The organism is Enterococcus sp. DIV0712, from assembly GCF_050554855.1.
Lineage (GTDB): Bacteria > Bacillota > Bacilli > Lactobacillales > Enterococcaceae > Enterococcus > Enterococcus faecalis.
Genome location: NZ_CP187333.1, coordinates 215,001 through 329,923 on the forward strand (window position 1 = coordinate 215,001; position 114,923 = coordinate 329,923).

Here is a 114,923-nt window from a genome sequence, read left to right on the forward strand (position 1 = left end):
TCAACTCAATAAGAAACAACACCCAGTGTGGTGGCGATAGCGAGAAGGATACACCTGTTCCCATGCCGAACACAGAAGTTAAGCTTCTTAGCGCCGATTGTAGTGAAGGGTTTCCCTTTGTGAGAGTAGGACGTCGCCACGCGAATTGTTGTTTTTGGAGGTTTAGCTCAGCTGGGAGAGCACCTGCCTTACAAGCAGGGGGTCAGCGGTTCGATCCCGTTAACCTCCATTTTTTGAGCCGTTAGCTCAGTTGGTAGAGCATCTGACTTTTAATCAGAGGGTCACAGGTTCGAGCCCTGTACGGCTCATATTCATATTTCATTTGCGGGTGTGGCGGAATTGGCAGACGCACTAGATTTAGGATCTAGCGCCGCAAGGCGTGGGGGTTCAAGTCCCTTCACCCGCATATTTAGCCGGCTTAGCTCAGTTGGTAGAGCATCTGATTTGTAATCAGAGGGTCGAGGGTTCAAGTCCTTTAGCCGGCACCATTTTGCGGAAATAGCTCAGTGGTAGAGCACCACCTTGCCAAGGTGGGGGTCGCGGGTTCGAACCCCGTTTTCCGCTTAGCCAATTCATTACGCCGGGGTGGCGGAACTGGCAGACGCACAGGACTTAAAATCCTGCGGTGAGTGATCACCGTACCGGTTCGATTCCGGTCCTCGGCATTGTTTTATATTTAGCACCCATAGCTCAACTGGATAGAGTGTTTGACTACGAATCAAAAGGTTAGGGGTTCGACTCCCTTTGGGTGCATTAGTTATATACGGGAAGTAGCTCAGCTTGGTAGAGCACTTGGTTTGGGACCAAGGGGTCGCAGGTTCGAATCCTGTCTTCCCGATAATAATTTTCATGGGGCCTTAGCTCAGCTGGGAGAGCGCCTGCTTTGCACGCAGGAGGTCAGCGGTTCGATCCCGCTAGGCTCCATTCTTATTTAATATAAGAGTTTCGCGGTGTAGCTCAGCTGGCTAGAGCGTCCGGTTCATACCCGGGAGGTCGGGGGTTCGATCCCCTCCGCCGCGATTATACATTTGGAAGAGCCTGGACCTTTAGCTCAGTTGGTTAGAGCAGACGGCTCATAACCGTCCGGTCGTAGGTTCGAGTCCTACAAGGTCCATTGTGACGTTGTTTATAGTTTTATTTTTATCATGGAGGATTACCCAAGTCCGGCTGAAGGGAACGGTCTTGAAAACCGTCAGGCGGGTAAAACCGTGCAAGGGTTCGAATCCCTTATCCTCCTTTCTTAGGAATTAAGTTTCCTTAGTCTAATTATCGCGGGGTGGAGCAGTCAGGTAGCTCGTCGGGCTCATAACCCGAAGGTCGTAGGTTCAAATCCTGCCCCCGCAATTGCTTTTGATTTCAAAAGCACATAAAAAGAAAAGTATGGTTTGGTAGTTCAGCTGGTTAGAATGCCTGCCTGTCACGCAGGAGGTCGCGGGTTCGAGTCCCGTCCAGACCGCCATGCGGGTGTAGTTTAGTGGTAAAACCACAGCCTTCCAAGCTGTTGTCGCGAGTTCGATTCTCGTCACCCGCTTTTCTTTTTGGGCCTATAGCTCAGTTGGTTAGAGCGCACGCCTGATAAGCGTGAGGTCGATGGTTCGAGTCCATTTAGGCCCATAATTTTATAAAATGGCCCGTTGGTCAAGCGGTTAAGACACCGCCCTTTCACGGCGGTAACACGGGTTCGAGTCCCGTACGGGTCATAGTTTTGTTACGGAGGATTACCCAAGTCCGGCTGAAGGGAACGGTCTTGAAAACCGTCAGGCGGGTAAAACCGTGCAAGGGTTCGAATCCCTTATCCTCCTTTCTTAGGAATTAAATTTCCTTGGTCTAATTATCGCGGGGTGGAGCAGTCAGGTAGCTCGTCGGGCTCATAACCCGAAGGTCGTAGGTTCAAATCCTGCCCCCGCAATTGCTTTTATTTTTTAAAGCATACATTTGCATAAAGCAAAAACGAATTGGTTTGGTAGTTCAGCTGGTTAGAATGCCTGCCTGTCACGCAGGAGGTCGCGGGTTCGAGTCCCGTCCAGACCGTTTTTGGCTCGGTAGCTCAGTTGGTAGAGCAATGGATTGAAGCTCCATGTGTCGGCAGTTCGATTCTGTCCCGCGCCATCCAAGAAAAATTTGCGGGTGTAGTTTAGTGGTAAAACCACAGCCTTCCAAGCTGTTGTCGCGAGTTCGATTCTCGTCACCCGCTTTTTTCTTATTTGGGGCCTATAGCTCAGCTGGTTAGAGCGCACGCCTGATAAGCGTGAGGTCGATGGTTCGAGTCCATTTAGGCCCATTTATTTCTTGGGGAAGTACTCAAGTGGCTGAAGAGGCGCCCCTGCTAAGGGTGTAGGTCGGGAAACCGGCGCGAGGGTTCAAATCCCTCCTTCTCCGTTTTTTCTTTTTAATGGCCCGTTGGTCAAGCGGTTAAGACACCGCCCTTTCACGGCGGTAACACGGGTTCGAGTCCCGTACGGGTCATAGTGAAGCATACAAACATTGTTTGTATGCTTTTTTTATTTTTATTACAAAAAAATGTCGTTGAAAGCGTTGACATTTGTTGTAAATATGTTATTCTTTGGATGTAGGGATAAGTAAATAGATGGATAGTGATTGTTTAAAGACAAGCTAAACCTAATTTTTTCATGAAGCGACAGGTGTGTCGTTCTTTTTGAAGAAATTGGGTTTTTCTTTTTTCAACGAAACACAAAGGAGGTGGGGCATTGATTATTCACAAAATTTTAAACAATAATGTGGTTATTACATTAGATGATGATAAACGAGAGCAAATTGTTATGGGCAAAGGAATTGCTTTTAAGAAACGCATTGGGGATTGGGTTCCTGATGAAAGTATCGATCAAGTTTTTTATTTAGCCAATCAAGAAACATCACTTAAGTTTCAAGAATTGTTAGGAAATATTCCTTTAGAGATGATGAAACTCTCGGATGACATTATTGTTTATGCAAAATCAACGTTGAAAAAGAGTTTGAATGATACCATTTATATTTCTCTGACGGATCATTTGTACACAGCTTTAGAAAGAAAAAAACAAGGAATTGCAATTAAGAATTTATTATTATGGGATATTAAACGTTTTTTTCCTGAAGAGTACGAAGTAGGAGTAAATGCTTTAAAAATGGTACAAAAGCGCGTAGGAATGGAATTGTCAACGGATGAGGCAGGTTTTATCGCATTGCACTTGGTAAATGCGGAGATGGAGGAAGAAGTCGGTAATATTTACGAATTGACAAAGTTGATGCAAGAGATTACAAATATCGTCAAATACTATTTTAAGGTAAGTTTTGATGAAGACTCTGTCTACTTTTATCGATTTAGCACACATTTAAAATTTTTCTGTTATCGCTTATTACACCAACGTGAAGTTGTCGAAAATGATGATGAAGAACTGTATGCGGTAATTAAAAAGAAATATCTCAACGCCTATCGTTGCGTGGAAAAGATCAGCTTGTATTTAAATGAGAACTATGACTATCAAGTTTCAAATGAAGAACGCTTGTACCTAACGATTCACATTGCACGAATTGTACAAACAACGGAACAATAAACGCACCACTTTGGATAGTGACATTCAGTTGGCTAAACCTTCAAATGAAAATAAATTTTTGGAGGAAAAAAAGATGGGAAAATATCATGAACTAGCAGAAAAAATTGTAAAAAATGTCGGTGGGCAAGAGAATATTAATAGTTTGACACATTGTATCACACGTCTTCGCTTCAAATTAAAAGATGAGAGTCAAGCGAATGATGATGTCTTAAAAAATATGGACGGTGTGGTAACTGTTATGAAAAGCGGTGGACAATACCAAGTCGTTATTGGGAACCATGTTCCAGCCGTTTACGAAGAAGTAGTTAGTATTGCAGGCTTGTCAGGAGAACGTGAAGAAGAAGTTTCCAGTGGGAATTTATTTGATCGCTTAATAGATATTTTAAGTGGTTGTTTCCAACCCTTTTTAGGGGCGTTAGCAGCGGCTGGGATGGTCAAAGGGTTAAATGCCTTATTGGTTTTCTTAAAGCTCTATACGGCTACGTCAGGGACTTATACCATGTTAAATGGGATTGGCGATGCAATTTTCTACTTTATGCCAGTTATTTTAGGTTATACAGCAGCTAAAAAATTCCGGTTGCATCCAATGGTAGGGATCGTGATTGGCGCAGCTTTATGTTACCCAACGATTCAAGGAAGTGCATTACAAACGGCCTTTGAAACAACAGCGGGTGCGGGAGCCGCAGCACCGTATAATTTATTCGGTTTACCTGCCTATAATACATTTATGGGGATCCCTTGGGTCGGTGCGAACTATACAAGTAGTGTCGTACCAATCATCTTCATTATTGCTTTTGCGGCACAAGTTCAAAAAGTGTTTAAACGTATTATTCCAGAAGTTGTTCAAACGTTCTTAGTACCGTTTTTCGTCTTGTTGATTGCCTTACCAATTGGTTTCTTAGTAATTGGGCCAATCGTTAGCATGCTAACAGATTTATTAAGCGCTGGCTTTACAGCATTAATGAGTTTCTCACCAGCTTTGTATGGTTTGATTCTTGGTTTCTTCTGGCAAGTCTTAGTTATTTTTGGTTTACATTGGAGCGTTGTGCCATTAGCTATTATGCAAGTGACACAAGAAGGTTCAAGCCAAGTATTAACGGGATCATTTGCAGCTAGTTTTGCGCAAACAGCGGTTGTTTTAGCGATGTTCTTCAAATTGAAAGATAAAAAGTTAAAAGCTTTGTGTCCGCCAGCAATTATCTCTGGTATTTTTGGTGTAACAGAGCCAGCAATTTATGGAATCACTTTACCAAAAAAATGGCCATTTATTTATTCAATGATTGGTGGCGCTGTCGGTGGTTTATATTTGATGATCAACAATGTGACAGCTTATACAATGGGTGGTTTAGGAATTTTTGGTGTGCTAAACTTTATCAATGGTGATGATGCAAGTGGGATGATTCAGTCCTTTATTGCAATTGCCATTGCAGCGGTCGTTGGTTTTGGTCTAACATTCTTCTTCTGGAAAGACGATACAGTTGAGGAAGAAGAAGTGATTATTGATAAAACAACGATTAAAAAAGAAAATATTACAAGTCCAGTCAAAGGACGAGTGTTATCTTTAAAAAATGCAGAGGATCCTGCTTTTGCAAATGGAGCATTAGGAAATGGGGTCGTGATTGAACCAACGGAAGGCAAAGTGGTTGCACCCTTTGATGGAACGATTGTCACACTATTCCCAACAAAACATGCATTAGGTTTGATTTCAGATAACGGCACAGAATTATTGATTCATATTGGGATTGATACAGTTCAATTAGAAGGCGAAGGCTTTGAAGCTTTTGTAAAACAAGGTGACCGCGTGAAAAAAGGTCAAACATTAGTAACCTTTGATTTAGAAGGAATTAAAAAAGCTGGGTTTAGTACACAAATTCCAATCGTTGTGACGAATACAGCGGATTATTTAGATATTTTGGAAGTCGGCAGTAATGAAGTTTCAACAAGCGATGATTTGCTGACCGCTTTAATATAAAAAGATGTGGAGGAAGAGAATTTATGGCATTTAGAAAAGACTTTTTATGGGGTGGCGCAACAGCAGCCAATCAATGTGAAGGTGGCTATAACGAAGGCGGACGCGGTTTGGCAAACGTCGATTTAGCGCCAACGGGTCCAGATCGTTTTCCAGTAATCACTGGTGAAAAGAAAATGTTTAACTTTGATGAGGAACATTTCTATCCTGCACAAGAGGCGATTGATATGTATCATCGCTATAAAGAGGATATCGCCTTGTTTGGTGAAATGGGTTTTAAAACATACCGTTTATCCATTGCTTGGAGTCGAATTTTTCCAATGGGAGATGAAACAGAGCCGAATGAAGAAGGCTTGAAGTTCTATGAAGACTTATTCAAAGAATGTCATAAATATGGGATTGAGCCACTAGTAACGATTACACACTTTGACTGCCCAATGCACTTAGTGGAAGAATATGGCGCTTGGCGTAGTCGTAAGTTAGTAGGTTTCTATGAAAATCTTTGCCGTGTAATTTTCAACCGATATAAAGGATTAGTCAAATATTGGTTAACATTTAACGAAATTAATATGATTTTACATGCACCATTTATGGGAGCAGGTCTATACTTTGAAGAAGGCGAAAACAAAGAACAAGTGAAATACCAAGCGGCCCATCATGAACTACTAGCAAGTGCAATTGCGACAAAAATTGCTCATGAGGTAGATCCTGAAAACCAAGTAGGTTGTATGTTAGCGGCTGGTTCCAACTACGCTTATACTTGTAAACCAGAAGATGTTTTCGCTGCTCGACAAGCAGATCGTGAAAATTATTTCTTTATTGATGTCCAATCACGTGGGGAATACCCTGCGTATGCTTTAAAAGAAATGGCCCGTAAAGGTATTCAAATTGAAATGGAAGAAGGCGACGAAGAACTTTTAAAAGAACATACGGTGGACTTCATTTCGTTCTCTTATTATTCTTCTCGTGTCACATCAACAGATCCAGAAATTAATGAACAAACAGCTGGTAACATCTTTGCCTCTGTGAAAAATCCTTATTTAAAAGCCAGTGAATGGGGTTGGCAAATTGATCCACTTGGTTTGAGAATTACGATGAATGACTTATATGATCGTTATCAAAAACCACTATTCATTGTTGAAAATGGCTTAGGAGCGGTAGATACACCAGACGAAAATGGTGATGTAGTCGATGATTATCGTATCGATTATTTGGCGGCGCATATTCAAGCGATGAAAGATGCTGTTGAACAAGATGGTGTCGACTTGTTAGGCTATACGACTTGGGGCTGTATTGATTTAGTATCAGCTGGAACAGGTGAAATGAAAAAACGCTATGGCTTTATCTATGTGGATCGCGATAACGAAGGAAATGGTACGTTAAAACGAAGCAAGAAGAAATCGTTTGATTGGTACAAAAAAGTAATCGCAACAAATGGTGAAGATTTAAGTAATTAATAAAATTAGCAACTATTAAAGGGCGTTTGACGTTGGTAGAAAAAACAAGGACTCTTCTGCCAGCGTCAATTCCCTTGATGGTTTCTTTGTTATGCCTAAAAACAGAGGGAAAGAGGGATTTTATGGGATTTCCAGAAAATTTTTTATGGGGCGGCGCAACAGCTGCTAACCAATATGAAGGTGGCTATCTTTCAGGAGGCAAAGGTCTGAGTACATTAGATGCAATTACTGGTGGTAGTCAAACAGAACCGCGACGGATTACGTATTTAACTAAAGAGGGCCAAAAAGCTTCGTGTACGCGCGATCAAGCATTACCCGAAGGAGCGATTGGTTATATCGATGAAGAGTTATACTACCCTAGTCATGTAGCGACGGACTTTTACCATCATTACGAAGAAGATATCGCCTTATTTGCAGAAATGGGTTTCAAATGTTTTCGGCTGTCTATCGCCTGGAGCCGGATTTGCCCAAATGGAACAAAAGAGATTAATGAAGAAGGCTTAGCCTTTTATGATAAAGTTTTTGATGCTTTGCTGCGCAATGGAATTGAGCCCGTTGTGACGATTAACCATTTTGATATTCCGATGTATTTGGCCGATGAATATGATGGTTGGAAAAATCGTGAAGTGATTGATTTCTTTGTTTTCTTTTGCGAAACCATTTTTACACGTTATCAGGATAAAGTGAAGTATTGGATGACTTTTAATGAAATTAATTTTTTAAGAAGTTGGACGCAAATTGGGATTCACAATAATGATAAACAAAGTAAATATCAAGCAGCGCATCATCTATTTGTAGCAAGTGCGAAAGCAGTTGAATTAGGACATTCCATCAATCCAGATTTCCAAATTGGTATGATGGTGGCTTATATTCCAAGTTATCCTTTGTCCTGCAAACCTGAGGACGTGATGGCAGCTGTTCAATTTAACCGAGAGCAAGAATTTTATATGGATGTCCAGGCTAAGGGCTATTATCCAGCGCATAAGCTCAAAGAATTTGAGCGTGAAGGAATGACAATTCAAATGGAGTCAGAGGATTTAGCGATTATTCAAAAAGGAACAGTTGATTATATCGGGTTTAGTTATTATATGTCGACTGTTTCGACTGCTTATCCCGAAGAAGTAAAATATGTCGGAGGCAACCAAATGCCTGCGGTTAAAAATCCTTATTTGCAAGAATCTGAATGGGGCTGGGCTGTCGATCCTTTAGGGTTAAGAATTTCATTGTGTCAGTTGTCAGATCGTTACAATATGCCATTGTTTGTGGTTGAAAACGGGTTTGGTGCGGTGGATACATTGCAAGAGGATGGCTCGATTGTCGACGATTACCGCATTGATTATTTTAAACAACATATTGAAGCCATGAGAACCGCAGTAGAAGAAGACGGGGTTAACTTAATTGGTTATACGCCATGGGGTTGTATTGACTTAGTTTCAGCAGGGACTGGCGAAATGAAAAAACGTTACGGCTTTATCTATGTAGACATGGATGACCAAGGTCAGGGAACCTTGAAACGAACTAAGAAAAAATCATTTAATTGGTACAAACAAGTTATCGCTAGTAATGGTGAAAACTTAACAACTGAGTAGAAAATGAGGGGAAATAAAAAATGAAAAAACGATTGACGATTGTGGGGATGCTTTTTCTGGCCATTTTAGTAATGGTTGGTTGTGGTAAAAATCAGCAAGCAACGACAAAAGAAAAAGAGACAAAACCTGAAGAACTAACTCTTTACATTGTGCGCCATGGAAAAACCATGTTAAATACGACGGACCGCGTACAAGGATGGTCAGATGCGGTCTTAACACCAGAAGGTGAAAAAGTTGTGACAGCAACTGGGATTGGTTTGAAAGATGTTGCCTTTCAAAATGCATATAGTAGTGATAGTGGCCGCGCCTTGCAAACTGCTCAACTTATTTTAGATCAAAATAAAGCAGGCAAAGACCTTGAAGTCGTGCGTGACCCAGATTTACGTGAATTTAATTTTGGTAGCTATGAAGGGGATTTAAACAAGACAATGTGGCAGGATATTGCTGATGATCAAGGTGTTTCCTTAGAAGAATTTATGAAAAACATGACTCCTGAATCCTTTGCCAACAGCGTAGCTAAACTGGATCAACAGCGCGAGGAAAGCAAGAATAACTGGCCTGCAGAAGACTATGCTACAATTACCAAACGTTTGAAAAAAGGCTTAGATAAAATTGTTGCCACAGAATCAGCCAATCCCGGGAATGGCAATGTTTTAGTGGTCTCTCATGGCTTGAGTATTTCAGCGTTGTTAGCAACTTTATTTGATGATTTTAAAGTCCCAGAAGGCGGTTTGAAGAATGCTAGTGTCACAACAATTCATTACAAAAATGGCGAATATACTTTGGATAAAGTCAATGATGTCAGCTACTTAGAAGCAGGCGAAAAAGAATCAAAATAATCTAAGGCATCGAGAAACAGTCTAGTTAGGAGTTGGTGGAGCAAGAAAAGGGTTGCTTCACCAACTCCTATTGTTGTGTTCTTTTTTTATTAAAGGTAGAATCAGAAAGAAGAATTTTTTCATTGGGAGGAAATGAGATGAAAAATAGAACAAAATCACGCTGGAAAAAAATTGTCCTAGGAATCGGGCTTTTTTTAGCGGTATTAGTCATCGGTCTGACTATTTTTATTAAAAATAGTACGTATCAAGCAACCGATTCAGCCTTAAAAATAAGTCAAAGTGCCACGCAAGAAAAAAACTATGATTATTATACAAACGGGCAAAAAAATGATACAGCACTGATTTTTTATCCAGGTGCATTGGTTGCGCCCGCTAGTTATAGTGAATGGGCGCAAGAAGTTGCTACGAAAGGTTATGATGTCTATGTTGTTCATTTTCCTTTGAATTTAGCGGTTCTTGCACCAAATGCTGCAGAACAAATTATAAAGGATCATCCACAACAAAACTTCGTTTTGGCTGGACATTCTCTGGGTGGTGTGATGGCTAGCCGTTTTGTAGCGGAAAATGAGCAACGAATCAAAGGCATGATTTATTTAGCCAGCTATCCTGACGAAAAAGGTGCACTAAACAAGCAAGATCTGCCGGTTCTGTCAATAACAGCCACAAACGATGGTGTTTTAAATTGGACTAGCTACCAAAAAGCCAAACAGTTTTTGCCAAAAGATACGCAGTATGTATCTATCGAAGGTGGGAATCATGCAGGGTTTGGTAATTACGGTGTCCAAAAAGGAGACAACAAAGCGACAATTTCTAACGAGCAACAGCAAACAGAAATCAGTCAATTGATTGTAGCGTGGCTACAATCACGCCCCAATAAATAATCCGATGAGCCGAAATGTTATTTTTTCGGCTCATTTTTACTGCGATAAACAGAGGGGGTTACGCCTGTTTCTTTTTTAAAAGTGGTGGCAAAATATGCTGCGGTTTGGAAGCCAACTTTTTTCGCGATTTGTTGAATCGTAAGGGGTGAATGGAGAAGCAATTCTTGGGCTTGCCTAATTCGGATACTTGTTAAATAAGCTAATGGGGTTTGTTTTGTCTGTTCCTTAAAGGTTCGCTGCAAATGAAAGGGACTACCGTGGCAGGCTTGCGCTAAATAGTCTAAACTTAATGGTTCCGCTGAATGCCGATCAATAAATTGCTTAATTTGAGCAACCCATTCCTCGTTAGGAACGACTTGCCCGGTTGGTTGACATCTTTTACATGGACGAAAACCAAGTGTTAAAGCTTCCTGAGCCGTTTTGAAGATCAGAACGTGGTTCTTGTTGGGCACACGGGAAGGGCACGAAGGACGACAAAAAATTTTAGTTGTGGTCACACCATAAAAAAAATCACCATCAAATTGCGTATTATTATTTTGAATGGCTTCCCAACGTTTCTGAGTAAGTCGATACGTTGTTTTCATTGTAAGCACACCTCCCGTTTTCTTCATTGTAAAAGAATCCCTAATAAAAACAAGTAAAAAGTGATAGGAGCGCAAGATTTTGAAAGCCAAAAGAATTATAATGAAGATAAGAAAAACACGAGAAAGAAGTGTAGAAATATGGCAAAAAAGATTTATTATGCGCAACAAGAATGGCAGAACGATCACTATTATCTTGGTGTGACAGACGCTGGACTAGCTTTTGTAGGTTCAGCCAATCAATCGATAGAAGAGCTGAAAAACTGGTATCCTCAAGCACAATTAGAAGCTTCTGAAAAGAAAACTGCGCCTTATAAAGAAGCATTAATAAGTTATCTTAACCAACATTCGACAACGTTTGCTTGCCCCATAGACATCAAAGGAACGCCCTTTCAAAAAGAAGTTTGGCAGGCGTTGCAAGAAATCCCTTATGGTGAGACAATGACCTATCAAGAAATTTCAGAAAAAATTGGGCGTCCACGTGCGGTTCGAGCAGTTGGCACAGCGATTGGGAAAAATCCTTTATTAATGGTCATTCCTTGCCATCGAGTCATCGGCAGCAAGGGACAATTAACCGGTTACCGTGGTGGTTTAGCAATGAAACAAGCATTATTAACATTTGAACAGTCTTAAAAGGAGGCGGCGATGAACAACTATCAATGGTATACAGAACAATGGGGAAAACCTACAAGAGAGGATGATTTGCTGTTTTTATTGTTGACGGTGGGTGTTTTTCAAGTTGGTTTAAGTTGGAAAGCAGCCGCAGGGAAAAAAGTAGCATTCATGAAAAATTTTTGCCAAATGAAGCCGGAAAAAGTTGCCGCGCTGTTGCCTGACGAAGTCGATCGAATAGTAGCTGATCCAGATATGATTCGCAATCGGCGCAAAATTGAAGCAACCATTAAAAATGCGCAAGCAATTTTAAAAGTACAAGAAGAATTTGGCAGTTTTGCCAATTATCTATGGCAATTTGTAAAAAACGTCCCCGTTTTATCTATTTATGAAGAAGCATACCAAGTCCCGCGCACACAGCTTTTGTCAGATAACGTAGCAAAAGACTTAAAAAAAAGAGGATTTTCTTTTGTAGGTCCGATTGTCACCAATATGTTTCTGAAAGCTAGCGGGATTATCCAGGTGGAAATTTTAAATCCAGAATAAAGGAGTGTTAGGATGTTTGAAAATGAATCTCTCAGTTTTGAAGAACAAACAATTATTCAAGCAGCAGAGCGTTATGTTCAACAAGAATTAGCCAACGAAGCAAGTGGCCATGACTGGTGGCATATTTATCGAGTGACACAATTAGCAAAAACAATTGCAGAGAAAGAACAAGCAAATTTATTTTTATGTATATTAACAGCATTGTTACATGATATTGGCGATGAAAAATTTAACGAAAGTGAAGAGGCTGGCTTGCTAAAGGTGCAACAATGGTTGGAAGCGAATGACGTATCAACAGAGCAAACGAATCACATCCTTTCCATTATTGCTAATATGTCCTTTAAAGGAGGAAATACTGGGAAAACAGTCACTACATTAGAAGGAAAAGTGGTCCAGGATGCGGATCGATTAGATGCCATCGGTGCGATTGGAATTGCACGGGTGATGGCTTATTCGGGAAATAAAGGCCGTTTAATTCACGATCCTCACAAACAACCTCGTGAACAGTTAACCCAAGAAGAATACCGGAATGGGGAAGATACTGCTATTATGCATTTTTATGAGAAACTTTTAAAGTTAAAGGAACAAATGAATACAAATTATGGTAGCTTATTGGCGGAAAAGCGTCATCAATTTATGGAACTTTATCTGGAGGAATTTTATCAAGAGTGGGATGGACACCGATAAATGAGGGCCAACTAAAACAGCCAGTACATTTCTTTTTGAATTTTAAGAGAACTCTTTTTTACAAATACCTCAGAAGTGGTAAAATGATGGATGAATAAACGGGTGGTTTATCTTAGTTTTACGTTACATATAGGAGGTAATTATGGAGACAAAAAAATCGAGTGGCATGTTTGCAGTTATTGCCGCACTGATTGCGAATATTTTAGTAGCGATTAGTAAATTTGTTGGTTTTGCTTTAAGTGGTAGTACCGCTATGATGAATGAAAGTATCCACAGTGTCGTGGACTGTAGTAATCAGGTGTTATTACTTTTTGGGAATAAGCGCGCTTCTCGTGGGCAAAGTGCGTTACATCAATTTGGAGAAGGCCGTGCAAAATACTTTTTTAGTACAATTGTTGCAACGATGCTCTTTTTTGGTGGGGGCGCGTTAGGCGTAATGGAGGCTATTCAGAAGTTACTGCATCCCTCTCATGAAGTAGAAAATGTGGCTATTGTCATTGGTATTTTAATTTTTGGTTTGCTTGTGGAAGGTAGCTCTTTGCGTGTAGCGATGAAAGAAATCAAAGAATTGAATACAGAGAAGTTATCGCTCTTAAAATTTTTGCGAGAAAGTCGTCACAGTGAAATTTTAATTATTTTTACGGAAGACTTTTGTGCGGTTATTGGTTTGTGTTTAGCTTTGGTGGGAACCCTTTTAACAATGGTAACTGGAATTGCTGCATTTGATGCTATCAGTGGTTTACTGATTGGTTTACTATTAATGTGTGCAGCCATTTTCTTAGCGAAAGAATTTTATAGTTTGATTATAGGCGAAAGTGTGACCGCTACAGATTTAGCAAAAATTAAAACCGCATTTGATCGGGCGGATGTTGAAAAACTAATTGATGTAAAGACCGTTCATTTAGGTCCAACTGAAATTTTAGTAGCGGCAAAAATTGATGTGGTAGAACCAATGGAAGAAGATGCACCTGATGTTGTGAATGCGATTGAACGAGACATTCGCAGTAAAATGCCTGATAAAAAAATCTATATCTATATTGAAGTTGACGATTATGATGTGAACTACATTCGTAAATAACAAATGAAAGAATAACTTTAAAAAACAATATGGGGGAAGAAACGATGCAAGAGGCAATTATAACAAGTACAGTAGATTTAACCAGTGGTGGTTGCAACGCCTGTGGTTTAGTGGAAGATACCGTCTACACATTAGCAATGAATGGAGTGGACATTCCGTTAGATGGCTTGACAGTTGCTCATCTAGTTTCTGCTGTTGTTGCCAGAAATGGATTTAAACAGGAGCTACAAATGGATATGCTAGATGACGAATATATCCTTTATCGAAAAGAAGACACAGCAGTAACCTTTAAAGAAGCGTACAATCATTTAAGCTACGATAACGGTTCTGAAAAAATCCAATCTAAAAATAAACTGGAAGATTTACCAGAACTTTTTGAACAAGTCAATCAAATTCTAACAACTGTTTTTGGAATTGAAACTGTCAATTTTATTATAGAATAAAGTAAAAAATAGAACAGAAATTGGACAATCAATGAGTGAAAGAGATTGTCCAATCTCTGTTTTTTAATGTATAAATAGAAAATAAAGACAAAAAATGATTAAGTTAAGTGAACGCCTTTATCGACATAAATGATGTCACCGACCACACCACTAGCTAGTTCACTGACTAAAAAGGCACAAGTGTTTCCGACTTCTTCAATGGTTACGCCTGTTTTATCTGGTGTCCGCTCATTAGAAATACTAATCAATTGATCGTAGTCTTTTACACCAGTCACAGCCAATGTTTTAATCGCTCCTGCGGAGATTCCGTTGACACGAATTTTATCTGCAGCTAATTCAAAAGCTAGATATTTCACGGCAGTTTCTAAAGATGCTTTAGCAATCCCCATCATATTATAGTTAGGAATCGCACGTTCGGAACCTAAATACGTCAATGTGACAATTCCTGAACCAGGATTTAACAAAGGTTTCGCATAATGAGTGACTGCTAAAAGAGAGTAGCTACTAATATCTTGTGCTAATAGGAAACCATCACGAGTGATGTCACTAACGTTTCCAGACAATTCTTCTTTTTTGGCAAAAGCAATCGCATGGACTAGTCCATCGATCGTGCCCACTTCATTTTTAATTGTTTCAAAGGCTGCTTGAATGGACGCATCAGAAGCAACATCGCACTCCACCAACAAATCATTTTCATCTGCTAATTTAACCACTTGCTTTTTCATGCGTTCGTTTTGATACGTATAAATAACATTGGCCCCTTGATCTTTTAATGCTTTTGCACAGCCCCAAGCAATACTTTTTTTGTTGGCAACACCCATTACGACGACATTCTTATTTTGTAAAAACATATAAAATCTCCTTTAATAAAAAATTTTTGTTGATAGAATAGGCTTTTCTTCATCAAAATGTAAAAGTTACATTTATTGAGTTGACGAATAAAATTTCAACTGGTATTATCTGTGTGAGAATGATAACAAAATCTTCTCAATTTTCTAATCTTGAAAAAAACAGACATTTTTCCTGATGTCTGAATTATTAACCAAAATACTTTGAAAGTCAAACTATTTTTCTTATTTTTTGAGAAAAAGTGCTGGAAACCGCATGAAATAATAGTTTGATAATCAAAATAAACTCGGAGGTACAGTATGAAAAGAGTGGTCATAACCGGCATGGGTGCCGTAACACCATTAGGCAATACCGTAAAAGAATTTTGGCATAATCTAGTGGATGGCAAGCTAGGAATTGGCAAAATTACTAAATTTGATTCTGAAGATACTGGGGTGGCTTTGGCTGGTGAAGTGAAAGAGTTTGACCCAAGTGCTGTTTTAGAACGCAAAGAGCAAAAAAGAATGGACTTATTTTCTCAATATGGCTTGGTCGCTGCTTTAGAAGCGTGGGAAATGAGTGGTTTAACAGAAGCAATGATTGACCCGACTCGTTTAGGTGTGATTGTCGGTAGTGGGATTGGCGGGATGACTACCTTACAAGACCAAGTACGGGTAATGGATAAAAAAGGCGCAAAACGCGTAACACCATTTTTCGTGCCCATGGTAATTGCTAATATGGCAGCGGGAAATATTTCGATTCGTCTAGGTGCAAAAGGACCTTCTCAAACTATCGTGACTGCTTGTGCTTCTGCGACGAATGCGATTGGTGAAGCTTTTCGCACGATTAAATATGGTTTAGCGGACATGATGGTAACTGGGGGGACAGAAGCCACAGTATGTGAAATTGGGATTGCAGGCTTTGCAGCATTGAATGCTTTAAATACAACAGAAGATGCGACTCGGGCTTCGATTCCTTTTGATAAAGAACGAAAAGGTTTTGTGATGGGTGAAGGCGCAGGAATGCTGATTTTAGAAGAACTCGAGCATGCACAGAAACGTGGCGCAACTATCTACGGCGAAATTGTTGGCTATGGCAGCAACTGTGATGCTAGCCACATGACCGCTCCTTTAAAAGACGGTAGTGGCGCGGCGGCTGCGATGGAAATGGCGATTGCAGAAGCAGGGATTACACCGGAACAAATTGGGTATATCAATGCTCATGGTACGTCAACCCCGGCGAATGACGCTGCGGAAACAACGGCCATCAAACGTGTCTTTGGTGAGCGAGCATCGCAAATTCCAATTTCAAGTACAAAGAGTATGACTGGACATTTATTGGGCGCGGCTGGCGGTATCGAAGCGATTGCTTGTGTACAAACATTGCAAGAAGGAAAAGCTCATCCGACAGTAGGCTACCAAGTTGCTGATCCAGATTGTGATTTAGATTATGTCACAGAAGGTGCACGTGACATTACAGCGGACTATACAATTAGTAATTCGTTTGGCTTTGGTGGCCATAATGGTGTAATTTGCTTGAAGAAATGGGAGGAAAACTAGTATGAAAAAAGTAATGACTGCAACAGAAATTATGGAAATGATTCCTAATCGCTATCCGATTTGTTATATTGATTATGTGGATGAAATTATTCCAAATGAAAAGATTATTGCAACAAAAAATGTAACAATTAACGAAGAATTTTTCCAAGGACATTTCCCTGGAAATCCAACAATGCCAGGCGTTTTGATTATTGAAGCATTGGCACAAGTAGGTTCGATTTTAATCTTAAAAATGGATCAATTTGAAGGTGAAACAGCCTATATTGGCGGTATCAACAAAGCCAAATTCCGTCAAAAAGTGGTCCCTGGTGATGTCTTGAAATTACATTTTGAAATCGTCAAATTACGTGACTTTGTCGGCATCGGCAAAGCGACTGCTTACGTGGAAGATAAAAAGGTCTGCGAATGTGAATTGACGTTTATTGTGGGACGATAAGAATCAATCAATTTTGGATACGTTAGTTTCCCTAAGAAAAGGAATAAGTCACAATGGCTTATTCCTTTTTAAATTTATATAAATAACACTAACGCAAAAAAACATGCTATAATCATAAAAAGCTTACGTGAAGGTGGTAAGCTTATGAGTAAAACAATTTACAGGAGGGTTTTTCTTTTGGATATTTCAGTAGAGTTTTCGGGACATAAATTGGCGAATGTGTTAATGAACGCATCAGGCATTCATTGTATGACAATTAAGGAAATGGACGAGTTAGCGGCTTCTCAAGCAGGTGCTTTTGTCGCTAAGACGGCAACACCTAATCCTCGTCAGGGCAATGAGGAGCCTCGGTATTTTGATACACCATTAGGAAGTATTAACTCAATGGGCTTGCCTAATTTAGGGATTGATTATTATTTAGATTATCAGATTGCACGTCAAAAGGAATTTCCTGAGGAGTTACGCTTTTTATCTGTATCTGGTATGAATTATGAGGAAAATATCGCTATTTTAAAAAAAGTGCAAGAAAGTGAATACACAGGAGTGACAGAATTTAATTTGTCTTGTCCCAATTTGCCTGGTAAACCGCAAATTGCTTATGATTTTGAATTAACAGAAAAGCTTTTAACAGAAGTTTTCCAATTTTTTACTAAACCATTAGGTGTAAAATTACCCCCATTTTTTGATATTGCACATTTTGACGCAATGGCTGAAATTTTAAATAAATTCCCTTTAGTATACGTGAATAGTATTAATAGCATCGGTAATGGTTTATATATTGACAGTGACAAGGAAGAAGTGGTCATTAAACCAAAAGGAGGTTTCGGTGGGCTGGGCGGCGAATATGTCAAACCAACAGCGTTAGCCAATGTTCGTGCGTTTGCGCAACGTTTGAAACCAGAAATCAAAATTATTGGAACGGGCGGTATTACATGTGGAAAAGATGTTTTTGAGCATCTTTTATGTGGTGCGACATTAGTACAAGTCGGTACACAATTGCATCAAGAAGGTCCACAAGTTTTTGAGCGTCTAGCCAAAGAATTACAAGAAATCATGGCAGCAAAAGGTTATGAAAGTATTGAAGAATTTCGTGGGAAATTGAAAGAGATGTAACAAAAAAACGTCAAGAAATTTTCTTGACGGTTTTTTGTTATTTCACAGCCTTAACATTTTCCATAAAGGCTTCCAAATATTCAGGTTGTGTTAATTGTTGGTTACAGGTGTCGCTATCATGGCAAATGTAATTGCCTTTTTTCGTGTAGGTTCCGTCACCGCCTGATTTGGTGGTAGCTAGGAACATAGACACATTCGTGATTGTTTGACAGATGGAGCAAACACCTTTAACAATGGTGGGTGAAAGGGTGCCGTGGACGCCGATTAATTTATTTTCTCGATAAGCTAAGATAAATTTTTTCTGAGTCCCAGCGTCGTTCCAACCGACATAGGTATTGTTCCGTAAATCCATGTTTTCCCACTCAGGAATCTTTAACTTTTTCACTTTGCGAAAGACTTTCGTGACTTGTGGTGTTGAAGGTTCCTTAAAGGGCAGCACGGTTTCTTTTAATTCGTCTAAATATTTTTCAGCACGTGCGCGTGTTAAACGACGATCCATCACTTTGTCCAACAAAATCGTAACAGCAGGGTGTTCTTCTGGAAATAACCCATTGATTTTTTCGACACATAGGGCCTGGACAGTTTTGACAGTCGTAGCATCGTTAACAGACGTATAGGTATTTAGTAACACAGCGACTTGTTCTTTAATTATGTTAAATTGGTAAGGTTGAATAGTTGGGTTCATGATTTTAAATTCCTTTCAAATAGACCGAGTACATACGCTGAAAGGCAATTTGTCTCACCAACGTATGTTTAGTGACAGACAACCTCATGTGTTTTTGATAAAGATAGCGTTTGACGTATCATATCATCACCCCCTTTAATGATTGATTTTTTCTATGTAAAAAGTGAAAATAATTGATGAAAGCTTGGTAATTCTAACGCAATTCAAGAAAAAAGGCAAGTTAAACTCGTTTTATTTCCCAATTCAATGTCTGGGGAGTGATAAACTTCTAAAAAAGATACGTGATTTCCTAGATTAATCCTAGGTTATTTGCTACAATAATGAAGAATTAACCAGAGAAAAGGAGAAATTACAATGATTGCAGCAAGCGATTTAAAAGCCGGTATGACTTTTGAGCAAGACGGCAAATTAATTAAAGTAATGGAAGCTAGCCACCACAAACCAGGTAAAGGTAACACAGTTATGCGTATGAAATTAAAAGATGTTCGTACGGGTTCAACAACAGATACAACAATGCGCCCAGATGAAAAAGTGAAAAAAGCGCACATCGATACAAAACCGGTTCAATATTTATACAGCCAAGATGATATGGCTATTTTCATGGATTTAGAAACATATGAACAATATGAAGTACCAACTGCTTTAATTGAAGAAGAACTAAAATATTTATTAGAAAATATGGAAGTAAAAATTCAATTTTATGGTGAAGAAGTCATTGGTTTAACTTTACCAACAACGGTAATCTTACGTGTTGCTGAAACACAACCTTCAATCAAAGGCGCAACAGTAACTGGTTCTGGTAAACCCGCTACAATGGAAACAGGATTAGTTGTTAACGTTCCAGATTTTGTTGAAGCAGACGAATTATTAGAAATCAATACTGCGGAAGGTACGTATTTAAAACGTGCTAAATAAGTAGCAGAAAAACAGAAGGCTAGCCTTCTGTTTTTTTTGGTCTATTAATTCTTTTACCTATAAGAAAACCATTGGTGTGATAGGAAATAGCAATCGTTAGAATCGTTGACACTAGAAAATGGGAAATGGTATAGTTTGGTCAACACATGACGAAGGAGGAAATCAACCATGACGAAAAAACAAGCTAGCCCTTTTTTAGAAACGGAAAGCTGTTGTTGTATGGTGCAAAATAGTGCAGCATACTCTTTTGTGATGGGGAAAACCTCCGTTATTTCTGAAAAATTGCCTAACACGATTCCTCTCTGAATCTAGACAACCAGAAATAAACAAAAAAGGTGCTGATGCGATCAGCACCTTTTTGTTTTATGTACATGTATTAGAAGGAGGAATTCGCTATGATTGTTCAGTCAATTTTAGACACAATCGGAGCAACACCATTATTTGAATTTACAAGTGAACAATATCCTATGCCAGAAGGCACTAAAATTTATGCGAAACTAGAATATTTGAATCCAGGTGGCAGTGTCAAAGATCGGCTTGGTGTGCATCTTCTCAAAGAGGCAATGAAAACGGGAAAGATAAATCAAGCCACAACAATTATTGAACCGACAGCTGGGAATACAGGGATTGGACTTGCATTAGCTGCCAGTCAACTGGGCCTCAAGACAATCTTTGTTGTGCCAGAAAAATTTAGTCAGGAAAAACAACAGCTGATGCAAGCGTTAGGTGCTAAAATTGTCCCTTCGCCAACAGAGCAAGGGATTGTCGGAGCGATAACTAGTGCCCAAGACTTAGCCAAGGAAATTCCTAATAGTTACGTGCCGTTACAATTTGAAAATCCGGATAATCCTGCTGCTTACTACGAAGGATTAGGACCTGAAATTGTTCAAGACCTAGGCGGGAAGATTACTAGCTTTGTCGCAGGTTTAGGCAGTGGTGGAACGTTTGCAGGTGTTGGCAGATATCTCAAAGAACAAAATAGTAAGACGCAATTATGGGGCGTGGAGCCAGAAGGTTCGATTTTAAATGGCGGACCTGCACACGGACATGAAATCGAAGGCATTGGCGTGGAGTTCGTGCCGCCTTTTCTTAAACAGATTCCTGTGGACGGCTTTTATACCATTTCAGACGAGGATGGTTTTTTCTGGGTCAAACAATTAGCCAAGAAAAGCGCTTTGCTGGTGGGAAGCTCCAGCGGCGCAGCGTTTGCGGCGGCATTAAGAGAGGCGCGCCGCTTACCAGCAGGCAGCACAATTGTAACTATTTTTCCTGACGGTAGTGACCGTTATTTATCAAAAAATATTTATTCTTAGGAGGAAAACTTTTATGAAATTCAATACCAAATTAATTCATGGCGGCATTAGCAAAGACACAACAACAGGTGCAGTGAGTGTTCCTATTTATCAAACGTCAACCTTTGAACAAAATGGCGTGGGCCAGCCCAAAGAATATGAATATTCTCGTTCAGGTAATCCCACACGTCACGCATTAGAAACCTTAATCGCTGAGTTAGAAGGTGGGAGCCATGGCTTTGCGTTTAGCTCAGGCTTAGCTGGTATTCATGCAATCATTTCTATGTTTGGACCCGAAGATCATATTTTATTAGGTGACGATGTCTATGGGGGCAGTTTCCGTTTATTGGATAAAGTATTTGTAGCAAATGGGTTAAGCTACACGATTGTAAACGCCAGCGACTTATCAACAATTGAAGCCGCAATTCAGCCAAATACAAAAGCCTTGTTTTTGGAAACACCAAGTAATCCACTGTTAAAAATTACAGATATTGAAGCGGCAGCTAAGCTTGCTAAAAAACATCAGTTGTTAACTATTGTCGATAATACATTTGCGACGCCTTATTTTCAACGGCCGTTAGCGTTAGGTGCTGATATTGTGGTTCACAGCGGGACAAAATATTTAGGGGGCCATAGTGATGTAGTCTCTGGTTTAGTCGTAACGAATCATCCAGAAAGCGCAGAAAAGATTGCCTTTTTACAAAATGCGATTGGTGCTGTTTTAGGACCACATGATAGTTGGCTGGTCCAACGTAGTTTAAAAACATTAGGCGTCCGGATGGCAGCGCATGCCCAAAATGCTCAAAAAATCGCAGAATTTTTAGAAGCGCATCCAGCGGTAGCAACGGTGTATTATCCAGGACTAGCGAGTCATCCTGGTCACGAAATTGCGCAAAAACAGATGTCGGGATTTAGTGGCATGATTTCTTTTGAATTAGCCAAGGATGAGCAAGTCGTTCCTTTCGTAGAAGCGTTGGAAATTTTTACTTTAGCGGAAAGTTTAGGTGGCGTAGAAAGTTTAATTGAAGTACCTGCCATTATGACTCACGCATCTATTCCCAAAGAAAATCGTGAAGCTGTGGGAATTAAAGATGGACTCATTCGTTTATCTGTAGGAATTGAAGCAGTCGAAGATTTGTTGACTGATTTAGAAAAGGGATTACAAGCATAAACAAAAGGCCCTCGTCTTTAGACGAAGGCCTTTTGTTTATAATTCTTCTCCATTCGTAGCAATCACTTGTTGATACCAAGCAAACGATTTTTTCTTTCGCCGTTCCAACGTTCCGTGACCATCGTTGTCCTTATCTACATAAATGAAGCCATACCGTTTCTTCATTTCGCCTGTACTAGCGCTCACTAAATCGATGAATCCCCAAGGTGTATAGCCCATCAAATCAATGCCGTCATACGCAACGGCTTCTTTCATCATCTCAATATGTTCACGTAAATAAGCGATTCGGTAAGTGTCGTTAATCGTTCCGTCTGGTTCTAGCTCATCAATAGCACCAAAGCCATTTTCAACAATAAAGAGTGGTAATTCATACCGATCATTGAACCAATTCATTGCATAGCGCAAGCCCATAGGATCGATTTGCCAGCCCCAATCAGATGTTGCTACATAAGGATTTCGCACCAAGTCTTTTGCTTCATTGTAGTCAAAAGTAGGGGCCTTTTCTGCACCTTTCACAGCAAACGACATGTAATAGCTAAAGCCAATATAATCAACACAGCCATTAGCCAAATCAGTTAAATCTTCTTCTGTGACATCTAATGAAATGTTTTTTCGTTTCAAATAGCATTGAATTGCACTTGGATAATGACCGCGGACATGAACATCGGTAAACCAATAACGTTTTTGCATTGCGCTAACACTCATCATCATATCCTCAGGATTACAAGAATAAGGATAAATAGGCACCATCGCAATCATACAGCCAATTTGGAAGTCGGGATTGATAGCGTGGCCAATTTTCACTGCACGTGCGCTAGCGACTAGTTCATAATGAGCAGCCTGATACATAATTGCTTCGCGGTCTTCTCCTTCCTGGTAAGCAATACCAGAGTTAGTAAAAGGTGCAAAATCTTCTTCATAATTGGCTTGGTTGTTAATTTCGTTAAAGGTCATCCAATATTTGACTTTTTTCTGGTAACGAGTGAAACAGACTTCAGCAAATTTGACAAAAAAATCAATGACCTGGCGATTGCGAAAACCGCCATATTTTGTGACTAAATGATAAGGCATTTCAAAGTGAGACAGTGTCACAACTGGCTCAATGCCATTTTTCAAACACTCGTCAAAAAGTGCATCATAAAAACGAAGGCCTTCTTCATTGGGCGTTTCTTCATCTCCGTTAGGAAAAATTCGTGTCCAAGCAATAGAGGTTCGGAAACAATTTAAACCAAGTTCTTTGAATAGTTGAATATCTTCTTGATAGCGATGGTAAAAATCAATCGCTTCATGGTTAGGATAGTGTTCATCTGGTAAAACGCCTGCGGTAATTTTACGAGGGATGCCATGTGCACCGGCAGTCATTACATCCGCCACGCTCACCCCTTTACCGCCTTGGTCCCAGCCTCCTTCTAATTGATGAGCAGCGACAGCGCCGCCCCAAAGAAAATCATTTTTCAAAATTGACATATCGTTTCAGTCCTTTGTTCAAATTTTTATACGTTTTGTGCTTCGACTTTTTCAAGGGTTTCTTCAGTAATCGGTTGATTGGTTTCTTCTGCGTAGTTAAGTGCATCCATTTTTTTAGCAAACGGTAAATAGATAAAGAAACTCATCGTCAGTACTACTACTTGAAGCAACGCGGCTTGCCAACCACCAACTAAAAGTCCAGAAATGATTGGAGGAGTAGTCCAGGGAACTTGTACCGCAGTAAAGAGAGGAACCAGTCCTGTGTACAAGGCAAAATATGTCACAACAGAAGAAACAATCGGTGTGATAATGAATGGCACAGCCATGATTGGGTTCATCACGATAGGTGTAGCAAAGACAATTGGCTCGTTAATATTGAAAACAGCTGGCCCAATTGAAAGCCGACCTAATTGCTTAAACTGAGCTGATTTGGCAAAGAAAACCATGAATACGACTAACCCGATTGTCATGCCCGCACCAGTGACCGTTAAAAATTGATCTAAAAATTGTTGTGTAACAATATGGCCACCATTAGCCAGTGTTAAGTCTTTTCCAGATTTCAAAATTTCGGTATTTTCTAAAGAGTTTGCTTGTAAAATAGGACCCATGATGCCGCCAACGATTGTTGACCCGTGAACACCGAAAAACCAAAAGAGGGGAATGACAAAACCTAATAGTAATGCGCCACCTAGTGAATCTGTGACTCCTTGAAGTGGTGATTGTAGCACTTCGTAAATAAAGTCAAAGAATGTCGTATTGAAGACTTTATCTAGAAGAATGAAAATTAGCATTGCACCAGTTACAATGACGCTGGCAGGAATTAACGCAGTAAAGGAATTGGCCACATTTTCTGGTACAGCTTCTGGTAATTTGATACGAATATCATGACGTAAAAACCAACTATATACAACGCCGACTAACAAACCAACAATAATAGCTGTAATCATCCCTTTGCCAGCTGTCCAATCTTTGTTGATGACATTGCCAACTACTGCGCCAGAAACCGCATCTTTGACTTCAGATGACATAAACAAAATGAAAACCACCATGGCAATCATGCCCGCTGGGAGGCCTTCAAATCCCTCGCTTTTTACATATGAGTAGGCAATACCGATGACCGCAAATAACGACATAATCGCAAAAGATGCCCCATATGCTTGATTGAAATAAACAGCCAGACCGCTTGCGTTAACCCATTCAGAAATAGCTGTAACTGGGAAATTCGCTAATAGAAGAAACACGGAACCAACAATGGTAAAAGGCATCGTGTAAAGCATCCCGTTCCGTAAGGCAGTAATTGCTTTGGTATTGACGAATTTTAGTACTGGAGGTAATAATTTCTCGTTAATCCATTCGTTCATAAAAATCTCTCCTTTGAAGAATAATATAAATGCAAATGTATCCGTTTACATATTTACTATATAAGCTTATTTGAAGAAAAAATAGACTTTTGCTTGAATGAGAAACATGTACCAAGAAAAAAAACAAAAAAGCTCATGCTGTTTTAGACAGCATGAGCTTTTTTGAAAAACAACTAGAAAGGTGTTTCATCTAGTTCCTTTAAAAGTTGACTTGCTTGATGAGCTAGGAGTTCAATTAAAGCAATGACAGGGATTTGAGTGGTTGTATTAACTGATTTATCTGCAAATGGAGAACGTTCGTCGGGCATATAATAGGAGATGTTGTAGTCAGCCAAGCGGGCAATAGTTGAATGTTGATTGTTGGTAATGCTTAGCACTTTGGCGCCAGCTGTTTTAAAATCGGTCATTTGTTTAATCATTTCATTGGTTTCCCCAGATACAGACAGAATCAAGGCTAATGTATTTTCAAATCCGCGCTTGGGGATAGGCGTAAAGGGATCAGCAATACTGTAAGAATTGATATTTAAGTTGGCAAAATAACGACTGCCATAACTACCTAAAATTCCGCTAGTACCAATGCCAGTAAAGGCAACGTGACGTGCTTGAACAATCATTTGAATTGCTGGACGAAGCATTTCGTAATAGGTTTCTTGGTTTAATTTTTTTAAAAAAGCATCGACGTGAACCGTGGCATCATAAAAATTTTCAAACGTTTGTGTTTGTTTGGCTTCTTCTTTCACTGCATATTTTAATTCGGAAAAACCAGCATAGCCCATTTTGTTACAAAATCGTAGAATCGTTGAGGTGGAGACATGACAGGAAGTAGCCAGTTGGCGAATGGTCTGTTGAGGGATTTGGTGCAGGTGTTCCAATACATAATGGTAAACGAGCATTTCTAATTCATTCAAGGTCTGAACCTTCTCTAAATCAAACAAAGTAATCCTCCTTTATATAAAAACTGAATATGTTATTTTTTTGTGTAAATCAAATAAACCAATTCTTATTTTTCTTGAAAAAAATGTAAAATAACTCAATAAAAAGTTTCTTATTTCCTATTTTACAAAAAGTAGCCCAATTATCCTAGTTTTTCTCTTTTTTCTTTTAAAAATAACAATGCGCACCCCTAGAGTTTTTTGAGAAAACAAGCTAAAATAGATAAGAAGAGAAAAGGAGGCGTCGATGTGGCACGGGAAGTAATTTTATTTATTGCAGCGAGTATTGATGGTTTCATTGCGGACAAAGCGGGCGGTGTTGCTTGGTTAGAAGAGAATATTCGTGGCGATGAAGAAGATCGTAGTTACGATGAAATGTATGAAAAAATAGACACTGTGGTAATGGGGCGGACTACTTATGATCAAGTTACACAAGAATTGTCCCCAGATGTGTATTTTTATGAAGACAAGCATTCTTATATCATTACCTCTCATCCAGAACCATCAACTGCTTCAAGAACTTTTACCAAGGAAGATCCAGTCACATTAATTCGTCGTCTCAAAGAAGAAGACGGCGCGGGAATTTGGATTGTTGGAGGCCCAAAAGTGGTTCAACCGCTTTTGGCAGCTGATTTAATTGATACCTTCATTTTGACGACAATACCACTGTTTCTGGGGGAGGGCATTGCTCTATACGAGACAATGGCTCAATCAATCCCAGTTCGTTTAAAACAGGTTTATCAAAAAAATGAGTTGGTTTATTCGATTTATCAACGTGAAAACAAAAATTAAAAAATAATTATTCGGTTGGGCAAGTTGCTTTCAAGGTTTTGAGTTTCTCATAGGGCGAGAGGAACAAAGCAACAGTTGTCTAGCCGTTTGTGTTGTTTTTGATTGACAAAGAAATGGTAGAGGAGAAAAAAATGAAACATCAGATCAAAAAAAGGTTGTATATTTCACCTGTTCAAACAATTGTCTTAGGCTTTTTTTTATTAATTGTTGTAGGCACGATCTTATTAATGATGCCTTTTTCTGCACAAGCTGGACAAAAAACGCAATGGATTGATGCTTTTTTCGTGGCAACTTCCGCCGTCTGTGTTACAGGGCTTTCGCCTTTGAATACGGCGGAACATTGGAGTCCTATCGGGCAAGTTATTATTATGATTTTGATTGAATTAGGCGGCTTAGGCTTTTTAACCGTTGCCACGATTTTCTTTAGTTTGCTGCGGAAAAAAGCGTCACTAAGTGTACGGATGTTGTATCAAGAAGCGTTAAATGTTAGTGAAGTTTCCGGAGTTTTTCGTTTAATGAAATATATTATGAAGTTTGCGGCCATTATTCAATTACTTGGAGCCTTCTTGTTGTCCTTTCAATTTGTGCCAACATTTGGGTGGAAAAAAGGGTTGTTTTTTAGTCTCTTCCATGCCGTTTCGGCATTTTGTAATGCTGGCTTTGATTTGCTAGGGGATAGTATGGTTCCTTATCAAAATTCGCCTTATCTTTTACTAGTCATTAGCTTTTTAATTATAGCTGGTGGTTTAGGATTTATTGTGTGGCGCGATATTTTTACAATGATTAAAGGCTATAAAAATAAAATTAAGCACCGTGTTAGTATTCATACACGCCTTGCTTTAACGGTGACCGCCACCTTTTTAGTCTTAGGGACCGTTATTTTTTACATTTCAGAATATCGCCATTTTCCAGCTGACATGTCTTTTTGGCAGCGTCTTGTCAACAGTTGGTTCTTGTCGGTTACACCAAGAACGGCTGGCTTTTATTCAGTTGATTATTTGAAAATGAGTAATCCAGGCCTGATTGTCACGATTTTATGGATGTTTATTGGTGGCACTTCAGGATCAACCGCTGGCGGCTTGAAAACCACTACGTTTGGTGTGCTATTTTTACAATTTCGTGCAATTTTTAAAGGGAAACAGCGAGTGGAATTCCATGAACGCACAATTCCTGAGCGAGTAGTGCTCCAAGCGTTTACTTTGTTCTTCTTGGCAACTTTTTTATGTGTAACTGCTTCAGTTATTCTCTCGTTTACAGAAACATTACCTTTAAAAAACGGGATTGAGTATATTGTTTTTGAAGTGATTTCTGCATTTGGAACGGTCGGTTTAACAATGGGGTTAACACCAGATTTAACTGTTTTTGGTAAACTGGTGATTATTTTTCTAATGTTCGTCGGTCGTGTGGGTGTGTACACGGTGTTATTGTCATTAATTAAGAAAGGCTTGGAAAGTCAGTCGAAAGTTCAATATCCAAAAGAATCAGTGATGATTGGTTAATAGAGAAAGAGGGAAATAGAATGGAATTTTTAGGTATTTTATGTTTGATTTTAATTACAACGACTTTAGCAGGTGTTGCTTGTAAAAGAGTAGGAATTCCTGCGGTAATTGGGCAATTGCTAGTAGGGATTGTGTTAGGTCCAGCGATGTTAAATATTGTGCATCAAGATGTGTTTGTGCATGACTTTTCAGAAATTGGTGTCATTATGCTGATGTTTATTGCTGGAATGGAATGTGAATTGGAATTATTGAAAAAATATGCGAAACCTAGTGTCATGGTCGCTATTTTGGGGATCGTTTTACCGGTTGGTTTTACTATGTTGATTGGTCAGCTGTTTGCTTTTTCTTGGAAAGAAGCTTTTTTCCTTGGGTTAGTTTTAGCAGCAACGTCGGTCAGCATTTCAGTAGAAGTATTAAGAGAGTTGAATGTTTTAAGTAGTAAAGAAGGTGCAACGATTCTTGGGGCTTCCGTCGTTGACGATATCGTGGTCGTGATTATTTTAAGTGTTGCTGTCGGCATGATTGGTGCAAGTACAGGCGGCAATACAGAAGTCAGCTTTATTGTTAAGTTAATTGAACAAGGCTTATTCTTTATTGGGATTTTCTTTTTGGTCCGCTTTATCGCTCCCTATTTACTACGTTTAAGTCAAAAAATGAACATTGGGTCGTCTGTGATTATCATGTCATTGATTATCTGTTTGGGCATGGCTTATTTGGCTGATTTAGTTGGTTTAAGTTCTGTCGTAGGTGCCTTTTTTGCAGGGATTGCTGTGGGACAAACGGATGCAAAAACAGAAATTGATTTCAATATTGAAGCTATTGGCTATGCCGTGTTTATTCCCGTCTTCTTTGCCAGCATTGGCTTATCAGTGACATTTAACACGTTAGGAAAGGATTTACCTTTTATTTTGGTAATGACGATTATGGCGATTTTAACGAAATTACTGGGCGGCGCCTGGGGAGCGAAAATGGTTGGTTTCTCCAATACAAGTTCTTTAATGGTCGGTGCTGGGATGGTTTCGCGTGGGGAAATGGCATTAATCATTGCGCAAATTGGTTACCAATCTAAATTACTTTCAGAAGCGTATTATACGAGCATGATTGTGGTAATTATCTTAACGACCTTAGTTGCACCGTTCTTATTGAAATACTTTGTTAAAAAACAAGAATCTGCGTTGCAATAAAAAAAGATGAGCAGAAGTTGTTGACAAAAAAATAAAATAGCTATATGATGAGTTCAAGATAAACGACTACATTTGTAGTCGATAATCTTGAACTCTTTTTTTATTGATGAAGGAGGAATTTAACGAGTATGGCAAAAGATAAATTAGCGACAATTACTGATGCAGAGTGGGAAGTCATGCGGGTTATTTGGACCCAAGGCAAAACCACGAGTCGTGAAGTGCATACACTTTTAAATGAGAAAAAAGAATGGAAATCAACGACCGTCAAGACGTTACTAAGTCGTTTAACAGATAAAGGGTTAGTTGGGACGGAGAAAGCAGGCAATAAATATATTTATTATCCGCTAGTAGAAGAACGTCGGAGCGTTGAAACGGTGGCAGACGAACTTTTAGCCAAGGTGTGCAGCCGTAAAGTTGGTTCCGTGGTAGAAACAATTTTAACAGAGAGTCAGTTGAGTTATGACGATTTGGATCGATTAGAGGAACTCTTGAAAGAGAAGCGCAAGACGGCGGTTGAATCTGTCCCTTGTAACTGTATTCCTGGTCAATGCCAATGTCATTTAATTTAAAAAGGAGTGAAAAAAATGGAAAGTAAAACGTTTGATATTGAAGGGATGAGCTGTGCTTCCTGTGCCCAAACGATTGAAAAGGCTACGGCGAAGTTACCTGGGATGGCAAAGGCAAGTGTCAATTTAGCTACGGAAAAATTAAGTGTCACGTATGATCAGACGGAAGTCACAGAAGAAGAAATTAAGGAAGCTGTGTCAGATGCTGGCTACAAGGCGATTAGCCCAGCCCAGCAACGAACGTTTGCGATTGAAGGAATGAGTTGTGCTTCCTGTGCCCAAACGATTGAAAAAGCTGTGAACCAATTATCTGGTGTTCAACAAGCGATTGTTAATTTAGCCACGGAAAAACTGGTGGTTAGTTATGACGACCATCAAGTAACGAGTGCTGAAATTATCAAAGCAGTTACGGATGCAGGTTATCAAGCGACAGAAGAAGTCGCTGCAGGTGCAACAGCGGACCAAGATCGTGAAAAGAAACAAAAACATATTGCTGAGATGTGGCAACGTTTTTGGATCTCAGCGGTGTTTACAGTACCCCTTCTTTATATTGCGATGGGACATATGGTAGGCTTACCATTGCCGGATTTTTTGAATCCAATGACACATGCGACGACCTTTGCAATGGTTCAATTGATTTTGACGTTACCCGTTCTATATGTCGGCAGAGAATTTTTCACAGTTGGTTTTAAAGCATTATTTAAAGGGCATCCGAATATGTTTTCTTTGGTAGCTTTAGGAACCAGTGCTGCTTTTGTGTATAGTTTATATGGCACAGTCATGATATTTTTAGGAGATACAAGTTTTACAATGGCTCTTTATTATGAATCAGCGGGTGTTATTTTAACTTTAATTACATTAGGAAAATATTTCGAAGCTGTTTCAAAAGGGAAAACCTCAGATGCGATAAAAAAATTAATGGGTTTGGCGCCGAAAACTGCTCATATTTTACGTGATGGCGCAGAAATTGAAGTGCCAGTTGATGCTGTTCAGTTGGATGACATTGTGATTGTTCGCCCAGGAGATAAAATCCCTGTTGATGGAGTGATTGTTTCAGGCAGTAGTTCTGTGGATGAAGCCATGTTAACGGGCGAAAGTTTGCCTGTTGAAAAGAAAGTCGGTGATGCAGTAATTGGTGCTAGCATCAATAAAAATGGCAGCTTTCAATTCAAGGCGACAAAAGTGGGAAAAGAGACGGCCCTTGCCCAAATCATTCAATTAGTGGAAGATGCGCAAGGCTCAAAAGCGCCGATTGCACAATTAGCTGATAAAATTTCGGGTGTTTTTGTCCCAATCGTTATTGGTTTGGCTGTTCTTTCTGGCTTGGCTTGGTTCTTTTTAGGACAAGAGTCATGGATTTTCGCTTTGACAATTACCATTTCTGTGTTAGTGATTGCTTGTCCTTGTGCGCTCGGCTTGGCAACGCCGACTGCGATTATGGTGGGAACAGGTAAGGGCGCTGAAAATGGCGTTTTAATTAAAAGTGGGGATGCTTTAGAAACCACTCACAAAATTCAAACAATCGTGTTTGATAAAACAGGAACTATTACAGAAGGCAAACCGGTGGTTACAGATATTTTAGTTGCTGATTCAGCACTTTCAGAAGCTGAGTTACTAACATTAGCAGCTTCTGCAGAACAAGGATCAGAACATCCTCTAGGTGAAGCAATTGTGGGGGCGGCTAAAGAACGTCAATTGCCATTAGCAGAAGGAAGCGATTTTTCAGCGATTCCAGGTCACGGCATCTGTGTGACAGTCAACGAACGAGTCCTACTTTTGGGCAATATAAAATTAATGAAAGAAGAAGCAATCGAGCTATCAACGTTTGTTCAACAAGCGGATCGTTTGGCAGAAGAAGGGAAGACCCCAATGTTTGTGGCAAAAGATGGTTCGTTTGCGGGTATCATTGCGGTAGCAGATACTGTGAAGGATAGCAGTCAAACAGCCATTGCACGTTTGCATAAAATGGGGATCGAAGCCGTGATGATTACGGGAGACAACAAGCGTACTGCAGAGGCGATTGCAAAACAAGTAGGTATCGATCGTGTCTTAAGTGAAGTTTTACCAGAAGATAAAGCGTTAGAAGTGAAAAAACTACAAGCAGAAGGCAAAAAAGTTGCGATGGTGGGTGACGGTATTAATGATGCACCAGCACTTGCCCAAGCGGATGTGGGGATTGCTATTGGTTCAGGCACAGATGTTGCAATGGAATCGGCCGACATTGTGCTAATGCGTAGTGATTTAATGGATGTGCCTACAGCAGTTGAATTAAGTAAAGCGACCATCAAAAACATCAAAGAAAATCTTTTCTGGGCATTTGCCTATAATACATTAGGTATTCCAGTGGCTATGGGTGTGTTACACTTATTTGGTGGACCTTTGTTAAGTCCGATGATTGCAGCAGCAGCTATGAGTTTTAGTTCAGTCTCTGTCTTACTAAACGCCTTACGCTTAAAAGGATTTAAACCTTCGACGGTGAAAAAAACTAGTGGAAGTCAAAAATAAAATTGAAAAGGATGAAGTGAAATGGAAAAAACAGTAAAAATTGATGGGATGAAATGTGATGGCTGTGTTCAAGCGGTCACTGAAAAATTTAGTGGAATTGACGGCGTAACGAATGTTGCGGTTCACTTGGCAGATCAAACAGCCGTTGTGACAGCAGATCGTGAAGTAAGCCAGGATGAACTGAATACCACGTTGGCAGATACAAAATTCAAGGTTGTCAGCGAATAACAAAAAAACAGGGCCTACCATCATGAGTAGACCCTGTTTTTTTGTTATGGAAGTTTTGCTTTGATTTCCTGATAAATCTTAGTTGTTTCTTGACCCTCACGCGCAGTATAATAATAAACTTTCTTCCGCGTTTCTATTTTCAGAATCGGATGACTTTTTGTATAAATTAGTAAATAAGCAGGTTTTCCAGCGACTTTAAATTCTCCTGTTAAGTAACTATCTGTCGCAGCACCCATTGTGCGGATGCGTTCTTGAGGTAAGTCATCAATCAAAGAAACAGCAGTGATTTGGTTAAAAGGAATTGACCTTGTTTTTGCTAATGGGGCAGATAACTCAATTTGTTTATTTTCAATAGTTGCTTGAAAGGCATGACTAGAAAAATCATTTATAAACATCGGCACTGTGGCAAAGAACAGCACCGCAATCGTTAAAATACCAGTAGCGGCTAGAATAATTTTCCCAGCAGGCCGTCCTAGGTTAATGGATAAATTCATACCAATGCGATCAGGAACCATGATTTTGGGGTCCTTTGGATTGATATAAATCCCATACCGCCAATATTGATCATCATCCCCATAGCGATAATCGCCAGCCTGTAAAACGAATTGATCTTGTTTTTTGCGCATTGAAAATAGGTAGTAGAAGAGAAAGCCTACATAAACAAACAAAAGAATAAAATAACAAAAAGTAAGAGCCATCGCAACCGTATAATCAATTACAATTGTGAAAGTTGGTAAAATGGTTAGCGGTGCAAAAACTAAGGCTGATAAAACCATTAAAACAGACCAATGATGACGAAATAAATCATTGATTTGCTGATTAATTTTTGAGTCACTAGTTAGCGGTTTGACAGGTAAGCGCGCAATAAAATAATAGCCGCCAATGAACAAACTTAACATCAAAACAGTAATTAAGAAAATAATCCAGGAACCAATCGCCGTTTGCAAGGAATAAAAGCCCCCAGCAAAAGTAAGAATAATTGCAGGTAAAAACCACCAAAATGAAATAAGTTTCTGGTTTTTATTTAAAACTAATTGCGTATCGATTAAGAGAGGACGCTTAGGTAGCAACCAGCCGTTTTGCATTTTTAAAGCGGCCATTTTGCGAATATAAACGATTTGCAGATAGTAGCCACTGCCAATAAAACTAAATAAAAGTAACAGAAAAAGGAACAATAAAATCGAATCATAAGGAATAAATAACAAAGGTAAACTAAGAACACTAAAAACGGCTGCTAGTTGAACCAAGCGTTTTTTATAACGTTTTCGGATTGCTTGAACGCTGGGATCTTGTAGTTTATCTTCTGGTAAAGTGTTTTCCAAAATAATATTTTTGTGAGGATTTGCATAAATCCCCATAGTAAATGCCATAAAAAAAGCGACAGAAACTAGGATGAAATAAAAGAATACCGCCATTATAGTGCACGCCCTTTCGAATCAAAATTTTGATAAATTTTCTGAATAAGTGCTTGGATTTCTGCTTCGGATTGCTGATGTAAAAAACTTTCAGCCAACAGAAGTTCTAAACGCTCATGCAATTGCTGTTGCCAAACAGCGGTAGCAGGTAACTTTGCGGCAATTTTGGTGCCGTTACGACGGTCAGTCACAATATAACCTGATTGCTTTAACTTATTATAAGCTTTTGAAACAGTCATCATATTGACCCCGATTTCGTCCGCCAATTGTCGGATAGAAGGCAAACTTTCATTGGGAACCAGTTCACCTTTGGCAATGCCTACAATGATTTGATCAATGAGTTGCTGATAGATGGGCTGTTCGCTTTGTTCATCTATTTCTAAAAGCATTGAATCACTCCTGTCTTATTTGTGCTATCTGTATTATATATACTAATACAAAAAGAGTTGGAAAGCAAGGAATTTAGAGTAAATGGTTGTTTCTGTTTAAAGAGAAGCATATAATGAAGAAGAACGTAAAATGAAAGGACGATGAAAATATGACAGCAATTGAACCAAAATTAACAGAGAAATTCCATCAAGATTTCTTGAACAATAATAAACAAAATGCCTTACAACGTAGTGTAGTAAAAAATGGTATCAGCGCTTCAGGTGAATCTGTACAAGGAGCCGTGAATAACGTACCCGTCTTTTCAGTCGACTTAGCTACTGGAAAAGTGGCCAATCAAAAACAAAGCGGTCGCTGCTGGATGTTTGCGGCATTAAATACATTTAGACATAGAATGTTAAATGCGTTTCAATTAAAAGATTTTGAATTATCACAAAACTATACATTTTTCTGGGATAAATATGAAAAATCAAACTATTTCTATGAAAATATTATTGCAACAGCCGATCAACCGTTGACTAGTCGTAAAGTGGCCTTTTTATTAGCGACACCACAACAAGATGGTGGGCAATGGGATATGATCGTTTCAATTTTTGATAAATATGGCGTAGTGCCTAAAACGGCAATGCCTGAAAGCAGCAACAGTTCCAATTCACGTGATTTAAACAACTATTTAAATAAAAAATTACGCAAAGATGCAACAATTTTACGTAGTTTAATTGAAAAAGGCGCTTCTGCTGAAGAAGTCCAAAAAAACAAAGAAGCAATGTTACAAGAAATTTATAATTTCTTAGCAATCTCTTTAGGAACACCGCCAGAAACCTTTGATTTTGAATACCGTGACGAAGAAAAAAATTATCATTTGGATCAAAATCTAACACCGCAAACATTCTTTGAAAAATACGTTGGCGTTAATTTACATGATTATGTAAGTATTATTAATGCTCCTACAGAAGATAAACCCTTCAACAAAACATACACTGTTGAAATGTTAGGGAATGTTGTCGGCGGCAAAGAAGTTAAATATTTAAATGTAGAAATGGCTGCTTTCAAAAAATTAGCTGCTGCACAATTGGAACAAGGCGAATCTGTTTGGTTTGGTTGTGATGTCGGACAATCTTCAACACGTGACACAGGAATTATGGCATTAGACGTTTACGATATGAACGATCTTTTTGATATTGATTTTACGATGACTAAAGCAGAACGTTTAGACTTTGGTGAAAGCTTAATGACACACGCCATGGTTTTAACAGGTGTTGATATCGTTGATGGTCAAACAACAAAATGGAAAGTGGAAAATAGCTGGGGCGAAAAAGTCGGTGAAAATGGCTTCTTCGTTATGAGCGATGCGTGGATGGACGAGTACACTTATCAAATCGTTGTGCACAAAGATTTATTAACTGATGAACAGAAAAAAGCTTGGGAACAAGCGCCAACTGTTTTGGCACCTTGGGACCCAATGGGCGCATTAGCATAAAACAGAAAAAGAAGGCCCCGCCGTCATGGCGGGGCCTTCTTTTTACGTTGGGCGGCGAACTTCACGGATTTCGCCCAATGTTGTATAATCATTGCCTGCTAAACGAGCAATCGGTTGGAGTTTTTCAGGTAAAATGTACTGATGTTCTTCATCGAAAACGGCTGAATCAAAATAGAAATCGGTAATTTCTACAATGAATAAATCCGTAATAATTTGACCTTCATGGTTAGCAATAGGTACATATTGATGTAAGCGAGCTTCCATCCGAATCGGCGCGGCTTTGATTGCTGGAACAGCAACAGTCTGGCTGGCAATGGTTTCAATACCGAATGTGTCAATTTCACTGATCTCTGCTGCTAAAGGTGCCGAAGTCTGATTCATTTGAGTAAGAACGTCTTCGTTAACGAAATGGATGACAAGTTCTTTAGTAGCCAAGATATTTCGTGCCGTATCTTTAGGCGCTTTGTCTGGTCGTAAAATGGACAACGTTGCTAAAGGAATTTCAGCTGCCGCCGCATTAAAGAAACTAAAGGGAGCAGCGTTGACGACACCTGTAGCTGTATCTTGTGTTGTAACCCAAGCGATTGGCCGAGGAATAATACTTCCTGATAAAAATTTATACGCTGTTTTTGCAGATAACTCGTTACTATTGTAATGAATCATAGGAACCTCCTAGAAAAAATACTAATTTCGTTGAACATTCGCATCTGAAGTATCGAAAGGACGCACAAATTCTTCAATCCCTGCCCGTTTTGGTTCTAAAAATGGCGGTAATGATAATTTTTCGCCAGCGTGTTCATAGGTTTCATCCTCTAAAAATCCAGGACCATCGGTTGCCAGTTCAAATAAAACATGTGTTGCTGCCAAGAAATATTCAGATTTAAAGTAAAAACGTTCCACAAAGCCAGAATTAGGAAATTCCAAACGATTAATTTTTTCAATCCAGAAACGTAGTGCTTCCTCATCGGCAACGCGCAAGGCTAAGTGATGGACATTGCCGTAGCCTTCTTGAGCCGCTGGCAAATCTTCCCGATGCTCTACGATGATGCTGGCACCATTCCCACCTTCGCCAACTTCAAATAAATGGAAACTACCTTCAGCATCAATCAATTTGAACCCTAAAACTTCAGTTAAAACTAGTTGCAGATGTTCGTAATTTTCGACAGTTACAAAGGCTGGACCTAAGCCGATTAAAGCATGTTCACTAGGGACGTTAGATTTTTTCCAAGGCGTGCCGGCTGCAACACCTTGGTTCTTTTCATCAGAAATAAGTTGGTAACGTTGATTGTCAAAGTCTTCAAATTCTAAATACTTTTTACCAAAACGTTCTTGAATTTCTCCATGATCAATTGCATATTCATTAAAGCGTGATACCCAGTAATCCAAAGCAGCATCATCTTTTACACGGAAGGAAGTACGAGAAATTGTATTGGTTCCTTTGGTTCCTTTAGGTAAGCCTGGGAAGTCAAAGAAAGTCATATCTGTTCCGGGAGAGCCGGCATCATCAGCAAAAAATAAATGATATGTTTCAATATCGTCTTGGTTAACAGTCTTTTTAATTAAACGTAGACCTAAAATATCGGTGAAAAAGTGATAAATTTTTTCAGCACTTGAAGTCATGGCAGTGACGTGGTGTAAACCTAAAATTTGTGTATTCATAATAAAAATCCTCCTAAAAGAAAAATAATTTTTTAATTAACTAACTTACTAAAAGTAAGTTTAAATGATTAGTCCTAAAAATGCAAAAGAAATGTCTCGAATTCGAACTATTGTTTTTTAGTTGATTTTTAAAAAAAATAAGAATATAATGACCTGAGATATTTTAATACATAAACTTTCGTAAACATCGCCGGATGCTTGCGACTAAAGTGTTAATGAACAGTTCTTAGGCCATAGCTGAACTGTTTGTTGGCACTTTTTTTGTTTGGAAGGGAAGGAAAACAAGATGAGTAAAGCTTGGTTAAAAGTTATTTTTGGCGCTTTTTGTGAAGTGATTTGGGTCATTGGCATGAAGCATAGCACAACATGGTGGGAGATTTTAGGGACAGTAATCGCAATCTTTATCAGTTTCTATGCGCTGATTAAAGCAGGAGAGGAATTGCCAGTCGGCACAGCCTATGCTGTATTTGTCGGCTTAGGTAGTGCTGGAACTATTGTGACAGATCATTTTTTATTCCACACACCATTGGGCATAGGAAAAGTTCTTTTTCTGTTGCTGTTATTAATAGGTGTAATTGGCTTAAAAATGGTAACTGGAAATAAAGAGGAGGAAACAAGATGAGTTGGTTATACTTAGTTATTGCAGGCTGTTTTGAAATTTTTGGCGTAGGTTCAATTAAACTATTTACAACAAAAAAAGACTTACGTTCATTGTTAATTTTAATTCTAGCGTTTAGTGGTAGTTTCTTATTCTTATATTTAGGGATGAGACAATTACCGATGGGCGTTTCTTATGCGGTTTGGACAGGAATTGGTACAGCAGGAGGCGCTATTTTAGGAATGCTCTTAGGTGAATCAAAAGACCTACGCCGGATATTTTTTATTTTTTTAATCATTGTTTCTGTGATTGGTTTAAAATTAATTGGTTAGAAAGCGAGAGAACATTGTTTGGATTATTGAAAGATCGGTGAGTAAAATTTAAAAAGAGACAGAACCAAGTGCGGTGTTCTGTCTCAAAATAGCTTTTATTTTACAAGGTTACTATAACGTGTCGCAAATTCATTGTTGTAGGACTTGCCGTTGACATCTTGACCAACGTCCCAATTTGCAGACCAAGTCATTAAGCCACGGATAGGATTACCGTCTTTTGCTAACTGATCAAAAGTTTTGGCTACAGGGGTAGCCTCAACGACATAGCCGCTACCAGCAGCATCCCGATTTGCTGGTAAACCAAGGACTAATTTATCGTTTGGTATCTGTAGATAGCCGCGCGTGCCATGGATTAATGAATCAGACATATAATAGAGGAACTCGTATTTTAGAGCATCGTTGCTTTGAGCAACCCAAGTCATAATTTCATCAACCCAGACACCGTCGCCGCCTTGGTTATATAATTGTGGGGCAATGTAATCATAATAACCATTTAGGGAAGTAATGTATGTTTCATAAGCGGCACCAGGTTTTAAATAAGGGAATTCTGGTGCCATCGTAATGATGAAATTTTTTCCTTGTGCTCGATAATGGTCTTTGACTATTTTCAACGTAGCAGGGATGACGGTTTGGTTGTCGCCAGCAGTAATCGCCAATTGCTCTAAGTCGATGTCTAAACCATCAAAGCCGTATGTTTCCACTTGACGAATGATTTCATTCGCAAAGGCTTGTTCATCGCCTTTGACTAATTGAATATGTGCATCTGCTCCACCAAGTGCCAATAAAACTGCGCGACCTTGACTATTTAATTGTGCGACTTCTTGTCGGAAGGCAGTGTCCGTTTGGTTATAAGGCTTGAACGTAGGAATCCGTGTCGTGCCATCGCTTTTCATGAAGGAAACCGGTACGACATTGTAGGCTTGATTTACTTCTGAAAGGTTTAGTGATGCTGATGTTCCTTGTTTGTAACCATCGCGTCCTTTTGAGGCCCAGTTATGCCAATATCCAACCAACACTTTTTTGCCAGAGATATCTACCATCGTATCCGCAGCATCTGCAGAAGCTTGAGTAGGCGTTAACCACAAGCCAACTGCAACGGTTGAAAGAAGGAGAAAAGCAGGAATTATTTTTTTTAGCTTCATTTTTTGAGAACTCCTTTAATTTAGTTTAAGATGTGAGTATTTTTACTGAATGTTCACATCAATCGCTTGGTAAAAGGCGTTCACCGTATCACCAATGCCCCAGACAGCGTAAATGACATGATAACCTTTGCGGTCTGTCGGAATATTAATTGTTTGTTTAACAACTTTATTAGGAACTTCTTGTTTACCGTCAATTGAAGCAATTTTGTCGAAGTTTTTAATGTCTAATGGTTGATTGGGATTCCAGCCATTTTTAGTAATATAGTAATCCCAAGAAGCAGTTCTATGTTGGGCAGTTAAGTTCCAAGTGATGTCAAGGGGACCTGTTGTAATGTTTGTTTTGTGCCAACGAGTAGCTGTTTGTTCATCCAAAGGTTCAAAACCTGAGACACCTGCACTGGCTAATTTACCAGTAATAAACGTATTTTTGGGCGCTTCGATACTTTGAGGTTCCCATTGTGCACGACCAACATTTGTATTTAAGTTACCACCAGCAGAACTACCAAAGAAAGCACGACTTCCAGGACTTGCTACGTAACCATGAGCCTCCGAAACAGTAGGGGCCAATGCAGCGCCACCTAAAACAAAACTAAAAGCCAGGACGATTGTTAATAAACTCTTTTTCACGAAAAAAACCTCCTAAAAAATTATTTTGTATGCGCTTACAGATAGGAATATAACATAATAATCTTTCGGATACAAATAATAAGAAATGTTATTTTTAAAAATAAAACAATATTTTTTAAGTAATATTAAGAATGTTTTTAAATAATATAAATAATAGTGTTTTTCAAAGTTTTGTTAATTTTTCATTCGGAATCGCAATTGAAGAAATCACGTGGTATACTTTTAAGAAGAAACAATGACACGAAAGTAGCCATTGGAAAAAGGAGATTATTTCGTGGGAAAAAAACATACATCCTCTTATGAAGTTGCCTACTATGACGGCGATTTTACTGGTGCAATGAAGATACCGGCTTTGTTAGCGGTTGTCATTAAAGTATCAGAAGAACAAACAGAATTACTAGGAAGAGATGCGGCTTATGTCGCTCAATTTGGTCTAGGCTGGGTCATCACCAATTATGAAATAGAGATTCACCGCTTACCAAAAGTTGGTGAAAAAGTAGCAATTACAACGCAAGCTATGAGTTATAACAAATATTTTTGTTATCGTAACTTTTGGGTTCATGATGAAGAAGGCAATAAATGTGTCTTTGTGAAATCAACCTTTGTCTTAATGGATCAAAAAAATCGGAAAATCAGTAGTGTATTACCAGAAATTATTGCACCTTTTGATTCTGAAAAAATCACTAAAATTTATCGCCATGAAAAAATTGAAAAAGTCACAGAGGGGAACTTTTTACCTTATCGTGTGCGTTTTTTTGATATTGATGGCAATCAACACGTTAATAATGCGATTTACTTTAATTGGTTATTGGATGTGTTAGGGTATGACTTTTTAACAACGCATCAACCGAAAAAAATTCTTGTGAAATTTGATAAAGAAGTAGAATATGGCCAAGAAGTCGAAAGTCATTACGAAATTGTCGAACAAGAAAATCAGTTGAAAACACGCCATGAGATTCGGATTGATGGTCAAACCTATTGTGAAGCGAATATCGATTGGACCAACTAAGTTGAGATGACGGTTTAGAAAAATAAAAAGTTACGCAGAGGAGGAAGGACATGATTCGCTTAGGATTAACATCTTTTAGTGAACACGACTATTTAACTGGAAAAAAACGGTCCACGCTTTATGAATATGCCAGTCATTTACCGCTAGTTGAAATGGACACGGCGTATTACGGGATTCCTCCCAAAGAACGAGTAGCTGAATGGGTCAAAGCAGTTCCCGAAAACTTTCGCTTTGTCATGAAAGTTTATAGTGGAATCAGTTGTCAAGGTGAGTGGCAGACCTATTATGCAAGTGAAGAAGAAATGATCACCGCCTTTTTAGAAAGTATGGCCCCATTAATTGAAAGTAAAAAATTATTTGCCTTTCTGGTACAATTTTCAGGAACATTTGGTTGTACGAAAGAAAATGTCGCTTACTTGCAAAAAATTCGTCACTGGTTTAAAGACCTACCCATCGCCATTGAATTACGAAATAATTCATGGTATCAACCAAACTTTGTAAAACAAATGTTGCAATTTATGAAAGAAAATCAATTTTCACTTGTGATTGTAGATGAACCGCAGATTCCTACGAATCCAGTGCCCTTTTATCCTTATGTAACGAATCCTAATCTCGTGCTCTTCCGGTTTCACGGACGTAATGCGGCTGGCTGGTTAGCCAATGATGCAGAGTGGCGTAAAAAAAGAACCCTTTATCATTATAATACGCAGGAAATCGCTGATTTAAGCGAAGCTGTTTTAAAAATGTCGCAAGAAGCCAAAGAAGTGGGCGTAATTTTTAATAATAATTCTGGCGGCGATGCCGCAGAAAACGCTCTACAGATGCAAAAAGTCTTGAATTTGAGTTACGATGATTTGAATCCAAAACAATTAGATTTATTTTGAGAAAGAAGGTAGCTGAATGTCTGAAAAGCAATCCCCTTATGAAATGGCTTGTGCCTTCCACGAGGTTTTTAATCCACAACAACCAGAGCAACCAACTGCTTTTTCGCCAGAGTTAGCCAGCCGACGAGCAGAGTTTAAAGTTGAAGAACTTGTAGAATTTTTATATAGTGCTGCTGATAATGACCAAGTACTTTTTCAACAATTGGTCAACGGATTAAAAAAATCTGTCGATAAAGCAGAGCAGAAAGTCTTGGCGAAAGGCAAACCAGTATCTGATCCTTTAGTGGAGGAAGTGGATGCACTAGTTGATTTATTGTATTTTACTTATGGTTCGTTTTGCTTAATGGGCGTCAATCCAACAAAAATTATTGAAATCGTTCATCAAGCCAATATGGGGAAATTATTTCCAGATGGGCAGCCACATTATGATCCAGAAACAAATAAAGTATTAAAACCTGAAAATTGGGAACAAGATTTTGCGCCAGAAGCTAAAATTAAAGCGGAAATTCAACGCCAATTGAAAATTACTGAGACCAATGAAAAAGACGAATGAGAAAACTCATTCGTCTTTTTCATTAATCATGGAAGAACGTCCGATATAAGGCTTTGATGGCTTTTTCTTCTTGTTCTTTTTTGATACCAAACATAATACTTACTTCCGAAGATCCTTGGTTAATCATTTCTAAGTTGATTTTTTCTTTGGCTAACGCCATTGTACTTTCAGCAGTAACCCCAATTCGTTGGCGCATGCCTTCCCCGACAATCATAATCATGGAAAGGTGATGCGTGATGCGTAACTCATCAGGCGCTAAAACTTCTTGGAGTTGGGCCATCAGTCGATTTTCAATTTCAGTTGTTAACTGGTCTTCTCTTAAAACAATCGTGATGTCATCAATTCCTGAGGGCATATGCTCATAGCTTAAGGCTAATTTTTCTAGTACTTCTAAAAGCCGTCGCCCAAAACCTAACTCTCTATTCATTAAATACTTACTAATGTAAATACTTGCGAACCCTTGATCACTAGCAATTCCTACAACAGGGGCATGCTTCACTTTGCGAGAGGTGGTAATTAGGGTGCCAGGATGATGTGGGTTGTTGGTATTTTTGATAACGACTGGAATATTTGCGCGATAGGCAGGCATTAAGGCTTCGTCGTGGAGGACGGCAAATCCTGCATAAGCTAACTCCCGCATTTCTCTATAGGTCAATTCTTGAATCGTTTGAGGCTGTTCAATAATTCCAGGATGGGCGACATAAATTCCGTCCACATCGGTAAAGTTTTCATACAAATCTGCTTGAACACCTGCGGCAACAATGGACCCTGTGATATCGGAACCGCCACGAGAAAAAGTACAAATTTCGCCGGCTTCTGTATAACCAAAGAAACCTGGAATAACCAAGATTTGTTGAGTCTCACGATAGACACTAATTTTCTCTAAAGCTTTTGGTAAAATGCGAGCATTGCCTGGTTCAGGTGTCACCAGGAGACCCAATTCTTTTGGACTAATGTAGCGAGCATCTAAGCCATTTTGCTTGAAAAAACTGGCAACAACTTTTGCATTATTGTCCTCGCCACTAGCTAAAAAATAGTCAAATAAAAAAGCATTGTTTTCTTTTGGTAAAGTGGCTAATTGGCGAATCGAAATAGCAATATCAGCTAAAACTGCTTTATCCAAGTGTAATTCATCGAAAAGATCTTCATAACGACGAATGATGGCAGAGATTGTCGATTCAATTTCCTCATTATTTAAGTAGCGCTGATAGTATTGAATCAATAAATCAGTCACTTTAATATCTTGCGGGGTTCGCTTTCCAGGAGCGGATACAACGACAAACGTTCGGCGCGGCTCTTCCTTGACGATTTGTAAGACTTTCTGTAACTGTGGTGCTGATGCTAGCGAGCTACCGCCGAATTTAACTACGTTCACGTTTATCACTCCTGTTTTTAATTATTTTCTCATTTGTAGATTAGTAAAAGGATACCGAAAAACATTTAGAAAAGCAACCACTTATTTTCAGAAAGTTAGGAAATCATGAAAATATTTGTTCTTCATTTTTCCTTAAAATTTTGTTAAACTGTAAAGATATGAGTCGTAACGAAGGAGTTAAATAGTATGACAGAATCCAAAACTGCCATTATTTTTGATATGGACGGTGTCCTAGTAGATAGCGAAGCTTATTATTATGAGCGACGTAAAGCATTTTTAGCGGAATTTGATTTGACCATTGAGGGCCTAACCTTGCCGGAATTAGTCGGTGCGGATATGCGTTCATTATGGCAAAAGATTGAACAAGTCAACAAAAAAGAGCTAGATATTGCTTTTTTAAATGAACAATACATAGCCTATAAAAAAGCGCATCCGATAGATTATTTAGCTGTGCTTGATGAAAACGCGAAACGTGTTTTACAATTTTTAAAAAGACAAGGCTATAAAATCGGATTAGCTTCTTCTTCCACAAAAGACGCAATTGAAGAGGTTTTGACAGTGGGGCAATTAAGTAGTTATTTTGATGCGGTCGTGAGTGGGGAAGATTTCGAAGAAAGTAAACCGGCGCCGGATATTTATCTGCACACGTTACAAGAATTAGCTGTTGCGCCACAGGAATGTATAGCCATTGAAGATTCAGAAAAAGGCATTGCCTCTGCCAAAGAAGCTGGGCTAGAAGTTTGGGCTATGCGCGATGAACACTTTGGGATGGATCAAAGTCAAGCGGATGCCATCTTAACACAACTAAGTGATATTTGTAAAAAAATTAGTGAAAATCGGATCGATGAAAGCAGTGAATCAACCCCTTCGTAAGAAGATCGCGGGTTTTCTTAAAAAAGTTTGTTATAACTAGTGAATGAATATACAGTTTGTGCTATAATTTTCTATAGGTATTTCTGCAAGAATGCCCTTTTTCAAGGGTCAGGAACAATAGATAACCGTGTGAAGAGAACAAACAACCTTTCTTTTATTATAGAAAAATTATCGGAGGAGCCAAAATGAAGAATAATTGGATTATCATTTTAGTACTAGTAATCGTTATTATTGCTGCGGTGCTATACTTAATTGGTTATTTTATGCGCAAAAAAAATCAAGAACAATTAGATGAATTAGAAGTTCGTAAAGAAGCCCTGTTTGACTTGCCAGTCTTTGAAGAAATCGATGACATTAAAAAAATGCATCTAGTTGGACAGAGTCAAAATAGTTTCCGTGAATGGAATCAACGTTGGGTAGAACTATCGACGCGTTCTTTCGCCGAACTAGAGAGTCAAATTTATGAAGTCGAAAATCAAAATGAAATTTTCCGTTTCATGAAAGCGAAGAAAGCAGTCGTGGAAGCGAATGAAACGATGACCGAAATGGAAGCCGAAGTGGAAGTCATTCGTAATGGCTTGAAAGAATTACGTGAAAGTGAAGAGCGCAATTCATTAGAAGTTCAAAAAGCTTTGGATGTCTATGAAGAATTAAGTAAATCACTAAAAGATGATAAAGCTAGCTTTGGTCCAGCTTACTCCGAAATCCAAAAACAATTAAGAAACGTCGAAATTGAATTCACACAATTTGTCACACTAAATACATCGGGGGACCCAATCGAGGCTCGAGAAGTCCTAGAAGATGCAGAACGTCATACGTATGAATTGGAAGACTTAATGAAACGGATTCCACCAATGTATGAAGAATTAAATGAAACTTTCCCAGATCAATTAAAAGAAATCGAAGAAGGCTACAACCAATTATTAGCTGACGATTATGTGTTCCCTGAACAAAACTTTGCTGAAGAAATTCAACATGCGAAAAAACGTGTCGAGAATTCAATGGCTGATTTAGAGAAAACAGAGATTGCTGCAGTAGAGGTCGCAAATCGCGACACAGCAACGGCGATTGATGCATTATATGAAGTGATGGAACGTGAAATTGAAGCGAAGAAATATGTCGTGACCAATCAAAAAATTATTGACGATTATATTTCTCATTCCTTAAAAAATAACCGTCAATTAATGATTGAATTGGACCATGTATCACAAAGCTACACCTTAAACAACAACGAGCTAGGACGTAGTCGTGGCTTCCAAACGGAAATTGAAGAAATTATCCGCCGTCAAAAAGACTTGGAACCTCGAATGAAAGAACATACCGTTCCTTACTCTGAAATTCAAGCGTTCTATAAAGAATGCTATAAGATTTTAGATGATATTGAAAATCAACAATTAGAAATTGATGCTTCATTGAAAGAACTAAGAAAAGGCGAAAAGGTCGCCCAAGAAAAAGTCGACGAATACGAATTCCGTTTACGGAGTATCAAACGATATGTTGAAAAGCAACGATTACCAGGTTTGTCTGCTGATTACTTAGAATTTTTCTATGTGGCAACGGATCGAATTGAAGATTTAAGCCGAGCCTTAAATAAAATGCGCATTAACATGGATGAAATCAATCGTTTGTGTGACTTATGCGAAGATGATTTAGAGTTATTAGATAAGAAAACAAAAGATTTAGTCAATGCAGCAGCTCTGACAGAACAAATGATGCAATATGCAAACCGCTATCGTCATACTCACGAGAACATCCGAGCGGCTTTAGATAAAAGCATGTATTTATTCTCGACAGAATTCCGTTATCAAGATGCATTAGATGAAATTGGAACGGCATTGGAAGCTGTTGAGCCAGGGGCGTTCAAACGAATCGAAGATTTTTATTTTAAAAATATCAATAACCCTAATTTAACAGCAATTTAATTAAACAATCACTAAACAGAGGTTTGTCGACAGACAAGCCTCTGTTTTTTATGGCGTGGTGGTGACTTGAAGTGATACTTTAGAAAGTATATAATGGGAAAGAATTTTAAAAAAGAAGGGTGACAAATGATTTATTTTGATAATAGTGCAACTACACCGATTTACCCCCAGGCTTTAGATACATATGTAAAAACCAGTCAGCGGATTATTGGCAATCCGTCTAGCCTACATGACTTAGGCAGCCAAGCGAATCGGCTCTTACAACAAGCACGGAAGCAGATTGCGGAGCTAATCAATGTTTCAGCAAATGAAATCTATTTTACAAGTGGCGGAACTGAAGGAGATAACTGGGTTTTAAAAGGAACGGCAATCGAAAAACGAGAATTTGGTAATCATATTATTATTTCTGCAGTGGAACATCCAGCAGTTACAGAAACAGCGGAACAATTAGTCGAACTAGGTTTTGAACTTTCTTATGCGCCAGTGGATAAAGAAGGTCGTGTGAAAGTCGAGGAATTACAGAAATTAATTAGAAAAGAAACGATTTTGGTTTCTGTTATGGCAGTCAACAATGAAGTGGGAACGATTCAACCAATTAAAGAAATCAGCGAGGTTTTAGCGGAGTTTCCTAAAATTCATTTTCATGTAGACGCGGTTCAAGCAATTGGGAAAGTTAATTACTCAGAGTGGTTAACGGATCGGGTGGATTTTGCAACGTTTTCTGCACATAAATTTCATGGACCACGAGGCATTGGTTTTATGTATTGGAAACAAGGAAAACGTTTAGCGCCGCTTTTAACAGGAGGCGGGCAAGAAAACAACCAACGCAGTGGGACAGAAAACGTACCAGCAATTGTGGCAATGGCCAAAGCGTTGCGTTTGCATTTAGAGAACGAACAACAACGGCCGCAACATGTGGCGACATTACGGAGTTATTTATTAAAGGCGCTAGAAGAATTTCAAAATGTGACTGTTTTTTCACAAGATAATGAACATTTTGCGCCACACATTTTATGTTTTGCTTTGAAAGGGATTCGTGGCGAAGTGCTGGTCCATGCATTGGAAGAAAAACAGATTTATATTTCGACCACGAGTGCTTGTTCTAGCCGAAAAAAAATGGCTAGCAGCACCTTGTATGCCATGCATGTGCCAGGGGAATTAGCGACTTCCGCTGTGCGCATTAGTTTAGATGAAAGCAATACAATGGCAGAAATTGAACAATTTATGATTGTTTTCAACCAACTTTATCAAAAATTTTCTCGTGTAAATTAATAAAAAATAAGTTGGAGCCTAGAAATAGGCTCCAACTTATTTTTGCTCTCTTTATCGATTGAAGCGGTAGCCACTTCCCCAGAGTGTTTCAATTGGAGAGTCAGAAAGATTGGCTTTTTTTAATTTTTCCCGAATCCGTTTAATGTGAACAACGACAGTCGAAACCTCAGTATCTAAGGCATCAAACCCCCAGACACTTTCAAAAAGTTCTTCTTTATTCCACACACGGTTAGGATGTTCCATCAAGAAAACCAGCAATTTGTATTCTTTACTAGTAAAAATAACTTCATTTTCTAAAACAAACACTTTGTGTGCGGCAGTGTCGACAGCGATTTCATTGATTTTTAGTAATTGTGGTGGTTGTTCTGCGTTGCTTAACAATTGATAACGGTTCATATGGGCTTTTGCTCGAGCGACTAATTCATTGGGACTAAACGGCTTGATTATATAATCATCCGCACCTAAGCCAAGCCCACGAATTTTATCAATATCTTCTTTTTTAGCCGAAACAATCATGATCGGCGTTTGCTTTTTTTTCCGAATGGCACGACAGATTTCAAAACCATCCATAGTTGGCAGCATCACATCTAAAATAATTAAATCAAAGGGCTCATTTAAAGCTGCTTCCAATCCTTTTTTTCCATCATGTTCAATTGTGACAGTCATATCGTTAATTTCTAAATAATCTTTTTGCAAATCAGCAATGCTTGGATCATCTTCAATAATTAATACATGTGGTTTCATTTTTCATCCTCCAACAACGGCAGCGTAATTATCACGTTGGTGCCGTCTCCTTTTTTACTTGTGACAGTGATTGTTCCCTGATGATAGTCAATAATTTGTTTGACAATACTTAATCCCAAGCCGCTTCCTTTAACTGTTGGGGTTCGAGATTTGTCTACACGATAGAAGCGTTCGAATAAATAAGGTAATTCTTTTTTATCGATACCAATGCCGTTATCTGTAATGGTTAAAACTAAGTCTGTTTGATTATGCGTTAAAGAAATCGTAAAGGCTAGTTGTTCTTTAGTGGGATCCGCAAATTTAATGCTATTTTGAATTAGATTGGTAATCACGCGATTCATCTGCGTGGGATCCATTTGAACGTATAAAGCTTCGGTGGGAAGTACAGAAGTGATTACTAGTTCTTGTTCTAAACGGTATTCTTCAAGAATATGTGCAATAAAACGAGTGAAATTGGTCTTTTCCATTGTAAAGACAGCACGATCTAGGTCTAATTTAGAATACAAAAATAATTCTTCAATTAAATCATTGAGGCCTAAACTTTTTTCATGAATGACCGTTAAATAGCGCTGTTTTTTTTCTTCAGTATTGGCAACGCCATCCATTAAACCTTCAACGTAACCAATAATAGAAGTAATTGGTGTTTTTAAGTCATGAGAAATATTTGCAATTAATTCTTTCCGATTAGCTTCATATTTTTCGCGTTCCGCATTGGCTTCTTCTAAATCTTGCCACATTTGTTCAAAACTAAGTTGGAGCTGTTTGACTTCCGTTGAGACGGTTTGGTGGCTAGTTGGCGTAAATGGATTTTCTTTTTGGGCATCCTTACCCAATGTTTTAGTCGCTTTTTCTAATGCTTCTAATGGCTCGATAGTGGTTTTGGTTAAGCGCTTATTAATGAGCCAAGCTGCCGCAATTGCTACAAGGATAATTAACAAAATCATCCAGATAATCCAGCGTGTGAAGAATTCAAAAAGGCTGCTTTCGCGTTTCAAGACAATAAAGCTCCCGTTAGAACCATCTAAATAATGAAAATCGGATTTGACATAATGATATAGACGCCCTGCATTATCCAGTGTGCCAGTTGGCATAATATTATTCATTTCGTAGTTTGGAATATGTACAGACAAAGATTTTTCTACTAAATTATCCGAATAGTAAGGAAACCGTGCATTCTTTCGAATAATCACACTTAATCCTTTTGCCTCAATTGTTTGAATCGTTTCCTTTAATTCTTTACTTAAAGGCGTATCTAGTAATTTCGGTGACTTTTTTAACAATTGATCTAAGGCCAAATAACTTTCTTCTTCGTTAGCGGTCAATGGTCGTTGCTTATTCATCATTCGGTAAGCTTGGGGCAAACTGGGAACAGTCCCTAACGTGATGTAAGAAGCTAAGGATAAAACAGCTAAAACAGAGGCTAAAGTAATAATGATGGCACTAATATAAGAAATAAAAAAGCGGCGTTTAATGGTCAAAAGCGTCCCTCCTAGTGGTTTTAATCTATTTCTTACTTATAGTGTATTACAAGTGAACAAAAAAAAGCTAGTATTGTTATTAACTTTTTTTCATTTGTTTATAATTTGTTCATTTTTCGGCAAGTAGGAGTTTATAAGGCTTTGCTATTCTAAATATATCAAAAAGAAAAAGGGGATTACCAACCATGAAAAAGAAAAAAGTTTTTAGTGCGCTTACCTTATTAACCTTTAGTACGTTGTTGATTGCAGGCTGTGCTGGCGGAGCCAACTCTGCAACAGATAAATCAAGTGCAGCTAGCTCAAGCACTGCAGTCTCTAGTTCAGCAGAAGCAGCTAAAGAGCAATCAAAAGGACAAGAATTAACAGAAATTTTATCCAGTACTGATTGGCAAGGCACAAAAGTTTACGACAAAAATAATAATGATTTAACAGCAGAAAATGCTAATTTTATTGGTTTAGCAAAATATGATGGTGAAACAGGTTTTTATGAATTTTTCGACAAAGAAACAGGTGAAACCCGTGGCGATGAAGGCACATTCTTTGTGACAGACGATGGCGAAAAGCGTATCTTAATTTCGGATACACAAAACTATCAAGCGGTGGTTGATTTAACGGAAGTAACGAAAGATAAATTTACCTATAAGCGAATGGGTAAAGATAAAGACGGGAAAGATGTAGAAGTCTTTGTAGAACATATCCCTTATTCTGACGAGAAATTAACCTTTACGAATGGCCGTAAAGATTTAGAAACAGAAACTGGCAAGATTGTTACCAGTGAACCTGGGGATGACATTTTAGGGGCTACATTATGGAATGGCACGAAAGTTTTAGATGAAGACGGTAACGATGTTACTGAAGCAAATAAAATGTTTATTAGTTTAGCGAAATTTGATAATAAAACAAGTAAATATGAATTCTTTGATTTAGAAACGGGTAAAACACGTGGAGATTTTGGTTACTTCCAAGTAATTGATAATAACAAAATCCGTGCTCACGTTTCAATTGGTGACAATAAATATGGAGCTGCATTAGAATTAACAGAATTAAATGATAAACGTTTTACGTATACACGAATGGGTAAAGACAACAATGGCAAAGAAATTAAAGTCTTTGTAGAACATGAACCATATGAAGGAGACTTTACGCCAGACTTCACGTTCTAATTAGTCAATCACGAGTGGATGAAGCGGCCAAAAGGAAGTAAAGGATTCTTTTGACCGCTTCATTTTTAACAAAAAAATAGTTTATAGTTGTTTTTAATCGTTTATAAATTGTTCATTTTTCTGACAGTGGTAGTTTAGAATCGTTTGTTAAGATAGGTTTATCAAAGAAAAGGAGCGATGCTTTATGAAAAAGAAAGTATTAAGTTCGATTACTTTAGTAACATTAAGTACGTTACTTATAGCAGGTTATGCAAGTCCAGCATTTGCAGGTCATGCAGCCAATCCAAATAGTGCTACAGCAAATTTAGGCAAACATCAAAACAATGGCCAAACAAGAGGCGACAAGGCGACTAAGATTTTATCTGGCACGGACTGGCAAGGAACCCGTGTTTATGATGCTGCTGGTAATGATTTAACGGCAGAAAATGCTAATTTTATTGGTTTAGCAAAATATGATGGTGAAACCGGTTTTTACGAGTTTTTCGACAAAAATACTGGGGAAACCCGTGGTGACGAAGGAACATTTTTTGTGACAGGTGATGGCACAAAACGAATTTTAATTTCGCGGACACAAAATTATCAAGCCGTAGTGGATTTAACCGAAGTGAGTAAAGACAAATTTACTTACAAGCGTTTAGGGAAAGATAAACTGGGGAATGATGTTGAAGTTTACGTGGAACACATCCCTTATCATGGGAAAAAATTAGCTTTTACAAATGGACGTGAAGCATTAACCAATCAAACTGGCAAAATTGTGACAAATAAATCAGGGGATAAAATTTTAGGAACAACCTTGTGGAATGGCACAAAAGTCGTAGATAAAAACGGTAATGATGTGACAGCGGCCAATCAAAATTTCATTAGTTTAGCGAAATTTGATCCAAACACAAGTAAATATGAATTTTTCAATTTACAAACAGGTGAAACCCGCGGCGACTTTGGGTACTTCCAAGTGGTGGACAATAACAAGATCCGGGCTCATGTATCTATTGGTACGAATCGCTACGGTGCAGCGCTAGAATTAACGGAACTAAACAATGATCGATTTACGTATACTCGAATGGGTAAAGATAATGCTGGTAATGATATTCAAGTGTTCGTGGAACATGAACCTTACCAAGGCACATATCATCCAGCCTTTACTTTCTAAAAGTCTCTTGTCTTCTCTCTTATTTAACAAAAGAACGTCCCCCAACGTTCTTTTGTTTTCTCTTCCTCTATAAATAAATTGTTATTAGTTATAATTAAATATTATTATTAAGATAATTATAATGATTATTATTTAATAATTTGTTCATATTATGGACAGGTGGAGTTAATAACTACTTGCTATCCTTAAATTATCAAAAGGAAAGGGAGTAGTCGTTTATGAAGAAAAAAATCGTTGGTACAATTACGTTGTTGGCTTTAAGTGCGTTATTAGTTGGTGGAGCAGGAGGGGCTTTGACGGCAGAAGCATACGTTCCTCAAAGCGTAGACAATCCCAATAATTTAGGGGATTTACCTGAGTATTTACGTTCAGTTGGTATTAGACAAGATGAAGGATTATCAGAAAAAGATTGGGCTGGAACACGCGTTTATGATCGAAACGGGAATGACTTAACAGATGAAAATCAAAACCTATTACATGCAATCAAATTTGATGCAACCACTAGTTTCTATGAATTTTTTGATAAAGAGACTGGAGAATCAACAGGAGATGAAGGAACCTTCTTTATGACTGCTGGTATTACAGATGTTTCTCGTCTGGTACTTATCTCGGAAACGAAAAATTATCAAGGTGTATACCCACTTAGAACTTTATACCAAGATACTTTTACGTATAGACAGATGGGTAAAGATAAAAACGGAAATGATATTGAAGTTTTCGTAGAAAACAAAGCAACCTCAGGTCCAGTTTATGGTCGTCCGCAGCCATACCCCAATAATCGTCCCAGAACACTAGAATTCACGAATGGACGCCGTGCCATGACAGAACAAACAGGCCAGATTGATGTAAATCGACAAGGGGATGAAATTATTGGTAAAACTTCCTTTGATGGGACACCGCAACTTCTTTGGAATGGCACAAAAGTAGTGGATAAAGATGGCAATGACGTAACTTCGGCCAACCAAAACTTTATCAGCTTAGCGAAATTTGACCAAGATAGCAGCAAATATGAATTTTTTAATTTACAAACTGGTGAAACTCGTGGCGACTATGGCTACTTTAAAGTAGGAAATCAAAATAAATTCCGTGCCCATGTTTCGATTGGAACCAATCGCTATGGCGCTGTCTTAGAGTTAACAGAATTGAATGATAATCGTTTTACGTACACACGAATGGGTAAAGATAACGAAGGAAACGATATCCAAGTCTATGTGGAACATGAACCATACCAAGGAACTTTTAATCCTGAATTTACCTTTTAAGAACAAAACATACGAATGGAAACCAAAAAAAGTTTCGACTTCTTTTGGTTTCTCTCTTTTTAAAATAGAAAAACAGAGAAAGCGTTTTAATCGACAAATAAAAAAAGATTCGTTAGATTAGAACCACTGGAGAAAAATCTCATATTTCTCTCGAGGAAAGGAAGTTGAGCACAATGAACAAAAAAATTTTAATGGGGCTATTAAGTGTCGTGACCATTCCATTACTTGCTGCGTGTCAAGGAGGAGAAACACCCTCCGCAGCGTCAAAAAATAGTCAAACGGTGACTACTCAAAGTAGTGCAAAAACTGAAAGCACCAGTACAACCCGTTCGGTGGCTCAAACAACATCAAAAGAGGAAGTGAAAGAACCGATGAAGACCTATGAAGTGGGTGCGCTTTTAGAAGCAGCCAATCAACGAGATACGAAGAAGGTCAAGGAAATTTTACAAGATACTACTTATCAAGTGGATGAAGTCGACACAGAAGGCAACACACCGCTCAATATCGCTGTTCACAATAATGACATTGAGATTGCAAAAGCGTTGATTGATCGGGGTGCCGATATTAATCTGCAAAATAGCATTAGTGATAGTCCCTATCTTTATGCGGGAGCGCAAGGACGTACGGAGATTTTAGCGTATATGTTAAAAAATGCGACCCCAGATTTAAATAAGCATAACCGTTACGGTGGCAATGCGTTAATTCCGGCAGCTGAAAAAGGACATATTGACAATGTGAAGCTCTTGTTAGAAGATGGACGAGAAGACATAGATTTCCAAAATGACTTTGGCTATACAGCATTGATTGAGGCAGTGGGGTTACGTGAAGGGAACCAACTTTACCAAGATATTGTAAAATTGTTAATGGAAAATGGTGCGGATCAATCCATTAAAGACAATTCTGGTCGAACAGCAATGGACTATGCCAATCAAAAAGGTTATACGGAAATTAGTAAAATTTTAGCACAGTACAACTAAGTATTGTGTCCTTTCGGGAAGGAATAAATACAGGTAGGAGTGAAGGAAAGCATGAATTATTGGTTAAAAAATGTTCGAATTGAAACAGGGTATCAAAAAGAAGGTGACTGGTTATCTGGGACAGTAACCAAAGAAGTGGCAATTGAAGTAACAGATGGAGTATTTACAAAAATCATCCCCAATGAAGAATTGGTAGAAGAACCTGGGTTGACAATTATTGATGGTCACCATCAATTGGTTTTACCAGGTTTGATTGAAAAACATTGTCACTTTGATAAAAGTAAACTAGGCGTTCCGTGGTATCCAGTGACGCCAGCGAAGTCAATTGTGGAACGTGTCGAAGCAGAAATTCCTTATTTAGATAGTTTAGAACTTTCTTTAACAGAACGCGCAAATCATTTAATTGACTTAGAATTACCACATGGCGCGACAGCTTTCAGAACACATGTCGACGTGGAACCGATGACAGACTTACGTTATTTTGATGAAGTCCAAGCGTTGGCCCAAACGAAACCATTTGCGGTAGAAATTGTCGTCTTTCCACAGCACGGCTTACTGCGTTCAGATTCCGTTGAATTAGTTGATCAAGCATTGGCAAAAGGCGCCGATTTTATTGGTGGCGTGGATCCTTATTCACTAGATGGTGATTACAAAAAATCATTGGCTGAAACATTCCGCTTAGCAGATAAACATGGTGTCGGTGTGGATATTCATTTACATGACCGTCACGAAGCTGGGACAACAACGATTAAAGAAATTATCCGTTTAACGAAAGAATATGGCCTACAAGACAAAGTATTTATCAGCCATGCCTTCGGGTTAAATGATTTCATTGGTGAAGAACGTGCCGAAGTTTATGATGCTTTAGCAGCAGAAAAAATTCATATTAATTCCAGCGTGCCAATCACACCTAATACGATTCCGCCAATTATGGAATTGTTACGTCATGGAGTCAATGTCCATCTTGGTTGTGACAATATCTACGATTGCTGGTCTCCCTATGGTGATGGTTCATTACAAGAAAAATTGGCTCGTTTAGGTGAACTTTTTAACGTGAAAGATCAAGATGCTTTAACCCAATTATTAGGCTTAGTGACAGATGGTGTCACAACTTTAGACGAACAAGGGCAAGTAAATTGGCCGCAAGTTGGTGCTGAAGCAACTTACTTACTCACTGAAGCAGAATGTGCGGCGGCTTTTGTCGCTCGTCAGACACCGGTGGAAATCAGTGTGGTAAAAGGAACCACACTTTATCAAAAATAACAAAAAGAAGCGAGATTTCTCGCTTCTTTTTTTGTTATTAAATTTATTTGGATTAGACGCTTAATTTTACAATTGAAAACGACATCCATCTTATATTTCATTGATGAAATTAGTGAGAAGAAGTATGATTTAATTTAGCTCTGATTACTTTTGATACATCGTTTTTCAACTGATCAAAATCTGATCTATAAGTAGCAATAAAAACCAATAAATCAACGCCTTCTTGCGTATCTAATTGGAAATCATAACCGTTTAATTGTAAAAATAAGTCGGTTGCCATTACAGCTGTCCGTTTATTTGCATTGTAAAAACAATGCTTTGTTGCAATGTTAATCATTAAAATAGCTGCTTTTTCTTCAATTGTTGGGTACAGGTCAACGTCAAAGACGAATTGTGCTGGTTGGTTGCTAGCCATTTCTAATGCATTACGATCTTTGATGCCAATTTGTTCTGCGGGAGAATACATTTGGATCAAGAAAGTATTCATTTGAAATAGATCATCCGCTGATAAATAATAAATACTTTTCATTTAGTAACCAATTCTTTGTACAGCTCATTATGTTTTTGTTTTGAGTTCTCCATCATTTGTTGTAATTTTTTTTGATGTTCTGACATATTTTTTTTAACAATAATATCTTTTAATTTTTCTTCGTCTACATAAACGGTGTCTGTCGCAGTCGCACCAATGCTTTCTAGAAACTCTTTTGACAATGTCATAACAACAGAATTCCCAACTTTTCTAAGTTTTCTTTCTTTGATTTCCACTAGTAACCCACCTTTCGTATACATTGTATATACAGTATATCATGGATCATAAAAAAGTTTCTATCACAAGTCTAATACTTTAATAAAATTTCTTGATTGCTTATCGTTCCTTCAGCCAGCTATCCAATTGCTCAAATAAAGTGATGACCGAAGGATCGTTGGTTTGTTTTAAAAAATCATGTTCTAAATAGTAAACCGCTTTAAAGGTACTCTCAGGAATGGTCCGTCCGATTTTTTTGCTATAGCGGAACGGCACTTCTTCGTCTGAGCTGCTAGCTGTACTGAAACAAGGTGGAAAAGTTTTTAATGTTTCGTCTGACAGTGCGTAAGCAGACCAGTCCCCATTTTCTGGTAATCCGTAAAAGTGCGGCAATAGCGCTTGCTGAATACTGTAATGATACAGCAGATAGCGAGAAAGAAAAGGATCATCCCAAACAGGCTTCGTTTGGTCGATAGCAGCTATTTCTTTAGCGGAAATGGCTTGCTTTAATAATTTTCGTGGCTCTTTAATAAATTCTAAATCTGTATAGCCGTAAAAATTGACTAAAAATTGTGGCGTCAAATTTAGTGTTTGTAATTGTTTGGTTAACTGTAACATTAAATAACCGCCAGCGGAACGCCCGCACAAACCAAATGGCTGGTTTTGAATAATCTCTTCGTTTAACAATTGGAAGGTTTCTGTTAGCGTCCCTAAGATGTGATCGATTTTTGTATTTGGAGCCAACAAATAGTCCAGCGCTAAAACGGTATAGCCATTGCTTGTAAACAGCTCCTTCAGTTCTTCTGGTAAATCACTTTTGGTTCCATAAATCATCCCGCCACCGTGTAAATAGACGACATAGTTCGTTGGTTCAGTCGTAGTGGGGTAGATAGTAACTCTTGCGCCATTAGCGAGTGTTTGATTGTTTTTCAAGTGCACGTCTCCTCATCTTTATAATGTATGTGGCAATTTCATAATTTAACAATTGCAAGGGATTGGCTAAGTCAATATCAAGAAGTTGTTCCACTTTGTTTAAACGATAACGAATCGTTTTTGAATGAAGGAACATCGCTTCAGAGGTCTGTTTATAGTTGCGATTATTTTGGAAAAAACTGTACAAAGTTTCAAATAAATCGTAGTTGTTTTCGGCTAATTGATAAAGTGCGCGAGGAATTAATTCGTCTAAATTTTCCAATTGGTCTTCGCGGATAAAATTTTTAAATACCCCGATATCGGCTAAGGTGACAATTGGTCCGTTATAAAAAGTTTCATTAAAGCGCAGAATGTCCAGACATTCAATCAGTAGCTCTTTAATCCCTTCTCGTGATTTTAAACTGCTGACGGCAACGGTAAGCGTGTCGTTTTCTTCTAAAAGTTCAGCTAATAAACGACTTAATTGCAGCTTTGTAATTTTTCCATCACTTTCATTGAAGTTAAAAAGGACCGCCGAATAATTTAGCTGATCAAAGAAGATGGATTTCACACGCAGGGTACGAAGTAAGGCAATAATTCGTTCTTTCATGAGTTGTGTATTGGTGTCTTTGGTAGAAAAAGCAATCGCTTGGTAAGAATCTAGCTCTTGCATTTGCACTTCACGAAGCAAACTGTTTAGCTCGTCAGGATTTTGCGGTGTATTTTGTAAAATAGCATCCGCTAAGTTGTTCAAACGAGTATACCGTTCTTTTTTTAACAAATTTTCGGTATTGAATTTTTCTTGTAAGACATCAATCGCATTTTCGATAATCACTAAATCCGTTTCTTTAACCTTTTCATCTTGTAAATAAACCAGAAGTAAACAATTAGTGGAATAACTATTGAAAATAGAAACTTCTAGTGCCAACTGTTTTTTGGGGTTGGCATGAGAATAAAGTGTTAAAAGAGAATAATCATTTTTAGTGAACTCACTGTTTTTTAGTTTTTCTCTTGAGAGCACAATCGCATCATGGGGTAAGTCGCCATCGCTAATTTCCAGATGTTTATCCAACATTTTTAAAGCGAAGGGTAATTTAATGATGTCATAAAATTCTTGCATAATCGTCTCAACCGTTGGGTAGTGGCGCTCTAATTTGGTGAAACGTTGGCGCACATCGTAATACGTACGTAAGACATGCGACTGATAATTCAACAAAGGCTCGTAAATCGTAAACAGAATTTTTTCATAGCTAATGTCTTGTGTGATTTTAATTAAAGGAATTTCATAATTGAAACATAATTCGATAAACCACTCTGGAATCATTTTAATGAATCGATCTGTTTTCAAAATTAAGCCGCTGATGCCAATTCGGCGCATCTTTACGAAAAAATTTTCCAACTCTTTTTCGGGTAGATCATGCAATGCGTAGAAAGAAGTCAAAATTAACTGATTCTTTCTACTCCAGTTCTCGATATCAATCGCTTCTAAGACCATTGCCGAGTCAACTTCATTGTCTAAACCAATCTCTTTCGTCAAAATTTTACCTTTTTTTAAGTCACCTATCGATAATAACTCTCTTAATTTCATCGTTTTCTCCTTTTTTCCTCTTATGGATAAAAATTATACCATTTTTTTAGAATTATGTCCGATGAAAACACTTTCTCGTTTCGATACAATAGCATTGTAAGGAATAGATAGGAGGATGAACAATGTTACACACAGTAATTTTGAAAAACAATTACCAAGACTCCATCAATTTAATGTTATTGACCAATAAAATCAATGCATTAGATGGTGTAACCATGAGTCAAATCATGATGGGAACAGATGCCAACAAAGACATCCTTAACAACACAAACTTGTTAACGGATGAGGCCAATAGTGCATCTGCAAACGACATGATGATTGTGGTTGACAGTGAAAAAGAAAACATCATGGAAGAAGTTATGCCAGCGATTGATGAATTCTTAGATGATTTATCAGCAAAGGGAACTAGTGAAGAAGCACAAGCAGCAACTTCTTGGTCAGAAGCGTTTGATCTTTTACCAGAGGCGAATGTAGCGCTATTCAGTATTCCTGGTGAATATGGTGCGCCAGAAATGGAACGTGCCTTAAAAAATGATTTACACGTGTTCTCTTTCACGGATAATGTGTCAATTGAAGATGAAGTACGTTTGAAAAAATTAGCGCATGAAAAAGGCTTACTAATGATGGGCCCTGACTGTGGAACTGGTATTATCTCAAGTATTCCAATCGCCTTTACAAATGTTGTTTCTCCAGGAAACATTGGCGTTGTTGGTGCTTCAGGAACAGGGATTCAAGAAGTTACAACGATTATTGACCGCTTAGGTGGCGGAGTTGTTCACGCCATTGGTACTGGTGGTCGTGACCTAAGCGACAAAGTAGGCGCTATCACAGTGAAAGATGCTATTGTGGCCTTAGAAAATCACGAACCAACCGATGTGATTACAGTTATTTCTAAACCACCTGCAAAAGAAGTTCGTGATGAAGTGGTTGAATTATTACAAAGCATTTCAAAACCAGTCGTTGCGATTTTCTTAGGAGAAAAACCAACAAGTCACGAAGGCAAAGTTTATCTAGCTCATACATTAGAAGAAACAGCTAAAATTGCTGTTGATTTAGCAAATGATGTGGCCGTGAAGAAAAATTACTTTGAAGCATTAGCAAAACCAGCTGTACCAACATTACCAGAAGATAAAGTTGTAAAAGGCTTATATTCAGGTGGTACATTAGCTTCTGAAGCAGGTATGTTAATTTCTGAAGCTTTAGACCTTGGCGGTTTAGTGAAAGCAGAAGGTTATGTCTTGAAATCTCACGGTTATGAAGTCATTGACTTAGGCGATGATATGTATACACAAGGTCGTCCGCACCCAATGATTGACCCAGATGTTCGTATCGAAAAAATTCGTGAATACGCACAAGATGAAAAAACTGGGATTATCTTATTCGATGTGGTGTTAGGCTACGGTGCTCATGAAGACATGGTTGGTGCATTGTTACCAGCAATTGAAGAAGCGCGTGCCACAGCCAAAGAAGCCGGACGTGATCTTTACTTTGTTGCAACTGTTTGTGGGACGACGAAAGATCCGCAAAATTACCAATCGTCGGTTGATCGTTTGAAAGAAGGCGGCGTTTTAGTTGCAGAAAGCAATGCTAAAGCTGTTCAATTAGCTCTATTGCTAAAAGGAATCGAAATTTCAGAAGACGATAAAGAAGTGGTTGCTTACAACGGACCAACTGTCGATGTACCAAAACCAGGCGAAAAAGTAATGGAACTATTAACAACCAAACCAAGAATTATTAACGTTGGGTTGCAAAGCTTTACAGAATCAATCGTTGATTACGGTGGCGAAACAGTTCAATTTAACTGGCGTCCACGTGCTAACGGCAATAAAAAAATGATTAAAATTTTGGATGCTTTGGAAGATTACAGTGAACAAATCGAAGCTGAAAATCACAAAGTAACAGACAAAATTAAAAATGCACAACCATTCTTAGTAGATGTGGTACCTGCGAAATCAGTGATTCCAGAATTAAATGATGACGCACAAAAAACATTACTTCATGCTGGACCACCAATCCAATGGTCTGAAATGACTGGACCAATGAAAGGTGCTTGTATCGGAGCTGCATTATTCGAACGTTGGGCAGACAACGAAGAAGATGCTTTGAAGATTTTTGAAGCTGGCGAAGTACGTTTCATTCCTTGTCACCATGTAAAAGCAGTTGGACCAATGGGCGGTATTACTTCTGGTAATATGCCAGTCTTTGTTGTAGAAAATCGCTTAGAAGGTAACGAAGCATACTGTATCTTGAATGAAGGTATCGGTAAAGTATTACGTTTTGGTGCTTATTCACAAGAAGTGGTTGATCGTTTAGATTGGATTAAAGATGTTTTAGGACCAACTATTGCGAAAGCTTTGAAACTTTCTGAAGAAGGCTTGAACTTAAACGTATTGATTGCGCGCTCTATTACAATGGGTGACGAGTTCCACCAAAGAAATATTGCCGCATCTTTGAACTTCTTAAAAGAATTGTCTCCATTAATTATCAAAACAGATATTCCAGAAGATCAAAAATACGAAGTAATCAAATTCTTAGCTGACACAGATCAATTCTTCTTAAATGTCATGATGGCAACTGGAAAAGCAATTGTTGATGGTGCCCGTAAAGATACCAACGGAACGATTGTCACAACGATGACTCGTAACGGCGTGAACTTTGGGGTCCGGATTGCAGAAACAGGCGATCAATGGCATACCGCACCAGTAAATACACCAAAAGGTCTTTACTTCACTGGTTTCACCGAAGAAGACGGAAATCCTGATGTCGGGGATAGTGCAATTACTGAAACAGTAGGTGTTGGAGCAATGGCTATGGTAGCTGCACCTGGCGTAACACGGTTTGTTGGTGCAGGTGGCTTTGAAGATGCGTTAGCAACCTCAAATGAAATGGCAAAAATCTGTGAAGGACACAACCCAACATTCTCAATTCCAACTTGGGATTTCCAAGGAACTTGTTTAGGAATTGATATCCGTAAAGTGGTGGAATTAGGAATTACACCAATCATCAATACAGGGATTGCACACAAAAATGCCGGTGTTGGTCAAATTGGTGCAGGGACAGTTAGAGCACCTCTAGGCTGTTTTGAAAAAGCCCTAGAAGCGTATGCTGAGAAACTAGGCATTACGGTTGAATAACCAACTAGTCATTAGTGACTACATTTTTCCTATCCACCAATATGGCAAGATGGGAACCATTCACAGTGTTTTTGAACGTTCATTTAATCTGAAAGTCCAGGATCAATTAATCAATGTTGCAAACTTCCATAATTATTTATCAAGCTTTGGTATGTTTTTGCCAGATCAATTGTTTCAAGAAATCTTTCCGTATGTACAACAAGGTAATAAAGTCAAAATCACAGAAAATCAGTTGACCTTTTACAGTACAGTCGGCGTGAAAACGATCCAACTCACACCTGCTGAGGTCGTTTCTTTAAACATTACTCATTTCAAGTTAGAAAAAGACCAATTACGCTTGTTGCGAGACCGCTTATTAGCGAGAAACTTAGAACGTAGAATTGGCCTGCCTTTAGACGAACGAGCGAAGCATATTTTCAAAAAAATGAGCCAAAAACAAAAAGTTTGGACACTATCGGAATGGCAAGAAGTAACGAATTATCTGATTGGTCGGGGCAAAGGGTTAACCCCGAGTGGTGATGACATTTTAGTAGCGTATCAAACAATTCTGTTCATACTTGCTGATGAAAGAGCTGCGGCGTTAGCCGCTACTCTTTCGGCAGCAAATTTATCCACAACAGATGTTAGTAAAGGCTATATTGCAAGCTCGGCTAAAGGATATGTAAATTCATTGTTGTATCAGTTACTCTTGGATTTGGAGAACCATCGGGATAATAGAGTTGACGAAAATATTGACAGAATTATACAAATCGGACATTCCTCTGGTAAAGATATGTCATTTGGAATGTTACTAGCTTTACAATCTGTAGAGTTAGATGAGAAGTGAGGAGAAGACATGGAGAATAGTAAAAAAAATCAAGCAGTGCAAGTGAGCAATAGTTACTGGATTAAAGTCGTAGCCATTTTCTTCGTAGGCTGGATTTTAATGTACGCAACACGAACTATTTTTAATCCAGTGATGGGGGTCATTGGAGAACAATTTGGTCTAAGTAACACACAACTTGGTTTAGCCAATAGTATCTTCTTTCTAACCTATGCTGTTGCACAGATTCCTTTTGGGATGATTGGCGATAAAATTGGGCGGAAATTAGTCATTGCTGTTGGGTTTATCGTTCTTGCTATTTCTACTTATTTTAGTGGATTAGCGACAACCTTTGTTATGTTTTTAGTCATTCGTGCAATTGCTGGTATTGGTCAAGGAGCTTACTATGGCCCGCAATATGCGCTATCGACAGAAGCGATTCCAGCAAGTAAACGGACCATCGGTAATGCCATCATCAATAGTGGGATGGCCTTCGGTACATCAGGTGGGTACCTACTTTCAAGTAAGTTGGTTTTAGAAAATGGTGAACATTGGAGCAAACCATTCTTTATCATGGCGATTCCAACGTTTATCGTAGGAATTCTTTTCTATACAATTTTGAAAGAAAAAGTGATTCGTCCCGGTGAAGAAGCTGCACGAGCAGCTGCTGAAGAAGGACCGCAAGAAAAGATCTCATTAAAAGAAATTTTCTCAAATCGTAATTTATTAGCCGCATTTATTTTATGTTTCACAAGTATTTATGCAAACTTTGTTATTATTACTTGGTTGCCACAATTTTTAATTGCTGAACGTGGCTTTACAGGAGCGAGCGTTGGTTTTATTTCATCACTTGTACCATGGGCCTCTATTCCAGGCGCCTTAATCTTCGCTCGTTTGAATGATAAAACAGGTGCGACGAAAAAATTAGTCTTTACATTAGTACCTTTAGCAATCCTATCTGTCTTTGCGATTGCTTTTGTAACAAATCGGACATTGTTAATTTCTGTTTTAATTCTTTATGGGTTAACAGGGAAATTAGCGTTAGATCCAATTATGGTGACTTTTGTTACCAAACATGCACCAAAAGCGGCCTTAGGAACAACGTTAAGTGCCTATAATTTTATCGGGATGTCAGGGTCAATCCTAGCACCGTATGTCACAGGATATTTAGCAGATACAGCAGGCTCAATGCAAGTTGGCTTCTATCTTTCTTGTGTACTATTAGTTATTGGTTTACTAGCTTTTGCTTTCTTAGCTAAAGATGAGAGTAAACCGAAATTAGGTTAATTATCCCTTCGATAATGACTGAAACAATCAAAATGAGCAAGACAAAATCTTTCATTTCGTAAACAAATTATTTCTTATCCGTCGATACTGAAAAGATTTTGTCTTTGCTTTACTAAAAAGGAGCGAATCAATCAATGAGTTTAAACGTAATTGCCCTAGGTGGGAATGCTATTTTAGATACGGATCCAACAGATGAAGGCCAAAAAGCCGTCGTTAATCACGCGGCCAAATATATTGCAGAATTTGTTGCTAAAGGGGAACAAGTCATTGTCTGTCACGGAAACGGACCACAAGTAGGGAATTTGCTTTTACAACAAAAAGCAGGCGAAAGTGAAAAAAATCCAGCGTTGAAATTGGATACTTGTGTTGCGATGACACAAGGAAGCATCGGTTACTGGTTACAAAATGCTTTAACTAATGAGTTTGAAAAACGTAACATTGCTAAACCAGTTATCTCTGTAGTTACGCAAGTGCGTGTGGACAAAGAAGATCCTTCGTTTAAAAAACCATCCAAACCAATTGGTCCATTCTATACAAAAGAAGAAGCTGACGCGGAAGCAGCCAAAGATGGCTCTACGTATGTGGAAGATGCTGGCCGTGGCTACCGAAAAGTTGTTCCATCACCAATGCCTAAAGAAATTGTTGAAAAAGAGGCGGTTCGTGCTTTAGTAGAGGCGGACGTTTTAACTATCTGTTCTGGTGGCGGGGGCATTCCGGTCGTAGCAGAAGACGGACAATACGTAGGTGTGGAAGCGGTTAACGACAAAGATTTCTCTGCACGTGTTTTAGCTGAAAACGTTGATGCAGACCGTTTGATTATTTTGACAGGCGTTGATAACATCTACATTAATTACAATCAACCAGATCAAAAAGCATTAGAACAAATCAGTGTAGCCGAAGCAGAAGAATACATTAAAGAAGGTCACTTTGCTGCTGGTAGTATGCTACCAAAAATCGAAGCTGCCTTAGACTTCGTAAAAGGTGATGACAAACGGAAAGCAATCATTACTTCTATCGAAAACTTAGAAAACATCGATAAAGAAGCAGGAACTGTGATCAGTCAAAAGGGGTAGTTTACCATGAAAAAACCGTCCATGATCACCCAAATTGCAATTGCTGTTGTCGTAGGAATCCTCGTAGGACTCTTGATTCCTGCTAGCGGCAATTACTTGAAAATAGTTGGAGATGTCTTTTTGCGACTGATGCAAATGGCTATTCCTATCTTGATCTTAGGGCAAATTGTCCAAGCAGTTGGCAGTATTAATCCAAAAGAATTAACGAGCCTTGGGGGTAGAACAATCGCTGTTTTCGGGATTTCCTCCTTAGCTGCCGCTTTATGGGGCGTCCTAATGGCAGTCATTTTTAATCCAGGATATGGTGTTAAAATGACTGGCTTCCAAGATGCTTCTATTAAAGCGCAAGAAATCTCAATCACTGATACGATTTTAAATTTCGTTCCGAAAAATATTTTTGATTCACTGACTCAAGGATCGATTATTCAAATTATTGTCTTTGCATTATTTTTTGGTTTAGCACTGAATAAATACTTACAAAGCCATCCAGAGACACAACTCTTCCAAATAATTGTGGACTTTAATGAAGTTATCATTACAGTCATTCGATATGTCATGTATCTAGCACCTCTGGGGATTTTTGCTTTAATTGCTTCAACAATTAGTCACTTAGGCCTTCAAATTATTTTACCGTTAGTGAAGTATCTATTGGTCTATGGATTAGGAACTATTTTATTTTTGGGCATCTGGATTTTGGTTATCACATTGTACTGTAAAGTAAGTCCACTACGTTTAATTACAAACATGAAAAATATGTCTGTGATGGCCTTGGCGACAACTTCTTCAGCAATTACTTTACCAGTAGCTTTGGAAGAAACAGAAACAAAATTAGGTTTAAGTAAGCGAATTACTAACTTAGTGTTGCCGTTAGGTATGTCATTAAACAGTAACGGTTCAGCGATGCATATGGCTTTTACTGTAATGACTATCGCTCAGATGTATCAGCTAGATTTTGATATTACGAAAATGATTTACTTAGCAATTACAGCAACGTTTGTCTCACTAGCAAACGCAGTTGTTCCCGGTGCGGGCTTAGTCTCACTGGCAGTGATTGTTCCGCAAATGGGTTTACCCATTGAGAGTATTGCAATTTTTGCAGGCGTCGAATGGTTTGTTGGCATGTTACGAACAATTTTAAATGTCAATTCAGATGTTTACTCTGCTATTCTAGTTGCAAAATCAGTGGATGAAATTGACTATACTGTCTTTAACAGTAGCAATAAGTAGTGAAAAAAGGGAGGAAATGCAAGGTCGAAGAAGAAAATCACTTGTTTTCTTTCCCTTTTTTAAGATTAATGATAAAGGAGCAAGCGCAATGGAAGAAATGGTTGTCGTTACACCGGAAAAATTAGAAAAGCTGATGAAACAAAAATTAGAAGCTGCTGGTTTACATTCTGAACATGCCGAAGAAGTTGCTCGACATTTAACTTTTGCAGATGCTAGCGGTATTCATTCACACGGGGCGGTTCGTATGGATTATTATGCGGAACGGATTGCAAAAGGCGGGATCACGATTGACCCCGAATTATCATTTGAAAAAACTGGACCGTCCACTGCCATTTTTCATGGCGATAATGGCGTGGGTCAATTTGTTTGTAACGAAGCATTAGCTGCTGCAGTTGACCTAGCCAAAGAATCAGGGTTAGCATATGTTGGCGTTTCTCAAACGAGTCATAGCGGGACGTTATCGTATTATGTTAAAAAAGCAGCGGAACAAGGCATGGTTGCTCTTTCGATGTGTCAATCTGATCCAATGGTGGTACCGTTTGGTGGTACAAGCAATTATTTTGGAACAAATCCAATCGCTTTTGCAGCACCTAGAGCAGGTCATGAACCAGTCGTGTTTGATATGGCTACGACAGTACAGGCGTGGGGGAAAATTTTAGATGCACGTTCAAGAGATGTTGAAATTCCCGACACATGGGCAGTAGACGAAAAAGGCCAGCCAACGACTGATCCTTATGAAGTACGAGGTTTATTGCCGATTTCAGGACCAAAAGGATATGGACTAATGATGATGGTCGATGTCTTAGCTGGTTCGTTGTTAGGCTTACCTTTTGGCAAACATGTCAGCTCCATGTATGCGGATTTAACGGAGAAACGGAATCTGGGTCAGATGTTTTTAGTCATTGATCCAAGCCGCTTTACAGATTCTGAACGATTTAAAGAAAATATTAATCAAATGGTGGAAGAACTTCATAGTGTGCCTACAGCAGAAGGGTTTCAACAAGTTTACTATCCAGGAGAAATTGGTCAGCTAAACTATCAAAAAGCCATGTCAGAAGGCATTGAAATTCCACAAAGTATTTATGATTATTTAGTTAGTGAGATTGTACATTACGATAAATATGGCGGGCAAGGTGCCTTTGCCAAATAATGAGGAGCGCAGAGAGTATTCGCTACTGCGTTGCTCTCGCCTTCTTTCTATTGGAGGAAAGTAAAATGAAAAAATCGTCAAAAGTAGCACTTATTTTTGCATTCTTAGTTAGTATTTTTGTGCCAGTTGCGGCCTTTGCTGATGAGATTGGGGATGTAGTTGCCCCGACAGGAATCATGGCATTAGTTGTGATTATTCCATTGATTGTTGTTTTGGTTCTATTGTTTATGAAAGTCGATATGATTATCGCTGGTTTAATTGGTGGCGTCTTAGCGATGCTGATTGGTGGCATTGGACTAGAAGAAGCGAATAAACAGATGTTGGAAGCTATCCCGATGATGTTAGGAATTACCGTTCCCATCATTAATTCAGCTGTTGCGATGGCAGTCTTTAAAGCAGGTAGTTATTCAGCTGCATTAACTTTAGCCAAACGAGGCACAAAAGGAAAAGTCGAGTATGTTTCAGCTTTTATTGTTATCTTATTAGCCGCAGCCACATATATGTCAGGAATTGGTGGCGGAAGTGCGATGGTTATTGCACCATTGGCCTTTGCTGCAGTTGGGGTTGTTCCTGAATTAATTGCAGCAATGTCTTTAGCTGCTGCGGTATCATTTACAACATCACCCGCTTCATTAGAATCAAGTATTGTTTCAAAATTAGGCGATATCAGTGTCGGTTCATATGTTTCAACCATGCGACCTTACTGGTTATTCTTCGTAGCATTAGCGATTGTTTTAGCCTTTTGGGGAACGAAACATAGAAATGTTGGCTTTAAAGAGTCGGCAGATGATGAATTTGATAAAAAGAGCAATGGTGAATTATTTAAAATTACCTTGCCAGCCATTTTCTTATTGTTTGCTGTAATTTTTGGACCAATTGTGAATGATTTAATTGGTTTTGCCTTCTTTACGCCACTTGTATACATGATTTTAACATTAGTTTTAATTTTCTTATGTACAGATTTCTCAATGAACAAATCTGTCGAAGCGATGGTAGATGGGTCTACATATATTTTGACTCGTTTATTCCAAGTAGGGATTTTCTTAGCCTTTATTAATGTTATTGCACAAACAGGAACGTTTGCTGTAATCGCAGGTGTTGCTGAAAATGCACCAGCCTTTATTGTCGTGCCAGTTGCCATTTTAACAGGGATTTTAATTGGGATTCCAGCTGGGGCCTACGTGGGTTCTGTTTTAACTTTAGTGCTACCAGTTGCTGTATCGTTGAACTTCCCGCCGTTAGCATTAGGTTTTGTAGCAATGGGTGTTGGTTTAGGTAGTCAAATGAGTTTCGTTAATATTACTATGCAAGCTTTATCTTCAGGCTTCCAAATTCCAATTTTGGATGTTGTTAAAGGAAACGTGAAATGGTTAAGTATTGCCTCTGTACTATTATTAGTTATCGGTTTAATCTTTGGATAAAAAACAATTTAGGGAGTGGAAAACATGGATTTATTAATTAAACAAGTTCGTCTTCAAGACGGTGAAGCATTACAAGATGTAGCTATTAAAGAAGGTAAAATCATTGAAATCGCCCCAGTTATTACTGGCGATGCCAAAGAAGTCATCGAAGCAGATGGTCGTGTTTTAATCCCAGGTTTTGTAGAAAGCCATTTACATTTGGACAAGGCATTAATCGCTGATCGTAAACCAAATAAATCAGGTACGTTGAAAGAAGCAATTGAAGTAACCGCAGAATTAAAACCAACATTTACCGAAGAAGACATTTACGACCGTGCCAAACGTGCTTTAGAAATGTTAATCGTTCATGGGACCACGGCGTTAAGAACGCATGCAGAATTTGACCCAGCGCAAGGTTTTACTGGCTTCAAAACAATTATGCGTTTGAAAGAAGAATACAAAGAGTTAATTGACATGCAAGTAGTTGCGTTTCCGCAAGAAGGAATTTTTAAAGCCCCTGGAACAGAACAAATGATGTATGAAGCAATGGATATGGGCGCAGACGTTGTCGGCGGTATTCCTTATAATGATGCACCAGCGAAAGAACATATTGATTTAGTGTTTGAAATTGCTAAAAAATATGATAAAGATGTAGATTTACACCAAGATTTTGCCGATGAAGCTGATGATATGAGTATTGAATATTTATGTGAAAAAACCATCGCTGAAGGCTACCAAGGCCGTGTTTCAGTGGGCCACTTAACGGCATTGCATGCCTTACCTGAAGCAGAATTGGCGCCTATTATTGCAAAAATGGCGAAAGCAAATATTAGCGTGATGGCTTTACCAGCAACGGATTTACATTTAGGGGCTCGTGGTGATCAGTACAATGTTCGACGTGCGGTTACGCCAATTCGTAAATTACGCGATGGTGGCGTGAATGTCTGTATTGCTACGAATAATATTCGCAATGCTTTTACACCATATGGCACAGGGGATATTGTTCAAACAGCGATGTTAGCCATTCCTGTTGGGCACCTAGGTGGAGCGGATGACTTAAAAACAGTGCTACCAATGGTAACAACAAGTCCTGCTCGTGCGATGGGACTAGAAGGATACGGTGTCGCAGTTGGGAATAAAGCAGATTTAGTCTTATTAGACACAAAAGTGGTTGCACATGCGATTATTGATATTCCAGAACGGTTATATGTTATTAAAAACGGCCGTGTTACAGTCAAGACAGACAAAAAAGTCGAAATCATTCGTTAAGAAAAAAAACAAAAAGCTCAAAATGTTAGTTGTCAAAACTAACATTTTGAGCTTTTTTTGATAAAGGTAAAGCTAGGAAGGTGAAAATATGATTAATTTATCCTGTTTTAGCTATGATTCTCTATTGAAAAGTTTATTTTCAGTTTATTTTTGGTCGATTTTCCTTGATATATATAGAATCTTCAGGAAATGCTCCTATCTGTTTAAAATTCGGAATTTCAGAAATTATTCTTTTTTGCTAAACTAGTTATAACTGGTTAGTAAAAAGAAGTATTGGACGAATAGCGCTGAAACAAGTGAATGATCCAAAGTATAAAGAAAAATGAAACCGATACCACAAGACAAGACTGTTGCTGAAAATGGTAAGTGATCATTCTGCTAAGTTTAGTGTCTTAATGTTTAGTTAACTAAGAATTGTTGGATTGTTCTTTAGAAAGAAGGGACAATATGAAGCGAAGTAAATGGAAAGAATTGATAGTAACGGGCATCTGCCATATATTAGTATTCCCCATACTAATACAGACAACTGTTTTTGCAGAAACATTACCAAGTACAAAACAAGTAAGAGAAGGAACCAATCATTCATTAACAGCAGAAAAAGCCGAAAGTGAACAACCACAGACAAAGGATAAACTACATGATGAAGAACCACTAGCATTGCCAAAAAGTGAGTTAATCGATAATGAGGCTAATGTTACAAGTCAAACGATTAGAGAAAGAATTGAGACGCCTAACCTAACTTATCGTTATGGATTTATTAATGAAGAGGGGCAGCCAGTAAACGCCAATGAGATCCTTCTACAGTATCATAGTTGGCAAGGCAATTCCCCAAATGGCATAAATGTGTGGGAAGGTGAAAGTCAACCAGTGACAGCATCTACAGTGGCTAATTTAAAAGAAGTGGTAATTCCAAGTGAGAAAGTAGCCGTCTATTCCGACATGTCAACAGTGCTTGCAGCGAGTAATCAAACATTTTTTTTACCAAGATATTATACTTCTTTAAGCTTATACAATAAGAAAGGGGAAATTGATCCCAATTTTCCGCTGCCAACTATTTCCGACGCATCAGGAAACCAATATCCAACAACAATTTCGCAATTTGAATTGGAAAAAATGTCTGCACAACAATATAGTCAGAAAACAGGAGTAACGTTTAACATTAGCGAGAGTCAAAAACTAATCGTTCCTTTGTACAACCAAGTGAAGGTTGATTCATCGAATCAATCTGGGCTATTGAATTACTTTAAATTTTCAGGGCCGGTTTATTATCATGTTACCAATCGCAAAGTGACAGAACATTTTGTGGATACTCAAGGGAAACCAATCCCTCCACCACCGGGGTTTAGACAAGGAAAGCAAACGCTTATTGAGCGTGACCCTTACGCCTTTAAACAGAAAGATCTTTTGCCAAGTAGCTATGAAATTGACTCAAAAACATATCAATTTCAAGGATGGTATAAAGGGAAAACGAAACCTGAAAATTTAGAAAAAAGCGTAACGCCCAGTTATGATATTACCTATGATGACAATGATGATTTAACTGTTGTCTATAAGGAGATACCTCAAAAAAATTATACATTTGAGGATGTAAACGGTGTTGAAATTGCACCACCATCTGATTTTATTCAGGATCACCAACAACCAATGACTACGGATGGCTTTCGCTATTTAGCTGAAAAAAAACTGCCACAACAATACAGCGTTAACGGTAAAACTTATTTATATCAAGGTTGGTATCAAGATAAAACAAAACAAGAGAGCTTAGAAAAAACGAAGCGCCCCATAAACTCCCCTGTTTTTAATGAAATGAACGCTATTACAGCAGTGTATAAGGAAATAACTGCAAAAGCTGAAATGCAAATAGAAGGACTAGTCAAAGTCATGCCAAGTGGTTATATACAAATTTGGCAGATTATGCTTACAAATGTGGGAGAAGTACCGTTAAAAAAAATAAACTTAAAGCCAGCAAGTGGTTGGTCACCAGGTCTAGCTCGGCCAATCCAAGTCACGATTCGTGTTGGATCTGAACTAAACAAAATTGTTCCTATTACTGATGAAAATTGGCGAGTTGGCATTGCTTTAAATACGGAAGTGCCTATTGGTCAGACAGCAACTATTATGATGACAACAATTGCTACAGGTGAACCAGATCAAGTGTTACAAGCGGCTGTTGAAATGAATGGAAATTTTTCTGCTGTTCACGCAGCTGATACTGTCAGAATCCAACCTAAAAATCAAGAAATTGTGGCACCAGATGAGGAAGGTTTTATCAGCACACCAACTTTTGATTTTGGTAAAGTCGCCATTTCTAGCAACACGCAGCAACATGGTTTAAAGCAGGCAGCAGATTATTATGAAAATGGTCAGGAAAATCCATATTTACGTTTGAAAAAATCACAACCCAATTGGGCACTAACTGCAGAACTATCCTCCTTTGAAGGAAGAGTGGATCAACTATCATCAATGACAAAGTTATTGTTAGGAACAACCAATGTTTCAGGTTTTATTCAGTACAATCAACCAACGGAAACTAAAGTTGCTCTTGGCAAAACAACCGCTATTCAATTAGTTGCCAACGGTGTAGCTAGCCATATTGTTGCCAATGGTCAGTTTGACGAAAGTGATGTTTATCAATTTGATTTTTCTTTTGATCAAATCAAATTAGAAATTCCAGCAAATCAAGGTAGAAAAGATCAAACTTATCAAGCAATGGTGACTTGGAATTTAGTGACAGGCCCATAAGTCCATAAAAAATAAGTTGAATAGTTTGATCAAAAACATTGCATAGAAATAATAAAAGGCGGCTCAACGAAGCGGCCTTTTTCTTGATTCGTTACCAAAATATAACGAATTTTGTAACAAAAACGTTTAATAAAAAGAAGGAAAAATGATTAATTTTACGAAAAAAAGCATATATCGACAAAAAAGAAGCAAAATTTGAATAAAAAAAGAAAAAATATGAAAAAAAATCGAAGAATTGTTTAACAATTGAAAACACGTGAAAACCAGTCATGACAAGGTGTAAAAGCCTTACAAAAGGTAAGTTTACCTATTATGGAGAAAGAAGGAGTGATCTGAAATGTTTTTGTAACATTTCTATTGCTTAATTGAAATATGGGTGTGGTAGAATGTTTTTGTCGTAAGAAAAGATTAAGATATTTTAAATAAACTTTAGAAATTAATTCGGAGGAATGACAAGTGAAGAAACGTCTATTTGCATCAGTATTACTATGTTCATTAACGCTATCAGCAATTGCTACCCCAAGCATCGCTTTGGCGGACAATGTTGATAAAAAAATTGAAGAAAAAAATCAAGAAATTTCATCATTAAAAGCAAAACAAGGGGATTTAGCTTCACAAGTATCTTCTTTAGAAGCAGAAGTATCTTCAGTATTTGATGAAAGCATGGCTTTACGTGAACAAAAGCAAACACTAAAAGCAAAATCAGAACAATTACAACAAGAAATTACAAACTTGAATCAACGTATTGAAAAACGTAACGAAGCAATCAAAAATCAAGCACGTGATGTTCAAGTTAATGGACAAAGCACAACAATGCTAGATGCAGTTTTAGATGCGGACTCAGTTGCAGATGCAATCAGCCGTGTTCAAGCTGTTTCAACAATCGTAAGTGCCAACAACGACTTAATGCAACAACAAAAAGAAGATAAACAAGCCGTTGTTGATAAAAAAGCTGAAAACGAGAAAAAAATGAAACAACTTGAAGCAACAGAAGCTGAATTAGAAACAAAACGTCAAGATTTACTTTCTAAACAATCTGAATTAAACGTAATGAAAGCTTCATTAGCATTAGAACAATCATCAGCTGAAAGTTCTAAAGCTGGCTTAGAAAAACAAAAAGCAGCTGCTGAAGCAGAGCAAGCACGCTTAGCTGCTGAACAAAAAGCTGCAGCTGAAAAAGCTAAACAAGCTGCTGCAAAACCAGTTCAAGCTAAAGCTGAAGTAAAAGCAGAAGCACCAGTTGCCTCTTCTTCAACAACAGAAGCGCAAGCACCAGCAAGCTCAAGCTCAGCAACTGAATCAAGCACGCAACAAACAACTGAAACAACTACACCAAGTACAGATAATAGTGCAACAGAAAATACTGGCTCTTCTTCATCAGAACAACCAGTACAACCTACAACACCAAGTGATAATGGAAATAATGGTGGCCAAACTGGTGGTGGAACAGTTACACCACCAACACCAGAACCAGAGCAACCAACACCAGCGCCTTCTGCTGATCCAACAATCAATGCATTGAACGTTCTACGTCAATCATTAGGTTTACGTCCAGTAGTATGGGATGCAGGCTTAGCAGCTTCTGCAACTGCTCGTGCAGCACAAGTTGAAGCAGGTGGTATTCCAAATGATCACTGGTCTCGTGGAGATGAAGTTATCGCAATTATGTGGGCGCCAGGTAACTCAGTAATCATGGCGTGGTACAACGAAACAAACATGGTAACAGCTTCAGGAAGCGGTCACCGTGATTGGGAAATTAACCCAGGTATTACGCGTGTCGGTTTTGGTTACTCAGGTAGCACAATCGTAGGACACTCAGCCTAATCAGCAATGATAAAAATAGACGTAAGCAGCTTCTGAAAAGAAGCTGCTTTTTTCATTACTATTTCATCCATCTCCGTTGACAAATTTGCTAAACGTGGTATTCTAATTATAATCTAATAATTTCCGTTGAATAGGAAAGTAAATACAAGACAGTTGGTAGAGAGACTTTGGTTGGTGAAAAAAGTTAGATGTCTGTATCGAAAAATGGCCTAGGAGGAATTTTTGTCGAAACGTAGGCAAAAACGTAATGTCTTTCGTTAACAAGACCGCTGATTATGATTGTCAGTTGAAGGGAAAGAGTCATCTTTCCGAAAAAAGGTGGTACCGCGATAATAATCGCCCTTTTACTAGTTACGGCTAGTAAAAGGGCGTTTTTTTATAAATAAAAATAGGAAAGAGTGAGGCAAATGAGTAGTCAGATTCCTTTTACAGTTGATCATGTGGGAAGTTTTTTACGTCCAGAAACAATTAAGAAAGCACGGAAAAAGGTCCAAGCAGGTGCGTTATCTCAAGCAGAGCTACGTCTTATTGAAGATGAGGAAATCAAAGCATTAGTAGCAAAACAAAAAGCTGGCGGTTTACGGGGAATCACAGATGGTGAATTTCGTCGCGGTTTTTGGCATATTGATTTCTTAGAAGGATTAAATGGTGTGACAGGCTATATCCCAGAAACGGGGTATAACCAAACCTTTCATGGAAAAGCAGCTCCAGCCTATAATATCCGCGTAGTGGATAAAATATCTTTTCCTGCGCAACATCCATTTTTAGAGGACTTTTCATTTTTAAAAGAGGTGGTGGAAGTTGGTGATGGCACGGTAGCCAAAGCAACGATCCCTAGTCCGACCATGATTTTACGTCAAGAAATTTTATCCAACGACGGCACCTCGCGCATTCAAACAATTTATCCAGAGATTGGTGATTTTTATAAGGATTTAGCACAAACATATAAAGATGCAATTGCGGCCTTTTACGAGAGAGGTTGCCGTTATTTGCAATTTGATGATACAAATTGGGCGTTTCTAGCGGATCAGACAAAACAAGAAGAATTACGAGCAAAAGGAATACAGCCAGAAGAAATTGCACAAGTGTGTACCACGATTATTAATGAAGCCTTAGCTGGTAAGCCAGAAGATTTAACTGTAACCACGCACATTTGCCGTGGGAACCATGCTTCGTCTTGGTTATTTTCAGGTGGTTATGAACCGATAGCAAAAGAATTATTTGCTACGAATTATGATGGTTTCTTCTTGGAATATGACTCAGATCGTGCAGGGGACTTTTCACCATTAAGACATTGGCAAAATAATGGCAGCAAAGTCGTTTTAGGTTTAGTTACTTCTAAGTTTCCTGAATTAGAAGAGACTGAACAAGTGAAAGCACGAATTGAAGAAGCCCAACAGTTTGTTCCTTTAGAAAACTTAAGTATTAGTCCGCAATGCGGTTTTGCTTCAACGGAAGAAGGAAATCGTTTGACGGAGAAAGAACAATGGCGCAAAGTTCAATTACTTCAAGAAATTGCTAGAGAAGTATGGTAAAAAAACTGGGACATAAGTCTAAACGGCTTATGTCCCAGTTTTTTCATTGTATTATTTTAAATATTGATCTTTAGTAAAATTCGTGTGTTCATACTCGCCGTTGTCACCATAAAAGCGGTTATAGCGTTGTTTGAATTTGCGGAATAAATAAATGACTGTCACTTTAACTAGGCAATACATTGGAATCCCAAAAATAACGCCCATTAAACCAAACAGTTCACCCATAACTAACAAGACAAGTAAAATAGTAATCGGATGGACTTTTAATTTATCGCCCATCACACGAGGAATAACAAAATCACCATGAATCAATTGGATGGCAAACCAGACGATAACGAATTTTACTACCATAAATGTGGAATCCTGAAAGGCAATAATCAATCCTGGAATAAAGGCAATAAATGGCCCGATATAAGGAATAATACATAAAATACCCGCAGCTAAAGCTAAAATGCTACCAAATTGTAAACCAATTAATAGAAAAGCTGGCCAATACATAATCCCTAAAACCAACGAAGCAATGACTTGACCTTTTAGATAATCGCCAATTTGAATGTTGGCAATTTGGCTATATTCATCAAAATCAGGACGAAAAGCTGGGGGAATGATGCCTTTTACAAAGCGATAAAACTTTTCTTTGTCTTTTAAAAGGAAAAAGGCGATGATAGGTCCTGTAAACAAGGTTAGGAAAGTAGAAGAGACTGCAGAAAAGACGCTTCCCAGACCTTGTGCGCCTGTTTGTAGGTAATCCCCTGCAAAGTCTTTAAAGGAGTTTGCAAGTTTGCCCCAGAGCTGATTAATCGACTCATTAGCAGATTCTAAATCTTTTGCAAAAGGTGTTTTAGCCATAAATTCTTGTACTGTTTGGAGCGTGCTTTTCCAAAAACTTGGGAATTGTTTGATTAATTCTTCCGTTTGGTCTTGGATAATTGGGAAAAGTTGCAGTCCAGCTAACACTAGTAATGCAATAATTAAGACATAGAGAATCGCAATCGCCCAAACACGGGGAATTTTTTTCTCAAGGCGTTTCACCATTGGATTAAGCAAATAAAATAGAATAATACCAAAAAGTACCGGGCCTAAGACGGCACTAAAAATAACAAAAATTGGTTTAAAGATAAATGAAACAGTGTTGAATAAAAAGATAGTTACAGCAATTAGACAAAGGATAGTTAATGTGTAAAGTAAATTTTTCCCACCTAAAAAGCGGATCCACTTGGTACTTTCTTTATCCATAAGTTGCTCCTTTCGTTAAGCTTTATTTCTAAAATGACCAATAATTTCAATGACACCCATGAAAATCAGGATAAATCCAAAGACTTGCATCAAAACTAAGAGACTTTTGAAGGGATTAAAAACTAAAACGGCTCCAGCGATTAAAACCAGAATACTGTAGATAAGCGCGCCTGTTTGACGAGTATTTAAAGCAAAAGTCAATTGAACGAGGCCGTTTATAACAATGCTAATCCCTAATAAAAATGGCAGAATCGAAACAATCACCGGTGCAAAAAATAAAAAGGCTACTGCTAAGACGACAAAGATTAAACCTGTTACGAAACCAAGCCCCCAGCTACCCGTTTGTTTTTTTATTTTGTAGTCATCATAAATATTAATTAACCCTAAAAGCATCAAATAACCAGCAATTAAATAACCGACGAACTGGAAGAAAGCACCGGGATTAAAGACAATGGCACTTCCGATAACGATAAAGACGGCGTCGCGCAATAGGGTATGGCGCCGAAAATTTTCTCTAAAAGTTTGGAACATAAAAATCCTCCTCAATGTTATTGTTTCTTTTATTCTAGCGGAAAAAAGAAAAAAGTGCGAGTGGTAGCTCTAAAAAGTGTTGGAAACTGTGTCTTTAGAAAAAATAACATTAAAAATTAAAAAAGTCTTACAAATGAGCGAAAATTGGCATATAATGGAAAGTGAAATTTTATTTTAAGAAGGAGAGATTTGATGGATTTATTACCTTTATTAGGCGTATTGATCGTCATTGTCGGCTTCGCATTGAAATTTGATGCTATCTTGATTGTGATGGTTGCTTTAATAGTGACGGCTTTTACTGGCGGGCTTGGTTTGACATCGATGCTAGAAACACTAGGAACAACCTTTGTGAATAATCGAGGAATGGCTATCTTTATTATTATTATGTTAGCAACAGGAACGTTAGAAAGAAATGGCTTGAAAGAGTCAGCAGCTACGTTGATTAAACGATTCAAAAAGGTATCTGCTGGTGTGATTATTGACATTTATGGTGTCTTTCGGATTATCTTCGCCGCTTTTAACGTAAGTTTCGGTGGGGTAGCAGGTTTTGTGCGTCCGATTATTTTGCCAATGGCGTTAGGAACAATTGAATCAAAAAATTTACCAATGGTGCCAGAGTATGAAGAAGAACTAAAAGGGATGGCTTCAGCCATGGAAAATATCTGTTGGTTCTTTGGTCAAGTTCTGTTTGTTGGTGGGGCTGGGGCATTGCTTGTTCAATCAACATTGAAAGATTTAGGCTATGAAGTGACATTAGGTAAACTGGCTTTAGTGGAAGTACCAGTCGCCTTAGTTGCCTTAATTTCGGCAAGTATTTACTTTACTTTAAAAGAAAAAAGATTACGTAAAAAATATTATGGACAGGAGGGACTGAAATGAGTTTTTTCACAGATCCAAGTATTGATTTGAGTGCAAAGTTATTGGAAGTCCTTTATATTTTTATGGGGATTATCTTGTTATATACAAGTTTTCGTAGTTTTCGTGATAAAACCAATCAACATGCGTATGGGACTAGTTTATTCTGGGGAATCTTAGGGATCTTAATCGGTTTTGGTCGGTTTATCCCACCAGTTGCCTGTGGCGTACTTATTTTTGTGATGACAATTCCGGCAATTCTTCAAAAAGTGACAAAAGGAGAAAGTCGCTTACCTTCGAAAGAATACATGGAAAAAATGTCTCAAAAATTAGGAATGAAGATTTTTATTCCCGCACTAAGTATCGGGGTTTTTGCAATTCTTTTTGCCACATTGACTACTTTAGGAGCTTTAGTCGGTGTCGGTGTTGGTGTCTTTGTAGCGATTTTCATCATGATGTTCTTTTCTAAAAATAATACGCCGAAAGTATTTTTTGATGATGCGGCGGAAATGTTAGAAACAGTCGGTCCTCTTAGTACGTTGCCAATGCTATTAGCTTGTTTAGGTGCTGTTTTTACTAGCGCTGGTGTTGGTGAGATTATTTCAAAAGGGGTTAGTGCCGTAGTACCAGCAGGAAATGTCAATGTAGGGATTATTATTTATGCTGTGGGAATGGTTATTTTTACGGCTATCATGGGCAATGCCTTTGCAGCAATAACCGTGATGACAGTCGGAATTGGCGTGCCGTTTGTTTTTTCTTTAGGTGCAGATCCCGCATTAGTTGGGATGGTTGCCTTAACATGTGGTTTTTGTGGTACACTGTTAACACCGATGGCTGCGAACTTTAATATCGTACCTGTAGCCATGTTGGAAATGAAAGATAAGTACGGCGTCATTAAAAATCAATTGCCGATTGCACTTTTCATGTTAATTTTCCAAATTGTTTATATGATTCTATTCAAATAAGAAAGGATGATCGAAATGAAAGTTGTCGTTACTGGCTTTGATCCATTTGGAGGAGAAGCAATCAATCCTGCCTTTGAAGCAGTCAAAAAATTACCTGCTGAAATTGCAGGAGCTGAAATTATTAAAGTTGAGGTGCCAACTGTTTTTGGCACTAGTGGTGAAAAAGTGGCTGAAGCAATTGTAACCCATCAACCAGATATGGTGATTTGTGTTGGACAAGCAGGCGGCCGTCAAACAGTCACTGTTGAAAAAGTGGCGATTAATTTAGCGGAAGCGCGTATCCCGGATAATGCAGGACAACAACCAAGCGATGTGCCGTTGGTTGAAGATGGAGCAACAGCCTATTTTACAAATTTACCGATTAAAGCGATGGTAAAAAATTGTCATGACCATCAATTACCTGCAGCGATTTCTTATACAGCAGGAACCTTTGTATGTAATGATATTATGTATCACTTACTACACTTAATTAACACTAAATATCCAACTATTCGTGGCGGATTTATTCATGTTCCGTTCCTACCAGAACAAACAATTGATAAACCAACGTTTGCTTCTATGTCATTAGAAGCAATCACAGATTCTTTGTTCTATATGATTGAAGCAGCAGTAAAAACGCAAGAAGATATTCAACTACAAGGTGGCACAACCCATTAATTAACAGGAGCGTGGAACAAAAATCACTTTGGATTTTTGTTCCACGCTCAAAAACTGATAAACGGCGGGAACAGAAGCAACACTACGCGTTGCTCCGATCTCAACAACTTCTAAGAGCTAAAGCTCTAAGAGTTGAAGGTCCTTCGGAAATAAGCCGAAATTGTTGAGAATCACGAAGAACGTAGTGATTCGATGATGAACAATACCTACTTGGTCTCCAAAAATTAAAGAACAATTTTCGGAAATTCCTTCTTATTTCTCGGAGTTAAACGCTGCTGTCCCGACCTCTTTCTATTTTTACAAAAAGAAAAAGTAATTTTTGTTGGCGTGTGAAAAAATTTTTTATACTATTTTCGTTGACAAGTCGGTTTCTTCTTGGTATATTGAGATTCATAAATTATTAGCCCAGTAGGAAATAGATGTTTTGTTCAGAAAGTCGATGGTTGCTGCGAATCGATCAAGTCTATTTGTGAATTACACTAATAAGTAGTAACAATTACATAATACATAAGCGAGAAGCAAGTAAGCTTCTAATTAAGGTGGTACCGCGGAGAGATTCGTCCTTATTCTTTAAGGATGAATCTCTCTTTTTATGTAGCTTTAGGAGGCGTTTTCAATGAGTTGTGGAGGGGTTATTCGTTATCATAAGATCCTTTAATGTCAGAGTATTCAGAAAAAAGATTAGAGGAGAGTAACGAAATGAAAGAAAAACAGAAAAAGAAGACCGTGAGTGTTCGAGAAGCAAGTATCGTATTATTAATTATTGTGGCAGCTATTGCAACAGGAGTAATTGGCTTAAAGATATCGCCAAATATTACTATTTTGTTTGTGATTGCATTGATTTTAGGCTACGCAATGTTTCGTAAAGTACCATTTGATCAAATGCATAAAGGGATTGTTGATGGCTTGAAGCCAGGAATTATTCCAATTTTTATTTTCATTTTAGTGGGGGCATTGATTGCCGTTTGGATTCAAGCTGGAATTATTCCAACGATTATGGTTTTTGGTTTTAAAATGATTAGTGTTAAATGGTTTGTGCCGTCAGTTTTTATTGTCTGTGCGATTGTCGGCAGTGCAGTAGGTAGTGCTTTTACAGTGATGTCAACAATTGGAATTGCCTTTTTCGGTATTGGCAGTACCTTAGGGTTAAATCCTGCTTTAGTTGTGGGGGCGATTGTTTCTGGTTCAGTTTTTGGTGATAAAATGTCACCTTTATCAGAATCAACAAACTTAGCCGCAGCGATTGTTGAAGCGGATTTGTTTAAACATATAAAAAACTTGATGTGGTCGACTGTACCAGCATTTATCGTCTCTTTAATCTTGTTTATGATTTTAGGACAAACGTACGCGAATACTAGTCTGACAGAAGTAGTTCAAGTTATTCAAGTATTGGAAGACCACTTTACCATTTCAATTTGGTCATTGTTACCATTAGCCTTAATGTTAATCTGTGCCTGGCGCAAAATTCCAGCGATTATCACGATTTTGTTGAACATTATTGTGGCAGTAATTATGATTATTATTCAAAATCCGAAAGTATCGTTGCAGGCATTAGGAAACACGTTGGAAAATGGGTTTGTTTCTCAAACGGGGAACGCACAAATTGATCAATTATTAAGTCGTGGCGGGATTATGAGTATGATGCCGACTGTGGCACTTATTATTCTAACGTTGTCTCTAGGTGGCTTATTAATGGAATTAGGATTGATTTCTGCGGTCATGGAAGTTGTTTCGCAGAAAATGAGCAGTACACCGAAATTGATTTTATCAACGTTATTAACAGGAATTGGCGTAAATATTTTTATTGGTGAACAATTCCTATCGGTTATTTTACCAGGGAATGCCTTTAAAGAAGTTTACAAAAAAGAAGGTTTGGATCCGACTGTTTTAGGCAGAACCTTGGAGGATGGTGGGACGGTTATTAACTACCTCATTCCTTGGGGGATTGCAGGTAGCTTCGTAGCGGGGACCTTTGGCGTACCAACGTTGACTTACTTACCATTTGTTTTCTTTAGCTTATTATCGCCTGTCTTCTCAATGGTCAGTGCATTTACTGGTTTAGGAATTAAGCGGTTATCAGCAGAACCTGTTACCGAAAAATAGATTGATTAAAATAGAACAGTTGATGGGGAATGCTGTAGTTTCTCCCTGTCAATTGTTCTATTTTTCTTGTAAAAAAGGTTGCATTTTTAGAAAGAAACAGTTATAGTTGACTAGTCAATTGTTGACGAGTCATCTTTTTAAGGAGGAAACTATGTCGTTATCATTACGGGAAGTCAGCCAATTATTATGTCAGTTAAAGGTATTAGATCAAAAAATTACCAAAGTTTTTGAAGAGCAAGTTGGCTTGAGTTTGACTCGTTATGAGTTGCTGATGATTTTAAAAGAACGTCAGCCGTGTCTTCAAACGGAGATTCAAGAACACTTAAAAATCGATAGTGGTGCGGTCACTCGCCATTTGAAAATTTTAGAAGAGAAACAGTATGTGACACGACAGCGAAATCCAGAAAATAATCGGGAAGTGCTAGTGCATTTAACAGAAAAAGCACAACAAGAACTACAGCAATGTACAGCCAAGCAACAAACGGTAACAGAAATTATTCCCAGTACATTTACAAAGGACGACTGTCGCCAGTTAAAAGAACTTTTGACAAAACTAGATCAAAGCATTACAACGAAAGAGGTATGATAGAATGACAACATATACAACGAATGATTTTTCAGAGATTGTTTTTGGCCGCAAATCGGTTCGGGTGTACGATGAAACCCATAAAATTTCTCATGAAGAAATGTTAACAATGATTCAAGAAGCGACCACTGCCCCTTCTTCTGTTAACATGCAGCCATGGCGTTTTGTCGTAGTGGAAAGTGAAGCAGGCAAAGAAAAATTAAAACCCTTAATTCGCTTTAATACGCGTCAAAATGAAACATCTTCTGCAATGCTCTTAATTTTTGGTGATCTAAACTGCCATGAGCGAGGAGAGGAAATTTACAATCAAGCCTATGCTAGTGGTAAAATGCCTAAGGAAGTGCGGGACCAACAATTAGCAGCCATTATTCCCCATTATGAAAGTTTAAGTAGAGAACAAATGAATGACATCGTAAAAATTGATGCGAGTTTAGCAGCTATGCAATTTATGTTAGTGGCCCGAGCTCACGGATATGAAACAAATCCAATCGGTGGTTTTGAAGCGGAAAAATTAGCCGAAACATTTGGTTTAGATCAAGAGCGCTATGTCCCAGTAATGATTTTATCTGTGGGTAAGGGCATGGAAACTGGTTATGAATCTGTTCGTTTAGCACCAGAAAAAATCACGACATTTGAATAGGCAATAAAAAATGACGGCGTACGCTTGCATCAACCAACGATCTTAAAGAAAGTTGGCTAATGCAACAGCGATGCCGTCATTGTCGTTGGATAAAGTGACTTCCGTTGCGATGCTTTTAAGCTCGTCAACGGCGTTTTCCATAGCAATTCCCGTGCCGGCCCATTCCAACATTGTATAATCGTTGTGACCATCACCAAAAGCAATTACTTCTTCAGCAGTTATGCCTAACTGTAGGGTTAGTTTTTCTAAAGAACGCGCTTTATCAATATTTTTAGCGGTAAATTCAAAATAGAAAGGAGCGGAAAAAGCAGCGGTGACGGTTTCTTTGAAAGGCGCGTAGATGGCCTCATGATATTTTTGTAAATAGGCGGGTTCACCAGCAATTAAAATTTTGTTCAAGGGAAAGTTTAGTCTGGCGGCTAAATCATGCCACTCACATAATTGAAAGTTGCCGCCCCGTGATTCATATTCAATAATATTAAAATCACCAGGCTCTAAATGTAAGGTGTTATGAAAAACATCATTGACATACATAAATGTTTCATCATTAATCATTGGAATTACGTCAAATTGTTTCAAATGTTCTAAAATTTGTTGACTCAATGATTTTGAAATTGTCTGGTTAAATAGTTGTTGCTGACTGCCGTGATGGGTGACACAAGCGCCGTTATAGGAAAGTAAGTGTCCATTATAATGAGCCATCTCCAATTCATCTGCTAAGGGCCGCATACCGTTAGTCGGGCGGCCAGAAGCCAAAATCAGTGAGAGGCCTTGTTTTTGTGCAGCTACTAGTGCTTGTCGCGTTTTTGGTGAAATCTTTTTTTCTGAAGTTAACAAGGTACCATCAATATCCATTACAATTGCTTTGATTGCCATAATTGGCCTCCAATCCGAAGAGTTTCTTTCTTTTAGTATAAAAGTTTTTTCTATTAATGTAAACGGATTCTCTTGTGAGGTGTATAAAAGAATTATTTTACAAAAATCTATACTATTTTTTTGTGAAATTTCATATAATAGAAGTATTCTAATTATCTACATAGAGAGCGAGGGACAAGGAATATGAAGGAAAAAGAAATGCATTCGCTCTTTTTTAAACATAAGTTTGTGAAAGTAACTCCCTATTTACGTCGTTTTGGTCATCGTTTGAGTGGGATGATTATGCCAAATTTGAGTATTTTTATTGCGTGGAGCTTATTGTCTTTGGTGGCTGGCTATACGACAGGGAATCTACGGCTAGCTCTTTCTGAAGTCGAAACGATAATGATTCGAGTTGTTTTACCGATTTTAATTGGTTTTACAGGCGGAAAAATGTTCGAGGAACAACGTGGCGGCGTTGTTGCTGCTATTGCGACAGTGGGCGTGATTGTTTCCACAGATGTTCCACAGTTGTTTGGTGCTATGTTTATTGGCCCTTTAGCAGGATATACTTTCGCCAAAATTGAACAAATTCTCTTACCGAAAGTTAAAGAAGGCTATGAGATGCTGACTAAAAACTTTTTAGCAGGAATTGTGGGAGGACTGCTGTGCTGTTTTGGTATTCTGGTTGTAGCTCCGGCTGTTGAAAGCGCTAGTTTTTGGCTGTATCAATTTTCTTCTTGGTTAATTGAAGCCAATCTTTTACCATTGGTTCACGTTTTCTTAGAGCCCTTAAAAGTGTTATTTTTTAATAATGCGATTAACCATGGCTTATTAACGCCTCTAGGTTTAGAAGGTGCTAGTCAAACAGGTCAGTCCATTTTATTTCTATTGGAAACAAACCCTGGACCAGGCGTGGGCGTTTTGGTTGCTTTTCTGCTGTTTGGGTCTGTAGGACAACGAAAAACAGCAGGAGGTGCCACCATGATTCAACTGATTGGGGGCATTCATGAAATTTATTTTCCGTTTGTTTTGATGGACCCGCGCTTATTTTTAGCAGTAATTGCTGGAGGAATGAGTGGTACGCTTGTTTTTCAAATATTTAATGTGGGGCTAAGTGCTCCAGCTTCGCCAGGTTCATTGGTTGCGATTTTAGCCAATGCCCCGACTGATGCGAGGCTGGCGGTTTTTAGTGGAATTTTTGTTAGCTTTCTGTGCTCTTTTGCAATAGCAAGCTTGTTATTAAAACGTCAACGAGGAATTGAACCAGTTTCAATGATAAAGATGAAGGAGGAAGACCAAGTGGAAACAGTCACACCTAACTATCAGCAAATTTTATTTGTTTGTGATGCAGGAATGGGCTCAAGTGCCATGGGGGCTAGTTTACTAAGCCGACAATTAAAAGCTGTGGACTTGGAGATGCCTGTGACTTACCAGTCCGTTCATCAGATGAAGTGGCAGCCAAAGACATTAGTGGTAATTCAAGCAGAATTGAAACAGTTAGCACAAAAGTACGTCCCAGAAAAGGATATGGTGAGTGTTCAAAATTTTTTAGAAATTAAATCCTATTACCCGCAAGTTTTAGCCAAACTGACTGCTTCTTCTCAAGAGCAATCTTCACTTGGTTCAGAGTCTACTGGAACGAACCCGACCAAACAAATACAGAAGCTTGTTTTTTTATATGCCGAGAATGTTCGAGGATCGCAAACAATGGGAATGGAATTATTGCGGCAACAAGCGGCGAAACAAGGAGTCGCGATTGAAGTATCTAAAGAGCCACTGGAAACAGTCTTTTTTACCAAGGAGACAACCTACGTAGTGACTCGTGAACTGGCGCAAGCCTATCATTTAGATCTAACGCAACAAAATTTATACGTAGTTACTAGTTTTTTGAATAAGAAAGAGTATCAAGAATGGCTGGAAGGAGGAGCTGATAGATGTTTTTAACGACAAGAGAAACTGTTCTATTAACGGAATTAGTGAATAGTCCTACCCCCGTTTCAGTAAACCGCATGATGAATTTGTTAAAGGTTAGCCGCCGGACGGTATATCGTGAATTAGAAAATTTAGAAACCTCGCTAGCATCGATGGGCGCGACGTTGGAAAAAGTAGCTCGTGGGCGCTTTTCGATTCAAGCAGATGAAGCAGCGATGACGGAAATTCAGGCTGCTATTTTAGGAGAAGAGACACAGGAACTTTCTACTTTGGCGCGGCAACATGCGATTTTATTGACATTACTTCAAACAAAAGAGCCAGTCTCTATGCATTATTTTCTGGAAACGTATTGTATTAGTAATACGACTTTTTATGCCGATATTAAACAATTAGAAACACGGATTGCTCGGATTCCGTTGACGATTTCTCGGAATCAAGGTTATGAAGTGACTGGTTCTGAAAAATATCGCCGTCTTCTAATGGCGAATATTCTAAGTATGGAAATTAATGAGTACCAATTTTTTCATTTTACCGAATTAACAACAAACGACCATTTTTTCTTTCAGTTTATTCATGCAGAACATTTAGCATTTGCACAAAAAATTGTTCAGCCAGAAGTAGAAACTTTATTTCCAGCATTAAGTGATCGCAAATTACAACATTTGATTTTAATGTTAACAATTGCGATGGATCGGGTCACTGCAGGTTTTTATTTAGCTGATGAGACCTATACTGGGCAGATGAATAAGGCCTTTCTAAATTGTTCTAAACGACTTTTTTCAAAAGTCGCTGCTGAAACGAAACAACTATACGCTGTCAGTGAGATTGTTTTTTTTGCTAGCTTATTAAGTGATTTTTCTAATTCTTTTGATGAAGATTTTTTTGATGAACATTTTGACACTCAGCTGGCTTATGAAGTGAAACAACTGATTGAAGCAGTAAGTCAAGAAACGGAAGTTAATTTTTTCGAAGATACCAATTTGTATAAAATGTTGTTGACGCATTTATCAGGTGTTTTTTCTCGGGCGGTTTTACAAGAAGAAGATTTAACGAATCCCATTTTAGAACGGATTATGAATCAATATCAAGAAATAGCTGCGGCTTTACGCCAAGCGTTGCCGCAAATTTTTCCGCAAAAGAATCTATCGGAAGAGGAAATTGCCTACATGGTGCTTCATTTTGCTAATTCTTTAGAACGGAGTCCCAAAATTATGGAAGTTGATATTGCTGGTTTTTCTCCTAGCGGTTTGGCTTCGACAAGTATGCTAGAAATGCGATTACGGCGCTACTTTCCTTTTATCAACCAGATTCATTTTTTTCGGATTGCGGATTTAGGTAAGGTGAATGTTGAGGAAAACTATGACTTAGTGATTTCCACTTCGTTATTACCAGGATACAATGGTAAATATAAATTGATCTCACCGTTACTTTTAGACGATGAAATCCGCCAATTGAAAGAAGAGTTTAAGCGGATTAGTCACGAAAAACGCTCGCTTAGGAAAGCGCCTGTGAAAAAAATAGGTGGCGAAGAAAGCTACGAAACAGTGGTCGCTTTCATGGAAGAAATTAGTAAACTATTAGAAACATTTTTCATAGCAGATTTAAATAATCAAGCGGATTTAGCAGAAACCGTTCAACAAGCTCTCGCGCAACTTTCCGCAGATTTAATCACCGATAGTGCAATCGTCTGTCAGCAATTGATGAAACGTTACGAGCAAGCGCCTATTGGGATTCCTCAGACGGAAATGGCCTTATTCCATACCTCAAGTACAGCAGTGACACAGCCTGTTTTTTGTATTTTTAATCTGGCCCAGCCACTTATGATTGAAGGGATGGATAAAAAGCCGATGCAGTTACAACGTATGTTACTCATGCTAGCGCCGATGCCGATTGATGAAACAATCGGGAAAATTTTAGGAAAAATCAGTGGTGCGATTATTATGAATGATTTAAATACAGAAATTTTTCATTCAGGAAATGAAGCCATTGTTTATCAGTTGCTTTCGTCATTATTAATTGAAGAAATGAAAGGCTAGGTGTTGAGAGATGTTTGAAATTACAGCGGAGCAAATAATGTTGAATCAATCGTATGCTAGTTGGGAGGAAGCACTTGCAGCTTCTGGTGAATTACTGCTAAAAAATCAGTTGGTCACGCCTGACTATGTCAAAGCAATGTATCAACGTCAACAAAAAGTCAGTGTGTATATCGGTAACTTCGTGGCATTGCCTCATGCGGAAGGACAAGATGAACAAGTTTTAAAAGAAGGGATTTGCTTTATTCAAGTGCCTGATGGGGTCAACTTTGGTACGGAAGCAGATCGAAAAATAGCTACTTTGTTATTTGTCGTTGCTCTAAAAAGTCAACGGCAACTAAGCATGCTTCAAGAATTAGCTTTTTTCTGTTCAGATCTCGAAAACATTCAGCGGCTCAGTGATTGTCGAACAATAGATGAAGCGCAAAAAATTCTGGCTCAAGCCTAAAGTTACGTCTGAAAAAAATTGGTAGTAAAAAATCAATTCATTCTGAAATGTTCAATAATTATTGAAATAATTTTATAATAAAAATTAAAATATTTTTATTTAAGAGATTAAACAAAAAAGATAAGAAGATTCCTTGACAAAAAATAGGCCCTATGATAAATTTAAGGTAACTTGTGACAAAGTCGTGCATGGATGCACTAAAAAGACACCCTATCAGTAGTAGGGTGTCTTTTTTTGCTGTTTAGACAGCAGCGGCTGGAAGCAACTTGTTTATTCCTCGTTCTGTTTTTCCAACCAAATGGTTACAAGTTTCAGGACAATCCCGACAAAAATCGGCACAAGAATTTTTGTGACAATCTCGTACATGTGATGCACCTCCTTTCGAGGCAAGTCGCCAATTTGAGTATAGCATAAAAAGTTGTTCATTTATTATTGAAATTATTATAAATGGAATAAGTACGTGTTTTCTGGTTTTCGTAACTAGAGAACACGTGCTTTTTTCTTTCAACTTTTGGCACAATGGTTTGTGCCAAAGTACGACTTTTTCCAGATTTGGAAAGCGGATACAATTTAGTCAACAAGAAAAGTTACTTGAGAGAAGGGGAATAAAAATGGAACAAGTACCAGAAAAAAATAAAGTATCAATTAAAGCAAAAGTCCAAAGAATTGGCAGTACCTTATCTAGCATGGTGATGCCCAATATCGGGGCGTTGATTGCGTGGGGCGTTTTGACAGCGCTATTTATCCCAGATGGATATCTGCCAAATAAAGCCTTTGCCACGATGGTTGGCCCAATGTTGACCTATTTAATTCCATTATTAATTGGCTACACTGGTGGGAAAGTAATAGCAGGTGATCGCGGTGCCGTAGTTGGCGCAATTGCGACAATGGGCGTGATTGTGGGAACCGATATTCCGATGATGCTAGGTGCCATGATTATGGGTCCACTTGGTGGCTTTACAATTAAGAAATTTGATCAGTATTTCCAACATCGGATTAAAGCTGGTTTTGAAATGTTAGTAAACAATTTTTCAGCTGGATTAATTGGTTTTGCGTTAGCTTTACTTGGTTTTTCAGCGATTGGCCCAATTGTCGATGCGCTGACTGCTGCAATGGCACGTGGTGTGGAAATCATTTTAAATGCTCATTTGATTCCATTAACGAGTATTTTTATTGAACCGGCAAAAGTGCTCTTTTTAAACAATGCGATTAATCATGGCATTTTAACACCCTTAGGGACAGAACAAGTCTTATCGGCTGGCAAATCAATTCTTTTCCTATTAGAAGCAAACCCTGGTCCTGGGTTAGGTGTCTTATTAGCATTTATGTTTTTTGGAAAAGGTGCGGCAAAATCTTCTGCGCCGGGAGCAATAATTATTCATTTCCTTGGTGGTATCCACGAAATTTACTTCCCATATGTAATGATGAAACCGTTATTATTCTTATCGGTTATTGCAGGTGGCGCGACAGGTAGTTTGGTTTTCCAAACGTTAGATGCTGGTTTACGTGCGCCCGCTTCCCCAGGCTCCATTATAGCTATTTTAGCGATGACACCAATGGGTTCTTACTTACCAGTTATTTTAGGTGTTTTGGCAGCAACTGCTGTTTCCTTTGCAGTATCCGCAGTCATTTTAAAAGCAGATGCGAAAGAAGAAAGTGATGAATTTGCCCAAAAAGTGAAAGAAACCCAAGCTGCTAAAGCAGCATCAAAAGGATTAACTGTCGCAAATGGTAGTGCTTCATTATCAGGAATTCAACAAATTATTTTTGCTTGTGATGCTGGGATGGGCTCTAGTGCAATGGGGGCGTCTATCTTACGGAAAAAGGTCCAAGAGGCTGGTTTAGTACAAACTGTGACGAATCGGGCCATTAATAATTTGACCGATGAGGGAAATACATTGATTGTCACACAAGCGGAATTGCAAGAACGGGCCAAACAGAAAGCACCTAATGCAACCTTTGTAGCAGTTGAAAACTTCTTGAACTCACCACGTTATGATGAAATTGTGGCTGAACTATCAGGTACCAAAGAAAAAAATGACGCACAACCAACAGCCTCCAAAGCAACACCTGCTTCTGAAATTGAGGGAGATTTAGCAAATGTCAATGAGATTCTTTTGGTTCACGATGATCGTGTCGGGTCAGCAACGATGGGAATGAAAGTCTTAGAAGAAATTTTAGATAAAGAGAAAATTTCAATGCCGATTCGAAAAATTAATATTAATGAATTAACTCAACAAACACAGGCTTTAATTGTCACAAAAGCTGAACTAACGGAACAAGCCCGTAAAAAAGCCCCGAAAGCGACACACTTATCAGTAAAAAGTATGGTTAATCCCCAAAAATATGAAACAGTGGTTTCGCTCTTAAAAGAAAGTGCCTAGAGAGGAAGAAAACAATGGAAAATCTTACGAATATTTCAATTGAATTAAATCAACAGTTTAATACAAAAGAAGAAGCTATTCGCTTTTGCGGCGAAAAACTAGTCGAGGCAGGCTGTGTTGAGCCCGCTTATATCGAAGCAATGATTGAAAGAGACCAATTGCTATCTGTTTATATGGGGAATTTTATTGCCATTCCTCATGGAACAGAAGAAGCCAAAAAATTAGTGAAAAAATCAGGAATCTGTGTAGTGCAAGTCCCAGAAGGCGTTAATTTTGGCACCGAAGAAGATGAAAAAATTGCTACCGTATTATTTGGGATTGCCGGAGTCGGTGAAGAACATTTGCAATTAGTCCAACAAATTGCACTTTATTGTAGTGATATGGATAACGTGGTGCAACTTGCCGATGCATTAAGTAAAGAAGAAATAACAGAAAATTTAGCCATTGCTTAAAGGAGAGAATAAGAATGAACGCAGTACATTTTGGAGCAGGAAATATTGGACGCGGCTTTATCGGCGAAATTTTAGCTAAAAACGGGTTTCATATTACGTTTGTGGATGTTAATGAAACCATCATTCAAGCGTTAAAAGAACGTAAAAGTTATACAATTGAATTGGCCGATGCCTCACATCAACAAATTAACGTTGAAAATGTGACCGGGTTAAATAACATGACAGAACCAGAAAAAGTAGTAGAAGCAATTGCGGAAGCCGATTTAGTCACGACGGCAATTGGTCCTAATATTTTACCAAGAATTGCTGAATTAATTGCTCAAGGAATTGATGCACGTGCCGAAGCAAATTGTCAAAAGCCGCTGGATATTATCGCTTGTGAAAATATGATTGGTGGTTCAACCTTTTTAGCAGAAGAAGTGGCCAAATATTTGAAAAACCCAGCTTATGCTGAACAATGGATTGGTTTTCCTGATGCGGCGGTTGATCGGATTGTTCCATTACAAAAACATGAAGACCCACTTTTTGTTCAAGTTGAGCCTTTTTGTGAATGGGTCATTGATGATACCAACCGAAAAGCCAAAGAGATTCAGTTAGAAGGCGTTCATTACGTTGCTGATTTAGAGCCGTATATTGAACGAAAATTATTTAGTGTAAACACTGGCCATGCTACAGTTGCCTATACAGGGGCGTTGTTAGGCTATCAAACCATTGACGAAGCGATGCAGGACGCCTTAGTAGTAGCACAACTCAAATCAGTTTTGCAGGAAACCGGTAAACTTTTAGTGGCCAAATGGAATTTTGATGAACAAGAACATGCAGCCTATATTGAAAAAATTATTCAACGTTTCCAAAATAAATATATTTCAGATGCTATTACACGTGTAGCACGGACACCAATCAGAAAATTAGGTGCGCAAGAACGGTTTATTCGACCAATCCGTGAATTACAGGAACGCAATCTAGTGTCGCCGCATTTATTAGCAATGATTGGTATTGTTTTTAATTATCATGATCCAGAAGATGAACAAAGCCGTCAATTACAGGAAATGCTTGACCAAGAAAGCGTTGATACAGTGATCGCTGAAGTAACGGGCATTGAAGATCCAGAAACGGTTAAAAATATTAAACAAAACGTAGAACGCTATGCGCGACCACAAGTAGCATAATAACAAAATCCTTCTACCAAGATACTTCACATTTCTTAATTAAAGGGAAAAAACAACCGCTCGCTGATTAAAGTGAGGGGTTGTTTTTAACATATTGACTAAGTGGTTTTTGATAAAGCTCTCCTTTGAAGACACCTGTATTGAAGTATTCAGCTAATTGGTAACCAATGAATGGGCCAGTAGTGAGTCCTGATGAACCAAGTCCGCTAGCAACCACAAGGTGGGGCATTTCTGGCAAAGGGCCAAAAAACGGAGCGAAATCGGATGTATAAGCACGTGTACCAACGCGGTAATGCATGGGTTGCTTAAAAAGCTGCTCTGCTTCTTTTAGAAATGGCGCAGTCCCAGAAGTTAGTTGTTTAAAAGCGCTAGCAGTCTCTTTTAAATCCCAGGCTTGTTCATTTTCGTGGGTGGCACCTAATAAAATTTTTCCTTGATTAAAAGGAATTAAATCGGCTTCGCCATCTAACATAGCAACAGGCCATTGCTGACTATTTGTAAAAGGGGTCTCGAAAACTAACAATTGTCCTTTTTGGGGACGAATGTCCACAGATAAATTTAAAGTAGCGAGTAATTCCTTTAAATGAGGACCAGGTGTTAAAGCGAGAAAATCAACGCTCTTTTTTTCTGAATTTGTGACAATTTCCCACCCTTGATTCAGTTGTCGAAAGTGCGCCCGTTGTGAACAAAAAGTGACCCCTTTAGCTTCGGCGCGTTTCTGAAGATGGTTTAGATAAGCTGGTCCATCTAGGCGACCGCCACCAGAAATAAAAAGTGAGGGAGTTTCCTTAAGTAGCGGTAAGAACTTCGCTGTTTGAACCGCTGACAACATCGTGATTTCTCCAATTTCAGGTGCAGTTTGCTTACGCTCTTCTGCCAAATGGGCTAAGTCTGCCAAAGCGGCTGCCGGGCGCAAAATGACTGTCCCTGATTGACGATAAATATCCTCCGTCAGCTGAAAATCTTTGACTAGCTTTGGAAATAGGGCAGCGCCCTCTCGCGCTAATTGGTACCATTTCTTATTCCGACGTTTGGATAGCCAAGGGGAAATAATCCCAGCGCTCGCTTTAGTCGCTTGGCCGAGCCCTTCATCATAAACGGTAATGTCAAATTTTTGTGGATCTAAATAATTAGCTAACGTCATTCCGATAATGCCGCCGCCAATAATGGCAATTTTTTTCATGCTTCTTCTCTCCTTCGAACAGTTGTATTGTAACACAAAAAAACCGCCTCTAGACAGAGACGATTGGGAGATAACTTGTTAACGGGTCCTTCTGTGTGTGTAAATAGAATTGCCGCCTTCTAAAACGTGAACAATTTCTTGTGCCATTTCTGCCACAGGCACAGGATCATAGCCAATAAATAAGTTCTTTAAAAAGGGGATTTTCTTAAAAAAATAAATACATTTACTAAAAAGTATGGTGCCGGTACGTTCTTGACCTACAAGTAAACTAGGATAAAAAATCACTGCTTCGGCGACTTCTTGGTGGATTAGTTCCTCCGCTGCCAATTTGGCATCCATATATTTTCTCAAAGGGAAAGGAACAGTATTGGCTGAAATAAATAAAAACTTAGCTGGCTTTTTTTGTTGTGCTAAAAAAGAGCTGATTTTTTTCACTGGCGTCAGAATTAGCCGTTGATAGGTTTTCTTTTTTCGTGGATTTTCAAATAAAATACCTACTGTATCAATGACCCAGTCAGCACGCTGGACTTGTTCTTGCCAATTCGTGTCACGAGTAACATCGGAGCATACCCACTGCACTTGGTGGCTCCAAGATGCGGAGAGCGTGGCAGGCTTTCCATGACGTGAAACACTGATGACTTGATGTTGGCGTTGGACTAAAATTTTTGCGATTTGTTGACCTAAAAAACCGCTACCGCCAAAAATAATGACTTTCATGGCAAGCCCTCACTTTCAATTGTTTCTTCTAGTGTACCTTAAATAAAAAAAGAAGCAAAAAATCTCGATTGCGCATAGTTTAGTTATAAATAACATAAAAATAACCTTTTTAGATTGTTGAAATACAAAGACCCAACAATGGTTATTTATTGTCGTGAAATAAATAAAAAAATGAACAAAAATGAAATAAATCAGACTAAAGGCCTAGAGAAATTCCCTTGTTTCTTGAATTCAAGCATGGTTAAATAGTTATAAGTGAACGACCGAGCAATTTAGTTTGTTGGGAAAATAGACAGAATGAGGAGATGAAACGAAGAAAATGAAGAAGAAAACGATAATTATATTGGGGGCAGTTGCGGTAATTGCGGTTGGGGGCATCGTAACTGTGAATGCGTTAAATAAAAATGCACAACAAGTAGCTGTCAAGCAAGCGCCTAAAGATGACTGGGGAATTGACTATTTTGACGTTCCCGACTTGCAACAAATTTATATTAACGGTGTCATCCAACCGGAACAAATGGAAGCCTTTGCGCGCGATCAAAAAATAACAAAGGATCCAGAGATTAAGGTGAAAAACGGCGATGTCGTAGATGCAGGCACAGAATTATTTACTTATGAAGATGAGGCGGTCACAAAAGAAATTGAGGCACAACAAAATAGCTTAGCCAAATTAGAAACGAAGCGGGCGAATATCTATAATAAGTGGAATCGGGCCATTGATAAATTTAATAAAACTAAAGAAGAAGACCGCACGATATCTGGTGATGATTTAAATGAACAATATCAAACAGAAGTCGATGCGGTAGATGAAGAGATTACCTTTACCAATGAAACCTTAGCGGATTTAGGAGCGAAGCAATATATTTCCACAAAGGCTAATTTCAAAGGTCGCGTATCAATTCCAGAAGTAAAAGATGCCAATTCACCGATTTTACGGTTAACTTCAGAAGATCTTTATTTAGCTGGGAAAGTGAATGAAAAGGACTTGACTAAAATTAGTGTTGGGCAAAAAGCTAAACTAACTTCTGTTTCCAACAATGTGGTTGTGGATGGCTCAATTTCTTATATCGATGATAATCCTCCTGAAGGCAACAGCGATGCCGCGAGTGGCAATCCAGAGGGCGGCACGACGATGTCTAGTTATAGCGTCAAAATTGCGTTGGCCAATTTAGACAAAGTCAAAAATGGTTACCATATGCAAGCAACCATTGATTTAGGCGATTTAGGGGCGATTGAGTTACCGAAAAAAGCGATTCAAAAAGAGGGTGAACAGGCCTACGTTTTAGTGAATGATTTTGGAACCATCATTCGTCGTGATGTCCAAGTCGGGCAAGAAAATGGCGACAAAATGGCGATTGAATCTGGCTTAGAATCAGCCGACCGAGTGGTTATTTCTTCAAAAAAACCAGTAAAAGTCGGTGATATTGTGGAATCAGATGCAGCGATTGCTTCTGATGAATCAGCAACCAACGAATCAATGACTGATGCGTCGAAATAGGAGGGCTTGATGGTGGAAGCAAACAATACAAATCAACCCCTCATTGAATTGCGGGGCATTAACAAGTTCTATCCAGTAGGTAAGGAAAAACTACATGTTTTAAAAGAATTGAACTTGACTATCCATCAAGGAGAGTTCATTTTAATCATGGGGAAGTCCGGTAGCGGTAAGACAACGCTGATGAACATTATTGGTTTCTTGGATCGCTTAACAGACGGAAGTTATCATTTCTCAGGAACAGATGTTTCAAAATTGTCTGAAAATAAAAAATCAGCCTTTCGCAATGAATATCTAGGGTTTATTTTTCAACAATTTTTCTTGATTAATTCCTTAAATGTTAGTCAAAATGTTCAATTGCCCTGTGTTTATGAAGGGAAAAAAAGCCGCGCTGAGAAAAAAGCGATTGCTGAAAAATACCTAAAAATTGTCGGTTTGGAAACAAAAGCCAAATCAAAAGTTACTGAACTTTCTGGAGGACAGCAACAAAGAGTAGCCATTGCTCGTTCCTTGGTGAATGATCCATTATTGATTATGGCTGATGAACCGACTGGGGCATTGGATAGTGAAACGGGTACAGAAATCATGGAATTATTGAAAGAATTGAATGAACAGGGCAAAACAATTGTCATGGTGACACATGATGAAGATATGAAAAAATATGCCTCACGAGTGATTCATATGAAAGATGGTCGCTTTTTGGAAGAAGAGGTGATTAGATGATTGCTAATTTATTTGTTAGTACTTTTTTAAGCTTAAAGGCGCATAAGTTGCGGGTATTTTTAACGATGGTCGGGATTATTATTGGGATTACATCAGTCGTAACGATTTCTGCGCTAGGTGAAGGGATGAAGCGTCAAGTTGTGAAGGCATCCAGTGCAGTGAACGCGGATGTTTTGAAGATTCATTATACAATGTCGGATGGTAGCAGTGACAATTTTATGTCCTATGAAGAGCCAGATTATACGTTTAGCCGAGTGGACTTGAAAAAATTACAAGACATTCAAGGAATTGAAAGTATTTATCCTCAATATGGTGAATCAATGATGGGGGGCGGAGACAATTTGTTTGTACCAATGGATTATTTTGGGGCACAAGCGAATTTATCCATTACGTCGACTAAAGGGCAGAATGATATTTTATATGGTCGTGATTTTCAACCGAGCGATGCAAATACAGATGCGATTGTCTTAAATCATGATATCTTTGAAGCGCAAATTCGGCTTGATGATCCTAGCCAACTCATTGGAAAAGCTGTTTCAATTGGTGGTTATATGTACAAGGTGATTGGTATTTTAGCACCAAAAGATTTAGATAGTTTGGGTATGAACGATGATTGGGCAACTGCTATGAGCAGTTTTGTTTCTCGAGAATCATACAATAAATTAGCAAAAACAAAAGCAATTAGTGGCATCAATATTAAGGTTCGTGAGGGAGCGGACCGTGAAGCAATTTTAGGACAGGCAATCACCATTTTAAGTGAAAATCATCCTGAAGTGAAAGGAACGTTTAAAGAAAACGACCAAGACCAACAACTCCAACAACAAATGGAAGAAATGGTCACGGGTATGACAATGTTTCTGATGGCAATTACTGCAATCTCCCTATTAGTCGGGGGAATTGGCGTCATGAACATCATGTATGTGTCTGTTACGGAACGGAAACGAGAAATCGGGATTCGCCGGGCCATTGGTGCTAAACCACGAGTCATTTTATTCCAATTTTTAATGGAAGCAGCGTTTATCACATTGATTGGTGGTTTGATTGGTGTCGGCTGCGGCTACTTATTGGCAACTGTGGTCGGTGGGTATATTTCGATTACGCCAATTATTACGCCGTCCATCTTTGCCATTTCAACATTGGTTTCGGTCTTCACAGGTATCTTTTTCGGGATTATTCCAGCAATTGGTGCTTCGAGGATGGATCCGATTAAAGCGATTTATAATTAAAAAGATATATTTTTGGTTTTTTCTAAACAGTTCAAATAATCTGAAATTAGATTGTTTGTTAAAAGATTGAATGATATGCTTTTGTTGTGCATGGTCACAATGGAAGCATATTGTTTTAATAGGAGGAGAGAAAATGAAAAAAACGGTTAGACTGTTGTTGGTTGGTTATGTAGAATGGACTGTAGAAGAAAGGTATCAAAGCTGTCTAGGGAATAATATAGTGAGTATAAGACAATTGTTTAAAAAAGTTCAGGCGCCAATTACATATAGAAATACAACGAAAATATGAAAAAAATAGTAGCAGGATTTCTTAGTTTGATTAGTATTGGAATAATGTTATTTGTTGTAAAAGACAAATTGATAGAAGAAAAAAAGCAATCTTTTGTTGTGCAAGAAGAAACAGATTTTTATGTATTATCAACCCAAGCGATTTATTCATTCATGTTTTCTGAAAATGACATCAAAAAACATAAGCGAAGTCGTGTGGATCTACCAGAGATTGTCCCAACAGGGTTTTCAAAAGGAAGATTACAATCCCATTATTTACTATTTTCAACAGGTGATCTTTTGAGCAGCACTAAGGATGAATTTATAGTGAGTGTTGATTTTTTTAAAGGAGAACTTTTGAAAAGAAAGACAGAAAAATATCCTTATACTGGTACGGGTTATAGCTCCAACTATTTTTATACTGTTCAAGCAGAGCGTTTATATTCTTTCGATACTGAAGGGAATCCAGTTAGTTCATACATGTTTAATGAATCTACAACACCAGTTACGCAATTTTCAGGAACACACAATAAGCTATATGTCGTCGCTAGTCAGGAAGACAAAGAAAAACAACTTTATGAGAATATGTTGTTCATTTTTAAAGAAGGAGAAAATTTGACATTAACAGACGAAATATTTTTAGATACAAACCCAGAGTATGTTTATGGTTTTACTTCTTCTGTGATTGTAAATAATCAAATTTACTTGCCGATAACGGCTCATAGAAACCGAGTAAGTTATGAAAATGTGCCAGATAATCGAATTATGCAAATGGGTTTAGATGCTAAAAATCAACGTTTTATTCAATTGACAGAGAATTTTCCTAACCTAATTTACAAAAGTAGAACGTCCGAATATTTGATTATTGATCACGAGCCAAATGCATTAGGGAAAGTGGGGCTGTCAATTGTTAATCTTGCTACGGAAGAAAGTTATTTTTTAAATATTAATGGACAGTTAAAGACGGAAGAATTAGAAGAATCTATGATTTATAGTGTAAATACAACGAAAGATAATCAGTTGTTGGTTTTAGCTGGTCAGACGCTTCTCAGATATGATTTGGTGACAGGAAATTTGCTTTCGGAAACAAAAGTTCTTGAAAAAGAAGAACAAGGTATTTATATTTGGGTTAATCATTAAAAAAGAAGGACCGCCTGATAAGTTTCTCAGGCAGTCCTTTTTTTATTTCATGTCACTAAGAATTTTCTGAATCAATTCTTGTTGAAACTCTTTGGTATATTGTTCGGTGAGTTTCGCTTGTTCTTCTTGGGACATTGATGGATTCGCCATCATAGCAGCCATCATTTTTTTGCCAACTGTTTCAGTCCCTTCTTTTTTGATATCAGCGGCATGTTGTTCCATATATTCACCTAATTTTTTGGCTTGATCAGCACTTAAAACTAGCCAGTCACTAGCAATGTTGAAGGTGTTTTCTTGTTTTGCAAATTGGTTATCGTTGTCAGCAAGGCCAAATAGTGTTTTGGCCCAGGACTCTTGATAGGACCATTTCGTCGTTTTTTGGACTAATGTGGATTTTTGAGCATCTTTTTGAACTGTGTTTGTGACGTTTTCCGTTCCTGTTTTTTGTAGTTTCTTTTTATCTGGTGTGTTATATAAATAAACTTTTTCGGAACCATCGCCCAACGGCTGGTACAATAACATGTTGGGGCCATCTTTGCTTGAACTACTGCTTTTTAGTTCAAACGTTTTGTCCTGAGTAACTTCGGTCATACCAAAATGATCTTTATCGTTTAAAACGATAAGACTTAACGAAGCTAAGAACCCTAAACCAAAAATAACCATACAGCATTTATGCCAAACTTTTCGGCCAAATACATTTGTGTAGGCAAAGCCTAACACGCAAAGGATTAAAAGGAAAATAATCATTATTTCATTGCACCTACTTCCTTAACAGGCATCGCTTCTTTTTTATTTAAGAAGAAAGTAATCGCCAAGCCGAGAACGCCAAAGATTGTTGCCACGAAGAAGGCTGCGTGATAACCGTTTAGTGTTGCGTTTGTTGCTTGGTCGCGATAAGTGAGTGGGGCTGTTTTTAATAAGTCCGATGCAGGTAAGCCGTCTTTGGTAACATTTGTTAAAACACTAATCAAAACAGCTGTTCCAATTGAGCTGGCTACTTGTCGGAAGGTGTTGTTTACAGCAGTTCCGTGACTTAATAAATTCATTGGTAAAGCATTCATGCCAGAAGTTGTCACAGGCATCATGACCATCGAAATACCAAACATCCGAATCGCATATAGGACAATGATATAAATAATAGGTGTTGCTTTTGTTAAGAAAGCAAACGGTAACGTTGCAGCTGTTAAAATAAACATCCCAGTAATCGCAAGACGACGGGCACCAATTTTATCAAAAATGCGACCCGTTACTGGCATCATAAGTCCCATGACTAACGCTCCTGGTAAAAGCATTAACCCTGAATGGAAGGCAGATTCGCCACGAATATTTTGGATATACAAAGGTAAAACCATTTCGGCACCAATCATTGCCATGTTGGTTACGCCAGATAAAATGGCTGCGACAGTAAAGACTTTTGATTTAAAAACGCGTAATTCTAAGAAAGGTTGTTCTAAATGCAATTGTCGATATGTAAAAAGACATAAAACAATCGCACCAACAATTAAGAATCCATAGACTTGTGGGCTACCCCAACCCTTATCCCCAACGCTTGAGAAGCCGTAAAGTAAGCTACCAAAGCCGAGAGTAGAAAGAATGACCGATAAGACATCGATACTTGGATTAGATAATTGGATGACATTTTTCATTAAAAATGAAGCTAAAATTAGGACTAAAACGACAATTGGAATGACCATCCCAAAAAGGTCACGCCATGTATAAGAATCAATAATCCAACCAGACAATGTTGGACCTAAAGCGGGTGCTAATCCGATAACAATTCCCGTTGTGCCCATGGCAGCGCCACGTTTTTCAGGCGGGAAAATTGAAAGCATAATTGTTTGTAAAAGAGGCATAGATACGCCGACCCCTGCGGCTTGAACAAGACGTCCAGTCAATAACATGCCGAAGTCTTGCGCTACAAAACAGATGATGGTTCCGATTAAGAACGTTGACATCGCTGTTATGTATAATTTTTTTGAACTGAATTTGTTAATCAACCAAGCACTGATGGGAATCATAATGCCGTTCACAAGTAGGAATCCAGTGGTTAGCCACTGTACACTTGAAGCTGAGATATCAAATTCTTTCATTAATGTAGGTAAGGCCGTCGTTAAAAGCGTTTGGTTTAAAATCGTACAAAATGTTCCGATTAGTAAAACACCGACTAGTAACGACCGGTTATAAGGTTTTCCGTGAATATCCACAGGTTGTTGTGAAGTCACATATATCGCTCCTTTTTCTGTAAGTTTCAAATTAAATTGCATTAACTACTTTACAACTAATTAGAATCTTTGTCAACTTACTTGACAAAGGTGTAAAAAAAACTACAATTAAGGAAAGGATAAGGGAAAGGAAGTTAAACTAATGTGGTCAAAAATGATTCAGCGTTTGTTAAATGAAGAAAATTTGTTGATAGGAATTAGTGAACTAAGTGAAATTGCTGAAGTTTCGCCACGTCAACTTCGTTATTGGGAAGAAAAAGGGTATATTTCTTCCATTGCGAAAGACGCAAACGGTCCACGGAAATATCGGTTACATACAGTCGTCAAAGTGCATTGGATCAAGCGTTTTTTAGATGAAGGATATACGTTACAAAGTGCGGTGGAAAAAGCAGAAGAGCAGCATCGTAATGTGGAGATGACGAAAAAAATCTTTAGTCAAATGTTTCATGGTATCTCAGAAGTTTGTCCCAATTACGTAGCGATTGATTTGGGCGATTTCGATGAAGAACAAAAATTATATGTTGTATTTAATGAAACCACAGAAGTCAGTGAGTATCTTTTAATTCCTAAGGATGCAGATGTTTCTGATGAGTTAAAGAAAAGAAAATAAGAATGAAATAGGACTGGGAGAAAGACCTGAAGTGAAAGTAAAACGTTACTGAATGAATCTTCGAGTTCTTTTTTTCTTGCAATTTCTTTATTTTTCTATATAATTTCTTATATGGAAAAGGAGGGTTTCGATGAAAGAAACAAAACCTTACGGAACAGTCTTGTTAAAAGCGGCTAAAATCATGGACTGTCTAAGTTTACAACCCGATCAAACCTTACAGGAAATTGCAAAGAATACCGAAATGACGGCATCAACGGCAATCAAAATTTTAGAAACCTTAACATTAATTGGCTATGTTCAAAAAGACACGAACAAGACGTACCGCTTAGGAACAAAATTGATTCGCTATGCGAATCAAAGTGTGGAGCAAATCGATTTAGCTGAAATTGCGGTACCTTATTTAGAAAACCTTCAAAATACGGTCGATGAAACCATTCATTTAGGGATTTTAAATAATAATGAAATTCTGTATATCAATAAATTAGAACCGAAAAATCAAACGATTCGCATGTCCTCGAAAGTGGGAATTACTCGACCTTTGTATAATTCGGCCATGGGTAAAGCCGTTTTAGCAGAATTTTCGGAAGAACAAGTGCAACAATATTTAGACACGCAGACATTAATTCCCTATACCGAAAATACGATTACCAATCCCTTGCGTTTGAAAAAAGAATTAAAACAAGTGCAACAAACGGGGGTTGCTTACGATGATGAAGAAATTGAACAAGATATTTTCTGTAGCGGAGTATCTTTAATGAAAGATGGCGAAATTGCGGGTGCTTTTAGTGTAAGCATGCCGAAATATCGTTTGACAGAGGAAAATAAAACGACGATTAATCAAGCCCTTTTGGCAACAAAAGCAGCGATTGAAGCGAAATTATAGTAGAAAAAGAAAGACAAACAAAAGTCGATTAGGATTTTTGTTTGTCTTTCTTTTTTTATTTTTGTAAAAACGTTTGCATTTTCTTTTTTTATCTGTATAATGAAGTTGTGAATTTCTTTATAATAAATATATATTTCTAAATAAGAAATGAGGGAGTCTGTTGAAGCGAGTATCAATTTTACAAAAATTAGAAAATGCTGGCGTGATTGCTGTGGTTCGCGGAAAGACAAAAGAGGAAGCGCTAAAAGCTAGTCAAGCCATTGTAGCAGGCGGTATGCGGGGGATTGAGTTAACCTTTACTGTTCCTCAAGCAACAGAAGTGATTCAGGAATTAGTTGCGTTATACCAAGAGAATCCTGACGTAGTCATTGGTGCGGGGACAGTTTTGGATGCTACGACTGCTCGTTTAGCTATTGTAGCAGGGGCTGAATATATTGTGAGTCCAAGCTTCGATGAAGAAACCGCTAAAATTTGCAATTTATATCAAGTTCCTTACTTGCCAGGCTGTATGACCATCACAGAAATGAAAGAAGCACTGAAAAGCGGAGCAGATATTATTAAACTATTTCCGGGAAGTGTTTATGGACCGAGTGTTATTTCAGCATTTAAAGCGCCATTGCCTCAGTTAAATATTATGCCAACGGGTGGTGTCAGTTTGGAAAATATGGCCGAGTGGTTCGCTGCAGGTGTGACGGCCGTCGGTGTTGGTGGCAATCTGTTAGCTCCAGCAGCAACTGGGGATTTTGAAAAAGTTCGTGAGGTTGCCCAAGCCTATATGGAAAAATTCCAAGCAATCAAAGGGGTGTAGGCACATGGGGAAAGTCGTAACATTGGGAGAAATCATGTTGCGTTTGTCAACGCCTGTCGGAATACGCGTAGCACAAACAGAAAATTTCGCTGTACATTACGGCGGTGGTGAAGCGAATGTAGCGATTTCGTTAGCGAACTATGGCCACCAAGTGACTTTTGCTAGTAAAGTGCCCGATAATTCATTAGGAGAAGCCGCCAAAAAGCATTTAAGTCGTTATGGGGTTTCAACGGAATTTGTACGAACTGGCGGAACACGCCTAGGAACATATTACTTGGAAACTGGTACAGGAGAACGAGCAGCCAGTGTTGTCTATGATCGCGCCTATTCAAGCTTTGCTCAAATCGAAGAAATGGAATGGGACTTACATGAGCTGTTTTCAGGAGTAGAGATCTTTCATATTTCAGGGATTACAGCGGCGTTATCAAAAACGTGGCAAAGTATGACGGTTGCGCTAGTTAAAGCAGCGAAGCAAGCAGGGTGCCAAGTAAGCTTTGACATTAATTATCGAGGGAAACTTTGGTCCCAGAAAGAAGCGAGCGTGGCATTGAAGGCCATTCTTCCATTTGTTGATATTTGTTCAGCTGGGGTATTAGATGCTCGTTATTTATTGGAGATTCCAGAACCAGAGGAAGAACTTGAAGACGCATTAACGTGGTACTACCGAAAAATGCAAGAACGTTATCCCAACATTCAAGTATTTTATTCAACCAAACGTCAAGTTCATTCAGCGACAGATAATGAATTAATCGGAACGCTATGGTACAAAGGTGCGTATTATACGTCCAAATGTCATCGATTACAACCGATTGTTGACCGTGTCGGTGCCGGTGATGCGTTTGCTGGTGGGGTTTTACATGGCATATTAGCTGCCTATGATCCACAAACCTGCATTGATTTTGCGACAGCGGCTAGTGCGTTAAAACATACTGTCCATGGTGATTGTAATCAATTTAGTCAAAAAGAAGTCCTTGCTTTTTTGGCAACGGGCTCAGGAAAAATAAATAGATAGGAGATTTTAGTTATGCAAAATATGGAAACACGTTATACACATAGTCCGGCGGATATCCGTCACTATTCAACAGAACAATTGAGAGATGAATTTTTAGTAGAGAAAGTTTTTATTCCAGGTGCAATCAGCTTAACCTACACACATAATGATCGGATGATTTTTGGTGGTGTGACACCGACCACAGAAGAATTAGAAATTATTTTGGACAAAGAATTAGGGGTTGACTATTTCTTAGAACGCCGTGAACTAGGGGTTATTAATATTGGGGGACCAGGCTTTATTGAAATTGATGGCGCCAAAGAAACAATGAAAAAACAAGATGGCTATTATATTGGGAAAGAAACAAAACATGTTCGTTTTTCTTCAGAAAACCCTGATAATCCAGCGAAATTTTACATTAGTTGTGTGCCAGCACATCATAAATATCCCAACGTAAAAATTAGTATTGATGAAATTACCCCAATGGAAACGGGTGATCCATTAACATTGAACCAACGTAAAATTTACCAATACATTCATCCGAACGTTTGTGAAAGTTGCCAGTTACAAATGGGCTACACCATTTTAGAACCAGGTAGCGCTTGGAATACAATGCCTTGTCATACACATGAACGTCGTATGGAAGCGTATGTTTATTTTGATATGGAAGAAGATACGCGGATTTTCCACATGATGGGTAAACCAGACGAAACGAAACATTTAGTAATGAGTAATGAACAAGCAGCCATTTCACCAAGCTGGTCAATTCATTCTGGGGTTGGTACAAGTAATTATTCCTTTATTTGGGCCATGTGCGGAGAAAATATTACGTACACAGACATGGATATGGTTGCAATGGATCAATTAAAATAAACCAAAGAAAGAGGAGAAAACATGGAATTTAAAATGAATGATTTTCAATTAGATGGAAAAGTAGCGTTAATTACAGGTGCTGTTTATGGGATTGGCTTTGAGATTGCGAAATCCCTAGCTGAAGCAGGAGCAACAATTGTTTTTAATAACTTATCTCCTGAATCAGTTGAACAAGGTTTGGAAAATTATCGGGCTGCAGGGATTGAAGCACGTGGTTATGTGTGTGATGTCACTGATGAAGAGCAAGTTCAAGCGATGGTTGCTCAGATTAAAGAAGAAGTCGGCTCTATTGATATTTTAGTCAATAATGCGGGAATTATTAAACGAATTCCAATGGTGGAGATGTCAGCAGAAGAGTTCCGTCAAGTGATTGATGTTGACTTGAATGCGCCATTTATTATGGCAAAAGCGGTTATTCCAGATATGATTGAAAAGGGTCATGGCAAAATTATCAATATCTGTTCAATGATGAGTGAACTAGGTCGTGAAACAGTTAGTGCGTACGCGGCAGCAAAAGGCGGACTAAAAATGTTAACGAAAAATATTGCTTCTGAATATGGACAATATAATATTCAATGTAATGGGATTGGACCTGGCTACATTGAAACGCCACAGACGGCGCCATTAAGAGAACCAGGGCATCCATTTAACGAATTCATCTTGGGACGAACACCTGCTAATCGTTGGGGCACACCAGCAGACTTAGCTGGCCCAGCAGTTTTCTTAGCATCTAACGCTTCTGACTTTGTTAACGGACATATCTTATATGTCGATGGTGGAATTTTAGCTTATATTGGAAAACAACCATAAATAAGTAACAAAAAGCGGACATACCTAAAAAGGATGTCCGTTTTTTGTTATTTACTCATTGATTGAATTGGTAAAAACCGTATCTAATTTTTAAAAAAAGTCAATTTTTGACAGTAATTCGTCAAGATTAACTATATAATTTGCTAACATTCCTTGCTAAACTAAAATTACAAAAAAATGAAAGCGTTTCATTTGCGCTGGTGGGATGGAAAAGGAGTTTTGATTGCCGATGATTATTAAACAGGAACAATTCATACCAAAAGATACAGTAGAAACAACGATTGACTTATTAATTAGAAATTTAACAACGATTAAAGATAACACAGGTGAATTTCTGTTAGATTTTGATGGTTTAAAAGTTGATGACAAAAGTTGGACGATTTGGAACTGGCCGCAAGGCGTTGGGTTGTATGGTATATATAAGAATTATCGAAATACTAAAAGTGAAAAAGCTTTACAAGTAGTTAACGACTGGTTTGAAGGTCGGATGCAAGAAGGCGCGCCGCCTAAGAATGTGAATACGATGGCTCCGCTTTTAACAATGGCTTATCTATATGAAGACACTAAAGACTCTAAATATATACCTTACTTAGAGCAATGGGCGGAATGGGTGATGGAAGAAATGCCCCGAACGAATGAAGGGGGCTTGCAACATGCGACATATGGACCAGAAAATAAAAATCAATTATGGGATGATACGTTAATGATGACTGTCTTACCTTTGGCAAAAATTGGTAAGTTGTTGAATCGACTCGATTATTTGGAAGAAGCAAAGCATCAATTTTTAATCCATATTAAATATTTACAAGATAAAAAAAGTGGTCTATGGTATCACGGTTGGACTTTTGAGGGAAATCATAACTATGCGGAAGCACTGTGGGCAAGAGGGAACTGCTGGATTACGATTGCTATTCCAGAAATTATTGAAATCTTAGAGTTGCCAAAAGGAGATAGTTTACGGGAATTTTTATTAAGTACCCTCAATGCGCAAGTGGCAGCTTTAGCGAAATACCAAGATGAATCTGGTTTATGGCATACATTAATTAATGATTCAAATTCGTATTTAGAATCTTCTGCTACAGCGGGATTCGCTTATGGGATTTTAAAAGCGGTTCATAAAAAATATATTTCTTCTGAATATGAAGAAGTGGCAAACAAAGCAATTGCTGGCTTACTAAATGAGATTGATGAAACGGGAGAAGTACAACATGTGTCAGTTGGTACAGGAATGGGTGATAATTTAGATTTTTATCGCACAATTGGAATGACAGCGATGCCTTATGGTCAATCATTAACAATCCTATGTTTGACTGAATTGCTTGTTTCTTATTGCTAGAAAAGTAAGGAGAAAAGTTCATGAAAAAAAGAAAGGTTTTATTTACAGCAGTTATGGTATTGGCAGGATTACAGTTGCTAAGTGGTTGCGGCAAAACAGAAGCTTCGGCAAATGATACGGTAGTCTTGCGCTATGCGTATGCTAGTAATAGCCAACCAGTTATCGATTCTATGAAGAAATTCGGGGAATTGGTAGAGGAAAAAACAGATGGTAAAGTTCAAATTGAATACTTTCCAGATGGTCAATTAGGGGGAGAAACAGAACTAATTGAATTAACACAAACAGGTGCAATTGATTTTGCAAAGGTCAGTGGATCAGCATTAGAAAGTTTTTCTAAAGATTATTCTGTATTTGCCATTCCGTATATTTTTGATAATGAAAAACATTTTTTTAAAGTAATGGATAATCAAGCGCTAATGCAACCAGTGTATGATTCTACAAAAAAATTAGGATTTGTTGGTTTAACTTATTATGACTCTGGTCAACGAAGTTTTTATATGAGCAAAGGGCCTGTTACATCTCCAGATGATTTGAAAGGTAAAAAAATTCGGGTCATGCAAAGTGAAACCGCCATCAAAATGGTAGAACTTTTAGGGGGTTCGCCAGTACCTATGGGTAGTTCGGAAGTATATACTTCTCTACAATCTAATCTAATCAACGGTGCAGAGAATAATGAGTTCGTTTTATATACAGCTGGCCATGGCGGTGTGGCTAAGTATTATTCTTATGATGAGCATACTCGAGTGCCAGATATTGTGATTATGAACGAGGGGACAAAAGAACGTTTGACAGCGAAACAAGAACAAGCGATTGAAGAAGCAGCAAAAGAATCGACCGCTTTTGAAAAAACGGTCTTTAAAGAAGCGGTTGAAGAAGAAAAGAAAAAAGCACAAGCAGAATATGGTGTTGTGTTCAATCAAGTAGACAGTGAACCATTCCAAAAACTTGTTCAACCGTTGCATGAATCATTCAAAAATAGCTCAGAACATGGCGAACTGTATCAGGCTATTCGCCAGTTGGCGGACTAATTAAGGAGGTAATTATGAAAGGTTTTAGAAAATTTTTAAATCGACTTTTAGAAATACTTGGATCAATCATTCTTGCTGCAATGGTTTTGGTCGTTTTGTACCAAGTGTTTGCCCGGACAGTGTTAAAAAATCCTAGTACCTTAACAGAAGAATTTGTTCGCTTTGCATTGGTCTGGCTGGCGATGTTAGCTTCTGCTTATGTGGTTGGAAAAAAGGGACATTTAGCAGTAACTTTGTTAAGTGAAAAATTACAAGGGAAACAAAAACGCTTTTTAGAATTTATTGTTCAATTGTTGTTCCTACTTTTTGCAGGAGTGATTATGATATTTGGCGGTTGGAATGGTGTAGTAATTACGTTAGGACAAATTTCACCATCTTTGGCAATTCCTATGGGTTATGTTTATTTAGCCGTTCCAGTGGCAGGTGTTTTGATGTTTATTTATAGTTTGATGAATTTGCTAGAGTTATTCACGCAATCAAAAGATTCTTAATGCGTTTATAGAAGAAAAAGAATAGGAGTAAAAATATGGCTTTAGAAGCAGGCATTATCTTATTTGTAGTTTTTGCAGTCTTATTGGTAGTTGGTATGCCAATTGGTATGAGCATTGCGGCATCTTCAATTGCAACATTGTTATTAGTAATTCCTTTTGAAGCAGCTGCATTTACCTCAGCTCAAAAAATGGTCTCTAGTTTAAATAGTTTCTCTCTCGTAGCAATTCCGTTTTTTATTTTTTCTGGCGTGATTATGAATAATGGGGGAATTGCCCAAAAGTTGGTAAATTTTTCTATGTTATTTGTTGGTCGTGTTCCCGGCGCGCTAGCACATACTAATGTGTTAGGGAATGCATTATTTGGTTCGATTTCTAGCTCTGCAATTGCAGCATCTACTGCTATTGGTGGCGTACTAATTCCGCAACAAGTAAATGAGGGCTATGATCGGAAATTTGCAACGGCTGTAAATATTGCCTCTGCTCCTACAGGAATGGTTATTCCACCAAGTACAGCGTTTATTATGTATTCATTGGTGGCTGGTGGGGCCTCTATTTCTTCTTTATTTTTAGGAGGTTATTTGGTAGGTTCTTTGTGGGCATTAGGAATTATGGTGGTAGCCTATGTTATTGCAAAACGTCATAATTATCCTACTGTGGCAAAAGCAAAAAAAGGAGAAGTCAGCAAGGTTCTGCGAGAAGCGGTTCCCAGTGTATTGTTGATTGTCATTATTATTGGTGGTATTTTGACTGGGTTATTTACAGCGATTGAAGCATCAGCAATTGCTGTCGCATACTCATTATTGATTTCAATGTTTTACTACAAAACAGTGAAAATAAACGATTTGCCTAAAATGTTAAAAGAGGCTGTCTTGATGAGTGGAACCATTATGTTCTTGTTGGCAACTTCTTCAATGATGTCTTTTGCGATGGCTTTTACAGGGATACCAGAAGCAATCAGTACAGCTATTTTAGGAATCACAGACAATAAATACTTAATTCTACTATTAGTAAACGTTGTCCTATTGTTTGTGGGAATGTTTATGGATGTTGGTCCAGCTATTTTGATTTTTACGCCAATCTTTTTACCAATTGTTATGAATGTTGGGGTGGATCCAGTTCATTTTGGTTTATTTGCGATTATGAACTTGTGTGTTGGTTCAATTACACCACCTGTTGGAACAGGATTATATGTTGGTGCTAGTGTTGGGGGTGTTAAAGCTGAGCAAATGCTGAAACCACTAGTTCCATTTTATCTGGTAATCTTAGCAATTTTACTTTTAATCACATATGTACCTGAACTTGTCATGTGGTTACCAAATCTAATTTCTTAATTCAATACAAATTGTCTAACAACCCCAATTGAGCGAAATATAAGTTGTTCAATCAACTAGATTTGGTAATTTACTATAAAATATTGAGTTTAGGAGGCATAGAAATAAAAAATCTCTCTATGACATTATGTGTCATAGAGAGATTTTTTAGAAGCCACTTTTACGGTATTGACTAGGAGTTAATCCAGTTCGCTTTTTAAATAATCGACTAAAGTAGGCATAGTTTTCTAAACCAACATCTACAGCAATTTCTTTCACTGTTTGATTAGAATAGCGTAGTAAATCTTTTGAATAAGAAATTTTTTTACTAATTTGATATTTAATTGGCGGTAATCCAATGTATTTGGAGAACTCTTTGTTCAATTGATATTTATTTAAATGAAAGAGTTGAGCCAAGTCTTCTAAAGAAATTGTTTCTTTGAAATGTTGATCAATGTAAGCTTTCATTTCCAAAACCAATGATGGAATCGTTTCGTAGGTAAAGTCTTGACGATACTTTTGCAACAATAATTCGTTCAGTAATTGATGAATTAAGACGGAAGATTGGTAATCAGTTTGCGCATGTTGTAAATCTTGTAATTGTAATAATTGCTGAATGATTAAATGAATAGGATTATCTTCTGGAAGCTGATTAGTGGAGAAAACTGGTGAACCATTTTTCATAAATTCTTGGAAAAAAGCACCAGAATTTCCTCCTTCAAAATGAATCCAGTCCATTTCCCAAGGATCTTCGCTGGTTGCTTGATAGTATTGATAATCCCGACAGTCAATAAAGAATAAATCACCTCTCTGTAAGCTGTATGTATGATAACGATAGCGTAATTCCCCAGTACCATTTAGCGTGAATTTAATTAAGTATGATGGTAAATGTGCCCGCTCCGTATAATAAGGGCGCGAGGCTTTAAACTGTCCAATTTCCTGTATGTAATAAAAAAGTGTGCGACTTTTGCTGCTAGGTGTCAAAATATGTCGCTTAGAATCGTCTGACCAAGAGTAGTCGGCTTTTTCCCAATAATCCATAAGAACCTCCTAATTACCAAGATAGTACAATTATATCTCAAAATTGTGAGAGGTGAAAGCGCTATTTTTTGTTTATGATGAATACATAAAGTTAGTCTAACGTACAAAAAATAAAAATAGTGAAAGGATTGACAACTATCAACAAAGTGAAAAAAGAACAAGTTGAGAAACGAACCTATTTAGCGGTTGATATTGGCGCTTCTAGCGGTCGCATAATGAAAAGTCAACGCTTAGCGAATGGTCAGATAACAATAGAAGAAATTCATCGTTTTAAAAATGGTTTTCATCAAAAAGATGGGTATCAGCGTTGGGATATGGCTAGTTTAGTTCATGAGTTACTGCTTGGTCTGCAAAAAGTTAAACAATTAGGTATCAAGGAATGCTTTATTGGAATTGATACTTGGGGTGTTGACTATTGTCTGCTGGATCAATCTGGACAACTTTTGGACGAACCGATTGCTTATCGAGATGGACGGACAGAAGCAGCTGTAACAAATTTTTCAAAAGGCTATTCATTAGAAAAATTGTACCAACAAACGGGGATTCAAGTTCAACCTTTTAATACCATTTTTCAGTTATTTGTAGAGGAAAAGGAACGTTTGGCTGCAGCCAGTCAATTGTTGTTAATCCCTGATTACTTAGGTTATGTCTTTACTGGAAAAGCAGTCATCGAAGCAACCAACGCCTCCACCACGCAACTGTTGAATGCTGGAACGAAACAATGGGAAAGTGAATTACTGGATTTCCTAGGAATTGATGAAACACTATTTCCAACATTAGTAGAGCCGGGCACGATTTTAGGCGACCTGCAAACAGCGGCTTTTCCAGACTATGATTTACCAAATGCAACGTTGATTACGATAGCTAGTCATGATACAGCTTCAGCAATTTTAGGTACGCCAGGCATTGGCGATGACTGGGCATACATTAGCAGTGGTACTTGGTCTTTATTAGGCATTGAAACGACTGTTACAACAATTTCTGCTGAAGCTTTCCAAGAAAATTACACGAATGAATGGGGCGCCCAGAACACAATTCGTTTCTTAAAAAATATTATGGGTATGTGGCTAATTCAAGAAGTGGCACGGCACCAAAACTACCAATATAGCTATGCTGAATTGGCCGCCTTAGCTGAAAAAGAACCAGCATTTCAACAATTTATTGATGTAAATGATCCTCGTTTTTTAAATCCGGGAAATATGATTACTGAATTACAAGCCTATTGCCGTGAAACACAACAAATAGTTCCTGAAAGCCCTGGTGAACTCGCTCGTTGTATTTATGATAATTTAGCATTGTGTTACAGCGTAGAACTAGAAAAATTAGCTCAATTAACAGGAATCGAACGGAAAATTACAACTTTACATGTTGTCGGTGGTGGTTCCAATAATCGTTTGTTGAACCAGCTAACTGCGGATGTTGCTAATGTTACAGTGAAAGCGGGACCTGGGGAAGCAACTGCTTTAGGTAATCTTTTGATGCAGATGATTGCAACAGGTGAACTTAAAGATATTCCAGCAGCTCGTACTTGTATCCAAACATCTTTTCCCACGGAAATCTATCAAGCAAATCCAATTGATTCAACAATAAAAAATCGCTATCAAGCATTTATGAAAAGGAGCTCATTATGACAACCATTACACAAAAATATGAAGAAGCGAAAGAAAAATATGCCAGTATTGACGTAGATACCGAAGCTGTATTGGAAAAAATGGCTGATGTCAAAATTTCAATGCATGTGTGGCAAGGAGATGATGTGAGAGGCTTCTTAAGTGAGGATGAACTTTCTGGCGGTATTTCAGTTACAGGGAATTATCCAGGCGTTGCTCGAAGTCCCCAGCAACTACGTCAAGATTTAGAAAAAGCGTTTTCTTTAATTCCAGGAAAACACAAATTGAATT

At 38.3% G+C, this 114,923-nt stretch carries 107 protein-coding genes, 25 tRNA genes, 1 rRNA gene and 2 other annotated features (1 of these 135 only partly in view); of the genes, 104 read left to right on the top strand and 29 right to left on the bottom strand.

The window, feature by feature from the left end:
- Positions 1-26: 26 nt before the first annotated feature.
- The 32 genes from rrf to IGL42_RS01165 all read left to right on the top strand — a co-directional run bounded on the left by rrf (position 27) and on the right by IGL42_RS01165 (position 10,286).
- Positions 27-142 (top strand): 5S ribosomal RNA (rrf, locus tag IGL42_RS01010).
- Positions 143-156: 14 nt separating this feature from the next.
- Positions 157-229, top strand: a tRNA-Val gene (locus IGL42_RS01015).
- Positions 230-235: 6 nt separating this feature from the next.
- Positions 236-308 (top strand) — tRNA-Lys (locus tag IGL42_RS01020).
- A 16-nt stretch (positions 309-324) separates the two neighbouring features.
- A tRNA-Leu gene (locus IGL42_RS01025) sits at positions 325-406 on the top strand.
- A 6-nt stretch (positions 407-412) separates the two neighbouring features.
- Positions 413-488: transfer RNA gene (locus IGL42_RS01030), tRNA-Thr, on the top strand.
- A gap of 4 nt (positions 489-492) precedes the next feature.
- Positions 493-564: transfer RNA gene (locus tag IGL42_RS01035), tRNA-Gly, on the top strand.
- Positions 565-579: 15 nt separating this feature from the next.
- A tRNA-Leu gene (locus IGL42_RS01040) sits at positions 580-665 on the top strand.
- Positions 666-679: 14 nt separating this feature from the next.
- Positions 680-753 (top strand) — tRNA-Arg (locus IGL42_RS01045).
- An 11-nt stretch (positions 754-764) separates the two neighbouring features.
- Positions 765-838, top strand: a tRNA-Pro gene (locus IGL42_RS01050).
- Positions 839-851: 13 nt separating this feature from the next.
- Positions 852-924, top strand: a tRNA-Ala gene (locus IGL42_RS01055).
- Between the two features lie 22 nt (positions 925-946).
- A tRNA-Met gene (locus IGL42_RS01060) sits at positions 947-1,020 on the top strand.
- A gap of 20 nt (positions 1,021-1,040) precedes the next feature.
- Positions 1,041-1,114, top strand: a tRNA-Ile gene (locus IGL42_RS01065).
- A gap of 33 nt (positions 1,115-1,147) precedes the next feature.
- Positions 1,148-1,237 (top strand) — tRNA-Ser (locus IGL42_RS01070).
- Between the two features lie 33 nt (positions 1,238-1,270).
- Positions 1,271-1,344: transfer RNA gene (locus IGL42_RS01075), tRNA-Met, on the top strand.
- A 38-nt stretch (positions 1,345-1,382) separates the two neighbouring features.
- Positions 1,383-1,459 (top strand) — tRNA-Asp (locus IGL42_RS01080).
- Between the two features lies 1 nt (position 1,460).
- Positions 1,461-1,531 (top strand) — tRNA-Gly (locus IGL42_RS01085).
- A 9-nt stretch (positions 1,532-1,540) separates the two neighbouring features.
- Positions 1,541-1,614 (top strand) — tRNA-Ile (locus IGL42_RS01090).
- Positions 1,615-1,628: 14 nt separating this feature from the next.
- Positions 1,629-1,700 (top strand) — tRNA-Glu (locus tag IGL42_RS01095).
- Positions 1,701-1,712: 12 nt separating this feature from the next.
- Positions 1,713-1,802: transfer RNA gene (locus IGL42_RS01100), tRNA-Ser, on the top strand.
- Positions 1,803-1,835: 33 nt separating this feature from the next.
- A tRNA-Met gene (locus tag IGL42_RS01105) sits at positions 1,836-1,909 on the top strand.
- Positions 1,910-1,957: 48 nt separating this feature from the next.
- Positions 1,958-2,031 (top strand) — tRNA-Asp (locus IGL42_RS01110).
- Positions 2,032-2,036: 5 nt separating this feature from the next.
- Positions 2,037-2,109, top strand: a tRNA-Phe gene (locus IGL42_RS01115).
- 14 nt (positions 2,110-2,123) lie between these two features.
- A tRNA-Gly gene (locus IGL42_RS01120) sits at positions 2,124-2,194 on the top strand.
- Between the two features lie 13 nt (positions 2,195-2,207).
- Positions 2,208-2,281: transfer RNA gene (locus IGL42_RS01125), tRNA-Ile, on the top strand.
- Between the two features lie 10 nt (positions 2,282-2,291).
- Positions 2,292-2,379: transfer RNA gene (locus tag IGL42_RS01130), tRNA-Ser, on the top strand.
- Between the two features lie 15 nt (positions 2,380-2,394).
- Positions 2,395-2,466 (top strand) — tRNA-Glu (locus IGL42_RS01135).
- Between the two features lie 242 nt (positions 2,467-2,708).
- On the top strand, positions 2,709-3,551 hold the full coding sequence (licT, locus tag IGL42_RS01140; protein ID WP_002355181.1) for a BglG family transcription antiterminator LicT: 843 nt from the start codon (positions 2,709-2,711) through the stop codon (positions 3,549-3,551).
- A 73-nt stretch (positions 3,552-3,624) separates the two neighbouring features.
- Positions 3,625-5,523: a beta-glucoside-specific PTS transporter subunit IIABC gene (locus IGL42_RS01145; RefSeq protein WP_010710841.1), complete on the top strand. Its 1,899-nt coding sequence runs from the start codon at positions 3,625-3,627 to the stop codon at positions 5,521-5,523.
- 23 nt (positions 5,524-5,546) lie between these two features.
- Positions 5,547-6,977, top strand: a complete 1,431-nt coding sequence (locus IGL42_RS01150) for a 6-phospho-beta-glucosidase (RefSeq protein ID WP_002375743.1) — start codon at positions 5,547-5,549, stop codon at positions 6,975-6,977.
- 122 nt (positions 6,978-7,099) lie between these two features.
- Positions 7,100-8,566 carry a glycoside hydrolase family 1 protein gene (locus IGL42_RS01155; RefSeq protein WP_002361133.1) on the top strand — a complete coding sequence of 489 codons (1,467 nt, stop codon included), beginning with the start codon at positions 7,100-7,102 and terminating at the stop codon, positions 8,564-8,566.
- Between the two features lie 20 nt (positions 8,567-8,586).
- Entirely contained in the window at positions 8,587-9,405 is an 819-nt protein-coding gene (locus tag IGL42_RS01160) for a histidine phosphatase family protein (RefSeq protein ID WP_002358330.1), read from the top strand.
- A 137-nt stretch (positions 9,406-9,542) separates the two neighbouring features.
- Positions 9,543-10,286 carry an alpha/beta hydrolase gene (locus IGL42_RS01165; protein WP_010710840.1) on the top strand — a complete coding sequence of 248 codons (744 nt, stop codon included), beginning with the start codon at positions 9,543-9,545 and terminating at the stop codon, positions 10,284-10,286.
- Positions 10,287-10,303: 17 nt separating this feature from the next.
- On the opposite strand, the gene IGL42_RS01170 is transcribed toward IGL42_RS01165, so the two are convergent.
- Positions 10,304-10,897, bottom strand: a complete 594-nt coding sequence (locus IGL42_RS01170) for a bifunctional transcriptional activator/DNA repair enzyme AdaA (protein ID WP_002379037.1) — start codon at positions 10,895-10,897, stop codon at positions 10,304-10,306.
- A 111-nt stretch (positions 10,898-11,008) separates the two neighbouring features.
- Here IGL42_RS01170 and IGL42_RS01175 point away from each other — a divergent pair, with 111 nt between their 5' ends.
- The 5 genes from IGL42_RS01175 (at position 11,009) to IGL42_RS01195 (ending at position 14,233) form a co-directional block, all read left to right on the top strand.
- Positions 11,009-11,500, top strand: coding sequence for a methylated-DNA--[protein]-cysteine S-methyltransferase (locus IGL42_RS01175; protein WP_002389531.1), 492 nt, complete (start codon positions 11,009-11,011; stop codon positions 11,498-11,500).
- Between the two features lie 12 nt (positions 11,501-11,512).
- Entirely contained in the window at positions 11,513-12,025 is a 513-nt protein-coding gene (locus IGL42_RS01180; protein WP_002355189.1) for a DNA-3-methyladenine glycosylase I, read from the top strand.
- Positions 12,026-12,037: 12 nt separating this feature from the next.
- Complete coding sequence (locus IGL42_RS01185) at positions 12,038-12,712, top strand: HD domain-containing protein (protein WP_010710839.1); 675 nt, start codon at positions 12,038-12,040, stop codon at positions 12,710-12,712.
- 142 nt (positions 12,713-12,854) lie between these two features.
- Positions 12,855-13,790: a cation diffusion facilitator family transporter gene (locus IGL42_RS01190; protein ID WP_002386043.1), complete on the top strand. Its 936-nt coding sequence runs from the start codon at positions 12,855-12,857 to the stop codon at positions 13,788-13,790.
- Positions 13,791-13,819: 29 nt separating this feature from the next.
- On the top strand, positions 13,820-14,233 hold the full coding sequence (locus tag IGL42_RS01195) for a DUF4809 family protein (protein WP_002355192.1): 414 nt from the start codon (positions 13,820-13,822) through the stop codon (positions 14,231-14,233).
- Between the two features lie 98 nt (positions 14,234-14,331).
- Here the strand turns inward: IGL42_RS01195 and fabI are convergent, their stop codons facing one another.
- The gene (fabI, locus tag IGL42_RS01200; RefSeq protein WP_002358338.1) at positions 14,332-15,084 is read right to left on the bottom strand and encodes an enoyl-ACP reductase FabI; all 753 of its coding nucleotides are present in this window, start codon (positions 15,082-15,084) and stop codon (positions 14,332-14,334) included.
- 297 nt (positions 15,085-15,381) lie between these two features.
- Here fabI and fabF point away from each other — a divergent pair, with 297 nt between their 5' ends.
- From fabF to IGL42_RS01215, 3 genes are all read left to right on the top strand, one after another.
- Positions 15,382-16,620: a beta-ketoacyl-ACP synthase II gene (gene fabF, locus IGL42_RS01205; RefSeq protein ID WP_002355195.1), complete on the top strand. Its 1,239-nt coding sequence runs from the start codon at positions 15,382-15,384 to the stop codon at positions 16,618-16,620.
- 1 nt (position 16,621) lies between these two features.
- Positions 16,622-17,056 carry a 3-hydroxyacyl-ACP dehydratase FabZ gene (gene fabZ / locus IGL42_RS01210; protein WP_002355197.1) on the top strand — a complete coding sequence of 145 codons (435 nt, stop codon included), beginning with the start codon at positions 16,622-16,624 and terminating at the stop codon, positions 17,054-17,056.
- A 144-nt stretch (positions 17,057-17,200) separates the two neighbouring features.
- Positions 17,201-18,169, top strand: a complete 969-nt coding sequence (locus IGL42_RS01215; RefSeq protein ID WP_002386045.1) for a dihydroorotate oxidase — start codon at positions 17,201-17,203, stop codon at positions 18,167-18,169.
- 37 nt (positions 18,170-18,206) lie between these two features.
- On the opposite strand, the gene IGL42_RS01220 is transcribed toward IGL42_RS01215, so the two are convergent.
- Positions 18,207-18,854, bottom strand: coding sequence for a FusB/FusC family EF-G-binding protein (locus IGL42_RS01220; RefSeq protein ID WP_002361142.1), 648 nt, complete (start codon positions 18,852-18,854; stop codon positions 18,207-18,209).
- Positions 18,855-19,208: 354 nt separating this feature from the next.
- On the opposite strand from IGL42_RS01220, the gene efp reads away from it, so the two are divergent.
- The 4 genes from efp (at position 19,209) to IGL42_RS01240 (ending at position 22,232) form a co-directional block, all read left to right on the top strand.
- A complete protein-coding gene (efp, locus tag IGL42_RS01225) occupies positions 19,209-19,769 on the top strand; it encodes an elongation factor P (RefSeq protein ID WP_002355202.1) in 561 nt (186 codons plus the stop codon).
- 168 nt (positions 19,770-19,937) lie between these two features.
- Positions 19,938-20,075 (top strand): hypothetical protein, encoded by a 138-nt coding sequence (locus tag IGL42_RS01230; RefSeq protein ID WP_002355203.1) that lies wholly within the window; start codon positions 19,938-19,940, stop codon positions 20,073-20,075.
- A gap of 89 nt (positions 20,076-20,164) precedes the next feature.
- Positions 20,165-21,082 (top strand): PLP-dependent cysteine synthase family protein, encoded by a 918-nt coding sequence (locus IGL42_RS01235; RefSeq protein WP_002361143.1) that lies wholly within the window; start codon positions 20,165-20,167, stop codon positions 21,080-21,082.
- Positions 21,083-21,095: 13 nt separating this feature from the next.
- The gene (locus IGL42_RS01240; RefSeq protein ID WP_002370176.1) at positions 21,096-22,232 is read left to right on the top strand and encodes a cystathionine gamma-synthase; all 1,137 of its coding nucleotides are present in this window, start codon (positions 21,096-21,098) and stop codon (positions 22,230-22,232) included.
- A gap of 36 nt (positions 22,233-22,268) precedes the next feature.
- Here IGL42_RS01240 and genA read toward each other — a convergent pair whose 3' ends face one another.
- The 3 genes from genA to genR all read right to left on the bottom strand — a co-directional run bounded on the left by genA (position 22,269) and on the right by genR (position 25,995).
- Positions 22,269-23,699 (bottom strand): 6-phospho-beta-glucosidase GenA, encoded by a 1,431-nt coding sequence (gene genA, locus IGL42_RS01245; protein WP_010710838.1) that lies wholly within the window; start codon positions 23,697-23,699, stop codon positions 22,269-22,271.
- Positions 23,700-23,725: 26 nt separating this feature from the next.
- Positions 23,726-25,060 carry a PTS sugar transporter subunit IIC gene (genB, locus tag IGL42_RS01250; RefSeq protein ID WP_002355207.1) on the bottom strand — a complete coding sequence of 445 codons (1,335 nt, stop codon included), beginning with the start codon at positions 25,058-25,060 and terminating at the stop codon, positions 23,726-23,728.
- Positions 25,061-25,233: 173 nt separating this feature from the next.
- The gene (genR, locus tag IGL42_RS01255; RefSeq protein ID WP_002355208.1) at positions 25,234-25,995 is read right to left on the bottom strand and encodes a MurR/RpiR family transcriptional regulator; all 762 of its coding nucleotides are present in this window, start codon (positions 25,993-25,995) and stop codon (positions 25,234-25,236) included.
- Between the two features lie 198 nt (positions 25,996-26,193).
- Between genR and IGL42_RS01260 the strand changes: the two genes are divergently transcribed.
- From IGL42_RS01260 to IGL42_RS01285, 6 genes are all read left to right on the top strand, one after another.
- Positions 26,194-26,784 (top strand): dihydrofolate reductase family protein, encoded by a 591-nt coding sequence (locus IGL42_RS01260; protein WP_002386047.1) that lies wholly within the window; start codon positions 26,194-26,196, stop codon positions 26,782-26,784.
- Positions 26,785-26,915: 131 nt separating this feature from the next.
- Entirely contained in the window at positions 26,916-28,283 is a 1,368-nt protein-coding gene (locus IGL42_RS01265; RefSeq protein ID WP_010710837.1) for a TrkH family potassium uptake protein, read from the top strand.
- Between the two features lie 20 nt (positions 28,284-28,303).
- On the top strand, positions 28,304-29,467 hold the full coding sequence (locus IGL42_RS01270; RefSeq protein ID WP_002355211.1) for a cation:proton antiporter: 1,164 nt from the start codon (positions 28,304-28,306) through the stop codon (positions 29,465-29,467).
- A 128-nt stretch (positions 29,468-29,595) separates the two neighbouring features.
- Positions 29,596-30,036 (top strand): CopY/TcrY family copper transport repressor, encoded by a 441-nt coding sequence (locus tag IGL42_RS01275; protein WP_002358353.1) that lies wholly within the window; start codon positions 29,596-29,598, stop codon positions 30,034-30,036.
- A gap of 15 nt (positions 30,037-30,051) precedes the next feature.
- Positions 30,052-32,538 (top strand): heavy metal translocating P-type ATPase, encoded by a 2,487-nt coding sequence (locus tag IGL42_RS01280; RefSeq protein WP_002364987.1) that lies wholly within the window; start codon positions 30,052-30,054, stop codon positions 32,536-32,538.
- 21 nt (positions 32,539-32,559) lie between these two features.
- The gene (locus tag IGL42_RS01285) at positions 32,560-32,766 is read left to right on the top strand and encodes a heavy-metal-associated domain-containing protein (protein ID WP_002355215.1); all 207 of its coding nucleotides are present in this window, start codon (positions 32,560-32,562) and stop codon (positions 32,764-32,766) included.
- A 44-nt stretch (positions 32,767-32,810) separates the two neighbouring features.
- On the opposite strand, the gene IGL42_RS01290 is transcribed toward IGL42_RS01285, so the two are convergent.
- Positions 32,811-34,181 carry a DUF5808 domain-containing protein gene (locus tag IGL42_RS01290; protein ID WP_010710836.1) on the bottom strand — a complete coding sequence of 457 codons (1,371 nt, stop codon included), beginning with the start codon at positions 34,179-34,181 and terminating at the stop codon, positions 32,811-32,813.
- Complete coding sequence (locus IGL42_RS01295) at positions 34,181-34,570, bottom strand: GntR family transcriptional regulator (RefSeq protein ID WP_002358356.1); 390 nt, start codon at positions 34,568-34,570, stop codon at positions 34,181-34,183. The genes IGL42_RS01290 and IGL42_RS01295 overlap by 1 nt, the downstream gene beginning before the upstream one ends.
- Positions 34,571-34,719: 149 nt before the next feature.
- Between IGL42_RS01295 and IGL42_RS01300 the strand changes: the two genes are divergently transcribed.
- Positions 34,720-36,048 carry an aminopeptidase C gene (locus IGL42_RS01300; RefSeq protein ID WP_002358357.1) on the top strand — a complete coding sequence of 443 codons (1,329 nt, stop codon included), beginning with the start codon at positions 34,720-34,722 and terminating at the stop codon, positions 36,046-36,048.
- A 42-nt stretch (positions 36,049-36,090) separates the two neighbouring features.
- Here IGL42_RS01300 and IGL42_RS01305 read toward each other — a convergent pair whose 3' ends face one another.
- Positions 36,091-36,711, bottom strand: coding sequence for a flavin reductase family protein (locus IGL42_RS01305; RefSeq protein ID WP_002361147.1), 621 nt, complete (start codon positions 36,709-36,711; stop codon positions 36,091-36,093).
- A gap of 21 nt (positions 36,712-36,732) precedes the next feature.
- Positions 36,733-37,707: a ring-cleaving dioxygenase gene (locus IGL42_RS01310; protein ID WP_002355221.1), complete on the bottom strand. Its 975-nt coding sequence runs from the start codon at positions 37,705-37,707 to the stop codon at positions 36,733-36,735.
- A 265-nt stretch (positions 37,708-37,972) separates the two neighbouring features.
- On the opposite strand from IGL42_RS01310, the gene IGL42_RS01315 reads away from it, so the two are divergent.
- Together IGL42_RS01315 and IGL42_RS01320 are read left to right on the top strand one after the other, a co-directional pair.
- Positions 37,973-38,329, top strand: coding sequence for a DMT family transporter (locus IGL42_RS01315; RefSeq protein WP_002386054.1), 357 nt, complete (start codon positions 37,973-37,975; stop codon positions 38,327-38,329).
- Complete coding sequence (locus IGL42_RS01320; RefSeq protein WP_002355223.1) at positions 38,326-38,637, top strand: DMT family transporter; 312 nt, start codon at positions 38,326-38,328, stop codon at positions 38,635-38,637. The genes IGL42_RS01315 and IGL42_RS01320 overlap by 4 nt, the downstream gene beginning before the upstream one ends.
- 95 nt (positions 38,638-38,732) lie before the next feature.
- On the opposite strand, the gene IGL42_RS01325 is transcribed toward IGL42_RS01320, so the two are convergent.
- On the bottom strand, positions 38,733-39,779 hold the full coding sequence (locus IGL42_RS01325; protein ID WP_002355224.1) for a chitinase: 1,047 nt from the start codon (positions 39,777-39,779) through the stop codon (positions 38,733-38,735).
- A gap of 42 nt (positions 39,780-39,821) precedes the next feature.
- Positions 39,822-40,406, bottom strand: coding sequence for a lytic polysaccharide monooxygenase (locus IGL42_RS01330; RefSeq protein ID WP_002355225.1), 585 nt, complete (start codon positions 40,404-40,406; stop codon positions 39,822-39,824).
- A 274-nt stretch (positions 40,407-40,680) separates the two neighbouring features.
- Between IGL42_RS01330 and IGL42_RS01335 the strand changes: the two genes are divergently transcribed.
- The 3 genes from IGL42_RS01335 to IGL42_RS01345 are packed head-to-tail and all read left to right on the top strand — an operon-like array spanning position 40,681 to position 42,852.
- The gene (locus IGL42_RS01335) at positions 40,681-41,415 is read left to right on the top strand and encodes an acyl-ACP thioesterase domain-containing protein (RefSeq protein ID WP_010710835.1); all 735 of its coding nucleotides are present in this window, start codon (positions 40,681-40,683) and stop codon (positions 41,413-41,415) included.
- Positions 41,416-41,465: 50 nt separating this feature from the next.
- Complete coding sequence (locus tag IGL42_RS01340) at positions 41,466-42,299, top strand: DUF72 domain-containing protein (RefSeq protein WP_002355228.1); 834 nt, start codon at positions 41,466-41,468, stop codon at positions 42,297-42,299.
- A 16-nt stretch (positions 42,300-42,315) separates the two neighbouring features.
- A complete protein-coding gene (locus tag IGL42_RS01345; RefSeq protein WP_002355230.1) occupies positions 42,316-42,852 on the top strand; it encodes a haloacid dehalogenase in 537 nt (178 codons plus the stop codon).
- Between the two features lie 22 nt (positions 42,853-42,874).
- Here IGL42_RS01345 and IGL42_RS01350 read toward each other — a convergent pair whose 3' ends face one another.
- Positions 42,875-44,227 carry an aspartate kinase gene (locus IGL42_RS01350; RefSeq protein ID WP_002391510.1) on the bottom strand — a complete coding sequence of 451 codons (1,353 nt, stop codon included), beginning with the start codon at positions 44,225-44,227 and terminating at the stop codon, positions 42,875-42,877.
- A 186-nt stretch (positions 44,228-44,413) separates the two neighbouring features.
- Here IGL42_RS01350 and IGL42_RS01355 point away from each other — a divergent pair, with 186 nt between their 5' ends.
- From IGL42_RS01355 to IGL42_RS01365, 3 genes are all read left to right on the top strand, one after another.
- Complete coding sequence (locus IGL42_RS01355) at positions 44,414-45,100, top strand: HAD family hydrolase (protein WP_002361151.1); 687 nt, start codon at positions 44,414-44,416, stop codon at positions 45,098-45,100.
- Positions 45,101-45,285: 185 nt separating this feature from the next.
- Positions 45,286-47,022 carry a septation ring formation regulator EzrA gene (gene ezrA, locus IGL42_RS01360; protein WP_002355233.1) on the top strand — a complete coding sequence of 579 codons (1,737 nt, stop codon included), beginning with the start codon at positions 45,286-45,288 and terminating at the stop codon, positions 47,020-47,022.
- A 126-nt stretch (positions 47,023-47,148) separates the two neighbouring features.
- On the top strand, positions 47,149-48,294 hold the full coding sequence (locus tag IGL42_RS01365) for a cysteine desulfurase family protein (RefSeq protein ID WP_002358363.1): 1,146 nt from the start codon (positions 47,149-47,151) through the stop codon (positions 48,292-48,294).
- Positions 48,295-48,345: 51 nt separating this feature from the next.
- Here the strand turns inward: IGL42_RS01365 and IGL42_RS01370 are convergent, their stop codons facing one another.
- Together IGL42_RS01370 and IGL42_RS01375 are read right to left on the bottom strand one after the other, a co-directional pair.
- On the bottom strand, positions 48,346-49,038 hold the full coding sequence (locus IGL42_RS01370; RefSeq protein ID WP_002358364.1) for a response regulator transcription factor: 693 nt from the start codon (positions 49,036-49,038) through the stop codon (positions 48,346-48,348).
- Complete coding sequence (locus tag IGL42_RS01375) at positions 49,035-50,378, bottom strand: sensor histidine kinase (RefSeq protein ID WP_002385380.1); 1,344 nt, start codon at positions 50,376-50,378, stop codon at positions 49,035-49,037. Before IGL42_RS01375 ends, IGL42_RS01370 begins: the two co-directional genes overlap by 4 nt.
- A gap of 323 nt (positions 50,379-50,701) precedes the next feature.
- Here IGL42_RS01375 and IGL42_RS01380 point away from each other — a divergent pair, with 323 nt between their 5' ends.
- The 5 genes from IGL42_RS01380 (at position 50,702) to IGL42_RS01400 (ending at position 56,331) form a co-directional block, all read left to right on the top strand.
- Positions 50,702-51,679 carry a DUF4822 domain-containing protein gene (locus IGL42_RS01380; protein WP_002358366.1) on the top strand — a complete coding sequence of 326 codons (978 nt, stop codon included), beginning with the start codon at positions 50,702-50,704 and terminating at the stop codon, positions 51,677-51,679.
- Positions 51,680-51,863: 184 nt separating this feature from the next.
- Complete coding sequence (locus IGL42_RS01385) at positions 51,864-52,829, top strand: DUF4822 domain-containing protein (protein ID WP_002361155.1); 966 nt, start codon at positions 51,864-51,866, stop codon at positions 52,827-52,829.
- Positions 52,830-53,047: 218 nt separating this feature from the next.
- Positions 53,048-54,091: a DUF4822 domain-containing protein gene (locus tag IGL42_RS01390; protein WP_002397029.1), complete on the top strand. Its 1,044-nt coding sequence runs from the start codon at positions 53,048-53,050 to the stop codon at positions 54,089-54,091.
- A gap of 173 nt (positions 54,092-54,264) precedes the next feature.
- Positions 54,265-55,068 (top strand): ankyrin repeat domain-containing protein, encoded by an 804-nt coding sequence (locus tag IGL42_RS01395; protein ID WP_002373191.1) that lies wholly within the window; start codon positions 54,265-54,267, stop codon positions 55,066-55,068.
- Positions 55,069-55,119: 51 nt separating this feature from the next.
- Positions 55,120-56,331 carry an amidohydrolase family protein gene (locus IGL42_RS01400; RefSeq protein ID WP_010710833.1) on the top strand — a complete coding sequence of 404 codons (1,212 nt, stop codon included), beginning with the start codon at positions 55,120-55,122 and terminating at the stop codon, positions 56,329-56,331.
- 109 nt (positions 56,332-56,440) lie between these two features.
- Here the strand turns inward: IGL42_RS01400 and IGL42_RS01405 are convergent, their stop codons facing one another.
- The 4 genes from IGL42_RS01405 to IGL42_RS01420 all read right to left on the bottom strand — a co-directional run bounded on the left by IGL42_RS01405 (position 56,441) and on the right by IGL42_RS01420 (position 59,576).
- A complete protein-coding gene (locus IGL42_RS01405) occupies positions 56,441-56,860 on the bottom strand; it encodes a type II toxin-antitoxin system death-on-curing family toxin (RefSeq protein ID WP_010710832.1) in 420 nt (139 codons plus the stop codon).
- Complete coding sequence (locus IGL42_RS01410; protein ID WP_002358371.1) at positions 56,857-57,096, bottom strand: AbrB/MazE/SpoVT family DNA-binding domain-containing protein; 240 nt, start codon at positions 57,094-57,096, stop codon at positions 56,857-56,859. Before IGL42_RS01410 ends, IGL42_RS01405 begins: the two co-directional genes overlap by 4 nt.
- 100 nt (positions 57,097-57,196) lie before the next feature.
- Positions 57,197-58,009: an alpha/beta hydrolase gene (locus IGL42_RS01415; RefSeq protein WP_010710831.1), complete on the bottom strand. Its 813-nt coding sequence runs from the start codon at positions 58,007-58,009 to the stop codon at positions 57,197-57,199.
- Complete coding sequence (locus tag IGL42_RS01420; RefSeq protein ID WP_002355248.1) at positions 57,984-59,576, bottom strand: PucR family transcriptional regulator; 1,593 nt, start codon at positions 59,574-59,576, stop codon at positions 57,984-57,986. Before IGL42_RS01420 ends, IGL42_RS01415 begins: the two co-directional genes overlap by 26 nt.
- Before the next feature lie 122 nt (positions 59,577-59,698).
- Here IGL42_RS01420 and fdrA point away from each other — a divergent pair, with 122 nt between their 5' ends.
- From fdrA to IGL42_RS01465, 9 genes are all read left to right on the top strand, one after another.
- Positions 59,699-62,710, top strand: coding sequence for a DUF1116 domain-containing protein (fdrA, locus tag IGL42_RS01425; RefSeq protein WP_010710830.1), 3,012 nt, complete (start codon positions 59,699-59,701; stop codon positions 62,708-62,710).
- Positions 62,703-63,536, top strand: coding sequence for a DUF2877 domain-containing protein (locus tag IGL42_RS01430; protein WP_002355250.1), 834 nt, complete (start codon positions 62,703-62,705; stop codon positions 63,534-63,536). Before fdrA ends, IGL42_RS01430 begins: the two co-directional genes overlap by 8 nt.
- Before the next feature lie 9 nt (positions 63,537-63,545).
- Positions 63,546-64,799, top strand: coding sequence for an MFS transporter (locus tag IGL42_RS01435; RefSeq protein WP_002355251.1), 1,254 nt, complete (start codon positions 63,546-63,548; stop codon positions 64,797-64,799).
- Positions 64,800-64,933: 134 nt separating this feature from the next.
- Positions 64,934-65,872 carry a carbamate kinase gene (gene arcC, locus IGL42_RS01440; RefSeq protein WP_002355252.1) on the top strand — a complete coding sequence of 313 codons (939 nt, stop codon included), beginning with the start codon at positions 64,934-64,936 and terminating at the stop codon, positions 65,870-65,872.
- Between the two features lie 6 nt (positions 65,873-65,878).
- On the top strand, positions 65,879-67,099 hold the full coding sequence (locus IGL42_RS01445) for a dicarboxylate/amino acid:cation symporter (protein ID WP_002355253.1): 1,221 nt from the start codon (positions 65,879-65,881) through the stop codon (positions 67,097-67,099).
- Between the two features lie 88 nt (positions 67,100-67,187).
- Positions 67,188-68,249, top strand: coding sequence for an ureidoglycolate dehydrogenase (gene allD, locus IGL42_RS01450; protein WP_002413499.1), 1,062 nt, complete (start codon positions 67,188-67,190; stop codon positions 68,247-68,249).
- Complete coding sequence (locus IGL42_RS01455) at positions 68,249-69,670, top strand: hypothetical protein (RefSeq protein ID WP_002385370.1); 1,422 nt, start codon at positions 68,249-68,251, stop codon at positions 69,668-69,670. Before allD ends, IGL42_RS01455 begins: the two co-directional genes overlap by 1 nt.
- A 24-nt stretch (positions 69,671-69,694) precedes the next feature.
- Positions 69,695-70,918, top strand: a complete 1,224-nt coding sequence (locus IGL42_RS01460; RefSeq protein ID WP_010710829.1) for an amidohydrolase family protein — start codon at positions 69,695-69,697, stop codon at positions 70,916-70,918.
- Between the two features lie 447 nt (positions 70,919-71,365).
- Positions 71,366-73,660, top strand: coding sequence for a WxL domain-containing protein (locus IGL42_RS01465; protein WP_010710828.1), 2,295 nt, complete (start codon positions 71,366-71,368; stop codon positions 73,658-73,660).
- 91 nt (positions 73,661-73,751) lie between these two features.
- Here IGL42_RS01465 and IGL42_RS01470 read toward each other — a convergent pair whose 3' ends face one another.
- The gene (locus IGL42_RS01470; RefSeq protein WP_002386074.1) at positions 73,752-73,931 is read right to left on the bottom strand and encodes a hypothetical protein; all 180 of its coding nucleotides are present in this window, start codon (positions 73,929-73,931) and stop codon (positions 73,752-73,754) included.
- Positions 73,932-74,116: 185 nt separating this feature from the next.
- Between IGL42_RS01470 and IGL42_RS01475 the strand changes: the two genes are divergently transcribed.
- Both IGL42_RS01475 and IGL42_RS01480 read left to right on the top strand, forming a co-directional pair.
- Complete coding sequence (locus tag IGL42_RS01475; RefSeq protein WP_002355258.1) at positions 74,117-75,484, top strand: PcsB-like coiled-coil domain-containing protein; 1,368 nt, start codon at positions 74,117-74,119, stop codon at positions 75,482-75,484.
- Positions 75,485-75,601: 117 nt separating this feature from the next.
- Positions 75,602-75,831 (top strand) — a binding site (T-box leader).
- A 60-nt stretch (positions 75,832-75,891) separates the two neighbouring features.
- On the top strand, positions 75,892-77,019 hold the full coding sequence (locus tag IGL42_RS01480; RefSeq protein ID WP_002355260.1) for a 5-methyltetrahydropteroyltriglutamate--homocysteine S-methyltransferase: 1,128 nt from the start codon (positions 75,892-75,894) through the stop codon (positions 77,017-77,019).
- A 51-nt stretch (positions 77,020-77,070) separates the two neighbouring features.
- Here IGL42_RS01480 and IGL42_RS01485 read toward each other — a convergent pair whose 3' ends face one another.
- Together IGL42_RS01485 and IGL42_RS01490 are read right to left on the bottom strand one after the other, a co-directional pair.
- On the bottom strand, positions 77,071-78,255 hold the full coding sequence (locus IGL42_RS01485) for an AI-2E family transporter (RefSeq protein WP_002355262.1): 1,185 nt from the start codon (positions 78,253-78,255) through the stop codon (positions 77,071-77,073).
- Between the two features lie 15 nt (positions 78,256-78,270).
- Positions 78,271-78,786 carry an HdeD family acid-resistance protein gene (locus IGL42_RS01490; RefSeq protein WP_002381189.1) on the bottom strand — a complete coding sequence of 172 codons (516 nt, stop codon included), beginning with the start codon at positions 78,784-78,786 and terminating at the stop codon, positions 78,271-78,273.
- A gap of 192 nt (positions 78,787-78,978) precedes the next feature.
- Here IGL42_RS01490 and IGL42_RS01495 point away from each other — a divergent pair, with 192 nt between their 5' ends.
- The 6 genes from IGL42_RS01495 (at position 78,979) to IGL42_RS01520 (ending at position 84,592) form a co-directional block, all read left to right on the top strand.
- Positions 78,979-79,665, top strand: coding sequence for a DUF969 domain-containing protein (locus IGL42_RS01495; protein WP_002355265.1), 687 nt, complete (start codon positions 78,979-78,981; stop codon positions 79,663-79,665).
- Positions 79,662-80,606 (top strand): DUF979 domain-containing protein, encoded by a 945-nt coding sequence (locus IGL42_RS01500; RefSeq protein WP_002355267.1) that lies wholly within the window; start codon positions 79,662-79,664, stop codon positions 80,604-80,606. The genes IGL42_RS01495 and IGL42_RS01500 overlap by 4 nt, the downstream gene beginning before the upstream one ends.
- Positions 80,607-80,621: 15 nt before the next feature.
- The gene (gene pcp, locus IGL42_RS01505) at positions 80,622-81,263 is read left to right on the top strand and encodes a pyroglutamyl-peptidase I (RefSeq protein ID WP_010710827.1); all 642 of its coding nucleotides are present in this window, start codon (positions 80,622-80,624) and stop codon (positions 81,261-81,263) included.
- A gap of 392 nt (positions 81,264-81,655) precedes the next feature.
- Positions 81,656-81,831 (top strand) — a binding site (T-box leader).
- An 89-nt stretch (positions 81,832-81,920) separates the two neighbouring features.
- Positions 81,921-83,366: a Na+/H+ antiporter NhaC gene (nhaC, locus tag IGL42_RS01510; protein ID WP_002383673.1), complete on the top strand. Its 1,446-nt coding sequence runs from the start codon at positions 81,921-81,923 to the stop codon at positions 83,364-83,366.
- 151 nt (positions 83,367-83,517) lie between these two features.
- A complete protein-coding gene (locus IGL42_RS01515) occupies positions 83,518-83,952 on the top strand; it encodes a MarR family winged helix-turn-helix transcriptional regulator (protein WP_002362972.1) in 435 nt (144 codons plus the stop codon).
- Between the two features lie 4 nt (positions 83,953-83,956).
- Positions 83,957-84,592 (top strand): nitroreductase family protein, encoded by a 636-nt coding sequence (locus IGL42_RS01520; RefSeq protein WP_002358386.1) that lies wholly within the window; start codon positions 83,957-83,959, stop codon positions 84,590-84,592.
- Between the two features lie 42 nt (positions 84,593-84,634).
- On the opposite strand, the gene IGL42_RS01525 is transcribed toward IGL42_RS01520, so the two are convergent.
- Entirely contained in the window at positions 84,635-85,468 is an 834-nt protein-coding gene (locus IGL42_RS01525; protein ID WP_010710826.1) for a Cof-type HAD-IIB family hydrolase, read from the bottom strand.
- A gap of 183 nt (positions 85,469-85,651) precedes the next feature.
- On the opposite strand from IGL42_RS01525, the gene IGL42_RS01530 reads away from it, so the two are divergent.
- From IGL42_RS01530 to IGL42_RS01540, 3 genes are read left to right on the top strand one after another with little or no spacing between them, the layout of a single operon-like run.
- Positions 85,652-87,394 (top strand): PTS transporter subunit EIIC, encoded by a 1,743-nt coding sequence (locus tag IGL42_RS01530; protein WP_010710825.1) that lies wholly within the window; start codon positions 85,652-85,654, stop codon positions 87,392-87,394.
- The gene (locus tag IGL42_RS01535; RefSeq protein WP_002361171.1) at positions 87,385-89,418 is read left to right on the top strand and encodes a BglG family transcription antiterminator; all 2,034 of its coding nucleotides are present in this window, start codon (positions 87,385-87,387) and stop codon (positions 89,416-89,418) included. Before IGL42_RS01530 ends, IGL42_RS01535 begins: the two co-directional genes overlap by 10 nt.
- Positions 89,419-89,428: 10 nt before the next feature.
- Complete coding sequence (locus IGL42_RS01540; RefSeq protein WP_002358391.1) at positions 89,429-89,863, top strand: PTS sugar transporter subunit IIA; 435 nt, start codon at positions 89,429-89,431, stop codon at positions 89,861-89,863.
- A gap of 270 nt (positions 89,864-90,133) precedes the next feature.
- Here the strand turns inward: IGL42_RS01540 and IGL42_RS01545 are convergent, their stop codons facing one another.
- The gene (locus IGL42_RS01545; RefSeq protein WP_015543884.1) at positions 90,134-90,229 is read right to left on the bottom strand and encodes a type I toxin-antitoxin system Fst family toxin; all 96 of its coding nucleotides are present in this window, start codon (positions 90,227-90,229) and stop codon (positions 90,134-90,136) included.
- A 245-nt stretch (positions 90,230-90,474) separates the two neighbouring features.
- On the opposite strand from IGL42_RS01545, the gene IGL42_RS01550 reads away from it, so the two are divergent.
- From IGL42_RS01550 to IGL42_RS01560, 3 genes are read left to right on the top strand one after another with little or no spacing between them, the layout of a single operon-like run.
- Positions 90,475-92,247, top strand: a complete 1,773-nt coding sequence (locus IGL42_RS01550; RefSeq protein ID WP_010710824.1) for a PTS mannitol-specific transporter subunit IIBC — start codon at positions 90,475-90,477, stop codon at positions 92,245-92,247.
- A gap of 14 nt (positions 92,248-92,261) precedes the next feature.
- Positions 92,262-92,699 carry a PTS sugar transporter subunit IIA gene (locus IGL42_RS01555; RefSeq protein WP_002355279.1) on the top strand — a complete coding sequence of 146 codons (438 nt, stop codon included), beginning with the start codon at positions 92,262-92,264 and terminating at the stop codon, positions 92,697-92,699.
- 14 nt (positions 92,700-92,713) lie between these two features.
- Entirely contained in the window at positions 92,714-93,868 is a 1,155-nt protein-coding gene (locus IGL42_RS01560; protein WP_002355280.1) for a mannitol-1-phosphate 5-dehydrogenase, read from the top strand.
- A gap of 67 nt (positions 93,869-93,935) precedes the next feature.
- On the opposite strand, the gene IGL42_RS01565 is transcribed toward IGL42_RS01560, so the two are convergent.
- Together IGL42_RS01565 and IGL42_RS01570 are read right to left on the bottom strand one after the other, a co-directional pair.
- Positions 93,936-95,051 carry an NAD(P)/FAD-dependent oxidoreductase gene (locus tag IGL42_RS01565; protein ID WP_010710823.1) on the bottom strand — a complete coding sequence of 372 codons (1,116 nt, stop codon included), beginning with the start codon at positions 95,049-95,051 and terminating at the stop codon, positions 93,936-93,938.
- Between the two features lie 78 nt (positions 95,052-95,129).
- A complete protein-coding gene (locus IGL42_RS01570; RefSeq protein WP_002358396.1) occupies positions 95,130-95,768 on the bottom strand; it encodes an NAD(P)H-binding protein in 639 nt (212 codons plus the stop codon).
- A 319-nt stretch (positions 95,769-96,087) separates the two neighbouring features.
- Between IGL42_RS01570 and IGL42_RS01575 the strand changes: the two genes are divergently transcribed.
- The 5 genes from IGL42_RS01575 to IGL42_RS01595 all read left to right on the top strand — a co-directional run bounded on the left by IGL42_RS01575 (position 96,088) and on the right by IGL42_RS01595 (position 100,619).
- Positions 96,088-97,266 (top strand): efflux RND transporter periplasmic adaptor subunit, encoded by a 1,179-nt coding sequence (locus tag IGL42_RS01575; RefSeq protein WP_002361175.1) that lies wholly within the window; start codon positions 96,088-96,090, stop codon positions 97,264-97,266.
- A 9-nt stretch (positions 97,267-97,275) separates the two neighbouring features.
- Positions 97,276-97,986 carry an ABC transporter ATP-binding protein gene (locus tag IGL42_RS01580; protein ID WP_002397014.1) on the top strand — a complete coding sequence of 237 codons (711 nt, stop codon included), beginning with the start codon at positions 97,276-97,278 and terminating at the stop codon, positions 97,984-97,986.
- Positions 97,983-99,212, top strand: a complete 1,230-nt coding sequence (locus IGL42_RS01585) for an ABC transporter permease (protein WP_002355288.1) — start codon at positions 97,983-97,985, stop codon at positions 99,210-99,212. Before IGL42_RS01580 ends, IGL42_RS01585 begins: the two co-directional genes overlap by 4 nt.
- Before the next feature lie 133 nt (positions 99,213-99,345).
- Positions 99,346-99,501, top strand: coding sequence for a hypothetical protein (locus IGL42_RS01590; protein ID WP_010709202.1), 156 nt, complete (start codon positions 99,346-99,348; stop codon positions 99,499-99,501).
- A complete protein-coding gene (locus IGL42_RS01595; RefSeq protein WP_010710822.1) occupies positions 99,498-100,619 on the top strand; it encodes a hypothetical protein in 1,122 nt (373 codons plus the stop codon). Before IGL42_RS01590 ends, IGL42_RS01595 begins: the two co-directional genes overlap by 4 nt.
- Before the next feature lie 42 nt (positions 100,620-100,661).
- On the opposite strand, the gene IGL42_RS01600 is transcribed toward IGL42_RS01595, so the two are convergent.
- Positions 100,662-101,366, bottom strand: a complete 705-nt coding sequence (locus IGL42_RS01600) for a DUF4811 domain-containing protein (protein WP_002355291.1) — start codon at positions 101,364-101,366, stop codon at positions 100,662-100,664.
- Entirely contained in the window at positions 101,366-102,883 is a 1,518-nt protein-coding gene (locus IGL42_RS01605; protein WP_002385351.1) for an MDR family MFS transporter, read from the bottom strand. Before IGL42_RS01605 ends, IGL42_RS01600 begins: the two co-directional genes overlap by 1 nt.
- A 100-nt stretch (positions 102,884-102,983) precedes the next feature.
- Here IGL42_RS01605 and IGL42_RS01610 point away from each other — a divergent pair, with 100 nt between their 5' ends.
- The 10 genes from IGL42_RS01610 (at position 102,984) to IGL42_RS01655 (ending at position 112,002) form a co-directional block, all read left to right on the top strand.
- The gene (locus IGL42_RS01610) at positions 102,984-103,451 is read left to right on the top strand and encodes a MerR family transcriptional regulator (protein ID WP_010710821.1); all 468 of its coding nucleotides are present in this window, start codon (positions 102,984-102,986) and stop codon (positions 103,449-103,451) included.
- A gap of 130 nt (positions 103,452-103,581) precedes the next feature.
- Positions 103,582-104,334, top strand: coding sequence for an IclR family transcriptional regulator (locus IGL42_RS01615; RefSeq protein ID WP_002355294.1), 753 nt, complete (start codon positions 103,582-103,584; stop codon positions 104,332-104,334).
- A gap of 160 nt (positions 104,335-104,494) precedes the next feature.
- Entirely contained in the window at positions 104,495-105,142 is a 648-nt protein-coding gene (locus IGL42_RS01620) for a bifunctional 4-hydroxy-2-oxoglutarate aldolase/2-dehydro-3-deoxy-phosphogluconate aldolase (protein WP_002367887.1), read from the top strand.
- A 4-nt stretch (positions 105,143-105,146) separates the two neighbouring features.
- Entirely contained in the window at positions 105,147-106,154 is a 1,008-nt protein-coding gene (locus IGL42_RS01625) for a sugar kinase (protein WP_002389690.1), read from the top strand.
- A 12-nt stretch (positions 106,155-106,166) separates the two neighbouring features.
- On the top strand, positions 106,167-107,006 hold the full coding sequence (gene kduI, locus IGL42_RS01630; protein WP_002355301.1) for a 5-dehydro-4-deoxy-D-glucuronate isomerase: 840 nt from the start codon (positions 106,167-106,169) through the stop codon (positions 107,004-107,006).
- A 21-nt stretch (positions 107,007-107,027) separates the two neighbouring features.
- Positions 107,028-107,816, top strand: a complete 789-nt coding sequence (locus IGL42_RS01635) for a gluconate 5-dehydrogenase (RefSeq protein WP_002355302.1) — start codon at positions 107,028-107,030, stop codon at positions 107,814-107,816.
- Positions 107,817-108,045: 229 nt separating this feature from the next.
- On the top strand, positions 108,046-109,152 hold the full coding sequence (locus IGL42_RS01640; RefSeq protein WP_002385348.1) for a glycoside hydrolase family 88/105 protein: 1,107 nt from the start codon (positions 108,046-108,048) through the stop codon (positions 109,150-109,152).
- 20 nt (positions 109,153-109,172) lie between these two features.
- Complete coding sequence (locus tag IGL42_RS01645) at positions 109,173-110,180, top strand: TRAP transporter substrate-binding protein (protein WP_002358408.1); 1,008 nt, start codon at positions 109,173-109,175, stop codon at positions 110,178-110,180.
- A 14-nt stretch (positions 110,181-110,194) separates the two neighbouring features.
- Positions 110,195-110,671, top strand: coding sequence for a TRAP transporter small permease (locus IGL42_RS01650; protein WP_002355305.1), 477 nt, complete (start codon positions 110,195-110,197; stop codon positions 110,669-110,671).
- A 35-nt stretch (positions 110,672-110,706) separates the two neighbouring features.
- On the top strand, positions 110,707-112,002 hold the full coding sequence (locus IGL42_RS01655) for a TRAP transporter large permease (RefSeq protein ID WP_002355306.1): 1,296 nt from the start codon (positions 110,707-110,709) through the stop codon (positions 112,000-112,002).
- A 147-nt stretch (positions 112,003-112,149) separates the two neighbouring features.
- Here IGL42_RS01655 and IGL42_RS01660 read toward each other — a convergent pair whose 3' ends face one another.
- Entirely contained in the window at positions 112,150-113,022 is an 873-nt protein-coding gene (locus tag IGL42_RS01660; protein WP_002355307.1) for a helix-turn-helix domain-containing protein, read from the bottom strand.
- Between the two features lie 119 nt (positions 113,023-113,141).
- Between IGL42_RS01660 and rhaB the strand changes: the two genes are divergently transcribed.
- Together rhaB and rhaA are read left to right on the top strand one after the other, a co-directional pair.
- Entirely contained in the window at positions 113,142-114,653 is a 1,512-nt protein-coding gene (gene rhaB / locus IGL42_RS01665; RefSeq protein WP_025191888.1) for a rhamnulokinase, read from the top strand.
- Positions 114,650-114,923, top strand: the 5' end (the start) of a protein-coding gene (rhaA, locus tag IGL42_RS01670) for an L-rhamnose isomerase (RefSeq protein WP_002355309.1). 1,013 nt of this gene lie beyond the right edge of the window; only the first 274 of its 1,287 coding nucleotides appear in the window; the start codon lies at positions 114,650-114,652; the stop codon falls past the right edge of the window. The genes rhaB and rhaA overlap by 4 nt, the downstream gene beginning before the upstream one ends.

Excerpts from the sequence above, each read along its gene's own strand:
- IGL42_RS01235 (WP_002361143.1), top strand. The coding sequence starts at position 20,165 with ATGATTGTTCAGTCAATTTTAGACACAATCGGAGCAACACCATTATTT.
- kduI (WP_002355301.1), top strand. The coding sequence starts at position 106,167 with ATGCAAAATATGGAAACACGTTATACACATAGTCCGGCGGATATCCGT.
- IGL42_RS01145 (WP_010710841.1), top strand. The coding sequence starts at position 3,625 with ATGGGAAAATATCATGAACTAGCAGAAAAAATTGTAAAAAATGTCGGT.
- IGL42_RS01600 (WP_002355291.1), bottom strand. The coding sequence starts at position 101,366 with ATGATTATTTTCCTTTTAATCCTTTGCGTGTTAGGCTTTGCCTACACA.
- IGL42_RS01495 (WP_002355265.1), top strand. The coding sequence starts at position 78,979 with ATGGATTTATTACCTTTATTAGGCGTATTGATCGTCATTGTCGGCTTC.
- IGL42_RS01300 (WP_002358357.1), top strand. The coding sequence starts at position 34,720 with ATGACAGCAATTGAACCAAAATTAACAGAGAAATTCCATCAAGATTTC.
- IGL42_RS01595 (WP_010710822.1), top strand. The coding sequence starts at position 99,498 with ATGAAAAAAATAGTAGCAGGATTTCTTAGTTTGATTAGTATTGGAATA.
- IGL42_RS01405 (WP_010710832.1), bottom strand. The coding sequence starts at position 56,860 with ATGAAAAGTATTTATTATTTATCAGCGGATGATCTATTTCAAATGAAT.
- IGL42_RS01625 (WP_002389690.1), top strand. The coding sequence starts at position 105,147 with ATGGGGAAAGTCGTAACATTGGGAGAAATCATGTTGCGTTTGTCAACG.
- IGL42_RS01545 (WP_015543884.1), bottom strand. The coding sequence starts at position 90,229 with ATGTACGAGATTGTCACAAAAATTCTTGTGCCGATTTTTGTCGGGATT.
- IGL42_RS01660 (WP_002355307.1), bottom strand. The coding sequence starts at position 113,022 with ATGGATTATTGGGAAAAAGCCGACTACTCTTGGTCAGACGATTCTAAG.
- IGL42_RS01490 (WP_002381189.1), bottom strand. The coding sequence starts at position 78,786 with ATGTTCCAAACTTTTAGAGAAAATTTTCGGCGCCATACCCTATTGCGC.
- IGL42_RS01340 (WP_002355228.1), top strand. The coding sequence starts at position 41,466 with ATGATTCGCTTAGGATTAACATCTTTTAGTGAACACGACTATTTAACT.
- IGL42_RS01170 (WP_002379037.1), bottom strand. The coding sequence starts at position 10,897 with ATGAAGAAAACGGGAGGTGTGCTTACAATGAAAACAACGTATCGACTT.
- IGL42_RS01190 (WP_002386043.1), top strand. The coding sequence starts at position 12,855 with ATGGAGACAAAAAAATCGAGTGGCATGTTTGCAGTTATTGCCGCACTG.
- IGL42_RS01185 (WP_010710839.1), top strand. The coding sequence starts at position 12,038 with ATGTTTGAAAATGAATCTCTCAGTTTTGAAGAACAAACAATTATTCAA.
- IGL42_RS01345 (WP_002355230.1), top strand. The coding sequence starts at position 42,316 with ATGTCTGAAAAGCAATCCCCTTATGAAATGGCTTGTGCCTTCCACGAG.
- IGL42_RS01650 (WP_002355305.1), top strand. The coding sequence starts at position 110,195 with ATGAAAGGTTTTAGAAAATTTTTAAATCGACTTTTAGAAATACTTGGA.
- IGL42_RS01380 (WP_002358366.1), top strand. The coding sequence starts at position 50,702 with ATGAAAAAGAAAAAAGTTTTTAGTGCGCTTACCTTATTAACCTTTAGT.
- IGL42_RS01520 (WP_002358386.1), top strand. The coding sequence starts at position 83,957 with ATGACAACATATACAACGAATGATTTTTCAGAGATTGTTTTTGGCCGC.
- IGL42_RS01375 (WP_002385380.1), bottom strand. The coding sequence starts at position 50,378 with ATGAATAAGCAACGACCATTGACCGCTAACGAAGAAGAAAGTTATTTG.
- IGL42_RS01555 (WP_002355279.1), top strand. The coding sequence starts at position 92,262 with ATGGAAAATCTTACGAATATTTCAATTGAATTAAATCAACAGTTTAAT.
- IGL42_RS01460 (WP_010710829.1), top strand. The coding sequence starts at position 69,695 with ATGGATTTATTAATTAAACAAGTTCGTCTTCAAGACGGTGAAGCATTA.
- IGL42_RS01240 (WP_002370176.1), top strand. The coding sequence starts at position 21,096 with ATGAAATTCAATACCAAATTAATTCATGGCGGCATTAGCAAAGACACA.
- allD (WP_002413499.1), top strand. The coding sequence starts at position 67,188 with ATGGAAGAAATGGTTGTCGTTACACCGGAAAAATTAGAAAAGCTGATG.
- IGL42_RS01150 (WP_002375743.1), top strand. The coding sequence starts at position 5,547 with ATGGCATTTAGAAAAGACTTTTTATGGGGTGGCGCAACAGCAGCCAAT.
- IGL42_RS01565 (WP_010710823.1), bottom strand. The coding sequence starts at position 95,051 with ATGAAAAAAATTGCCATTATTGGCGGCGGCATTATCGGAATGACGTTA.
- IGL42_RS01480 (WP_002355260.1), top strand. The coding sequence starts at position 75,892 with ATGAGTAGTCAGATTCCTTTTACAGTTGATCATGTGGGAAGTTTTTTA.
- IGL42_RS01470 (WP_002386074.1), bottom strand. The coding sequence starts at position 73,931 with ATGACTGGTTTTCACGTGTTTTCAATTGTTAAACAATTCTTCGATTTT.
- IGL42_RS01365 (WP_002358363.1), top strand. The coding sequence starts at position 47,149 with ATGATTTATTTTGATAATAGTGCAACTACACCGATTTACCCCCAGGCT.
- IGL42_RS01585 (WP_002355288.1), top strand. The coding sequence starts at position 97,983 with ATGATTGCTAATTTATTTGTTAGTACTTTTTTAAGCTTAAAGGCGCAT.
- IGL42_RS01615 (WP_002355294.1), top strand. The coding sequence starts at position 103,582 with ATGAAAGAAACAAAACCTTACGGAACAGTCTTGTTAAAAGCGGCTAAA.
- IGL42_RS01580 (WP_002397014.1), top strand. The coding sequence starts at position 97,276 with ATGGTGGAAGCAAACAATACAAATCAACCCCTCATTGAATTGCGGGGC.
- IGL42_RS01355 (WP_002361151.1), top strand. The coding sequence starts at position 44,414 with ATGACAGAATCCAAAACTGCCATTATTTTTGATATGGACGGTGTCCTA.
- IGL42_RS01605 (WP_002385351.1), bottom strand. The coding sequence starts at position 102,883 with ATGCAATTTAATTTGAAACTTACAGAAAAAGGAGCGATATATGTGACT.
- IGL42_RS01485 (WP_002355262.1), bottom strand. The coding sequence starts at position 78,255 with ATGGATAAAGAAAGTACCAAGTGGATCCGCTTTTTAGGTGGGAAAAAT.
- IGL42_RS01640 (WP_002385348.1), top strand. The coding sequence starts at position 108,046 with ATGATTATTAAACAGGAACAATTCATACCAAAAGATACAGTAGAAACA.
- IGL42_RS01325 (WP_002355224.1), bottom strand. The coding sequence starts at position 39,779 with ATGAAGCTAAAAAAAATAATTCCTGCTTTTCTCCTTCTTTCAACCGTT.
- fabI (WP_002358338.1), bottom strand. The coding sequence starts at position 15,084 with ATGTTTTTACAAAATAAGAATGTCGTCGTAATGGGTGTTGCCAACAAA.
- IGL42_RS01175 (WP_002389531.1), top strand. The coding sequence starts at position 11,009 with ATGGCAAAAAAGATTTATTATGCGCAACAAGAATGGCAGAACGATCAC.
- IGL42_RS01515 (WP_002362972.1), top strand. The coding sequence starts at position 83,518 with ATGTCGTTATCATTACGGGAAGTCAGCCAATTATTATGTCAGTTAAAG.
- fabF (WP_002355195.1), top strand. The coding sequence starts at position 15,382 with ATGAAAAGAGTGGTCATAACCGGCATGGGTGCCGTAACACCATTAGGC.
- ezrA (WP_002355233.1), top strand. The coding sequence starts at position 45,286 with ATGAAGAATAATTGGATTATCATTTTAGTACTAGTAATCGTTATTATT.
- IGL42_RS01215 (WP_002386045.1), top strand. The coding sequence starts at position 17,201 with ATGAGTAAAACAATTTACAGGAGGGTTTTTCTTTTGGATATTTCAGTA.
- IGL42_RS01270 (WP_002355211.1), top strand. The coding sequence starts at position 28,304 with ATGGAATTTTTAGGTATTTTATGTTTGATTTTAATTACAACGACTTTA.
- genA (WP_010710838.1), bottom strand. The coding sequence starts at position 23,699 with ATGTCAATTTTGAAAAATGATTTTCTTTGGGGCGGCGCTGTCGCTGCT.
- IGL42_RS01455 (WP_002385370.1), top strand. The coding sequence starts at position 68,249 with ATGAGGAGCGCAGAGAGTATTCGCTACTGCGTTGCTCTCGCCTTCTTT.
- IGL42_RS01395 (WP_002373191.1), top strand. The coding sequence starts at position 54,265 with ATGAACAAAAAAATTTTAATGGGGCTATTAAGTGTCGTGACCATTCCA.
- IGL42_RS01525 (WP_010710826.1), bottom strand. The coding sequence starts at position 85,468 with ATGGCAATCAAAGCAATTGTAATGGATATTGATGGTACCTTGTTAACT.
- IGL42_RS01540 (WP_002358391.1), top strand. The coding sequence starts at position 89,429 with ATGTTTGAAATTACAGCGGAGCAAATAATGTTGAATCAATCGTATGCT.
- IGL42_RS01560 (WP_002355280.1), top strand. The coding sequence starts at position 92,714 with ATGAACGCAGTACATTTTGGAGCAGGAAATATTGGACGCGGCTTTATC.
- IGL42_RS01165 (WP_010710840.1), top strand. The coding sequence starts at position 9,543 with ATGAAAAATAGAACAAAATCACGCTGGAAAAAAATTGTCCTAGGAATC.
- IGL42_RS01230 (WP_002355203.1), top strand. The coding sequence starts at position 19,938 with ATGACGAAAAAACAAGCTAGCCCTTTTTTAGAAACGGAAAGCTGTTGT.
- IGL42_RS01535 (WP_002361171.1), top strand. The coding sequence starts at position 87,385 with ATGTTTTTAACGACAAGAGAAACTGTTCTATTAACGGAATTAGTGAAT.
- IGL42_RS01445 (WP_002355253.1), top strand. The coding sequence starts at position 65,879 with ATGAAAAAACCGTCCATGATCACCCAAATTGCAATTGCTGTTGTCGTA.
- arcC (WP_002355252.1), top strand. The coding sequence starts at position 64,934 with ATGAGTTTAAACGTAATTGCCCTAGGTGGGAATGCTATTTTAGATACG.
- efp (WP_002355202.1), top strand. The coding sequence starts at position 19,209 with ATGATTGCAGCAAGCGATTTAAAAGCCGGTATGACTTTTGAGCAAGAC.
- IGL42_RS01635 (WP_002355302.1), top strand. The coding sequence starts at position 107,028 with ATGGAATTTAAAATGAATGATTTTCAATTAGATGGAAAAGTAGCGTTA.
- IGL42_RS01370 (WP_002358364.1), bottom strand. The coding sequence starts at position 49,038 with ATGAAACCACATGTATTAATTATTGAAGATGATCCAAGCATTGCTGAT.
- IGL42_RS01180 (WP_002355189.1), top strand. The coding sequence starts at position 11,513 with ATGAACAACTATCAATGGTATACAGAACAATGGGGAAAACCTACAAGA.
- IGL42_RS01275 (WP_002358353.1), top strand. The coding sequence starts at position 29,596 with ATGGCAAAAGATAAATTAGCGACAATTACTGATGCAGAGTGGGAAGTC.
- nhaC (WP_002383673.1), top strand. The coding sequence starts at position 81,921 with ATGTCAGAGTATTCAGAAAAAAGATTAGAGGAGAGTAACGAAATGAAA.
- IGL42_RS01500 (WP_002355267.1), top strand. The coding sequence starts at position 79,662 with ATGAGTTTTTTCACAGATCCAAGTATTGATTTGAGTGCAAAGTTATTG.
- IGL42_RS01195 (WP_002355192.1), top strand. The coding sequence starts at position 13,820 with ATGGGGGAAGAAACGATGCAAGAGGCAATTATAACAAGTACAGTAGAT.
- IGL42_RS01465 (WP_010710828.1), top strand. The coding sequence starts at position 71,366 with ATGAAGCGAAGTAAATGGAAAGAATTGATAGTAACGGGCATCTGCCAT.
- IGL42_RS01590 (WP_010709202.1), top strand. The coding sequence starts at position 99,346 with ATGAAAAAAACGGTTAGACTGTTGTTGGTTGGTTATGTAGAATGGACT.
- IGL42_RS01385 (WP_002361155.1), top strand. The coding sequence starts at position 51,864 with ATGAAAAAGAAAGTATTAAGTTCGATTACTTTAGTAACATTAAGTACG.
- IGL42_RS01320 (WP_002355223.1), top strand. The coding sequence starts at position 38,326 with ATGAGTTGGTTATACTTAGTTATTGCAGGCTGTTTTGAAATTTTTGGC.
- IGL42_RS01265 (WP_010710837.1), top strand. The coding sequence starts at position 26,916 with ATGAAACATCAGATCAAAAAAAGGTTGTATATTTCACCTGTTCAAACA.
- IGL42_RS01160 (WP_002358330.1), top strand. The coding sequence starts at position 8,587 with ATGAAAAAACGATTGACGATTGTGGGGATGCTTTTTCTGGCCATTTTA.
- IGL42_RS01570 (WP_002358396.1), bottom strand. The coding sequence starts at position 95,768 with ATGAAAGTCATTATTTTTGGCGGTAGCGGTTTTTTAGGTCAACAAATC.
- IGL42_RS01550 (WP_010710824.1), top strand. The coding sequence starts at position 90,475 with ATGGAACAAGTACCAGAAAAAAATAAAGTATCAATTAAAGCAAAAGTC.
- IGL42_RS01610 (WP_010710821.1), top strand. The coding sequence starts at position 102,984 with ATGTGGTCAAAAATGATTCAGCGTTTGTTAAATGAAGAAAATTTGTTG.
- IGL42_RS01295 (WP_002358356.1), bottom strand. The coding sequence starts at position 34,570 with ATGCTTTTAGAAATAGATGAACAAAGCGAACAGCCCATCTATCAGCAA.
- IGL42_RS01390 (WP_002397029.1), top strand. The coding sequence starts at position 53,048 with ATGAAGAAAAAAATCGTTGGTACAATTACGTTGTTGGCTTTAAGTGCG.
- IGL42_RS01400 (WP_010710833.1), top strand. The coding sequence starts at position 55,120 with ATGAATTATTGGTTAAAAAATGTTCGAATTGAAACAGGGTATCAAAAA.
- IGL42_RS01155 (WP_002361133.1), top strand. The coding sequence starts at position 7,100 with ATGGGATTTCCAGAAAATTTTTTATGGGGCGGCGCAACAGCTGCTAAC.
- IGL42_RS01305 (WP_002361147.1), bottom strand. The coding sequence starts at position 36,711 with ATGATTCATTACAATAGTAACGAGTTATCTGCAAAAACAGCGTATAAA.
- IGL42_RS01310 (WP_002355221.1), bottom strand. The coding sequence starts at position 37,707 with ATGAATACACAAATTTTAGGTTTACACCACGTCACTGCCATGACTTCA.
- IGL42_RS01285 (WP_002355215.1), top strand. The coding sequence starts at position 32,560 with ATGGAAAAAACAGTAAAAATTGATGGGATGAAATGTGATGGCTGTGTT.
- IGL42_RS01280 (WP_002364987.1), top strand. The coding sequence starts at position 30,052 with ATGGAAAGTAAAACGTTTGATATTGAAGGGATGAGCTGTGCTTCCTGT.
- IGL42_RS01420 (WP_002355248.1), bottom strand. The coding sequence starts at position 59,576 with ATGAAATTAAGAGAGTTATTATCGATAGGTGACTTAAAAAAAGGTAAA.
- IGL42_RS01655 (WP_002355306.1), top strand. The coding sequence starts at position 110,707 with ATGGCTTTAGAAGCAGGCATTATCTTATTTGTAGTTTTTGCAGTCTTA.
- IGL42_RS01220 (WP_002361142.1), bottom strand. The coding sequence starts at position 18,854 with ATGAACCCAACTATTCAACCTTACCAATTTAACATAATTAAAGAACAA.
- IGL42_RS01435 (WP_002355251.1), top strand. The coding sequence starts at position 63,546 with ATGGAGAATAGTAAAAAAAATCAAGCAGTGCAAGTGAGCAATAGTTAC.
- fabZ (WP_002355197.1), top strand. The coding sequence starts at position 16,622 with ATGAAAAAAGTAATGACTGCAACAGAAATTATGGAAATGATTCCTAAT.
- fdrA (WP_010710830.1), top strand. The coding sequence starts at position 59,699 with ATGTTACACACAGTAATTTTGAAAAACAATTACCAAGACTCCATCAAT.
- IGL42_RS01530 (WP_010710825.1), top strand. The coding sequence starts at position 85,652 with ATGAAGGAAAAAGAAATGCATTCGCTCTTTTTTAAACATAAGTTTGTG.
- pcp (WP_010710827.1), top strand. The coding sequence starts at position 80,622 with ATGAAAGTTGTCGTTACTGGCTTTGATCCATTTGGAGGAGAAGCAATC.
- genB (WP_002355207.1), bottom strand. The coding sequence starts at position 25,060 with ATGAACGAATGGATTAACGAGAAATTATTACCTCCAGTACTAAAATTC.
- IGL42_RS01290 (WP_010710836.1), bottom strand. The coding sequence starts at position 34,181 with ATGGCGGTATTCTTTTATTTCATCCTAGTTTCTGTCGCTTTTTTTATG.
- IGL42_RS01575 (WP_002361175.1), top strand. The coding sequence starts at position 96,088 with ATGAAGAAGAAAACGATAATTATATTGGGGGCAGTTGCGGTAATTGCG.
- IGL42_RS01645 (WP_002358408.1), top strand. The coding sequence starts at position 109,173 with ATGAAAAAAAGAAAGGTTTTATTTACAGCAGTTATGGTATTGGCAGGA.